Genomic DNA, 113990 nt, shown 5'->3' with positions numbered 1-113990 from the left:
TGTCGATTTTTGCGCTTTTTCTTGTCATGTGCATACGGTTTTGTTATAATGAGAATCGTTAGTTTTTAATATTGGGGACAACGCAGTGTTTCGTTTCGTCAAAGAACGGGGCATTGCGTTTTTTTATTATACCAGCAACTGCGCTTCGGCCTCGCCGCCATGGATTTGCGTAAACATCGTTTGAATGGCCTGAAGCTGGCGGTTGGCGGCATCTTCGGTCATCGACGGAAGAAAATAAACAATTTGCAAAGCGTTTTTCGTTTCTTTCGTCACCGCTGTGCGCTCGGAATCAACGATCGGGCTGCCGAACGGGCCGCGCTCATCTTTGCTGACGAGTTTATTGGCAAAGTTGACGGTGCGGCCATTTAGGGCTATGTATTCGTCATGTTCTGTGCCTACGGCGATGGTCACCGATCCTTCGATGCGGTCAAGATCGTAAATGCCGAGTGGAATTTTATAATAGAGCGAAAAGAAGTTGTTGACATCGGCCGCTGAATGGATTGATGGGATAAAGTTCCTTTTCTGGATGCGTCGGTATAAGCTTTCGCTTGACGGTCGGTAACGACCCGGATCCGTGCCAATTTGTTTAAATGCCTGCCGCCATTCGGCGAGTTCAGGAATGTCGGCGATGGCCTTCTCCTGCAGCTCAACGTAAATCGACTCTTGAAACAGTTCAAGCCGCCCTTTTAGCATTTGCGGCGAGTCGCCGACTTCGATATGGCGGTAGCGGATGACGCCAAATTTGCCGGAAGGAAGCCGTTGTTTTAGTTGTTCCGATATGATGCATCTCATGCGAATCACCTCGCATTTTATTTTACCATACACCTCGGGGGGAGGGAAAACAATGGACGTTGCAGCATTGAAACAGGAAGTGATTGAATACAGCCGGTCGATCGGCATTGATAAAATCGGGTTTGCAAGCGCTGATCCGTTTGTGGAGCTAAAGGAGCGGCTGCGCCGACAACAGGAGCTTGGCTATCAGTCCGGGTTTGAAGAGCCGGATATTGAAAAGCGGACCAATCCGTCGCTTCTTCTGTCCGAGGCGAAGTCGATCATTGCCATTGCGCTCGCTTACCCATCGAAAATGAAAGACGCCCCGCGCGGGACAAAAACGGAGCGGCGCGGCCTTTTTTGCCGCGCATCGTGGGGAAAAGATTATCATGACGTGTTGCGGGACCGTTTGCAGCAGCTGGAAGAATTTTTGCTTATTAAGGTGCCGCACGCCCGCGTCCGTTCGATGGTGGATACGGGAGAGCTCGCTGACCGAGCAGTGGCAGAGCGGGCGGGGATCGGCTGGAGCGGGAAAAACTGTTCCATCATTACACCGGAGTTTGGTTCGTATGTATATTTGGGAGAGATGATTACAACGATTCCGTTTCCGCCTGATGAGCCGATCGAAAACCGATGCGGCACGTGTACGAAATGCATCGATGCGTGCCCGACCGGAGCGCTCGTGCAGGGGGGGCAGCTAAACGCGCAGCGGTGCATCTCGTTTTTAACGCAAACGAAAGGCTTTTTGGCCGACGAGTTTCGTGAGAAAATCGGCAACCGGTTGTACGGCTGCGACACGTGCCAGTTGGTCTGTCCGGAAAATAAGGGAAAGGATTTCCACCTGCATCCGGAGTTTGAGCCGGATCCAGAGGCAGCGAAACCGAAGCTTATCCCGCTTCTTCAGATCAGCAATCGCGAGTTTAAAGAGAAGTTTGGGGCGATGGCTGGCTCATGGCGAGGGAAAAAACCGATCCAGCGCAACGCGATTTTGGCGCTCGCCCATTATAAAGACAGGACGGCAGTGCCGTATTTATTGCAGCTGTTGAAAGAAGACAGCCGGCCGGTCATCCGGGGAACAGCGGCGTGGGCGCTTGGAAAAATTGGGGATGTAAGCGCCAAGCCATATCTCGAAGAGGCAAGACAGACAGAAACAGATCCAGATGTGGCCTCTGAAATTGAAAAAGGGCTGAAACTGTTGGCGGAGGTCAAGGAATAGGGAAAAAACTTCAGCTTCCCCACATAAGGTAGTAACAAAAACGAAAGTGGGGAGCGCCATGAAAAAGCAGTTGCGTAATTGGCTCGATGAGCGGGCGCGTTCGTTTGTCTCGGAAAGCGGTGTTCGGGGCGATGAGGAAATCGCTAGAAAGCAGCAACTTTGCCAAAGGCGCGGCGCGGAAATCGTCCGCTGTGCGATTCGTGGACAAATTGTCGGCAGGCAGACGGTCGAGCGGGAGACAAAGGTGGTTTATATTGCCCATCATCAATTTTTAATTAAACACGGGGCGACTCTCTATATGGAGGAGCAAGTCGAGGAACGGTGCGCCCGTTTTTTGGGCGGCGAGCTGGCGGACGATCAACGGATTAGCCGCATGGGGGAATATGTTGAAGCGCCTCGTGTCGAGCGTGAGCGATGGACGGGTGATCGCCTTTCTTACCAATATGACCGCGCCCAAGCGGTGCGGTATGCGGAAACGTGGTGGAATCGGCATAACCCGGCGTTTCCGTCTTTTCCCGTTGATTGCACGAACTTTGTTTCTCAATGCTTGTATGCGGGCGGAGCGCCGATGACTGGCTATCCGAACCGGGCGCGGGGCTGGTGGTGCCAAAACGGGAGCTGGAGTTACAGCTGGGCGGTTGCCCACTCGCTGCGCTGGTATTTGAGCGGGTCGCGCATCGGTTTGCAGGCCGTGGAAGTCCCGGAACCGGAACAATTGATGGCAGGCGATGTCATTTGTTATGATTTTCAAGGGGATGGACGCTTTGATCATTCCACAATCGTAGTGGCCAAAGACCAAGACGGGATGCCGCTGGTGAACGCCCATACGACGAACAGCCGGATGCGTTATTGGTCATACGAGGATTCAAGCGCCTATACCCCGAACATTCGGTATAAATTTTTTCATATCATTGACCGCAAATAAACGATGTTGTTGAGGTGAATGAAATGCCGCTTCATGTTGTGCTATACCAACCAGAAATTCCAGCCAACACCGGGAACATCGCCCGCACGTGCGCGGCGACGGATACGGCGCTTCATTTGATCCGTCCACTCGGATTTTCAACGGACGATAAAATGTTAAAGCGCGCCGGGCTTGACTATTGGCCGCATGTCAACATTTCGTATTACGATTCGCTTGACGAGTTGTTTGCTCGGTTTCCGCACGGAGAGTTTTACTTTATTACCAAGTTTGGCCGGCAATATTACGACTCGTTTGACTTCAGCGATACGGAAAAAGACATTTTCTTTGTATTTGGCCGTGAAACGACCGGGTTGCCGAAGGAGCTGCTCGAGGCCAACATGGACCGTTGCCTGCGCATTCCGATGAACGACAAAGTCCGTTCGCTGAACTTATCAAATACGGCAGCGATTTTAGTGTATGAGGCGCTGCGCCAGCAACGGTTTCATGGGCTGTCATAAACAAAAAAACGACCTTCGCTATGGAGGTCGTTTTTTTGGGCTCTATTGTTTGACGCCGGGTTTGTCCTCGTAGCCAGCCGTGAAAATGGCTGTTAAAAAGGCGACGATCACTCCTAGCACAAGCAATGTGCGCATCGTTTTTTCCTCCCTTGCAATGAAAGTGGCACGCGTTTCCCCTTTATTATAACGAATATGGCCAAGCATGTGAATGACTGCCGATGGCTATTCGAAGACAAAATTTTTTTTGCGGCGAATGATACGGGACATCCTCGCATAAATTGTAATAATCTTGCTGTTAGACATCCAAGGGTGAGGAGGTCCTTTATGGATATTTTAAGAAAAATCGCACGGTACCGGGAAGAGGAAGAACGGCTGAGATGGGAAGGGACGTTCGCCGAGTATTTAGAGATTTTAAAAGAAAAGCCGTGGGTGGCCCAGTCGGCTCATTCGCGCGTTTATAATATGATTAAAGATGCCGGAGTAGAAGAGGTGAATGGGCGAAGGCGGTATAAGTTTTTCAGCCGGCACTTGTTCGGGCTCGAGGAGGCGCTTGAACGGTTAGTTGAAGAATATTTCCACCCGGCGGCGAAACGGCTTGATGTGCGGAAACGAATTTTGCTGCTGATGGGACCGGTCGGCGGCGGGAAGTCGACATTGGTGACGCTCCTGAAGCGAGGGCTTGAGGAGTACTCAAAAACGGAGCGCGGCGCCGTTTATGCGATTAAAGGGTGCCCGATGCATGAAGATCCACTCCACCTCATTCCTCACCATTTGCGTGACGATTTTTACCGTGAATACGGCATTCGCATTGAAGGGGAGCTGTCTCCGCTCAATATGATGCGTCTTGAGAAAGAATATGGCGGCCGAATTGAAGACGTCATGGTCGAACGCATTTTCTTCTCGGAAAATCGGCGCGTCGGCATCGGGACGTTCAGCCCGTCCGACCCGAAATCACAAGATATCGCGGATTTGACGGGAAGCATCGATTTCTCGACCATCGCTGAGTATGGCTCGGAGTCCGACCCGCGGGCGTATCGGTTTGACGGCGAACTGAACAAAGCGAACCGCGGCATTATGGAATTTCAAGAAATGTTAAAGTGCGATGAAAAATTTCTTTGGCATTTGCTGTCGTTGACGCAAGAGGGCAACTTCAAAGCCGGACGGTTTGCGTTGATCAGCGCTGATGAGTTGATCGTCGCCCATACGAATGAAACGGAATACCGGTCGTTTATTGCCAACAAAAAGAATGAAGCGCTCCACTCACGCATTATCGTGATGCCGATTCCATACAACTTGCGTGTCTCTGAAGAAGAGCGCATTTATGAAAAAATGATTCGTGAAAGCGATGTCGCTGACGTGCATATTGCCCCGCACACGCTGCGCATTGCGGCCATGTTTACGATTTTGACGCGGCTGAAAGAATCGAAACGACCGGATGTGGACTTATTGAAGAAAATGCGCTTGTATGACGGAGAGATGATTGAAGGGTTCAACGAAGTTGATGTCGAAGAGCTGAAAAAAGAACATCCGGACGAAGGAATGAGCGGCATCGACCCGCGTTATGTCATCAACCGCATTTCGGCCTGCATCATCCGGAAAGAAGTGCCGTCGATCAACGCGCTCGATGTGCTTCGTTCACTGAAGGAAGGGTTGGATCAGCACCCATCCATCTCCAAGGAAGACCGTGAACGATATTTGAACTTCATCTCGCTTGTGCGCAAAGAGTATGACGAAATCGCCAAGCAAGAGGTGCAAAAGGCATTCGTATATTCGTATGAAGAATCGGCGAAAACGTTGATGGATAACTATTTGGACAACGTCGAAGCGTATTGCAACAAAACGAAACTGCGCGACCCGCTCACCGGCGAGGAAATGAATCCGGATGAGAAGCTGATGCGCTCGATTGAAGAACAAATCGGCATTTCCGAAAATGCGAAAAAGGCGTTCCGCGAAGAAATTTTAATCCGCATCTCCGCCTACGCTCGCAAAGGTCAAAAATTTGATTACAATTCGCATGAGCGGCTGCGCGAAGCGATCCAGAAAAAGCTGTTCGCCGATTTGAAAGACATCGTGAAAATTACGACGTCAACGAAAACTCCCGATGAGCAGCAACTGAAAAAAATTAACGAAGTCGTCGCCCGTTTGATCGATGAGTACGGGTACAATTCTACATCGGCCAATGAATTGCTCCGCTATGTCGGCAGCTTGTTGAACCGCTAGGCATGCCTCGAGCGCTGGGGCATGCTTTTTTTACGTCGACAATTGGGCTTGTCCGCCTCTTGCCCACTTTTCTATTTTCCGCATTCATCTGTCAATTATTTTGAATTTTTGCATAGGATAAAATAAACAACTTGGCATAGTGATGGTCCGTTTTGATGACGCCAACATAAGTATATGCGGGAAAGCAAAAAGTGTGAAACCCATTTTAACAAAGGAGGGGAAAAAATGAAGGGGAATTTCGTTGTATCGAAAGAAGACTGGTCCCTCCACCGCAAAGGGCATGACGATCAAAAGCGCCATCAAGAAAAGGTAAAAGAAGCGATCAAAAATAACTTGCCGGATTTAATCACGGAAGAAAGCATTATTATGTCCAACGGACGTGACGTCATTAAAATTCCGATCCGTTCGCTTGATGAGTATAAAATTCGCTATAACTACGAGAAAAACAAGCACGTCGGCCAAGGAAACGGAGACAGCCAAGTCGGTGATGTGGTAGCCAGAGACGGGAGCGGGGAGGGGCAGGGGCCAGGGAAAGGCCAAGGGGCCGGTGACCTGCCAGGCCAAGACTATTACGAAGCCGAAGTGTCGTTAATGGAAATTGAAGAGGCGCTCTTCAGCCAATTGGAGCTTCCTAATTTGAAGCGGAAAGAGCTCGACCAAAACGTTGTCCAGCACATCGAGTTTAATGATATTCGCCGCACCGGGCTGATGGGGAACATCGATAAAAAGCGGACGATGCTCGCGGCGTTCAAACGCAACGCCATGAGCGGCAAACCGAGCTTTTATCCGATTTACCGCGAGGATTTGAAGTTTAAAACGTGGAACGAAGTCGTCAAACCGGAATCGAAAGCGGTTGTCCTGGCGATGATGGACACAAGCGGTTCGATGGGCATGTGGGAAAAATATATGGCGCGCAGCTTTTTCTTCTGGATGACGCGCTTTTTGCGCACGAAGTATGAGACGGTCGACATCGCCTTTATTGCCCATCATACTGAAGCGAAAGTTGTCAGTGAGGAAGAATTTTTCACCAAAGGGGAAAGCGGTGGAACGATCTGCTCCTCGGCCTACCGCAAAGCTCTTGAACTAATTGAAACAAAATATTCTCCGTCACGCTACAACATTTATCCGTTCCATTTCTCTGACGGCGACAACTTAACGTCTGACAATGCCCGCTGCGTCAAGCTTGTTCAAGAATTGATGAAAGTATCGAACATGTTTGGGTACGGGGAAGTCAACCAGTACAACCGCCATTCCACGCTCATGTCAGCGTACCGCAATATTAAAGATGAGAAATTCCGCTATTATATCCTAAAGCAAAAATCGGACGTATTTCATGCCATGAGAACGTTTTTCCGCAAAGAAGAAAGCAAACAGCTCGTCTGACCCTCTTACGGCTGAAAAAAAGGGGGTTTTTCTTTTTGGAAAGGGAGGGCGATGGCCCTCCCTCAAATTAGTTATTGCTTTTGCAGCGTCGCCACCATGGCAAGCACAGCGCCAAGTACATCTTGTTCTTTAGGAGCGTGCACTGTCAAGAGCATCGGCGCTGGGTGAGCGCTGGCGATGACGTGAACGGTAACGCCATCGGCTTGGGCAGTGTACCAAACGGCATCAGCGAACGGTTTTGGAAGTTGATCCGTTTGCTGACGGGCGGCATTGGCATCGACCGCTTGGGCATGTTCTTTGGCCAACTGCTCATAGTTTGTCTCCTCGTTATGAAGAAGGCGGATGCGGGCGAACGTGTCCCCATGGAGCAATACATCAGCATGCGGTTCTTCAGCGTCGAGCGTCCACCCGTCTAGGACATAAAGCGAGAAATGCTGGTTGTCACTTATGGTCAACGTTGCTGTCCCTGTGACTGTTTGATTTCCCATTTGGTAAGACAAGGAAGTTGTTGGACGGGAAGAAACGGCTTCATCCCCTGTCGCCCCACTTTGTCCGCCTCCTGCTTGATTTTGTTCGTCAGCACGGGGAGTTTCTTGAACTGCTGGCTCTGCTGTTTGCGTGTTGGTGGGATTCTCGTCTGAACTTGCCGTTTGTTTGGCTTTCGCTTCTGTCTCTTTTGATAAAGGTGTCTCTGTACCGCAACCGGCAAGCAAGGCGGCGGTGACAGCGATGGAGAAAAGCGATTTCCAATATCGAAGCATCTTGATTCCTCCTTGCTTTCCATATACCATTCATTATAGCAGTTGAAACGGTGGAAACAAACAGACTCATTTCCTTTAATTTCTCTGCTTGTTTGAATTCCTTTCGTTTTTGGCGTTCAAGGCGATATGTGCACCTCCCCAAATGATGGCGATGAGCAGAGTGAGCAAGGCAAATCCGTAAAGCATATGAACCCTCCTTTTGTATACTAGATGGTGAAATCAACATAATGGATGAAACGCGTTTCAAGTCAAGCGTTTTTTAGGAAAGGGTGGGAACGTGGCGAACATCCGCGATTTGGCGAAAGAAGCGGGCGTCTCGGTGGCTACTGTATCAAGGGTATTGAACGGGTATCCGTATGTAAGCGAGGAAAAGCGGAAGGCGGTTTGGGAGGCAGTTGAGAAGCTCAATTATACAAAAAACATTCAAGCTGTCCATTTGGCGAAAGGAAGGACAACGATCGTCGGAGTCATGCTCCCGTACATTCATCACCCTTATTTTTCCGCGATTATCGAAGGGGTTTCCAAGGAGGCGCTTCGTTACGGTTATCAGTTGCTTTTGTTTCAGACGAATTATGACGTTGAGCGAGAGCTCGAGGCGCTAGAGCGGTTGCGGATGAAGCAAATGGATGGATTGATCGTCTGTTCTCATCAAGCGGACTGGGAGATTTTTGCGGAATATCAAGAAGAGGGACCGATTGCTTTATGTGAACGAGTGGATGGGTATGACTTTTTCACGGTTTACATCGACCACTACCAAGCGTTTGCCAAAGCGCTTCGCTATTTGCTGGACAAAGGACACCGACGGATTGGCTATTGCATTGGAAGAAGGACAGGCCCGAACAGCCAGGCGCGGGCGGCGGCGTATGAAGAGGTATTGCGTGACGCCGGCGTCACTCCCCAGCGCCAATGGATTTTTGACGGTTGTCTATTTCTTGAAGACGGAAAGCGCGTGATCGAGCAATGGATGGCAATGGGGGAGCGGCCGAGCGCTTTGCTTGTGACGAGCGACCAAGTGGCGGCCGGCATCGTGTTATACGCGCAGCGCGTCGGGGTGCGTATTCCAGAGGAGCTTGCCATCATTGGATTTGATAATGATCCGTTGGCCGAAATGCTGGGCATTACAACCGTGGCGCTTCCTCATTTTACGCTCGGAGAAAGAGCATTCCGCCTTCTTCACCATTGGCTGGAGACAGGAAATGTCCCGCGAAAACAAGAAGAGTTGCCTACCCGATTGATCGTGCGGGCTACCGGGTAGGCTATAGCCGTTTCAACTCATAGCGGTTGACGGGGCGGCCAACACCGCCGTATTGCACATCAAGCACGACTTTTCCGCTTTTCTCGAGATGCTCTAAATAGCGGCGGGCGGTGACGCGGGCGATGCCGACCCCCTCGGCCACTTCTTCAGCGGAGACGGGGAAACGGTGCTGGCGCAAATAAGCGATCACTTTTTCCAATGTCACTTCGTTTAATCCTTTCGGAAGTTCTGCCGGTGAGACGGCCGGCTGCTCCGGTGTTTGCCGCAGCGCATCAAGCTCCGCTTGGGTGAGCGACTCTTTTTCCGCCAATGATTGACGGAAGGTGCGATAATTTTCTAACGCCTGTTTGAGCCGTTCGAATTTGAACGGTTTGACAATATAGTCAAATGTGCCGTTTTGCAGAACGCGGCGCACGGTTTCGATGTCGCTTGCGGCGGTGATGGCCAGAATATCCACTTCATGCCCACGGGCGCGAATTTCCTTTAACGTCTCGAGGCCGTCTAATTGCGGCATGTAAATGTCAATGACCGCTACATCAGGGTGGAGTTCCTCGATCAACCGCAGCCCTTCCTCTCCGTTCCCGGCGAGGCCGACGACGGTGAAACCGTTCACTTGTTCAATCATTTGCCGGTTTACTTCTTGAACCATCGGGTCATCTTCAATGAGCAATACACGATACATTGCCTTTCCTCCTTTATCTCGAGGGCGGAAGCGCGTCGAATGCGGCCGCCGCTGCATGAATCAATGGCGTTACATATCAAACGTAATGGTAAATACGGTTCCTTTCCCTTCCTCGGACTGAACGCTGATGTGGCCGTTTCCCTTTTCCACAATTTGCTTCACCAAATATAGGCCGATGCCGCGTCCGTTCTTTCCTTTTGTTGAAAAGCCTTCGTCAAAAATGCGATCGATATGCTCGCGGGCGATGCCTTGGCCGTTGTCCTCAACCGAGAGGGAGCAAATCTCTTCATTTTGTTCCATGCTGATGTAGATTTCTTTCTCCCGATCGGTGATCCCTTGGAACGCATCGAAGGCGTTTTCAATCAGGTTGCCAAGGAGAATGACGAAATCATGATGGTCGAGGTGCGGCGGGAAGCGGTGCAGCCGGCTGTGCCGGTCGATCGTCACACGAATGCCGAGCTCCTTGCCGCGGCGGATTTTGCTTAACAATAGTCCGGAAATGCTCTCATCCTTGATGTTGCGGCTTAAAAACTGCGTGAGCTCCGCCTGTTCTTCCGTAACTTGGAACACGTACTCAAGCGCCTTCTCAACATGACCGAGCTGGATCAGGCCGGCAATCGTATGGAGCTTATTCATGTACTCATGGTTTTGCACACGCAAGGCGTGGACAAACGCCTTTACCCCCGTTAATTCCTCAGCCAGCCGTTTCACTTCGGTGCGATCTTGGAATATGGCAATCGCGCCAACCGTTTCCCCATTGACCTTAATCGGGATGCGGTTGCTCCAAATCGTTAAGTTGCCGAGCTGTAGTTCTTTGTTGTAAATCGGTTTGTTCACTTCCAAGATCTCCGGAAGGTACGTATCCGGGATTACGGAACGAATCGGGCGTCCGATTACGTCCCCTTCGATGCCAAGCATTTGCTTCGCCCGATCATTAAAAATGGTGATGTTTTCATTGCTGTCAATGGCGATGACGCCTTCGTGCATGGCGTTAAACGCCTCTGTCCGCTCCACAAGCAGTTTGGCGATTTCATGCGGTTCAAGCTCAAACATTTGCCGCTTAATATGAGAGGCGAGCAGCCAAGCTCCGCTTCCGCCGGCGGCTAGCGACAAAACGACCGCCATGGCGATTTCTTCTTTTAACGTATCAATCGCTTCCCAAAACGTCGGCAGTCGGTAAGCGGCGATGGTAACGCCAATTTGTTCATGATCGCGATTCATGATGGGGACGAAGGCGCGAACCACTGTCCCGATTTCTCCGCGCGCTTTCGATGTATACGTATGTTCCGCGAATGCCGGCCCTTCATCAGCCCCGCGGGAGACGGTACCAATCATCGCTGGAAGCGGATGGGAGAGGCGAATTTTGTTCATGTCGAGCACAACAATATAATCGGCGCTATGGATGACACGCACCCGTTCGACGATCGGGTTCACGAGCGCTCGGCTTTGCTTTGACCCGACAATGTGCTGCTTAACTTCCGGCAGTTCGGATACGGTGCGCGCTGTCAACAAGGCGCGTTGGCTTAATTCTTCTTCCTTCGTATGGAAAAAGTCGCTAATGATAAATACGCCGCTCAGCAGCATCGAAAAGCTGACGATGACAAAAATTAAAATCGTGATTTTCCAACGGATCGGCAGTCGATTCATCGATGAACTCCTCTTTACTATGCGGAAAATTCATTATTATTCATTCTAACATGATTCTAGTGATATGATAAAAAGGAAGAAAACAAAGGATGAACATGGGGTGAATAATGGGGAGAAAGTGGAAATGGTGGGTGCTCCTTCTTGTCATCGGTGTCGGTCTTGCCGCATGGACCGGCAGCCGCCAAGCTGATCAAGAGCGGATTGTATACGATGATGAACAAAGGGGGCTGCAAAAACAAATTATCATTTACTTTAGCCATGTCGTTGCGGAAAATACACCGAAAGGGCTGGCAGCGCAAAAGTTTGCCGAACTTGTCGAACAAAAGACAAACGGCCGCGTTAAAGTCGAAGTGTTTGCGAACGGCTCGCTTTATTCGGATGGAGAGGAGCTTGATGCGCTGTTGCGCGGCGATGTACAAATGATCGCCCCGTCGTTTTCGAAGGTGACAGAACTCATCCCGGAGTGGCAGGTGCTCGATTTGCCGTTTTTGTTTCACGATGACAACGATGTGCGCCGTGTGTTCACCGGAAAAGTGGGAGCCGAACTGCTCGGAATGCTTGAAGAAAAAGGAATCAAAGGGCTGGCGCTTTGGAGCAATGGATTTAAGCAAATGATGGGCACAACGCGTCCGCTTGTCGAGCCTGATGATTTCCGTGGGTTGCGTTTTCGCATTATGCCGAGCGAGGTGATCGACAAGCAGTTTCGCCTGCTTGGCGGCGAACCGGTTGCTGTCTCATTTGACCGTGTATACCGGGCGCTTGAACGGCATGAGTTTGACGGCCAGGAAAATACGATTTCTAACATTTATTCGAAAGGGTTTTACAAGTTTCAGCCGTATATTACAATCAGCAACCACGGCTATCTTGGCTATGCAGTCATGATGAACCAGTCGTTTTGGAACAGTTTGCCGAAAGAGATCCAGCAAAACATAGCTGAAGCGATGGACGAGGCGACAAGATGGAATTTGCGCCAGTCAAAGGCGCAAAATGAGCGGGAATTGCAGCAGCTGAAGCGGCGTGAGGATGTCCATCTTTATTTGCTGTCGGAAACAGAAAAGCGGAGATGGGAACGGAAATTGGCCCCGCTGTATCAGGAATTTACGAGACGGTTCGGTTCTAGACTTTTGAATGAAATCAAGAAATCCGATGAATAGGAGGCTGACCCAAAAGGTCGTCTGCCTTTAAGATCGGAACAACATATAGTTTAGCACAAACAGTCAGTACGTATATATAGCGGCGAAAGAGGGTGTCCTGATCCTTTTCGGACACCCTCTCTTTTCTGGCGATAGACGCAGCCTTTGTAAACGTTTGAGAACAAAAAGACCAAAACGACCATTATCACCATAATATTTTTATTTGATCGATTTTTCTTTATGATAGTGCTGAAAGCGTTGTCAAGGAGATGAAAGGAGTGGGAGAAATGCGGGGGAAATTTAAAAATTTAACCGTGCAAGTCATTATCGGTATTCTTTTAGGGATTATCGTCGGGTTTTTATTCCCGGAATTCGGCGCTAAGTTAAAAGTGTTAGCCGATGGGTTTATTAAGTTAATCAAAATGGTGATCGCGCCGATTATTTTCTTTACCGTTGTGATCGGGATCGGCAACATGGGCGACTTGAAAAAGGTCGGCCGCATCGGCGGCAAGGCGCTCCTTTATTTCGAGATCGTCACGACATTTGCTTTAGCGATTGGGATTGTCGTTGTTAACTTCGTCAAACCGGGTGTTGGTTTCAATACCGATGCGGTCAAAGGTGGAGACATTTCGCAATATACGAAGCAGGCGGAAGAGACGAGCCACGGTTTTGTCGATTTCGTGCTCAGTATTATCCCGGATAACGTCGTCGCAGCGATGGCCAGTGGAGAATTGCTTCCGGTGCTCTTCTTCGCCGTCCTGTTTGGCGTGGCGGCAGCCGGTTTAGGGGAAAAAGCCAAACCAGTGCTTTCTTTGTTCGAACGGATTGCAGAACTATTCTTTAGCGTAGTCAATATGGTCATGAAAGTGTCGCCAATTGCCGCATTTGGCGCGATGGCGTATACGATCGGCACATTCGGTCTCGGCTCGCTCGTGTCGCTCGGCAAGCTGATGGGATCGGTATACATTACGATGGCGCTCTTTATTTTCGTCGTGCTTGGCGGAATTGCCAAGTTTTACGGATTTAACATCTTTAAGTTTCTCGCCTATATTAAAGAGGAACTGTTGCTCGTTCTTGGTACGTCCTCGTCTGAATCAGCTCTGCCGCGTCTGATGGAGCGGCTTGAAAAATACGGCTGCTCGAAGTCGGTCGTTGGCCTTGTCGTTCCGACCGGGTACTCGTTTAACTTGGACGGCACATCGATTTATTTATCGATGGCGGCCATTTTCATCGCTCAAGCATACGGCATTGATTTAAGTATTTGGCAAGAGTTGACATTGCTCGGAGTGTTAATGCTCACCTCGAAAGGGGCGGCGGGGGTCACCGGTTCTGGGTTTATTACGCTGGCCGCAACGTTGGCGGCGTTTCCGATGATTCCGGTCGAAGGCATCGCCTTGTTGCTTGGGGTCGACCGTTTTATGTCTGAGGCGCGGGCGATTACAAACATTATCGGCAACGCAGTAGCTACGGTTGTCGTTTCGAAAATGGAAAATGAGTTTCATCCTTCTGCCGAACAACAACTAGCGGAAGGGAATATGAAAATCGCGAAGTAAGAAACAAGGGGCTGCTCCAAAAGGCCGCAGCGGTTGGCCTTTGGAGCAGTCTTTTTTATTTTTCAAGGGATGGAGCGGATCTCGTTTTTTAGCCATTCTTCGTTCGCTTTGCATTTCCGGCGATAAACGATTTTGGACAGTAAAACACTGCACTCATATAGAAACAGCAGGGGGATGATGACAAGAATATCTGAAAGCAAATCTGGAGGAGTGATAAACACTGCAACTAAAATTAAAACAAAGTAAGCGTATTTTCTCATTCGCTGCAGCCGGTACGGATTTAACACCCCAAGACTCGTCAAGAACATGATGATGACCGGAAGTTCGAATAAAAATCCGAACGGAACCGTCATATGAATGACAAACCGAAAGTATCGTTCCGCCGTAAAGAGCGTTGTAAACATCTCGCCTGACAGGGAGAGAAGAAAGTGAAAAACAAACGGGAAAATGATAAAGTAACCGAAGCATATTCCTAATACAAACAGAATGAAAAGAGCCGGAATGTAAGCTAATGCCAGTCTTTGCTCATGCTCGTGCAATGCCGGGCGAACGAACAGCCACGCTTGATGGGCGGCAATTGGTATTGTCCCGGCAATGGCGATCACGCCGGCTAAGACGAAATAGACCCACAAAATGTCGCTTGGGCCGAGAACGGCCAGCTTCAGTGGCAAGTCCTGAACGAGCCATCGATACATAGCCGGTGCGTAAATGAGCGATCCAATTAACAAAATAGTAAAAGCGCCAAGTGTAATGATGAGGCGTTTGCGCAGTTCATTCAAATGACCGATCAAGTTCATTTCTTGGTTTTTCATCGTCTCCCCTCTTTATATCAACAAAGGATGAAACACGAATTACAGATGTCTTTCGCAAGGAAACTAACTTGTCTTTTCCACTTTATGATTTAACCTCTCTTTGTTTGACTCGTCATCTGAAACCAATTCCCGCGCTGACTTTTTGAATTCTCTCAGCGTTGTGCCAAAGGCGCGCCCGATTTCGGGCAGTTTTGATGGACCGAAAATGATCAAGGCAATGACAAGAATGAGGATTAAACCAGGGATACCTATATTTTGCAGCATGGCAACGTCCTCCTGTTTGTATGTATTATTTTGTATGGAAACGGGCTAGCCCGTTTCCATATGTTGCATTGTGCATTTATTTCACTTATTTATTGAAATGTCCGCCCTGCACGGCTACGAGGCAGGAACGGCCGAAACGTTGGCCGGGATAAGGATTCCACGTTTCCGGATGCTGTACATCTAAAAATAACGTGCGTTCATCGGGAGTGAACCATGGACCGGTGACTTCGCACCCTCTCGGACCGGACGCAAACTGGAACGGCTCCCCGTACTGTTTGCCGTCGGTCGGAATCATGAACACCCCGCAGTTTTTATACGCGGCATACACGTTATCTTCTGTCGCATAAAAATCTTCAACAACCCAAAGGTTCCCTTTGCTGTCAAAGTGAAGGTTGTCAGGGCACGTAATGCCGCTTTGGCGTCCGCCAGCGATGAAAACTTCAAACGTGAATCTTTCGCTTCCGTGGTCACCTTCCGCAGGGATCAAACGGATGATTTGGCCATGGAAGTTTCCGTGCTTCGAATTGTTTGTTAAAGATAAAAATACGCTGCCGTCATACGGATGGATTTCGACATCTTCCGGACGGTCGAGCGGTGTTGCCTTAACAGCAGCGCCTGCTTCCCGCGCGTAGGTCAGCACATCCGCCTGGCTAGTGAAAAACTTTTTGCCGTTTTTTTCATAGTTTTGCAAATCTTTATTCGTCTCGTAATCGAGCGCGATCCATTTTTGTTTTCCGAGATCAGCGACGTATAATGTTCCGCTTTCTAAAATATCGAAGTTGGCCTCGCGGTTATTCGGGTTGAATTTCTTTTGGCTGACAAACTTGTAGAAGAAGGCATCGGCTTTGTCATCTCCCATATAAACGACCACCCTGCCGTCTTTCGTTAATCCCATTGCCGTATTTTCGTGAGCGAAGCGTCCCAGTGGGGTATGCTTCCGTATCGGCGCATTCGGGTTAAATGGATCGACTTCCACCACCCAGCCATAATGCTCATCAATAAAATCAGGCCATCCGTAGTCATCGCCGTAATATGTATTCTCCTCACAAGAAAGAACGGTATTCCAAAGCGTTCTTCCGCCGCTGCAGTTTCCGAGCGTTCCTGTCACCGTTGTCGCGCCTTTGACCGCCTTGCTTCCGCTTGCAGGGCCGGTTAATCGAATGGGAGTGTTCGCATCGATCCGTCGGTTATATTGGTCATTTTTTACTAACCGCCATTCGCCTTTTTCTTTTTTTACGTGAATGACTGAGCCGCCAACTGCCTCTTTTTCCATTTTTAACAATTCAGGGTAGCTTGAAAGATTCGCCTTGTTAAATGTACTCGGGTCAATTCCTAGTATTTTCATGTAGTTTTCTGGCTCAGGGAATTCATGGTTAACCCAGATGAGTCCTTCTTCGGAGTTGTTGCCGCCTTCGAGGCTGTCGATCGGAAAGTAGACCGTAAGATCCGCCGAGTCGCCGAACCTTTCGCCCTTCGAGTTAATGATATCCCCATATGAAGCGATAATGTTGTATCGATAGCCTTTCGGCAGAACTAAATCGTTTTCCCATGTGCGGCTGATCGGTTTGAAAGGTGCCGTAAGCGGTTTGCCGTTTCCTGACGGTTGACCGTTCATTAAATGGTTTGCCGTCATGGCGCTTGCCTTACTTGTTAATGTGTCTATGCCGGATGACGCGGCGACTAATGCTGCCGTACTGCTTCCTACATATTTCAAGAATAAACGGCGATCCATCACTGACCATCCCTTCCATCGTTTTTAATCAATTCACAATTATGATTCTACGGGGGGAAAAGGGAAATGTTAATAAATTGAATGTAAATAATTGTTAAGTGTTGATAAAATTTTTAACCGTTTGTAAATGGCATTTATTGTGCAATAGGAGAAATAGCGGTTTAAGCCGCTTGTCGCTTTTTTTGCCTTTCATTGTTCTCTAAGTTGAAAATGACGAGTAGATTTCTTTTGAAATACAGGTGGAGGATGATGAAAAAAGAAGGGAAATGATCAATGACCAAAATCGCTGAGTGATTGAAAAAAGGATGCCATGGTCAGGAGAGGGAATGGTTCCCTCGCTTTTTGTGCATATATTTTGCTTTTTCCTGGCCGTTTTTCCATAATAAAGCTATACCGATGTTGGAGGGGGAAGAAGAGTGAACAGTTTGCAAGACTGCGCTGTATTACATAACGGTGTGCAAATGCCGTGGGTCGGCCTTGGCGTTTATAAAGTCAAAGAAGGGGAGGAAGTAAGAAGCGCGGTGCGCACCGCGCTCGAGATCGGCTACCGCCATGTCGATACAGCCGCTTTTTACGAAAACGAAGAAGGGGTCGGGCAAGCGATCCGGGAATCTGGCATTCCGCGCGAGCAAGTATTTGTGACGACGAAAGTATGGAACACCGACCAAGGATACGAAACGACGCTGAAAGCGTTTGATACAAGCTTGAAAAAGCTCGGCTTTGACTACGTTGACTTGTACTTAGTCCATTGGCCGGTGAAAGGGAAATATAAAGAGACGTACAAGGCGCTTGAAAAGCTATATAAAGACGGGTATGTGCGTGCAATTGGCGTCAGCAACTTCCAAATTCACCATTTGCAAGATGTGCTGGCTGACTGCGAAATTAAGCCGATGGTCAACCAAGTCGAGTACCATCCGCGCTTAACGCAAAAAGAGCTGCAGGCGTTTTGCCGGGAAAACGGCATCCAGCTTGAGGCATGGTCGCCGCTTATGCGCGGGGAAATTTTAACCGAACCGACAATCGTTGAAATTGGCAAAAAATACGGGAAAACGCCAGCGCAAGTCGTGTTGCGTTGGGATTTGCAGCACGGCGTCGTGACGATCCCGAAATCGGTGACGCCGGCGCGTATTAAAGAAAATGCCAACCTTTTCGATTTTTCGTTGACAGCCGAGGAAATGAAGCAAATTGATGCGTTAAACTTGAATAAACGGATTGGCGCCGATCCAGACAACTTCAACTTTTGATAAACAGGATCGGCCAAACAGCGCCCGTCGTCGGCGCTGTTTTTTCTATAAGAGAAATGAAACCAAGGTGACATATTTGACGTATGAAATGATGAACAAGTACAATAAATAATAGTATACACAATTGGAAAAACGGAGGGTGCTGAGATGCTATTCCATCCGATGGATATTTTCATTTTTATCGCCTTCTTCATATCGCTTTGGGCGCAATGGAAGGTATCAAGGAATTTCAATGCCTGGTCTGAAGTTCCAGCCTCATCGGGGTTGACGGGGGCGGAAGTGGCGCGCATGATTTTGGACCGCCACGGCTTGCATCACGTGCCGGTTGAGGTCGTTCCGGGACGATTGTCCGACCATTACGATCCAATTTCCCGCACTGTTCGTTTGTCGGAACCTGTCTTTTACGGGCGTTCGATCGCTTCCATTTCCGTTGCCGCCCATGAGGTCGGTCATGCGGTTCAGCATCAGCAAGGGTATGCGGCGCTCGTTCTTCGCCACCGGATGTTCCCGGTTGTGAATTTGGCTTCCGGCGTGGCTCCGTTTTTACTGCTCGTTGGGTTTTTGCTCCATCAATTTTCATTGATCGGTCTCGGCATTTTGTTCTTCTCACTGGCGGTGGCGTTTCAAGTCATCACGCTGCCGGTCGAGTTTAATGCGAGCGCCCGGGCGAAACGGTTTATCTTGGCGGAAGGAATTATCGCTCCGGATGAAGTTCGCGGCGTGAACAAAGTGCTCGGCGCAGCGGCGTTGACGTATGTGGCCGCGACATTGATCGCCGTATTTGAGCTGTTGAAGTATGTGCTCATCTTTACCCAAGGGAACAATAACGAAGAGTCGTAATGCGTTGTGCCGCCTTAGGCTGTCCGCCGTTGGCGGCATGGCGAAACTTTTGCACGCAGGAGGTGTACCTGGGCGCTTCATCCGCGCTCGGAGATGAATTGGACATAGCCAGTTTGCTGTTAGTGGCGCTGCTTATTGCCTGCACCGCCTTTTTCGTCGCTTCGGAATTTGCGATCGTCAAGGTGCGCAGCACGCGCATCGACCAACTTATCAATGAAGGCAATAAACGGGCGATCGCGGCGAAAAAAGTGATTTCGAACTTGGATGGCTATTTATCGGCGAACCAGCTTGGCATTACCCTCACTTCGCTTGGCCTTGGCTGGTTGGGGGAGCCGACGGTGGCGCGGATGTTGCTGCCGCTGTTTGAACGTTTCCATTTATCGGAATCCGTCTCCCACTTTTTAGCGTTTATTATTTCATTTTCGCTCATCACGTTTTTGCATGTTGTTGTCGGCGAATTGGCGCCGAAAACATTTGCTATTCATAAAGCAGAAGCGATTACGCTGTGGACAGCCAAGCCGCTCATTTGGTTTTACAGAATCATGTACCCCGTGATTTGGTCGTTAAATAACACAGCCCGATTAGTGACGCGCCTGTTTGGCCTCAGGCCGGTGGCGGAGCACGAAATTGCCCATTCCGAGGAAGAGTTGCGCCTAATTTTATCGGAAAGCTATAAAAGCGGGGAGATCAATCAATCCGAGTATCGCTATGTCAACAACATTTTCCGCTTTGACGATCGCATAGCGAAGGAAATTATGGTGCCGCGCAAAGAAATTGTCGCGCTCGATATTAACAAAAGCGTGAAGGAAAACCTGGAGATCATCCAGGAGGAAAAGTATACGCGCTACCCGGTCATTGATGGCGATAAGGACCATGTGCTCGGGCTCATTAACGTGAAGGAAGTGTTTACGGATTTCATCGCCAACCCGTCCCATGATAAACAGATCAAAGACTATATCCGCCCGATTATTCAAGTGATTGAATCGATCGCCATTCACGATTTGTTGGTCAAAATGCAAAAAGAACGCATCCATATGGCGATTTTAGTCGACGAGTACGGCGGCACATCCGGATTGGTAACAGTTGAGGATATTTTGGAAGAAATTGTCGGTGAAATCCAGGATGAGTTCGATATCGATGAAACGCCGCTTATCCAAAACATTGGCGATCGGTTCATTTTGGATGGCAAGGTGCTCATTAGCGAAGTGAACGATTTGTTAGGGCTTGAAATCGATGATGACGATGTCGATACAATCGGCGGTTGGGTGTTGACGAAGCATTATGACATCAAAACAGGCGATACTGTGGAAATCGACAACTATCTTTTTACGGTCAAAGAGATGGATGGTCATCACGTCAAGACGCTCGAGGTGGTGAAAAAAGAACCGGATCGAGAGGAAGAAAGCGAAACGGCGGACGTTGAAGAAGAGCAGCTGCGTTTGTAAGGCAGACGGGGAAACGTCTGCCTTTTTTGCGTCTGCCTTGGGGGCGCCTGCTTTGGCGTGCCGCGAAACGTTAGCAGTGTTCTTGGCTGTAAACGGATGGAAGGGGAACGGGAAAGTCGTCCGTCGGTGCGAGGCAGACGACTTCCTCATTTGTAAACGGGTGGCGGAACGTTAGTTTAGCGGCATGCAGCGCATGACGATGAAATATCGGCTGGCCGCCGTAAAGCGTGTCGCCGACGAGCGGATGGCCGAGATGGGCCAAATGGACGCGAATTTGGTGCGTCCGTCCGGTGTCAAGGGTAAGCTCGACAAGCGACGCAGCGGGGAACGTTTGGAGCACGCGATAGTGCGTCACTGCTCTCGCCCCGGTTCGCGAGACGCGGCGGCGCGTCGGATGATGGCGGTCGCGGCCGATCGGTGCGGAAATCGTTCCGACTTTCGGCGACAGGCGGCCGTGGACGAGGGCGATGTACGTTCGTTTCACGGTACGGCGGGCAAGCATTCGGTCGAGTGTCGCCCCGGCGAGCGGGTGTTTGGCAAATAAAATCGCCCCTGACGTATCACGGTCGAGCCGGTGAATATGGCGGATCTTGGTCAAAATCGCCTGCGCCTGCAAATAAAAGGCGACCGCATTGGCGAGCGTGCCCGTCTGCTCCGGCTCAGACGGGTGGATATCGATGCCGGCTTCTTTATTCAAGATGAGCAAATGATCGTCTTCCCATAAGACGGAAAGCTCCCGGTATTCCGGAATGATTGGTGACGGCTCCGGTTCATATGCGTAAAACTGAAGGCGGTCTTGTTCGCGAAGCGCCGTCTGCCAGGAGACGGCTTGGCCGTTCAGTTTGACTCCCTGTTCCATTCGCCACCGGTGGGCGAGTTTTTTGGACGCGGCCCATACTTCTTTCAGCAGCTGCTCAATGGTCAGCCCACTCCATAGGGCGGGGATGATGCATTCAAGCCAATCGCCTTTTCTTGTCCACAAACGTTGTTGCACCTCCCAGTTCTCTGTAGTCGTGGAAACACTTTCTACCCCTATAAGTGCATTGAATATGATACACTCATAGTATCGTTTTCGCGATGGAGAACGCAAGCATTGCGGCAAGAAAAGGTGGTATGAACATTGAAAATTATGTACGCGGTGACTCCGGAGCAAGAAAATTACATGCATTATTTGTTAAATTATTTCTACACTGATATTTTCCCATACTATTTCGATGATGAACAAATTCACCAATTTGAGGAACTTGGCATTCTTTCGTTGGACCATGAGCATGTTACATATAACGGAACAATGAAGGAGGCGTTCCAAATCATCTCAGCGTTGCAGTCGTTGATCACGGTCATCGAACATATTGGGGAACAAGGGGAATGCGAACAATACGAATGGTTGTTTGCGCGCAATCAAAAGATTTTGGCTCGCCATGGCATCGCTTTTCCATTTGAGGCGAGGCAGTTTACCCGTAAGCGTGCGTTGCCGTGCAGCATCTATTTCCCTGCAACGAGCCAGTGGGTGATGTAAGAAAAAAGGAGCTAGCCGCCATCCGGTGCAGCTCCTTATTTTTTTTGTTCTGACAATGAAGCAAACCATTGGCGGAACGTTTGTTCATCGTGATACCCTTCCATGCGTTTCGTCTCTTTTCCGTTTTCGTAATGAACGATCGTCGGTGTGGCTTCGATATGGTATGCATCCCACCCATCTTCAAATTCAAGCAAGTTGAACAGTTTTAAATCGATGCCAAGCTGTTTCGTTAACGGCACGACAATGGGCGTTGTCTGCCGACAATGCGGGCATGTCGGGCTGTAAAAATAGACGGTAAGTGATTTTCCATCGGCTAACTGTTGGTTTAACTCATCAGGCAAAATAATGTTTTGGTAATTCGGGTCATCAAGTTGATCGATGGTGGCCGGATGCAGCTCATTTTTCTGATAAGGGTTATGTTTAGCTGCTTCTTTTTGTTCATACAACGTGACAAAAGCAATAGCGGCAAATAAAGCGACAATGATGCTGCCAAATATGAGCAGTTTTTTCAACGTTCGCTCTCCTCCTGTTGCCGGCGCATGACAGCAAGGCTTAAGAAAATAATCATGGTAAAGGCTGTCAACGCCAAAAATGGAATGGTAATAAAGCCAAGCCAGTTAATGTATTGCCCTGTACATGGGACGCGGCCGCAGCTGATGGCGTAATCTTGGAAAAACGGGATCTTTTGCAGGGCATAGTGATATAAGGAAATCATGCCGCCGACAAGTGATAGCGCCAAGCTGTAACGAGCAGCTGCAAAATCTTTACGGGCGATGGCGATCCCTAAAATGATGACTTGCGGATACATAAAAATGCGTTGAAACCAGCATAAGTCACAAGGAATAAAATGGAGCACTTCGGAAAAGTATAAACTTCCAAGGGTGGCAACAAGCGCTGTCAACCAAGCGGCCAAAAGCAAATTTTCTTTCCCCACCTATTCACCTTCTTTCTTATGGAGTGCTATGCCATCTCAACCAGGAAATTAGCGGGAAAATAGGCTTTTTCAGGCTCTTCACCACAAGTTGTACTTGATCATTTAAGGTAGGTGTGCATAGAGGGTACAAAAAATGCGAATTTTCCTGTATGGTAAAGGTGACCAAACCAAACCATGGAGGGAAATTCGCATGTACTCTCATCTTTGAGTTTGTTGCGAGTTGCCTCGACGCACCGAGCATCCTCGAAACAGCTGGTAGAGGAAGAGGCAGGTAGAGCTCGTTAGTACTTAGAGTGTTATGATTGCTATGAGCCATTAGCTCAGCAACGAGCGCTGCATCTTTGAGTTTGCTGCGAGTTGCCTCGACGCACCGAGCATCCTCGAAACAGCTGGTAGAGGAAGAGGCAGGTAGAGCTCGTTAGTACTTAGAGAAGATCAAGCTGATGAAACGTCGGGGATACGGATACCGAAATATCCAGCGTTTTGCACTGCGGGTTCGGCTGGAAACAGCTAACATACTTTCATGACAGGTGCAAGTACATCTTTTGGTGATGAACCCTTTTTCAGGATTGTATTCCTGACGGCCATTTCATTGAAAGAGCTTAACTCCATTATAAGGGAAGAAAAATGGCACGTCCATTCGCGACCGGAAAAGGGGATATTTTCTATCTATATCGCCCGACAAACGAGCCATACTAATCGGTGAAAGGGGAGGATCACATTGACCAATAACAGCGGAAACAAAGTGCAGGACATTATGACGAAAAACGTCGCGACCATTTCGCCGAACCAAACGGTGCAAGAAGCAGCGCAAATCATGAGCCAAAAAAATATTGGCGCGCTCCCGGTTGTGGAAAACGGGCAAGTCAAAGGGATGATTACAGACCGCGACATTACGCTGCGCGTTTCATCCCAAGGGAAAAACCCGGCGACCGTAAAAGTGTCGGACGTCATGACCAACCAAGTCGTCACTGGCACGCCGAACATGAGCGTCCAAGATGCGGCTAACGTCATGGCGCAGCATCAAATTCGCCGTTTGCCGATTGTAGAGAACAACCAGCTTCAAGGCATCGTCGCTTTAGGGGATATCGCGACAAACAGCGCATCGAATGAAGCGGCGGAACAAGCGTTAACAAACATTTCTGAACCGTCGCAGCCGCAAGGATAATGGAAGAAAAAGGATGTCCTTATTTTCCAGGACATCCTTTTTCTTTTAGCAGGTATATTGTATGATGGGAACGAATACATAAACAGGAGAAAGAAAGATTGGGGGTAAAATGGATGGAGTGGAGACAAAAATATGAACAATGGCTTCGTGAGCCGCAGCTAGATCCGGAACTGAGAAACATCTTGGAGCAGCACCGCGACGACGAGCGGTGGCTCGAAGATTTTTTTTACAAAAATTTGGAATTTGGAACCGGCGGTATGCGCGGTGAAATCGGGCCGGGGACGAACCGAATGAACATTTATACGGTCCGCAAAGCATCGGAAGGCTTGGCACGATACATACAATCCTTTGGCGATGAGGCGAAACAGCGCGGTGTCGTCATCGCCTACGACTCGCGGCATAAATCGCCGGAATTCGCTATGGAAGCGGCGAAAACATTGGCTACAAACGGCATTCAAACATATGTGTTTGATGAATTGCGGCCGACGCCGGAGCTGTCGTTTGCCGTTCGCCATCTGCGGGCGTTTTCCGGCATTGTGATTACCGCCAGCCACAACCCGCCGGAATATAACGGTTACAAAGTATATGGTGAAGATGGCGGGCAGCTGCCTCCGGACACTGCAGATGAGGTGATCCGCTACGTTAATGAGGTCGACAATGAGCTCGCCGTTCGTGTCGAGGATGAGGAAACGTTAAAGCAAAAAGGGCTGATTCGTATCATCGGAAAAGAAATCGACGATGCGTACATAGACGCTGTCAAAACGATTTCGCTTCATCCGGAACTGGCTAAGGAAACGGATATGAACATCGTGTTCACGCCGCTCCACGGCACGTCGAACAAGCCGGTGCGCCGTGCGCTGGCTGAACTTGGTTACCAAAACGTCTTTGTCGTCAAGGAGCAAGAACAGCCGGATCCGAATTTTTCAACCGTCGCTTCACCGAATCCGGAAGAGCACGCAGCCTTCGCTTTGGCGATTGAACTCGGCAAGCAAGTCAATGCTGATTTGCTCATCGCCACTGACCCGGACGCAGACCGGCTCGGCATTGCTGTAAAAAATGAGCAAGGGGAGTACATCGTCTTAACCGGCAACCAAACGGGCGGGCTGCTGCTTCATTATTTATTGTCGCAGCGGAAGGAAAAAGGCCTGCTTCCGCCAAATGGCGTCGTTTTAAAAACGATCGTCACGTCCGAGTTCGGGCGGGCGATTGCCGCCTCGTTCGGCTTGGAGACGATCGATACGCTGACCGGGTTTAAATTCATCGGTGAAAAAATCAAGGAATACGAACAGACAGGGCAGTATACGTTCCAGTTCGGCTATGAGGAAAGCTACGGGTATTTGATCGGGGATTTTGCCCGCGACAAGGACGCGGTACAAGCGGCTGTCCTTGCGGCGGAAGTGTGCGCGTTTTACAAACAGCAAGGGCTGTCGCTGTATGAAGCGCTTCTTCAGTTGTTTGCTAAGTACGGGTACTACCGTGAAGGGCAACGATCGCTCACATTAAAGGGCAAAGAAGGAGCGGAAACGATCGCCGCCATTTTAGCTTTATTCCGTCAGCAACCGCCGGTGGAGGCCGGGGGGAAAAAGGTGACGGTGATCGAGGATTACAAAACGAAGGAGCGGACGAACACAGTAACCGGGGAGAAAACGGCGATCACGCTCCCTGCTTCGAACGTGTTGAAATACGTATTGGAGGATGGCTCGTGGTTTTGCTTGCGTCCGTCGGGGACGGAGCCGAAAATGAAAGCGTATTTTGGCGTTAAAGGAACATCACTGCAAGACAGCGAAGAGAAGCTGGCTAACCTTACTGATGCTGTCATGCAACGAGTGCACGACGTGTTGCGCACCGTTTCGCCTTCTTACGCTCAATAACCAGCGGACAAACAACGGCGGGGAATTGGAGCAAACCAATTCCCCGCTTGATTTACGAGTAAAAATAGGCGTACTGCTCGACTCCCATTTTTTGTTCGCTCACTTCAAGCGCGTGGTCGATGTAGCGCAACAAGGCCGAGAGCCTCTCCTGAATGACGGAATAGTCGTGTTCGAAATTATAGGCGTGGAGAAACTTTTCAATTTTTTTCGACAGCATGTCATCAGGCGTGCGCACCATTAAAATGAGCAAATTGTCCCACTCGGAGCGATGTGTATAATAGAGCGCCTTATCGTAGTCGACGGTGTTCAAGCGGCATGCCTCCTTTATCGAGAAGGAGTCATTGTTAGTGTATGACGCTAAGACGTTTTGTTGCCCTGTAAATGTTGTGTCATAAGGGAAAATATAAATTATAACCGAAATGGAGATAAAAAAGGAAAAATAAATGTTGCAATTTTGTGACAAGGATAGTATCCTTTAAGCAAGGGGATGATGAGAGTGAACAAGCGGCACGAGGGACAAGAAATCACGAGGATGTGCAAATGGATGGCGTCCGTCGGCTTAATTGTTGGAACAGCGCTTTTTTTGCTTAGTTTTATCGCAAGCGCTTACAACAAGGACTTTTTCTTAACGATCGTCAGCCTCGGAATCATCGGGGCCTCGATGGTGATGTTTGGCTTTGGTTTGTTTATGGGATTGCTGATGGAAACGTATCGCTGCAATTCAACCGAAAACGTATAGTATAGGCAGGAAAAGAAAAAGCACCGGTGTTCAATCCGGTGTTTTTCGTTTTTGTCGGGTGTGCCAATAGAAGAGGGCAAAGCCGAAAACGATGAGAAACACAGGAAATAACAGTGGACGGTAGGCATCGATGTACTGCTTGACGGCCGTCCAGCGGCTCTCAAAGTAGGCACCGATCGTCAAAAAGACAGCGACCCACACCATCGCTCCACTGTAGGCGAACAAGGCAAACTTTCTCCACTGGTAGGCGTTCATGCCGGCCCAAAAGGCGGCGAGATGCCGAACGCCTGGGATGAAATAGCAAATGAATAATACCGCCGGGCCGAACTTCGAGAATAGCGCTTTCGTTTGCTCGAGCCGTTTTTCTGTCAGATGAAGCTTCGGGCCGAATTTATGCAAAAACGGCAAGCCGAGCGTAAACCCAAGAATATAGCTAAGCGAAATGCCGATGGCTGCCCCGAATGAGCAGGAAAAAAAGGTGAGCGGATACGAAAATGCACCGGTCGAGACGCGGTAGCCGGCATATGTCAACAGCAGCTCGTCGGGGATCGGCAGTCCAACAATGCCGAGCATAAGCGCGATCATAATACCGATATAACCAAAGTGATCGATGAGATAGTGCAAATAATGTTGCAAATCATCACCACGCTTTGTTGCGATTTCTTTTGTATGACCATTATAATCCAACGGTCAGCAAATGAAAATGAGGCGCTGCATGTTCATGCCAAACGATTGCACGTATCAAAACGCCGTTTCCCTCATACATTGTGATAAGGGGAAAGGGAGGGAAATTGGGATGCGGCAGGACGAGCTGAAAGAGCTGGAACGGGCGATTGCTGAGATTACGGAAATTGCTGAAGGATTTGGGTTGGATTTTTACCCGATGCGCTATGAAATTTGCCCGGCGGACATTATTTACACGTTTGGCGCCTACGGAATGCCGACGCGTTTTTCCCATTGGAGTTTTGGTAAGCAGTTTTACAAAATGAAGCTGCATTACGACTTAGGATTAAGCAAAATTTACGAACTCGTCATCAATTCGAATCCTTGTTATGCCTTTTTGCTTGACACGAACACGCTCATTCAAAATAAGTTGATCGTCGCCCACGTGTTGGCGCATAGCGACTTTTTCAAAAACAACGTCCGCTTTAGCAACACGAAGCGCGATATGGTCGAAAGCATGGCGGCGACGGCTGAGCGCATTAAACATTATGAACATCAATACGGAAAACTGGAAGTGGAAAAATTTTTAGATGCTGTCTTGGCCATTCAAGAGCATATCGACCCCTCGCTGTTGCGGCCGAAGCTGTCGTGGACATGGGAAGATACGGAGGTGTATGAGGAAGAAGAATCGGCAAAAACACCGTCGCCATATGATGACCTCTGGTCGCTTGATGAGCGGAACAAGCCAAAAACACCGCCGCGGAAAAAACGACGCAAGTTTCCGCCGCAGCCGGAAAAAGATGTGCTGTTGTTCATTGAAGAATACAGCCGTGAACTCGAAGATTGGCAGCGTGACATTTTGACGATGATGCGCGAAGAAATGCTCTATTTTTGGCCGCAGCTCGAGACGAAAATCATGAACGAAGGATGGGCGACGTATTGGCATCAGCGCATTTTGCGCGAGATGGATTTGACGAGCGATGAAGCGATCGAGTTTGCCAAGCTGAACGCCAACGTTGTGCAGCCATCGCGCACTGGCATCAATCCGTACTATTTAGGGTTGAAAATTTTTGAAGACATCGAAGAGCGGTGGAACAACCCGACGGAAGAGATGAGAAAATATGGAATTAAACCAGGATCAGGACGGGCAAAACTGTTCGAAGTGCGTGAGTTGGAGTCCGACATTTCGTTTTTGCGCAACTATTTGACGAAAGAGCTGATTATGCGTGAAGATATGTATTTATTTCAAAAGCAAGGGAAAGATTACAAAATTGTTGACAAACATTGGGAGCATATCCGCGATCAGCTCGTCAGCATGCGGGTTAACGGCGGATTCCCGTACATTACGGTGAATGACGGCGACTATATGCGCAACGGGGAGTTGTATTTAAAGCATTGGTACGAGGGAATTGAATTGGATCTGAAATATTTAGAAAAAGTGTTGCCATATATTTATCAGTTGTGGGGACGACCCGTCCATATGGAGACGGTCGTCGAGGAAAAGCCGATGTTGTTTACGTATGATGGGAAGACGGTGCATCGGAAATATTTATAACATTAGGGCAGGGATATCCTGCTTTTTTTGTTTGTCACAATGAATATGTGAAAAATGACACAAATTATTCGAAATCATGCCGGATAGCGTGCCCGATTTTATGAAATAATATAAAGTGGATAATTTGTGATGGCTGTCACAAATTCTTCATCACTGTTTGCTCATCCGGGGGGATGGATATGTGGAAGCGGCACGAAAAAACGCTTGTGTTCGTTAGCTTTGCTGTTGCGGCTGTTGTCTTGCTTTCCTTGATTGGCCGCTTGTTTTCATAAGGGGGGATGAATCGTGAACGGCTACGATCCGGTGCTGCTTAGCCGTATTTTGACGGGATTGACACTGACGGTCCATATCATTTATGCCACGATCGGCGTCGGGATTCCACTGATGATCGCTATTGCCCAATGGGTTGGGATTCGCAAACGTGATATGCATTATATTTTGCTCGCTCGCCGCTGGACGCGCGGTTTTGTCATCACCGTAGCGGTTGGCGTGGTGACAGGAACAGCGATCGGCTTGCAGCTGTCGCTTTTGTGGCCGAACTTTATGCAGCTGGCTGGCCAGGTGATCAGCTTGCCGCTGTTCATGGAGACGTTCGCCTTCTTTTTTGAAGCGATTTTCCTCGGTATTTATTTGTATACATGGGATCGGTTTGAAAATCAGAAAAAACATTTGCTTTTGCTTATCCCGGTGGCGATCGGCTCTTCGGCGTCGGCCATGTTCATTACAATGGTGAACGCGTTTATGAACACGCCGCAAGGCTTTGAACTGAAAAATGGCGAGCTCGTCAACATCGACCCGATCGCCGCGATGTTCAATCCGGCCATGCCGACGAAAGTCGCTCATGTGCTGGCAACGGCGTATATGACGTCAGCGTTCGTGCTCGCTTCGATCGCCGCTTGGCATTTATGGAAGGGAAACCGCCATGTGTATCACCGCAAGGCGCTTCATTTAACGATGAAAACAGCGTTGATTTTCTCAGTGGCGAGCGCGCTTGTCGGCGACTTGTCGGGTAAATTTTTGGCCCAATACCAGCCGGAAAAACTGGCGGCGGCCGAATGGCATTTTGAAACGGGCTCCCATGCACCGTTGATCCTGTTCGGCACGCTCGGAGAAGACGGGGAAGTGAAATATGCTTTAGAAATTCCATACGCCCTCAGTATTTTAGCCCATAACCATCCCGCTGCGGTTGTGACTGGATTAAATGATATTCCAGAAGATGAGCGTCCGCCGCTATACATTCATTACTTATTCAATGTGATGGTCACGATCGGGGTGTTTTTAATGGTTGTCGCAGCCGCGTATTGGCTCGGATCGATTTTCCGCTGGAAATGGACGGCGAAAAAGTGGTTTTTTGGACTCCTGGTGGCGGGAGGGCCGCTGGCGATGGTTGCGATTGAGGCGGGATGGTACTTAGCGGAAGTCGGGCGGCAGCCGTGGATTTTGCGCGGCTATATGAAAACGGCGGAAGGAGCGACATCGTCTGCGCATGTGGATACGATGCTTGTGTTGTTTTGCCTTTTGTATATGGTGTTAGTAATTGCAAGCGCAACAGTGCTCGTCCGTATGTTCCGCCGCAACCCGGTTGAACGGGAGCTGGCAGAGCGGGCTAATAACGGGGAGGTGGCGCCATGACGCTCGAAGTCATTGGCATCTCGGTGTTATGGCTGTTTTTGTTCGGGTACATTATCGTTGCTTCGATTGATTTCGGGGCTGGGTTTTTCAGCGCCTATAGCCATTGGGCAAACAAACAGCATATTTTGCACCGCATCATTCAGCGCTATCTTTCCCCTGTATGGGAAGTGACGAACGTCTTTCTTGTCTTTTTCTTTGTCGGCATTGTCGGCTTTTTTCCGAAAACGGCGTATTATTATGGTTCTATTTTGCTTGTCCCGGCGAGCATCTCGATCATTTTGTTAGCTATTCGCGGCTCGTACTACGCGTTTCATACGTATGGGGGGACGGAACGGAACTGGTATTTAATCGCTTATGGATTGACGGGGTTGTTTATTCCGGCCTCGCTGTCCATTGTGTTGACGATTTCCGAAGGCGGGTTTGTAGAGGCAGGCGCCTCAGGCGTTGCGCTTGATTATGGGAAGCTGTTTGCAAGCCCGTTGTCATGGAGCATTGTGCTGTTAAGTGTGACGAGCGTTCTTTACATTTCTGCCGTTTTCTTAACGTATTATGCGGACGCGGCCAAGGATGAACGGGCGCGGGCGCTGTTGCGCCGCTACGCTCTTCTTTGGAGCGGGCCGACGATGTTGTCAGCGCTGCTCATTATTTATCAGCTTCGCTACCATAATCCCGAGCATTACGCCAACCTATGGAACGTGGCATGGATGCTGGCTGTCTCTTTTTTGTTTTTTGTCGTCACCGTTTGGCTGCTTTGGCGGCAACGGCGGTTCGGCTGGGCGTTTATTGCGCTTTTGTTTCAATATGCGTTCGCCTTTTACGCCTATGGCATTTCACATTATCCCTATTTGTTATACCCGTATTTGACAATTTATGACGGGTTTACGAATGAGACGATGGCTATGGCGTTGATCGTTGCGTTTATTGCCGGCCTCCTGTTATTAATTCCGTCACTTTATTTGCTTATGCGCCTTTTCTTGTTTAACAAGGCATACGTTAAAGGAAAATGGGAAGGAGGGAAAGGATGATGCAAACATTTTTGATCATGTATGCGCCGATGATCATCGTCGCTCTGTCGATCATCGCCGCGTTTTGGGCTGGTTTGAAAGATGTGCACGTAAATGAATAAACATCAGCGTCTTAGTAGTGCATAGTTTGCCGCCAATCGCCCACACTAGCGGATGACAACGAATAAAGAAAGGATGGGCGATGATGAAAGAAATATTAGAGCGTGTGAAAGAGCAGCTGGAACAATCGTTTGACGAACCGCGCTCGACGAGTCTTGATGGGGCGATTCATGAGCTTGAACGGTTAAAAGCGAGCGCCGGGGACAAACGGCAAATGATCGAAGATGTCATTCGTGCGGTGACTCACGCACGCAATGCACGAATGGAGCTGGCCGAGGCGGGAGATGAATCGGCGACAAACGCTTTCGCTGAGGCCTATCGGGCGCTCGATCAAGCGATTGAATCGTACAGCGATGTTGATAACGATCCGGTATAAGGCAGGTGGGCATGTCCCGTCTGCTTTCTTCTATGATGATAATGCGGCAAGTCAAATCAGTTGCCGGTTGGCAACGAACATGATACAATAACAGCGGATAAAGGAAGAAAAAGGTTTTCTAGGGTTCCGCGGCTGCTTTGCGGCTGGCCTGCGACCGAGAGAAAACGCGCGGCATTCTCGCGTACACGGAGGGACAAAAGCCCGGGAGGAGTATCATTTTGATATTTCTCACGGCTTTTTTATTTTTTGAAAGGAGGAATGAAACATGGCGTGGATATACTTAATTGTCGCCGGGATCTTCGAAATCGTCTGGGCCATTTCCTTGAAATATACGGCTGGGTTCACCCGCCTGTGGCCGTCTGCCGTGACCGTTGCCGGGATGATCGCCAGCTTTTACTTTTTATCGATTGCGACAAAAACTTTGCCGATCGGCACCGCCTACGCGGTATGGACAGGAATTGGAGCGCTTGGAGCGGTCGTCATTGGCATGATGTTTTTAAACGAACCCGTCAACGCGCCGCGGATCATCTTTTTGTTGTTTATTCTCGTCGGGATCATCGGTTTAAAGTTTACGGCAGCGCAGTAAAAAACGGAAGGAGCAAGAAATTATCAGTCGGTTTCGAAGGCAGACGTTCCGTTCCTTCTTCCGTCCGGGATGGAAAGTTCGATTTTTTATTGCGGTTAGAAAAAAATTGCGTTGACAGCACGCATAAACATTGAATATCATGGAATTGTAAAAAGTAAATATCCTTTTGTTAAAGGGGAGTAGCTTTAACAACAAAGTCGTCAGTTCAGGGTGTACGCCCTCGGCTTTGTTGGCAACGGTGACGTTGTTAGCGAGACCTTTACCTGCTGCGGTAAAGGTCTTTGTTTGCTTAAAGACCTTTACCAAGTATGGCAAAGGTCTTTTCTTATTTTTACGAAACGAAAGGGGGAAGCTAATCGTAAAGGAAGATGGGCTCGATTCTTAATGGGATAAACGATGATAAATACGGAGGGAGATGACGTGCGCAAGTGGTGGAAACGACTTCGCTTCATCGTAAACGTCCGACGCTTTCTTCCGTTTTTGCTTGAATTTTTCGTCTCACGCGATGTGCCGATGCAAAAAAAAGCATTCGCGATTGGGCTATTGCTGCTGTATATGGCGTTGCCGTTTGATCTTATTCCTGATTTTCTCGCGTTATTTGGTTTTATCGATGATTTGGCCGTTTTCATGTTTATTTTGCAGCAAGTTATTAAGATGGCTCCAGTTTCATTAAAAGAAAAATATAACCTATAAAGGGGGACAATGCTGTGGATTTCTTTTCTCCAGAGTTTTGGACAGCGTTGCTGTCCATTATCATTATTGACCTTGTCTTGGCGGGGGATAATGCGATTGTCATCGGACTCGCGGCCCGCAACTTGCCAAAGCATCAGCAAAAAAAGGCCATCATTTGGGGAACGGCCGGCGCCGTTGTTGTTCGGGCGTTAGCAACGATTTTCGTTGTATGGCTTCTTAAAATTCCAGGCCTCTTGCTTGTTGGCGGTCTCTTACTTGTCTGGATCGCTTACAAGCTGCTCGTTGAGGAAAAGGGGCACGATGATATCGAGGCTGGGGGAAGTTTATGGGAAGCGATGCGCACGATTATTATTGCCGATGCGTTGATGGGGCTTGACAACGTGTTGGCGGTCGCCGGTGCCGCGCATGGAAGTTTTCTCCTTGTTATCCTTGGGCTGCTCATTTCTGTTCCAATCATGGTATGGGGCAGCACGCTCATTTTAAAATGGATTGAACGCTTCCCGATCATTATCACGATCGGCGCTGGCGTTCTTGCTTGGACAGCGTCAAAAATGATTGTCGGCGAGCCGTTTTTGAAAGAGTACTTTGCCAACCCTGTGATTAAATACGGATTTGAGCTGCTTGTTGTTGCCGCTGTCCTTACAGTTGGAACGCTGAAAAAAAGGAAAGCCGCCAAAGAACCGCAGCCGAAAGCCGCCAACGAATGATTGGCGGCTTTTCTGATGGAGCGGTTATGAAATAGACGGTTGCTTCCATTTCAACAAAAGGAACTGCAATAGCCAACCAATGACCAGCCCGGGGATGACGGATAACATCGGCAGCCAAATCGGTCCGAAAAATACGCCGCCAACCGTTACGTGCGTTGAGTACATCAAGCCGATCGTCACAAAGTAGGCGGAGACGACAAACGGCAAAAATGAGTACGGTGTCCGTCCTCCCCCGGCGTCTTTAAACGCATCCCACATGGCAAAAAAGTATAGACATGGATAAAACATCAGCCATCCGATGTCGATGATGCGGGCCGCCTCATCCGTACGTCCCAAAAAGCTGAGATGGATGGCTTCGTTGAAGTGAGATTGGGTATTAATCACAAATTCCAACGCAATAAACAAAATTCCTTTGATATATTTTTTGTTCAACAGTTGCCCGAAGCCAGGCAAGGCGATGCTCCACAACAATGCCTCGATCGTTTTCACTTTCTCGACCCTTTGCTAAGATAATGGTGATGATGGTTGCTTCATCCGTTGCACCATGTGATGGAGTGGACAGCAGCAAAAACGAGACATCTATCAAAAAAAGGGAAACGGGTGGCGCGCAATTACATTTTTCGCACGAAAGTCCTAATTTATACTTTTTCGAAATAATAAAGCAGGAGCGCACCCCTTATAAGAGGAAAACAATGGGCGGGCCAAAGGAAGAAAAATGCCTTTCGATTTTTCGGAATAATGAATATAATAGTAATGTGTAGAATCTTTCTGCTGAAAAGGAGGAACAGGTGTGAAGGGACTAAAATCGATCTTGTTATGGGGGCTCATTTCCGTCCTCGGGGCTGCCGCGTTTGCCATTTTGGCTTTAAGCCGCGGTGAGTCGGTCAACGCCATGTGGCTGATCGTCGCCGCCGTCTGCACGTATGCGGTCGCCTATCGTTTTTACAGCCGGTTTATCGCCCACAAAGTGTTCGGTCTTGATGATAACCGAAAAACGCCGGCTGAAGTGTTTAACGACGGGAAAGACTATGTCCCGACGAACAAATGGGTGCTGTTCGGGCATCACTTCGCCGCCATTGCCGGCGCCGGACCGCTTGTCGGACCGATTTTGGCTGCGCAGATGGGGTACTTGCCCGGGACGCTTTGGATCATCATTGGCGTTGTGCTCGGCGGCGCGGTGCAAGACTTTGTCATTTTGTTTGCGTCGATGCGCCGCAATGGGAAGTCGCTTGGCGAAATGATCAAGGAAGAAATGGGACCGGTGACGGGCTTGATCGCAGCGCTTGGCATTTTGGGCATTATGATTATTTTATTGGCCGTATTGGCGCTCGTTGTTGTGAAAGCGCTTGTCGGAAGCCCGTGGGGGATGTTTACGATCGCCGCGACGATTCCGATTGCGATTTTGATGGGCATTTACATGCGCTTCATTCGCCCGGGGCGTGTTGCCGAGGCGTCGCTCGGGGGATTTGTATTATTGATTTTGTCGATCGTGGCCGGGCAATACGTTGCGGAGCATCCAACGCTCTCGGCAATGTTTACGTTAAAAGGCGAAACGATCGCGATCTTGATGATTATTTACGGTTTTGTCGCCTCGGCGCTGCCGGTGTGGCTGCTGTTGGCGCCGCGCGACTATTTGAGCACATTTTTGAAAATCGGCACGATTGTTGGACTAGCACTCGGCATTTTAGTCGTTACGCCTGATTTGCAAATGCCGGCTGTAACGAAATTTGTTGATGGAACGGGACCGGTGTTTGCCGGCGACTTGTTCCCGTTCTTGTTCATTACGATCGCCTGCGGGGCGGTGTCCGGGTTCCACGCGCTCGTTTCATCCGGCACGACGCCGAAGATGATTGAGCTTGAAAGCCATGCGCGGACGATCGGCTACGGTGCGATGTTGATGGAGTCGTTCGTCGCGGTTATGGCGATGGTGGCGGCTTGCGTCTTGACGCCGGGGGTGTATTTTGCCATCAACAGCCCGGCGGCGGTAATCGGGGCGGATGTGGCGCAGGCCGCCAAAGTCATATCGTCGTGGGGGTTTACGCTCACTCCTGACATGTTGACGGAGCTGGCGAAAGATGTCGGTGAACAAACGGTGTTGTCGCGCACCGGCGGGGCGCCGACGCTGGCCATCGGGATGGCGGTCATTTTGTCGAGCGTCATTGGCGGCAAGGCATTGATGGCATTCTGGTATCACTTCGCCATCTTGTTTGAAGCGCTGTTCATCTTGACGACAATTGACGCCGGCACGCGTGTCGGCCGTTTCATGATCCAAGACATTATGGGCACGTTCTACAAGCCGCTCGGCAAAACGGATTCGCTTGCCTCGAACTTGATCGCCACGACCCTTTGTGTGTTGGCGTGGGGTTACTTCCTGTACCAAGGCGTCGTCGATCCGCTTGGGGGCATCAACACCCTATGGCCGCTGTTTGGCATCGCCAACCAAATGTTGGCGGGCATCGCCTTGTTGTTTGCGACGACCATTCTATTTAAAATGGGCAAAAAGGCTTATGTTTGGGTGACGCTCGTGCCGACGACATGGCTTTTGGTCGTCACGTTGACGGCGGGGTATCAAAAGCTGTTCCATGAAAACGTTAAAATTGGTTTCTTGTCGCATGCGAAAATGTTCCAAGACAGCTTGAGCCAAGGCAAAATTTTGGCGCCGGCCACGAATGAGGCGCAAATGCGGCAAATTATTATGAACGACTACATTGATGCGACATTGTGTGCGATTTTCATGCTCGTTGTGATTGCGATGTTGATCTCGGCGTTGAACATCTGGATCAAAGTGCTGCAAAACAAACATGTGCCGCTCAAAGAAGCGCCGTACGTGCCGCGCGATGGAGAAGGAGCGAAGCATTATGCCTAAATGGCTGCAAACTGTGTTGGCCTATCGCCGGCAGTTTCTTGACTTGCTTGTCGGCGTGCCGAGTTATGAAAAATATGTCGAGCATATGAAAACCCATCATCCGGGTGAGCCGATCAAGTCGCGGAAAGAGTTTTTCTGCGAGGCGCAAGAGGCGCGCTACAATGCCAAGGGCGGCAAAGTGTCGCGTTGCTGCTAGCGGCTGGAAAGGAAGGAGGGGGGTCCCCTTCTTCCTTTTTTCAACGTCTGCATCGAAACGCTGTCCATTCCAGCCTAGGCTTGGCTATGAACATGTGGGAAAAGGGGGATACATAACATGCGCGTTCTTGTCGTGGGAGCGGGGGCGGTTGGCGGCTATTTCGGCGGACGCCTGCTCGAAAAAGGCGTCGATGTGACATTTCTCGTCCGTGAGCGGAGAAAGCGGGAGCTTGAGGAACGCGGGCTTGTCATCCGCAGCGTTCACGGCGATGCAGTGCTCGCGCCGAAACTGATCGCGGCCGGTGAACGGACGGAGCCGTTCGATCTTGTTGTGTTTTCAAACAAGGCGTATCATTTGGCGGGCGCCATCGCTGATGCTAAACCGTACGTCGGTGAGACAACGATGATTTTGCCACTCTTAAACGGCATGGCCCATATGGATGTGTTGCGGGAGTCATTTGGCGATGACAAGGTGTTGGGGGGTCTTTGTTTCATCGAAACGACGTTAAACGAAAAAGGGGAAATCGTTCAAACAAGTCCGGCCCATGAAGTTCGTTTCGGCGAGTGGTCGGGAGAACGGACAGGGCGGGTGAAAGCGTTGGAATCGTTGTTTGCCGGCGCCAATGCCCGGTTTCGGTTAAGTGAGCGAATCGTTTCGGACATGTGGAACAAGTATTTGTTTATTGCCACTATGTCAGGGGTGACGACGCTGTTTCGCGCTCCGATCGGGCCGATTCGTTCCGGCGAGTACGGGAGCGTCATCATCAGCCGACTGCTTGGGGAAATCAAAATGATTATGCAAGCGCACGGCGCGCCGCTCACTGAGGAGATGGCAGAACGACAGCGCGTTCAGCTCGAACAGATCGCCCCGACGATGAAGTCATCGATGCAGCGTGATATGGAAAAAGGGCTGCCGATTGAAGCCGATCATTTGCAAGGGTATTTGCTGGAGCTGGCGAAACAGTATGACATCCACGCCCCGATGCTTGAAACCGTCTATCATAACTTGAAAATTTACGAAGCGGGCCGCACCGCTAATGAACGTTGATTATCGTTCGAATCGGCCGTTTGCCAGCATGTCGATCGTCTGGCAAACGGCTGTTGTTTTACGGGCGGCAATTGAAAACAACAGCCTAAAAATATTCATCAATCATTTTTTCGCTAGTCTTGAAAAAGAGAGTTGTATATTGCCGTCATGTAGTGTACAGTGGATAGTGAAAACGTGTGCACAAAGGGGGAGGCAGCCTTGAAAAAAACATGGTGGAAAGAGGGCGTCGCCTATCAAATTTATCCGCGCAGCTTTATGGATGCCAACGGCGACGGCATCGGCGATCTTCGCGGCATCATCGAAAAGCTGGATTATTTGGTGGAGCTTGGAGTCGACATCGTTTGGATTTGTCCAATTTACCGGTCGCCGAACGCCGATAACGGATATGACATCAGCGATTATTATGCCATTATGGATGAGTTTGGAACGATGGATGACTTCGATGAATTGCTTGCCCAAGCCCATCGGCGCGGGTTGAAAGTCATTTTGGATTTGGTCATCAACCATACGAGTGATGAGCATCCGTGGTTTATTGAATCGCGCTCCTCGCGGGACAACCCGAAGCGCGACTGGTATATTTGGCGCGACGGCAAAGACGGGCGCGAGCCGAACAACTGGGAAAGCATTTTTGGCGGCTCGGCATGGCAATATGATGAGCAGACGGGACAATATTATTTGCATATTTTCGACGTGAAGCAGCCCGACTTGAACTGGGAAAACGACGAAGTCCGTCAGGCGCTGTATGAGATGGTCAACTGGTGGCTTGACAAAGGAATTGACGGGTTCCGCGTTGATGCGATTTCTCATATTAAGAAAAAGCCGGGGCTACCTGATTTGCCGAATCCGAAAGGACTGAAGTACGTTCCGTCGTTTGCTGGACATATGAATCAGCCGGGAATTATGGATTATTTAAAAGAGTTGAAAGGGCAAACGTTTGCGCGTTATGATATTATGACGGTTGGCGAGGCGAACGGGGTGACTGTCGACGAGGCGGAACAATGGGTGGGCGAAGAGGACGGCATTTTTAATATGATTTTCCAATTTGAGCATTTAGGGCTATGGCAACGGCGGACCGATGGCTCGATCGATGTCCGTCGGCTGAAGCGGACGTTGACGAAATGGCAAAAGGGGTTAGAAAACCGCGGCTGGAACGCCCTCTTTTTGGAAAACCATGACTTGCCCCGCTCCGTTTCGACGTGGGGGGATGACCGTAATTATTGGGCGGAGAGCGCAAAGGCGCTCGGCGCGCTCTACTTTTTTATGCAAGGGACGCCATTCATTTACCAAGGCCAAGAGATCGGTATGACGAACGTGCAGTTCGATGACATCCGTGATTATCGTGATGTGTCCGCTCTTCGCCTGTATGAACTCGAACGGGCGAAGGGGCGGACCCATGAGGAAGCGATGACGATCATTTGGAAAACCGGGCGCGACAACTCGCGCACCCCGATGCAATGGTCTGGTGCCTCAAACGCTGGATTCACGACAGGTACGCCATGGATCAAGGTGAACGAAAACTATCGTACGATCAATGTCGAGGCCGAGCGGCGCGATCCGAACTCGGTATGGTCGTTTTATCGACAAATGATTCAGCTTCGGAAAGCGAACGAGCTGTTTGTTTACGGAACGTACGATCTGCTTTTGGAAAACCACCCATCCATTTACGCGTACACAAGAACGCTCGGACGTGATCGCGCGCTTGTAGTCGTCAACTTGTCGGACCGCCCGTCACTTTACCGCTATGACGGCATCCGCCTTCAGTCGGACGATTTGGTGCTTGGCAACTATCCGGTCCGGCCGCATAAAAACGCGACCCGCTTTAAGCTCAAACCGTATGAAGCTCGGGTCTATGTCTGGAAAGAATAAGAAGGAGTTCGCTCCCTTGCGTTGAATAAATAAAGGTGGAAGGGAGATGATCAACGATGTCAACGATCGATCCGATCCGTTACCCGATCGGAACGTTTCAAGCGCCGGCACAGTTTCGCACGGAGGAGGCACAAGGATGGATCGCCGCCGTCCGTGAGCTGCCAGGCGCATTGCGGGCTGCCGTCTCCGATTTGAACGATGAGCAGTTAAACACGCCATACCGTGACGGCGGCTGGACTGTGGCCCAAGTCGTCCACCATTTGGCTGACGCAAGCATGAACGCATTTTTGCGCACAAAATGGGGCTTGACAGAGGATACGCCGGTCATTAAGCCGTTTGAAGAAAGTGAATGGGCAAAAACGGCCGACGCCCGCTCGCTGCCGATCGAACCGTCGTTACGGCTGCTTGACGGACTGCACGCACGATGGGCAGCGCTGCTTGAGTCAATGACGGAAGCGGATTTCCACCGCCTTGTTCGCCCGGAAGGGGCGAAACAAACGATGCCGTTGTACGTATTGACGGCATTGTACACATGGCATGGGAAGCATCATACGGCGCAAATTACGGCATTGCGCGAACGGAAAGGATGGTAAAAAGCCGCCAATTCGGCGGCTTTTTACATTTACATAAAAAATATGGATGAAAAACATTTTGGTTAAACAGAAGCATACAGTTATGTTATACTGACAAATATTAAGGGACACGAAATACATATTTCATAAGGGGGATCGGCATGAATGCGCAACAAAAGCAAGTTGTTGCGGAACAAAAAGAAAAAATTTGGACGCACAATTTTGTTTTAATTTGCTTAGCTAACTTTTTCATCTTTCTCGGATTTCAAATGACGCTGCCGACATTGCCGCTGTTTGTCGAACATTTAGGCGGCAATGATCAGTTAATTGGCCTTGTTGTCGGAGTGTTTACGTTTTCGGCGCTCATCGTCCGGCCATTCGCTGGCCATGCGCTTGAGACGCGGGGGCGGCGGTTTGTGTTTTTGCTCGGTTTGGTGATTTTCGTCGTTTCGGTCGGCTCGTACAGCTTCATCTCGAGCATTTTTCTTCTCTTTTTGATGCGGGTCGTCCAAGGGATCGGCTGGGGGTTTTCGACAACGGCATCCGGCACGGTGGCGACAGACATCATCCCGGCGAACCGCCGCGGGGAAGGGATGGGGTATTACGGGCTGTCAGGGAACATCGCCCTTGCCTTTGGACCGTCGCTCGGACTCGTGTTGGCAGCCGCCATTCCGTACAGCCACTTATTTATGATTTGTGCGGCGCTCGGTGTGGCCTCCTTGTTGTTTGCCGCTGTGATTACATATAAAAAAGCGGAGGCGGGACATGGCCAGAGGGTGAACAAATGGGATCTTTACGAAAAGACGGCTTTGATTCCATCGGTGTTGCTCTTCTTTTTAACGGTGACGTTTGGCGGCATCGCCTCGTTTTTGCCCTTATATACAGCGCAAAAACAGATCGGAGGCTTGCAGCTTTACTTTTTGCTTTACGCGCTCGCTTTAATGGTCACGCGGGCGTTCGCTGGTCAGCTGTATGACCGGAAAGGTCATCGGGCTGTCTTTCTTCCCGGCGCTGGGCTCATTTTGCTGGCGATGCTTATGCTCGCCTGGCTGCCGGGGGAATGGGCGTTATTGGCTGCGGCAGTGCTGTACGGTTTTGGGTTTGGCATGGTGCAGCCAGGGCTGCAGGCATGGTCGGTGGAGCGGGCGCCTGTTCACCGGAAAGGGATGGCGAACGCGACGTTTTTCTCGTTTTTTGATTTAGGCGTCGGCATCGGAGCCATCGTCTTTGGGCAAATCAGCCATTGGTTCGGCTACCCGAGCATTTATCTAGCTGCCGCCGGTTCGGTGTTTGTTTCAATGCTCGTTTATTTGAGCGTGTTGCGCAAAGAACAGCCGCTTCGCCCGAGACAAGAAAGAAACGCTTAAGGCTTGCCCTTAAGCGTTTTTCTTTAACGCCGCGAATGCACTTCATAAATGGCGAATTTTAAATAGTCGCCTTCATCGGCAGCGAGCAACTTCGGATGGTCATAGCCGGCGCCGTTCCAGTACACTTGGCGAAGCACTTTTTTGGCGTCAAACGCTGCATCGGCGACCATCTCTTCGAACATGTGCGGACGGACATGGTACGAGCAGCTCGAAGTGACAAAAAAGCCGCCGTCCTTGACGAGCTTTAATCCGTTTAAGTTAATGTCTTTATAGCCGCGCAGCGCTTTCGGGACCGCATGGGCTGACTTGGCAAACGCCGGCGGGTCGATGATGACGACATCCCACTGCTTGCCGGCGCGCACCGATTCGCGCAAATAGTCAAAGGCGTTGGCGACGACAAAGTCGACGTTTGAAAAGCCGTTTAAGGCTGCGTTTCGTTTCGCCGTTTCAATCGCATGCTCGGAAATGTCGACGGCGGTGACGTGCTTTGCCCCATACAGACAAGCGTTTAACGTAAATGAACCGGTATGGGTGAAGCAGTCAAGCACCGTTGTTTCCGGACCGATGAGCGGGCGGAGGGCGGCGCGGTTTTGCCGTTGGTCGAAGAAAAAGCCGGTTTTTTGACCGCCTTCAATATCGACCATATATTTGACGCCGTTTTCCTCGATTTCGATTTCCGTTTCCGCTTCTCCGTACCAAAAGCCTTTTTCTTGTTCGAGCCCCTCAAGCTCCCGAACGTACACATCGTTGCGCAAGTAAATGGCTCTTGGCGCGAACACGTCAAGCAAACCGCGCAAAATCCAGTCTTTGCGCTTTTCCATCCCCAGCGCCAAAATTTGCACAGCGAGAACGTCCTCGTATTTATCGACGATAAGCCCCGGCAGAAAATCGGCCTCTCCATAGATGGCGCGGCAAGAGCGGACGCCGGGGATCATCCGTTCGCGGTATGCCCATGCCTGGCGGATGCGCTCGATAAAAAACCGCTCATCCAATTCGTCATCGGGGTTTTGCGTCAGCACGCGCACGATGATTTGCGAGGCCGGGTTGATGTACCCTTTCGCCAGCCAATAGCCTTGATGGTTATAGACGTCAACGAAGTCGCCCGGCGTGATGTCGCCCTCGATGCGGTCGACTTCGCTTTGGAAAATCCACGGATGACCTTGTTCAAGCCGTTTTTTTCGCTGCCGTTTTAAAATGACTTTTGCCATGTAGTTCCACTCCCATTCGATAGTGAGTCGTTGCGTTTTAATCATAGCGAATCGCGGTGGGCGACGCAACGCAGGACGGAAAAAAAGGTTGACAACCGCCGTTGCCGTGATATGATAAATGTAAACAGAACAATGGCATCATGACGGAACATCCACTAGGGGGGCCTTTAGAAAGGCTGAGATCAAAGTGTGCCTTTGAGACCCTTAGCACCTGATCTGGGTAATACCAGCGTAGGGAAGTGGAGAGGAGCTATGCATAGGCGACGATGGCTTTGCCTTGCGACATTGTAGGCTCACGCCGCTTTCTTTACGCTAGTCGGTAAAGGAAGCGGCGTTTTTATTTTGCAAAAAGGGGGAGGAAGAATGTCTTTTGCCAAGCGAGTGCGCGAAGCCGCCGACCCGATCTGGCAGGCGAGTTTTCGCCATTCGTTCGTTCAAGAGCTCGGCCAAGGAACGCTCGAGCGCGAAAAATTTCGCTATTATGTGATGCAAGATGCGTATTACTTGCGCCATTTCGCCCGCGTGCAGGCGATCGGGGCGGCAAAGGCGCCGGATTTGGCCTCGACCGCTCGGCTGGCGCATCATGCGCAAAGCACATGCGAGGCGGAGTTGTCGCTGCATGAAACGTTCGCCGAGCTGCTCAACATTACTGAAGAGGAGCGGGCAGCATTTGTTCCCGCACCGACGGCGTACGCCTATACTTCTCATATGTACCGTGCTGCGTATGAAGGGCACTTAGGGGACGTCATCGCTGCCATTTTGCCTTGCTATTGGCTGTACTATGAAATTGGCGAACGATTGAAAACGTGCCAACCGAATGACCCGATTTACGAAAAATGGATCGGTGCATACAGTTCTGATTGGTTCCGTTCGCTTGTTGAAGAGCAGATCGCCCGGCTTGATGTCATCGCTGCCGCTGTCACAGAAGAGGATCGGCGCCGGATGGAACAGCATTTTTTGATCAGCAGCGAATATGAGTATGAGTTTTGGGACATGGCGTACCGGCTCGAACGATGGCGGTCCGTCAGGCCGGCGGTGAACGAGTGACGTACGGTTCAATCATGGAAGGAGAGGCATGCGATGGAGAAGACAACCAAAGGATTGAAGTTGGCTGACATTTTGACGACGATTGTAATTGCGGTCGTGTTTGGCGTCATTTACAAAGTATGGGGGCCATTATATGAAGTGGTGAAAGTGTTCGGGTTTCATGCGGATCAATTGATTTACGGCATGTGGTTTATTGCTTCTTCGCTCGCCTATTTGCTCATCCGCAAGCCGGGGGTGGCGTTGCTTGCCGAAATGGCGGCTTCGTCCGGCGAGCTGATCATGGGGTCGCAATGGGGGCTTGAAGTGCTCATTTATGGATTCATTCAAGGGCTGTTTGCCGAGCTCGTGTTTGCGGCGTTCCGCTATCGGCGGTTTGACGTGCTCGTCGTATCGCTAAGCGCGGTCGGCGCGACGGTCGGTTCGCTCATCATGGACTTTTACAAAGGGTACATTGAGGCGTTGGCCCCTTGGAACATGGCGCTTTTTTTGCTGGCGCGCTTTGCCGGCGCCATCCTCATTGCCGGCGTGTTCGCTGTCTCGTTGGCCAAGGCGCTTGAGAAAACCGGGGTGACGCAAATGTGGCGTCCGGCTTCAAAGGAAGATTATGATGCGCTTAACCGGTGAGGCGGCGGGGAAATGATGGGACATGTGATTGCGATCGATCAACTGCGCCTCAAATTTCCCGGACATCATGAGCTGTTGTTTCGCGACTTCTCGCTGTCGATTGCCGCCGGGGAGAAAGTGCTCCTTCTCGGCCCGTCGGGATGCGGCAAATCGACGTTGCTGCAAGTGATGGCCGGCATCATTCCGAATTCGATCGATGTGCCGATGAAGGCGGAGCATCTCGAGCTGCCTAAACGGTGGGGCTACGTGTTTCAAGACCCGGATGCGCAATTTTGCATGCCGTACGCCGATGAGGAAATCGCGTTTGCTCTTGAAAATAGAGGTGTGCCGCGCGAGGAGATGCCTGCCCGCATCCGCGCGCTGTTGGATCAAGTCGGCTTGGCAATCGCGCCGCATACGGATATCCATACTCTCTCCGGCGGGATGAAACAGCGGCTGGCGCTCGCATCTGTACTCGCACTTGAGCCGGACGTCCTGTTTTTGGATGAGCCGACGGCGCTGCTTGATGAGGAAGGGACGAAGGCGGTGTGGCAAACGGTCAAGAAGGTGGGCCGCGATAAAACGGTCGTCATCGTCGAACATAAAATCGATCATGTCCTTGACTTTGTCGACCGGATTATCCTGCTCGGCCGCGATGGGCAAGTGATGGCTGACGGAAAGGCGGGGGGGATATTTTCTGAATATAAAGACGTCATGAGCACCGAAGGCATTTGGCATCCAGGCGTTTGGGAGGAATATGACCGGAGGGCGCAGCGGCGGAAGTGGTGGGAAGGAGAGGAACTCCTTTGCCTCCGCGATTTTCGCGGCTTTCGCAACCGGGAAGTGAAAATCAACGTCCCTGAAACGACGGTGCGCGCAGGCGAATGGATTGCCGTCACCGGGCGAAACGGCGCCGGCAAGAGCACGCTTTTGCATGCGCTCATGCAGCTTATCCGTACACAAGGAGACTATCAGCTGTTAGGGGAGGATGTCAAGCAGCGGCAGCCGTTGCACCGTTACATCGCTTTTGTGTTTCAAAATCCGGAGTTTCAGTTCGTCACGCATTCCGTACGCGATGAGCTCGCCTATTCGCTCCGGCTCGAGGGGCGTTCAACGGAGGAAACGGAAGAAACGGTCGCCCGTCTTTTGCGCGAATTTGACCTTGCCAAGCTGCAAGATATGCATCCGTACCAGCTGTCAGTCGGCCAAAAGCGGCGATTGAGCGTGGCTGCTTCAATCGTTGCCGGCCAGCGCCTCTTTTTGCTTGATGAACCGACATTTGGACAGGATGCGAAAAGCACGTTCGCTTTGCTCGAAATGCTTGAGTCGTACCGTGAACAAGGGGCAGCGATTGTGATGGTTACTCACGATGAACAAATCGTCCGCCGCTTTGCGACGAGGCGTTGGGTGATTGAAGACGGAGCGCTTGTTCGGGACGAGCGGTTAGACATCAGGCGGCTGGCGCTCGCCGAAGGGGGAGCGGGACGGTGAAATGGGAGATTCATCGCCGCGAGACATGGCTTTATGAGACGAACCCGAGCTTGAAATTGATCGTGCTCGTTGTTCTCTTTTTTGCCGTTTTGTTTATGCATAATCCGAACGTGCTCATCAATTTTTCTCTTGCCCTTTTTGTTTTGTTTTGCTTTGCGACCGGCTATCCTGCGAATGTGCTTGCCTGGCTGTTTTTGCCGTTCTTTCTCATCTTTGTTTCCACCGCCTCATCGATGATGATGTTTGGTGAGGGAACGACGACATGGTTTCGCTGGGGGCTCATCCATGTTACGGAAGAGAGCTTTTGGCGCGGCGTGCATCTTGGATTCCGCGCTTTGGCGCTCGGGCTGTTGGGATTGATTTTTTCTTTGACGACCCGGCCGGTGCACCTGTTTTATTCGCTTATGCAGCAGCTGAAGCTCAAGCCGAAATATGCGTACAGCTTTTTAGCGGCCGTCCGTTTGCTGCCGATGATGATGGAGGAGTTTCAAACCGTGCACTATGCTTTGAAGGTGCGCGGCGTCCCAAGCCGCGGCGGGCTTAGCAAGGTGAAGCGCTATGCCATCCCGCTTTTGTCGCAAAGCATCCGCCGCGCCCAGCGCATCGCGGTGGCGATGGAGGCGAAACAATTTTCCGGCAGCGGTCCGCGCACGTTTTACTATGAAATCGGGTTTAGCAAATACGATGTACTGTTTGTTGTTTTGTTTGCCATGTTGGCGTTTGCTTCTTATTATGTCGGCATTCATTATCCGTATCTTTCGATCAACGATGTACGGTAGAAAGAAAGGGATCGCGATGGGAATGCTTCATTTCGTTTCGACCGGTCGGCAGACGGCCGATGAGTTCGCTGCCATTTGTCAGCACATCCATCCGTACGCCGACGCCATTCATATTCGTGAAAAAGAGAAAACGGCGCGCGAGGTTGCCGCGTTTGTCACCGCGCTGCTTCGCGCCGGAGTGCCGCCAAAAAAAATCATCGTCAACGACCGGGTCGATGTTGCCGCTGTGTACGGCGTCCACGGCGTGCAACTCGCCTATCATAGCCTGCCGGTGCGCGCTGTCCGCCGTTCGTTCCCTAGTTTGGCAGTCGGCTGCTCGGTGCATGGATTGGCGGAGGCGAGGCAGGCGGAAGAAGATGGAGCCCACTTTTGTTTATTCGGCCATGTTTTTCCAAGCAGCAGCAAGCCCGGGTTGCCGCCGCGCGGCGTGGACTCGCTCAAAGAAATAGCCGCTGCTGTACATATTCCCGTCATTGCCATCGGCGGCATCCATGCCGGCAATGCCCGTCAAGCGCTCGAAGCAGGCGCGGCGGGAGTGGCGGTGTTGTCGGCTGTCTTTTTCGCAGCGGATCCGGTCGGCGAGGCGAAACGGCTTGCTGAATTGGTTAAAGGGGAGGGGATCATATGACGATACATCATTATGACGTCGCGATTGTCGGCGGCGGGGTGATCGGGGCGGCGGTTGCCTTCGAGCTTGCCAAGCGGCAGCACCGCGTCGCGATTTTGGAAAAAGGAACGATGAGCGCCGAGGCGTCGAGCGCGGCCGCTGGCATGCTCGGGGCGCAAGCAGAATTTTCCGCGCCAAGCCCGCTCGTTCCGTTCGCCTTAAAAAGCAGAGCCCTCATGCCGTCCTTGGTGGAAGAGTTGAAAGGGCGAACCGGGATTGACATCGGTCTTGTTGAAAACGGGATGATCAAAATAGCGGCAACGGACGAAGAGGTGGATGAGCTTCGCCGCCATTATGCATTTTGGCGTGCGACCGACCAGCCGGTGCGCTGGCTGACGAAGGAGGAAGCGCTTGAGATGGAGCCCCGCCTCGCAGCGGAAGCCATTGTTGGTGCCATGTATATTGAAGGGGACGGACAAGTGAGCGCCCCGGATTTGGCCAGCGCTCTCGCTCATGCTGCCGCATCAGCTGGCGCTCGCTTATATGAGCATACGGAAGTAGTAAACATCCGTTCAGACGCCGGCGGGCATCTCATTGACACGACGGGTGGAACGTTTGCCGCTGGGGCGGTCGTCATCGCCACGGGCGCTTGGGCGTCGCGGCTTGGTGCACTGCTTGGGCTTTCTCTCTCCGTATACCCGGTCAAAGGGGAGTGCGTCATGGTGCGCACGTCGGTTCCGCTGCTAAAGGCGACCGTGTTTGCGAAAAACGGCTGCTACATCGTCCCGAAGCGGGGCAACCAGCTGCTGATTGGCGCGACATCCGCTCCGGGCACATACGACCGGCGCGTGTCCGCCGGCGGGGTGATGAGCCTGCTTCACCGCGCTGCCCGCCTGCTTCCGGACGTTCAACAGGCCGAATGGGTAAGGGCGTGGAGCGGCATCCGCCCGCAGACGAAAGACGGCTTGCCATACATCGGCGAACATCCGGAACGGCGCGGTTTGTTTGTCGCTGCCGGCCATTACCGAAACGGGATTTTGCTTAGCGCAATCACCGGGCGTCTAATGGCGGACTTAGTCGAGCGAAAAGAGCTGGGAGTTGATTTGTCGCCGTTTTCGTTGACGCGCCATACAGAAGAAAAGGTGGGGATTGAATGACGTTGATCATTAACGGGGAGACCGTTACGGTGCCCGATGAGATCAAAACGGTGAGCGATTTGCTTTCTCATTTCCGGCTTGACAATAAACTGGCCATTGTGGAAGTCAACGTCCGCATTATTCAAAAGCATGAGTATGGAATAACGGCGCTCGCGAACGGCGATCGCGTCGAAATCGTTCATTTTGTAGGAGGCGGTTGAGATGTTGAAAATCGGTCCATATGAATTTTCTTCGCGGCTGTTGCTTGGCACAGGCAAGTATCCAAATTTGGATGTACAAAAAAAGGCAGTAGAAGCATCAGGTGCAGAAATTTTGACGTTTGCCGTCCGGCGGATGAATATTTTCTCTCCGGAGCAGCCGAACTTTTTAGAACAGCTGGACTTAAGCAAATATAAGCTGCTGCCGAACACCGCCGGGGCGAAAACAGCCGAGGAGGCGGTGCGCATTGCTCGGTTGGCGAAAGCGTCCGGGTTATGTGATATGATTAAGGTAGAAGTGATCGGCTGCGACAAAACGCTGCTCCCGGACCCGGTTGAAACGTTAAAGGCAGCGGAAATGCTCCTTGAGGAAGGGTTTATTGTGTTGCCGTATACGTCCGATGATGTGGTGTTGGCGAGACGGCTGCAGGAGCTTGGCTGCCATGCGGTCATGCCGGGAGCATCGCCCATCGGGTCAGGACAAGGCATCGTGAATCCGCTCAATTTGCGCTTCATTATCGAGCAGGCGACCGTGCCGGTCATTGTCGATGCCGGCATCGGCGGTCCGGCGGATGCGGCGCTGGCGATGGAATTAGGAGCGGACGGGGTGCTATTGAACACGGCTGTTTCTGGCGCAGCTGATCCGGTGAAAATGGCAAAAGCGATGAAGTTGGCGATTGAAGCGGGCCGGCTTGGCTATGAAGCCGGGCGCATTCCGAAAAAACGATACGCGTCAGCGAGCAGCCCAATGGAAGGAATGAGTGTTGTTTGAACGAACGATATTCCCGACAGCAATTGTTTACCCCGATCGGTGAGGAAGGACAAAAGAAAATACGGGAAAAGCATGTTGTCTTAATCGGCGCCGGAGCGCTTGGCACGGGCAATGCCGAAGCGCTCGTGCGCGCCGGGGTCGGCAAATTGACGATCATTGACCGCGATTACGTCGAATGGAGCAATTTGCAGCGCCAGCAGCTGTATAGCGAAGCGGACGCGAAAGAGCGGCTGCCAAAGGCCATCGCTGCCAAGCGGCGACTCGAACGAGTTAACAGCGAGGTCAACATTGAGGCCATTGTTGGGGATGCCGGCGCACAAGAGCTGGAGATGCTTGTGGCCGAACAGCGCCCTCATTTATTGATTGACGCGACTGACAATTTTGACGCGCGCATGGTCATGAATGACGTCGCCTATAAATACGGCATTCCGTGGATTTACGGCGCTTGCGTCGGCAGCTACGGCTTAAGTTACGCCTTCATCCCCGGGCGCACCCCTTGTCTATACTGCCTGCTTGAAACGGTGCCGCAAGGGGGCTTGACGTGTGACACGGCCGGTATTATTAGCCCGGCTGTGCAAATGGTCGTCGGTTATCAAACGGCTGAAGCGCTGAAAATTTTAGTGGAAGACTGGGCAGCGCTGCGCGGCAAGCTCGTCTCGTTTGATCTTTGGACGAACGAATACGCGGCCATTCGCATTGATGCGGTGAAACGGGATGAGTGCCCGACGTGCGGCCATCATCCGTCCTATCCGTTCCTTTCTTATGAACAGCAGACTAAAACCGCCGTGTTGTGCGGGCGCGATTCCGTCCAAATCCGCCCGTCCGGCCGGCGTGAGTACGATTTAGACGAATTAGCAGCGCTGTTTCGCCGCCAAGGGCTTCAAGCCGAAGCCAACCCGTATCTCGTCTCCGTTTCCCTTGGCGACAAGCGGCTCGTTGTATTTGGGGACGGCCGTGCGCTCGTGCACGGCACGAAAGACGTGCACGAGGCGAAAACGATTTATTATCGTTATTTAGGGTAAAGCTAATGGCAATGAGGGGCGCCCCCTCGTTTTCAACTGTCACCAAACTGTCAAAAAGCGTTCTTTCTTTTCCCGCTTCTTCCGCCCGTCAATATGGTACGATGAGAACGGGAGGGGAAGATGAATGGATGAGTGGTCAATTACGCTGAACATTGCTTCATTGTTGGTGCTCGTGTATTTTATTGGATCTTGTTGGCTTGAATCCTAAAACGCGCCGGCGCGCTCCGGCGTGTTTTAATTTTGGGTTTATTTGGAAATACAACCTATCCATTGTAGCCAGTTGGCAAAAAATTTGTTATATTTAAAGTGAAGGACGGAAATCGACGACTCGTGGCATGTACAGCCGCTTCCGTCGGGTAAGGCAAACTTTGTATTCACAGGCATGTTTCGGCGAAAAAATGGATATGAATAACATAGTCATGTTCCTATAGGAGTGTGAAGATTCGTTGGAAGAGTGGCCGTTAAGGTTGTTCGGTTGGTTTTTTCTTTTCCTGCTCGTAAACGCATTGTTCGCTTCGGCCGAGGCGGCGTTTTCATCGGCAAGCAAAACCCGGTTAAAGCATTATGCGGGAGAGCGCCCACACAACAAGCGTCTGCAGGCGGTGATCGAACAGCTTGATCGCGCGTTGTTGACGCTCGCGATTGCCAACCGTCTGACGAGCATCACAGCGGTCGCGCTGTTTATTCATATCGCTGCTTCACTGCTTGGGGAACAGACGGGGTTATTTGTCTCGATTGCGGTGATGACGATCTTGTCCGTCGTCTTCGGTGAAATTTTGCCAAAATCGATGGCGAAAGAGCAGGCAGAACCGCTCGCGATTCGGTATGCCAGCCTCGCCTACGGGCTGATGAAACTAATGGCGCCCATAACGGCATTGTTCCATGCCATAAGGGAACGAATTGCCCGACGGTTCGCCAACGGGGCCGCCGCGCCGGCCGTCACGGAAGAGGATATTAAAGTGATGGTCGAACTGAGTGAAGAAGAAGGGGTTATTGACAACAAAGAAAAAGAACTGATCCAACGTTCGCTCGATTTTGATGAAATTTTAGTCGAAGAAATTTTCACGCCGCGCGCCGATATGGTGGCGGTTGAGGTGAATCAGCCGATTGAAGAGATCCGCGACGTGTTTTTGGAAGAACGGTACTCTCGCATTCCGGTGTATGAAGGGGATATTGACAATGTCATCGGCATTTTGTCGGAAAGCGACTTTTTCAGCGAACTTGTACAAAAGCACGATGTGCGCATCCGCGAGTTGTTGCGCCAGCCACTGTTTGTCGTTGAATCGATGAAAGTATCCGACCTGCTGCCGGAACTGCAAAAAAGCAAAGTGCATATGGCGATCGTCGTCGATGAGTTCGGCGGCACGGCCGGCTTGATTACGCTCGAGGATATTATCGAGCAGATCGTTGGGGAAATATGGGATGAGCATGATGAAGCAGTGAAAACGGTGCGCCAAATCGATGAGCATAGCTTTGAATTCAGCGCCGAACTGCCGCTTGACGAGTTTTGTGAAGTGATGAAGATCGATGTGCCGGAAAGCGAATCACATACGTTAGGCGGCTGGATTTTTGAAATGTTTGAGCGCATTCCGGCAGTCGGCGAAACGTTGCAGTACGGCCCACTGACGCTGACCGTCCGTCAAGTGGATAACCGACGCATTCGCAAAGTGCTCGTCTCCTTGAGCCAACCGCTCGCTGAGCAGGCAGGAGGCATGTGACGATGAGATGAAAGAGCCCCAGGCTGACCGCCTGGGGCTTTTGCCATCTATATGGAATTGTCTCTGAAAAGGTTATTGAACGTTGCCGAATTGGCCGCCGAGTTGTTGTTGGGCCATCGCTACAAGGCGTTTCGTAATTTCACCGCCGACCGAACCGTTCGCGCGGGAAGTCGTATCAGCGCCAAGGTTGACACCAAACTCTTGAGCGATCTCGAATTTCATTTGGTCGATGGCTTGTTGGGCACCAGCGACTAACAGTTGGTTATTGTTATTGTTGCGTGCCATAGTTGATCATCTCCTCTTGTAAATTTTGATGGCTGGGTTGGCTGGATTTGCACCAGCGCCGCACGCCGTAAGGCGCGCTGCCAAGCTTGGCTGAACCCAACGCCCACCCGCTTTTGCCTTCGCCAGCATAGTCGTTATGGCGGGTGGCCTATTTGGCTGGCGGTACTCATAGTTTGGGTCGTTTTTAGCCCGTTATTCATCGTGGGGATGTGGTAATTTTTAACGTTTTATCGCCGTCATCATTAGGGAATATGTAAAATAAGGAGCATCTTAGAGGAGGAAGCAGCATGAATGTGTGCCCGCTTTGCAACGGGCTGCGCCGGATGACGGTATACTGCAGCTACTGCCGGCAGCCGATGGAAGACCAAGGGAAAATTACTGACTATTTCGATGATTACAGTCCGTATATGGATGCAGACATCATGAAGTTTGTCGACGGTTACCCGCGCACCTATACGAACCATGAGTGCGTTCACTTGTTTTATTGCCCGCACTGCCGTGAAGAGGAAGTGCGCTTTATTAAAGAATAGGCTCTAGCACAACGCTAGAGCCTATTGCATCTATATCGAAACAAAAGGGGGGCTTACTTTTCGTCCGCCGCTCGAATGCGCCGCTCCGTTTCAATGTCAAAGAAGTGCGCTTTGTTCATATCCAAAGCGAGGTCAATGCGGTGGCCCGGTTTGATCTCGGTGCGGGCGTCAATGCGGGCGACGAACTCCTGGCCGTCGATGTTCGAGTAAATCATCGATTCGGCGCCAAGCAGCTCGGCGACTTCAACGTGCGCTGTAATTTTTGTCGCCGGCGATGCCTCCAAGAAGAGCGGCTCGTCGTGAATGTCCTCCGGACGGATGCCTAAAATGACTTCCTTGCCGATATACCCTTGGTCGCGCAATACTTTCATTTTTCCTTCCGGAATGCCGAACGATGTGCGGTCGACAACAAATTTGCCGTCTTGCAGCGTCCCTTTAATAAAGTTCATGGCCGGAGAACCGATAAAGCCGCCGACGAAAATGTTTTCCGGTCTTTCGTACACTTCGCGCGGCGTCCCGACTTGCTGGATGACGCCGTCTTTCATGACGACAAGGCGAGTCGCCATCGTCATCGCTTCCGTTTGGTCGTGGGTGACGTAAATCGTCGTTGTTTCCAGACGCTGGTGGAGCTTGGCAATCTCCGAACGCATTTGCACGCGCAGTTTCGCATCCAAGTTTGAAAGCGGTTCATCCATTAAAAATACTTTCGCATCGCGGACGATGGCGCGCCCTAATGCCACGCGCTGCCGCTGTCCGCCGGAGAGCGCCTTCGGTTTCCGGTCTAAGTATTGTTCGAGCCCGAGGATGCGGGCCGCCTCGCGGACGCGTTTCTCGATTTCCGCTTTTGGGAACTTGCGAAGCTTTAAGCCGAATGCCATGTTGTCATAAACGCTCATATGCGGGTAAAGGGCATAGTTTTGGAACACCATGGCAATATCGCGGTCTTTCGGCGGCACATCGTTCATCCGCTTGCCGTCGATATAGAGATCGCCTTTTGAAATTTCCTCAAGACCGGCGACCATCCGCAATGTCGTCGATTTGCCGCAGCCGGACGGACCGACAAAGACGATAAACTCCTTATCTTGAATATGTAAGTTGAAATCTTTGACGGCGGTGACATTGTTGTCGTAAATTTTGTAAATATGATCGAGAACGAGTTCTGCCATCGTGAATCCCCCCTGTTATTGAAATCGTTTTCTTGTAGTACTAGTGTATAGAAAAATACGAACATTGGTAAATGGACAAGATGCACAAAAAATGCCGCCCGTTTTCGGCGACATGACAAGACGGTGCATCGGGGATCAAGAGCGGCGGCGGTGCAAAATAGCTAAGTAGATCGCTGCCGCCCCTTTAAATCGCTTGATGTCGATACCGGTTTGCTCCGTCCATTTATCGATCCGGTATTGCAAACTGTTGCGGTGCATATACAGCTTTTTCGCCGCCATCGAGACGTTTAAATTGCATTGCAAAAACGTCTCCATTGCCCGGATTTCATCTTCATCAAACTCATCGAGAAACGATAAGAGTTGAGCAGTCTTCTCATCGATGCCAGCGCCAAGGAGGGGAAGTGGAATGACATCTTCCCACTCATACACCGTCTGCTTCGGCCAAAAGCGGCGGGCAGCGGCAAAACATTCTTTTTCGAGGAGAAACGATTCATATAGCCGATCGTCGACCGGACGGACCGGACCGATAAATAGATGGATTGCAGCGTAAAAATCGGCGGCGAGCGCGTCAGCCATCTCCGTCAGCAAGGGCAGTTCAGCCGTTCGTTTTTGCCTCGCTTCGATGATCAGGCCGCCCCTGTCTTTGTCCCAAACGATCGTGATCGGGGACTCAAACAAGCTGCGGATTGTTTCGGTAAACTCGGCTTTGTTCGCGATCGACCGGTTGGCAGTAAAGTGAATCAGCCGGCAGTACGGAGCAGCCAGCATAGCGGATGCCGCCGGGTCGCCGCTCGCCATCCAGCGCTTCCACGCCCGCTCCTCTTCGCTTTCCCGCTCCCGCCGGTGTTCGGCTGGGGTCAAAAACAGCGTCAACAATTGCCGTTCCCGCTTCGTTAACCGCTGTTTGGCGATGCCAATTTCATCGCCGTCAGCGGTATAAAACCATTCATATGCCTCTGGATATTCCGGCTGGCCGTTAATGACGATATCCCCTTCGTAAAGCGATTCGAGCTCCTTTAACATCGCGGCGCAACCCTTTCTGTCGTTTTTCATTCATTATAACAAAAAGCCGACTTCCCGGCGGAGGGAAAGTCGGCTCGTCGGTCACTCGCCTGCTTCATAAGGAGGTTCCTCTTTGACAAGATCGCGCGCTTCCTCGATATTGACCTCATCGCCGCGGCCGTGCACGGCGCCGCCGGCCATTCCTTCATTAATCATGCGGTCGATATCGAGATAATATTCGTCGCGCCCCTCGTATAAAGCGTCTTGGCGTCCGGCTTCTTTTCGTTCCATCGTTTTGCTCCTCCCTCATTGTTTTTCCTAGTTTGCGCCGAATAGGCATACGTTATCCGCTGCCGTCATATGGATAGAGAAGAAACAGACGAGGGAGGAGTGATCCGGTATGATCGTTCCCATAAAAAAACTGATCGGCATAACGACCGCGGCCGAGAAAAAGGCAAGACAGCTTGCCGAGCTCGAAACGGACGAGCCGACATGGGCCGGCTACTTAGATGAGGCTTGCCGGCAGCAGCGGCTCTGGCAATATGTGTACTATTTAGCGGCTGGCGTTGATGTGGAATGCGGTGAAGCAAGGGGGAAAAAAGAAGCGGATGCCAGCCGTTTTGATTTGCTGCAATCCCTTGCTGAAGCAGAATGGGAAAAGGCAAAGTTATGCCAGGATATTAGCAAACGATTGGACGGTGCGGCCAAACAGGCAGCTGACCAAGTGTTTCGCCGGGCTCTTCAGTACAGCGGTGAGTTTTTAGCTATGGCGCAAGATGAGCTAATTCGGCGAACAGTTGATGGAGCCGTTTAAGCCGCTCTGCTTCAATTGCCGATTCATCAAACACCATCGGTTTCGCATTGATCTCATAAATGTATAGCTGCCGCTCGCGGCCGACGCCGATGTCGGCGGAAAATTCGCCGACAAGGCCGAACTGCTCGCTAAGCCGTGCGCCGCTAAGCGCAATCAGCTGCTCGAGCGCCTGTTCGTCGATGCGTTCTTTGACTTCGGTGTAGGGCAACACCGTTCCGCCATGAAAGACATGGGTGGTCACCGACTGCGTTCCGGCGAGGCGGACACCGATGCCGGTAATGGTGTGGCAGCCGCGCTGCCAATGAGCAAGCACGCGCAAATCGTAACGGTGGCCGTTCCATGTATCGGTGTCAGCTGCTGCTTGGACAATGTAGCGGCAAGATCGGACAAGCGGCGCCAGCTCATCGAGCGATCCGAGCCGTGTTTGGCCGCGGGGGGATTCGCAGATGACCGCCGCTTCGGGCAAGGAGGTGAGACGGAGCAAACCGCTTCCCCTTGAGCCGTCATCTTGTTTTACATAGACGCAGCCGTACTGAGCAAGCCAAGCGCGCACATCGTCCACTGTGTCAATCGGCGCAGTCGGCAACAAATGCGGCCAAAGCCGACGGTCAGCCCGCAATGCGTCGTAAACGTCCGATTTGCGGAAAAAGGAACGGTTAACAAGCGGGATGCCATGGGCAGCAAGCCGGGCGGCCGCTGTTTGAAACGGCGTGTTTTGTTCTTCCTTGCGGCTTTTCACCCGATTGTAGACGACGTCTGGCAACGGAGTCGATGCCTCGACAAAACGCTCGAGCGACGGGACGAATACATAGCCGGAGACCGCTTTCTCGCCGATGCCGGCGGCGGCACTGACGATGGCGATGCCGCCGGCAGCATGGAGCGAGCGGATGACGGACTCAAGCCACCGCTTTCTCCCGTCAAGCAAAGCTGGAATAGATGAGGCGCTGATCAAAATGCCAACAAGCGGCCCGACCCGCCCGCCTTGCGCACGGACAGCAAAAGTGAGATCAGGAAGGGAAGCGGCGGAAGTGAGAGAGCCGCTGCCAAATCGGTAAAGCCCGCTCCCTTCCTCGCAAACCCACTCGCCAGTGTCGCGCCGGTAACCGATGGTGATCATGGCCAAAGCGCCTCTGGTTCGGTGAGGGCCGTTTTGCTTAGATGGACAGCGTAAGCAAGCGGCAGCAACGCCGTGCGCTCATCCGCTTCTTTCAGACCCGGATGCTTAAAAATCGAGCGTCCTGGTTTGGAGTTGGCTTCGAACATCCAAATTCTCCCTTGTTTATCCACACCGAGATCAAAGCCAATTTCACCGATCAATGTTTCCGACGTTTCGTCAAGGCAACGGCTAAGCGTGAGAGCGGCATGATGCAGGCGGGTTAGCACGGTTTCGCGTTGGACGGTGTCCGGAAAAATTTCTTCGAGCGTTTTGACGATTCCACCGCTGTTCATATGGGTGGTGATGCTTTGCCTCCCGGCGATTTTGGCGGCAATGGCGCTCACTTGCCATTGACCGTATTCGTTTTTATTGGTGTGGACGCGAAAATCCGTCGGCCGGCCATTGACGGTCATGAGCGGCACAGCTTGCTGGATGACATAGCGGTGAAGCGGCGCATTGGCGAGCAAGTGGTGCCATAATGCCATAGCGGTCGGAAACAGAGCGGTTTTCGTTTCCCCTTGTTCATCGCGAAAACGGCATTCGTAGACATTATTTTTTTTCGTTAAATGGTAGATGCCGCGGCCGAGGCTGCCGTCGGCCGGTTTTACGTATGCCTCTGTGTGGCGGGCAAGAAACTGTTCGACCGTCTGCCATGTGATATGGGCGGCTGTCGTCGGCAAGTATGGCTGCGCTTCGGGATGGGAGGCGAGCCGGCGGTAAATCTCCCATTTGTTGAAAAAATGGCCATTAAAGACCGGGATGCCATAGGCGGTTTGCAGCGTCTCAGTGATCGTTTGAAATGTTTCGTCATTTTCGATGCGCCGGTTCGGCAGGCGGTTGTAAATCACGGTCGGCAACGGCACGATATGACGCTCCCAGCCTCGTTCCGTATAAAAATAACCGTTGACCATGCCGTTTTCCCAGTCGATATGAGAAGTGCCGAACAAAAAGGCAAACCCGCCGACTTGCTTCTCTTGTGCCAGCAACTTGGCGAAAAAGAAGCTCCGGCTTCCAACTGGGCGATGGAGCGACTTGGTGAACCCGGCGGTCAAAATGCCGACGAGCGGGCCGAGGTGGACGGCCTCCGCCGTCAAAAAGACATGGATGTTAGCAGCAAACGGAATGGACAGGCGTCGGGCGATGTCGCTTGTTATGATCACGCAGTCAGTAAGTGCGGAAGAGGAAACGATTCGGCACGGGACAAGCAGGCTGCCAAACGCGGCTGCCGTTTGCCCGGATGTTTGCAACGAAGCCGGCAAGGTGACGGTGTTTTTCCCTTTGTCATCAATGAGTAACGTATAGGTCATCGGTGATTCACCTCGCTTGCTAGAAACAAACAGTAGCGGAGCGGTGCCTCATAGATGTCGTTTTGCTGCTCCGGCGGGAGAATACTGATTACTTTTCTTCCTGGTTTCGAATTTACATCCAAAATCCAGACCGCTCCGTTGTCAGTCACGCCAAGGTCTAAGCCGATCTCAAACAGCGGTCCGAATTCACTGTCGATATAAGTTGGCAGTGTGCGAATGATCGTTTCGATGCCGTCAAGCACCAGGATGCGCTTGGGAGAAGGCAAGTGGTCAAGCCAATCGGCGAACGGGCGAATATCGGCACCAGCGCGGACGTTGGCCACCCATGTTCCCGGGCGTCCGATCCGCACAGCCCGCACCTGTTCGATCCAACGGCCCGTTTCATCTTTTTGCAAGAAAAAGCGGAGATCAAACGGTTCGCGCGCCGGAGTGGACAGCGAAAGAAGCGGCTGCAGCGCATAGCCGTCGCGGCGATTCAAAGAGGTGATGAGCCGCTCGAGTTCTTTCCGGCGGGCGATGACCGTCCGTTCTTGGCCAAACCCGTCCTGGACGGACAGCGTTTTTCCTTGTTTTTGAATGATGTAAATGCCGCGTCCGCCGGAGCCGTGCACCGGTTTGGCGACGACGGCGTGTTCATGGCGGAGAAGTTCGAGCATGTCATCGGCGCGCTCGAGGCGGATGGTCGGCGGTACATACGCTGACAGAAGCGGGTGAGAGGAAAGCGATTCGTACACCTCCCACTTGCCCGGCAGGCCGTAGCCTAAAAAGACTACATCCGGCCGCTGCTTCAGCCAATGCATAATCGGTTTCGCTTTTTTCGAACGATCGTCATAGCCGTAAAAGCAACGGTCGTATAAAAACGGCGGAATAGCAAAGACGGCGTCGGTCCATTCGCTCGTTTCCGCCTGAAAGATCGAGCCGTGAACATATTCCGTCTGCGGGTCGATATTTAACGGTGAAAAACGGCAAACCGAAATGCCGTAGCGCCCGGCGCGTTTGGCCACCTCGGTGCAATACCCGCGCTCTTGCTGTTCGTCAAGGGTGACAAAACCGAGTGAAATCAATGTCGTTCACTCCTTTTCCTCTATCAGTGTCAAACAGTAGTCAATAATCGCTTTCGCCGACGGGCGAACGGTTTGTGAGGCAGCCGTCGTCTCTGTCTGTTTCGACGGCTTTGTATTCACCTCAATGATCCATGGCTGCCCATGAACATCGATGGCGAGATCGATGCCAAACTCCCCGTACAGCCCTTCCGCCTCGAACGCGAGCACAGTCGCTGCTTCAATTGCAATTTCTTTGAGAAGCTGTTTTTGGTGGAAGGCGTCCGACGCCGTATGCCATTTCCGCAATACCGCATTGATCGCCATCAGTTCCCCGCCGCGGGCGAGGTTGGCCACAAACTGATCGGGCGGCGCTACGCGGGCAACGGCTGAGGTGACGCGCCAATGATTGTTGCGGACGCGATGGCAAAGGAGCCGGAAATCGACCGGGCGGCCGTCAAGCGTGCGGAGCTCAAGCCCTTGTTGAACGATCATTGGCAGCTTCGTTCGTCGCCGTAAAGCGGAAGCTAATGTGTCTGTTGAGCTGTATATGGCTGCTGAAGCGGAAGTGGAATGGCGAAGGCGAATTCCGCCGTCTGAACGTTCAAGGCAGAAGATCCCCCGTCCTTGACTGCCGTGGATCGGTTTGAGAAAGACGGATGGGAAGGCGCCGAGAAATGACTCCAGCACATCCTCGCTGCTCCATAACGCCGTTTTGGGCAAATGCGGGTGCAAGTATTCGTGACGCTCGAACAGGCGGTATACTTCCCATTTATGCAAAAAACGGCGGTTGAACATCGCCCCGCCTTCCTCGGCAAGACGGATGAGCAATTCAGCGAACAAAGGAGAATGTTCCGATTGCCGCGAGTGAAGCCGGTTGTAGACCACGTCAGCCGGGGGCACGTCCCGTTTCGCCCACTCGCCGTCAATCCATTGATAGCCGGTGCGCTGCAAGTAAAGCGACGGCGATGTGACGTAAAAAAAGAGGCCGCGCTCTTTCCCGTATTGCGCCAATTCTTCGCAAAAACGATGAATGGACCTAAACGATGTTTGTTCACTTGTTTCCTTTATTTCCGTCAGCACGGCAACGGTTCGTTGTTTGCTCATCGCAGTCCCTCATTTGCGCATTCGTCAGGTAAGCTCTATAATGGAAAATTAGGCAAACGTTTATACCGTATCGTATGATGGGGGAGGCCGTTTGGTGACAGCGGTACGGACGAAAGGGGAAGACGATGGACACGTTCGTTTATTTGGTGTTTATGATGGCGGTCGGGGCGCTCATCGGCGGGGTGACGAACTTTATCGCGATCGTCATGTTGTTTCGCCCATATGAACCAATCTACATAGGCGGGAAGCGGCTGCCGCTAACTCCCGGCTTGATCCCGAAACGGAAGCGGGAACTCGCCGAACAGCTCGGGAAAACGGTCGTTGAGCATTTAGTGACGCCGGAAGGGCTGCGGCGCAAGCTCACCGATTCTGCCTTCGCGGCGGGGGCGGCTGATTGGGGGCGCGAATGGTTGAAACGGTGGCTTTCGCGCCGGGAAACACCGGCCCAACTGCTTGAACGCCTCAGCGTCCATTTGCCTGATGAGCGGCTTAGTGAGCTGGCAGCTGAACAAGCGGAGCAGGCGTATGAACGATGGGGGGAAACGTGGCGTCTGCGGCCTATTCGCGATCTATTGCCGCCGGAATTGAAGGGGGCGATGGAGGCGCGCATCGACACATTGGCCGACTACTTGGCTGACCGGGTGCTTGACTATTTCAGCAGCGAAGAAGGAAAACGGCAGCTGGCGGGCATGGTTGACCGCTTTTTCCAAGAGAGAGGGATGGTCGGAGGCATGTTGCACATGTTGCTCGGCAATGTCAATCTCGTTGATAAAGTGCAATCGGAGCTGAGCAAATTTTTACGCCATGCCGGTACAAGAACGATGCTAGCCCGCCTTCTTTGGACGGAATGGAACAAGTGGCTCGACTATCCGCTGGCCGCTGTGGAAGGGATGATCGGGCGCCAGCGTATTCACGAGGCGGTGCGCGCCGCCGCCCGTCGTCTTGTGCGGAGCAACGGCTGGCTGCACCGCCCCATCGCCGAGCTTGTCGCTCCGTATGAACAGGAACTGTTTGACCGTCTCGTTCCACAGGCAACGGGCAAAGCGATCCATGTGCTTGGTGATAAGATCGAGGGAATCGTGGCGCAGCTTGGATTGGCAGACATTGTCCGCGATCAAGTGGAGTCGTTTTCACTAAGAAGATTAGAGGCGATCATTTTATCAATTGCCCGCCGCGAGCTGAAAATGATTACGTATTTGGGCGCTTTGCTTGGCGCGCTGATCGGCGCCGTTCAAGGCACGATCGGCTTATGGCTGTAGCTTTGGGCATATCGCCGCCCGTTGGCGCATACGTTAGAACGTGAACGATATTCGTGTAGGAGGCTCTTTTTATGTCTGAATCTCTTCACGCGCTCGCCAGACAGCTTGAGCAGGCGATTCGGGCGAGCCAGCCATTTCAGCAGCTGAAACACGCGTACGAAGATGTCCGTCGTGATGAAACCGCCTACCGGCTGTTTGCCAACTTCCGCGACATTCAGCTCCGGCTGCACGAAAAACAAATGCGCGGAGCGGCCATCTTGCCGGATGAAATGGAACAGGCGCAAAAGGCGATGGCGCTCGCCCAGCAAAACGCCAAATTAGCTCGCTTGATGGCACTCGAGCAGCAAATGAGCATGACGATCGCTGAAGTCCAACAGATCGCCATGAAACCGCTCGAAGAGTTGCATCGTTCGTTGATGGGAGAAAAATAGGAAAGAACACCCGGTCGGGTGTTCTTTTTTTGTCCGTTCTGTCATAGTCATGAGAATGACAGGAAATGCAAAGCTGCCGCTAGCAGATGAAGAGGCGGCGTCAAAGAAAGTTGACGGAAAACGAGGGACGGACAAAAGGGGGAGACAGCCGTGTATAAGCTGTTAGCGCTCAACATCGATGGAACCATTTTGAAAAATAACGGCCGCCTGCCGCGCGAAACGAAAGAGGCGGTCGACTATGTGAAGCGAAAAGGGGTTTACGTCACATTAATCACGAGCCGCAATTTGCTCTCCGCCCGCAAAGTGGCCAAAGCGCTGCGGCTTGATGGGTTGCTTATCACCTTTCAAGGGGCGATCATCGGCAAAACGCTTGATGACAAGCTGTTTGAGGCGGTAATTCCAGAAGAGCGGACGTTTAACATTGTGCAGATTTTGGAAAACTTTAACTGCAATATTCGTCTGATGCATGAGCGGTATTCGCTCGGCAACCGGAAAAAAGTGAAAAAAAATCTCGTCGTACAGACAGTGCTCTCGTCAAGCGATCCGTTTTTCTACCCGACCCAGTTTGTCGATTCGCTCGGCGATGTGCTGATCGACGAACCGATGGCCGTGCCGAAAATGGATGTCTATTTTGCCGGGGATGCGGAGCGGGATGAAGCCGCGGCTGTGCTGGCGAAATCCGTTCCGTCCATTGATATGATTATGCAGCCGGGCGGAAAAATGGAAATTGTCCCGCAAGGCGTATCCAAGCTCGCTGGGCTGCGCCGGCTCGCTCAGCATATCGGCGTATCGCTCAAAGAAACGGTAGTGATCGGCGATGGCGTTGACGACTTGCCGGTGATTGAGGCGGCTGGGCTTGGCGTCGCCATGGGCAATGCGCCGGCCGAGGTGAAGCGGGCAGCCGACTGGGTGACGCGCTCGAACGAACAGCTCGGCGTCGCTTACATGGTAAAAGAACATTTCCGCAAACAACAGCGAATCGAATTTTTGCAAAAACTTAAAACGAAACAGTAAACGGCAAGGGAGGGGACTGACTCAAAAGCGGTCTGCTCTCTAGTGGGACAGAGCATATCGAATTGTGAAACCGTTCAATGTATATATAGCCTATTGAAAAAAGGGGGTCCCGTTGTGTTGGAGACCTCTTTTTTTCTTTCTGAAACCGCCATCGAGAAACGATCTGTGGTCTGTTTGCATCGTTGATTTTTTCATCACCTGGATCGAAGCGGCGCTTTCCCGTAAAGGCGGCGGGGGAGGTGCATTCTTCCGCTTGACGAGGGAAACAGCAGTTCTGTACACTGAAAGAAGTTTGACAGAAAAGGTGATGAACGTGCGTATCGAAATTCAAGGACTGCCGAATCCCGAACGGTTTCAGCGTCCGCTCGAAGTGATGAGCGAGCTGTTTTTTGAATCGGCCGCGCTTTCATTTACGCCGCTTCCGGAAGCGGATATCTCCGTTTCGTTTACTGTTAACGAGAACGGCCGCATCACCGTTTCCGGAACGCTGGCGGATCGGACGTCCGGGCGCGTCGAGGAGGCCGGGCATGAGCATGAGGCGCCGGCTGAAGCCGATGGAAAAGCGCGCGAAAAACAGTTGAAAAACGCGGTTTTCCATGTGTATATAACGCTTCTTGAACGTTATACCGGCATCGTGCAGCCGTGGGGCATTTTAACCGGCGTCCGCCCGGTGAAGCTGCTTCATCAGCTGCTGCGTTCCGGGATGACGAAAGAAGAGGCGCATCGGAAGCTAGCGCAAGAATATTTAGTAACAAAAGAAAAAATCGAGCTCATGCAAGCGATCGTTGACCGCCAGCTCACGGTGGTGCCGGACTTGTACGATTTGGCCCATGAAGTGAGCATTTATATCGGCATTCCGTTTTGTCCGACGAAATGTGCGTACTGCACGTTTCCGGCGTATGCAATCAACGGCCGCCAAGGGTCGGTTGACGCCTTTTTAGCCGGGCTTCATTACGAAATGGAAGCGGTCGGCCGCTTTTTGCGCGAACGCGGCATCCGGATTACGACGATTTATTACGGCGGCGGGACGCCGACGAGCATTACGGCCGAGGAAATGGACCGGCTGTACGCCCATATGTACAACGTATTTCCAGATGTCGACCGCATCCGTGAAATAACCGTCGAAGCTGGGCGGCCGGACACGATTACGCCAGAAAAGCTTGACGTCTTGAAAAAATGGCGGATCGACCGCATTAGCATCAATCCGCAATCGTATATCCAAGAGACGTTAAAAGCGATCGGCCGCCATCATACTGTTGAGGAAACGATCAACAAATTTCACTTGGCACGAAAAATGGGGATGAACAATATTAATATGGACTTAATTATCGGCCTGCCTGGCGAAGGGCTGCCGGAGTTTACGCATACGCTCGCCGAGACGGAACGGCTCATGCCGGAGTCGCTCACCGTTCATACGCTGTCGTTTAAGCGGGCTTCGGAAATGACGAAAAACAAACAAAAGTATAAAGTCGCCGGCCGCGAAGAAATACAGGCGATGATGAAAGCGGCCGAAGAGTGGACGAGCAAGCATGGTTATGTGCCGTATTATTTGTATCGGCAAAAAAATATTCTCGGCAATCTCGAAAATGTCGGTTACGCCTTGCCGGGACATGAGAGCATTTACAATATTATGATCATGGAAGAGCAGCAGTCGATCATCGGACTCGGCTGCGGGGCGTCAAGCAAATTTGTCGACCCGAAAACAAGGAAACTCACCCGTCAGGCGAATCCGAAAGAGCCGAAGGTGTATAACGAACATTTTATGGAATATACAGAAGAAAAATTGACCATCATGGCCGCCTTGTTTGGCTGAGCGAAAACACCCCGGGCGCCCGGGGTGTTTTCGCTTAGCGGTGAAACAAAATCAGCTTGCCGCTTGCGTTGACGCAGCGATGTGTCTTATCAAAACAGCCGCGTTCGCGCAGCTTCTGTTCGCCGATTTTTTTTGCTTCCTCATCATTGGCCGCTTCAAATGTCTCATCAAGCAACTTTTCTCCATTACGTTCAAAAGCGGTCAACGTATACGTCGGCATGTGAACATCTCCCTTCGCTGAATCATGATTCACTTCTTTTTCATTAGCGAATCATAAGGAAAATTCCTGCTTGTGGTTGAAACTTTTTTTAGGTGGTAGACGTTATATATAGGGGTGGAAATTTCATTTTATTTTGGGGGAATGTGGATGAGTTTAGAGATCATTGATGTGACGAAGCGATTTGGTCAGACGACGGCTGTTGATCATTTGACGTTGACGGTTCCAGAAGGGAAAATGTTTGGATTGCTTGGGGCAAATGGAGCGGGAAAAACGACAACCTTTCGGATGATTTTAGGGCTCCTATTGCCGACAGAAGGCACGATTCGGTGGCAAGGAGAATCGATTGATTACTCTAAAAGTCACCTGATCGGTTATTTGCCGGAAGAGCGCGGATTGTATCCGAAGTTGAAAGTGCAAGAGCAGCTTTTGTATTTAGGACGGTTGCGCGGAATGAAAAAGGCCGATATTGTCCCAGAAATCAATCGCTGGCTCGAGCGTTTTCATATCCGTGATTACGCCAACAAGCGGGTTGAGGAGTTGTCGAAAGGCAACCAACAAAAAATCCAGTTTATTGCCGCTGTGCTTCATCGACCGAATCTATTAATCTTAGATGAGCCTTTCAGTGGACTTGATCCGGTAAACGTCGAGCTGTTGAAAGAGGCGGTGCTTGATTTAAAACGAAACGGAACAACCATTGTTTTTTCAAGTCATCGGATGGAACACGTCGAAGAGTTGTGCGAGCATGTATGCATTTTGCGCCGCGGCCGCGCGGTGGTGGCGGGAGCGCTGCGTGAACTGAAACGTTCGTTTGGCAAGCAAATTCTTATCATTCAAGGAGACGGACCGTTTGAACAATTGGCGCGGTTTCCTGGTGTTTTGCAGTGGAAGCGGACGGCGGAAGGGGTGCGGCTGCAAATCGCCAATGAGGAGACGGCGCAAGCGATACTCGGTCATATAGCAGGAAAATTCGCGGTTCGTCTGTTTGCCTTGGAGGAACCGTCTCTGAATGATATCTTTATTGAAAAAGTAGGTGCGGCGTATGAATAAGTTTTTCCTTGTGGCGGTACATACGTATCAGACGAAGCTGAAGGCGAAAGCATTTTTGGTGACCACTGCCATCACTTGCCTGTTGATCATCGGGGTGGCCAACATTCAGCCGATCATTGAGTTTTTCACCGGTGATGAAAAGCCTCATGTCGCGGTCATTGACCGCACGGGATCTTTGTACGGTCCGCTTGCGAAGCAGGCAAACCATAATCAAATCGCGTTGACGAAAATTACGGATATGGAAAACGAAGCGAAAGAAGCGGTCAAAGAAGGCAAATGGGACGGATTGCTCGTCTTGTCGATGGATGCGGAAGGATTGCCGGCAGCGGTGTATTATGCCAATACGATTGTGGACAATCAGACGCCTGAGGTGTTGGAACGAGCGCTAAGCCAGCTGAAAACAGCACTTTCAGCTGCTAAGCTCGGGCTGACGGATGAACAGATGGCGGAGCTTTCCAAACCGGTTCCGTTCCAAAAGGTGGCATTGGAAAAAAACGCGAAGACGGAAGAGGAGCTGAACGAAGCGCGCTCTCTCGTTTATGTCCTTCTGTTCGCGATGTATATGTTCGTCTTGATGTATGGCGGCATGATCGCGACGGAGGTGGCGACGGAAAAATCGTCGCGCGTGATGGAAATTTTAGTGTCAAGCGTCCCGCCAGTCCAACAGCTGTTTGGCAAAATCATCGGCGTTGCGCTTGTCAGCTTGACGCAATTTTTCGTGTTTTTCGCCGTTGCGTTCGCCGCGTTAAAAACGAGCGGACAGGAAGTGTGGCGTTTCCTCGGATTGGATCACCTGCCGGCCTCAATCTTTGTGTATGCACTCGTTTTTTTCTTGCTCGGTTACCTCTTGTACGCGGTGCTGTTTGCCGTGCTCGGTTCGCTCGTCAGCCGGGTTGAGGATGTACAGCCGGCGATTACGCCGGTCATGATGCTGGTTGTCGCTGCCTTTATGATCGCGATGTTTGGCTTGAATGCGCCAGAGTCGGCGTTCGTGACCGGCGCTTCGTTCGTTCCCTTTTTCGCGCCGATGCTCATGTTTTTGCGCATTGGCCTCGTTTCCGTGCCGGGATGGGAAGTGGCGCTTTGCCTTGCGCTTTTGGCGGCGACGATTGCCTTGCTCATTTATTTTGGCGCCAAAGTGTACCGAGGCGGCGTGCTGATGTATGGACGAATGAACATTTTCAAGGATATAAAACAGGCCATCCAGCTGACAAAAAAATAAACAGTGGACGGGCCGTTTGGGCTAATGTTCCCTTGCCGTTTCGGCAAGGCTTTCTTTTTGCCCTTTGCCCGTTATGATATACTAGAAAATACGTACAGAGAAACGGAGGAGAACGAAGTGGCGAAAGGCATCATCCATTATGAGGTTGGGGAACAAGTTGATCTCTTTTTGCTCATCAAATCCGCAACGAAAGGCATTGCCAGCAACGGCAAGCCGTTTTTAACATTAATTTTACAAGATAAAAGCGGCGACATTGAAGCAAAGCTGTGGGATGTGTCTCCTGACGATGAGGAACGGTACGCGCCGGAATGCATTGTCAAAGTGGTCGGTGATATTCATAATTACCGCGGCAAACTGCAGCTTCGCATCCGCTCGATCCGCCCCGCCCATCCGAGCGAAGCGGTGCGTGTTGATGATTTTTTAGAGACTGCTCCGCTTACTCGTGAGGAAATGAAGGCGAAAGTGATGGATTACATATTTTCCATGGAAAATCCAAACATTCAGCGCATTACGCGTTATTTGCTGAAGAAATATGAAAAGCCGTTTTTTGAGTATCCAGCGGCGACGAAAAACCATCATGAGTTTATTTCTGGACTGGCGTATCACGTCGTCTCGATGCTCGAACTTGCTGAGGCGCTTGTCCGTTTGTATCCGTCGCTCAATAAAGACTTGCTTTATGCCGGCATTATTTTGCATGACCTTGGCAAAGTGATCGAACTGTCCGGCCCAGTATCGGCGGTGTATACGCTTGAAGGCAATTTGCTCGGTCATATTTCAATCATGGTCAGCGAAATTAGCAAGGCGGCCGAGCAGCTCAGCATTCAAGGTGAAGAAGTCGTCATTTTGCAGCATCTCGTTCTGTCGCACCATGGCAAAGCGGAGTGGGGCAGCCCGAAGCCGCCGCTTGTCAAAGAGGCGGAAGTGCTTCATTATATTGATAATTTGGATGCGAAAATGAATATGATCGACCGCGCGCTGGAAAAGGTGAAGCCGGGTGAGTTCACGGAACGCATTTTTGCCCTTGACAACCGTTCATTTTACAAGCCGGCGTTTTTGGCTGTTTCAGCACCAAAGAAAGCGGGTAATGAAAAATAGCGTCATGCAAAGGAGGGATGAGGCGTGATCGAACCGGTCATTGAAATCGTCCCAACGACTCAGCACGAACAGGCGAAAGAAAAGTTGAATGAGCTGCGCCGACAGTGGAGGAAAGCGAAGAGGAAAAAGAAAGAGCGAAACGAAGCATAAGCGTTGTCCCGAAGAAAGAGGCGGCATGTCCGTCTCTTTCTTTATGCATACGGTTGTCTGCTTGCGCGTATAGTTTAGTAAGACAAGCACATGAAAAAGGGGGATGGCGATGCTTAGCTTGCCGTGGTGGATTTACTTAGTTGTTGCCGGCATTATTTTCAGCGGCTATATGACCGTGAAAACAGCGGCGCGGGAGCGGGAAATCGATGAGGTGTTCATTGAAAAAGAAGGGGAAATTTATATGGAGCGCATCCGCCAAGAGCGAGAACGGCGAAAGCAGGCGAAGCCCTTGTAAGATCCAAGGGCTTTCTTTTTTGGAAAGCATCATTTGAAAACGCTTTTTTCGAAAAATTCCCTTTCTTTTTTAAAAATTCATGTTAGGATAGTAATATCAAATGGACTACTTGGACAATAAAGTGAGGGATGACAATGAAACGCGCGTACAATTTCAATGCCGGCCCGTCGGCGTTGCCGCTGCCGGTGCTCGAACGGGCGCAAAAGGAGCTGCTCAATTTTCAGGGCACCGGCATGTCGGTGATGGAATTAAGCCACCGGAGCAAAGAGTATGATACCGTCCATCGTGCGGCGCAAGAGCGGCTCAAACGGCTCCTCAACGTACCGGATGACTATGATGTTTTGTTTTTGCAAGGCGGGGCGAGTCTGCAATTTTCGATGGTGCCGATGAATTTCCTCACCGAAGGGAAAATCGGCTGCTACATTTTAACCGGCGCATGGTCGGAAAAAGCGCTGAAAGAAGCACAAAAAGTCGGCTTGACAACAGTCGTCGCGTCAAGCAAAGAGGCGAACTACACGCATATTCCGGCGTTGGACGACGTGAAATGGCCAAAGGATGCTGCCTACGTCCATATTACGTCCAACAACACGATTTTCGGCACGCAATGGCAGGAGTTCCCGGATGTGCCGGCTGATCTTATCGCTGATATGTCAAGCGACATTTTGAGTCGGCCGTTTGATGTCGGCAAGTTTGCCTTGATTTACGCCGGGGCGCAAAAAAATCTTGGCCCGTCGGGGGTCACGGTCGTCATCCTCCGCAACGATTTGCTTGAACGCATTCCGGACGGGCTGCCGACGATGCTCGACTACCGGACGCACCAAAAAAGCAATTCGCTATACAACACACCGCCGACGTTTGCGATTTATATGTTGTCGCTCGTGCTCGAATGGGTTGAAGAACAGGGCGGCGTGACGGCGATCGAAGCGCGCAACCGGCAAAAAGCGGCCGTGCTGTATGAGGCCATTGACGAAAGCGGCGGCTTTTACAGACCACATGCAGAAAAAGGAAGCCGCTCGCTCATGAACGTCACGTTCACGCTGCCGAGCGAAGAACTGACGAAGGCGTTCCTTGTTGAGGCGAAAGAGCGGGGCTTTATCGGGCTCGGTGGACATCGGTCGGTCGGCGGCTGCCGGGCGTCGATTTACAACGCGGTGCCGCTTGAGGCGTGCGAGGCGCTCGCATCGTTTATGAACGACTTCCGCCGTCGTTTTGCCTGAAAATTTCTTCTTCACTTTTACACGGCAAAGTGATATAATGATAGAAACATTCTCAAGCAGGAGAATAGATGAGGAGAGATGAGGAGAGATGAGCATGAATGTGAGAACATTAGTATCGATGGCGCTGTTAGTCGGAATTGGAGCTGTGTTGCACGCGGTCATTCCCGGGCTGTTTGCCGGCATGAAGCCGGATATGATGCTGGCGATGATGTTTTTGGCGATTTTGTTGTTTCCAAGCGCCAAAGCGGCCGGCCTTGTCGGTGTCGCCACCGGCTTGATTTCCGCCATGACGACGACGTTCCCAGGCGGTCAGCTGCCTAATGTAATCGATAAAATCATCACTGCCTTTGTTGTGTTTGCCCTAGTGACCTTGCTGAAAAAATATAGCCAAACAGTTGTCGGGGCCGCGGTGTTGACGGCTGTCGGCACCGTCATCTCCGGCGCGGTATTTTTGACGGCGGCGCTCCTGCTCGTCGGGTTGCCGGGCGGAACGGCGTTTTCGGCGCTGTTTGTCACCGTTGTGCTGCCAGCCGCGGCATTGAACACAGTAGCGATGGTCATCGTCTATCCGATCGTGGCATCGATTTTCCGGCGGATGAACGTGACAGCGCACGTGTAAACGGCAAAAAACCCGATCATTGCTGGTCGGGTTTTTTGCTATCAAGGGGACGGGCGAAAAAATGCCCATTCCCGGCCTGTTTTCATCTTTTGTTATGTGAAAATTCAAATAAGTGCTAGGCGTAGCCAAGAAGCCAAGCGGCGAGCAGACAGATGGACGCTATTCCAATATAGCGCACAGCCTGCTCTTTCAACAGCGCTTTCGGCGGATACGCCCGCGCTTTCCATAAGGCAAAAAAGGTGTTTATAAAAAGACAGAAAAATAAGAATCCAACAGCAGAAAGCAGCCATTGTATATACATCATTATGTTCTCCTCCTGTATGCGGCAAACGTTTTATGCTTACTACTATGAATATGCAAAAAAAATTATAAAAATAAATGTTTTTGTCTTTATTCCTTTTTGTTTTATTGATATAATAGAAAGCAAAAAATACGGTGAGGGAAGAGTGGGTGGAACGATGAAAGCGACAGAACAGCATTATTCCGTCAAAGAGGCTATGTTATTTAGCCAACGGATCGCCCAGCTAAGCAAGGCGCTGTGGAAATCGATTGAAAAAGATTGGCAGCAATGGATTAAGCCGTTTGACTTGAACATTAACGAACACCACATTTTATGGATTGCTTACCATTTCAAAGGTGCTTCGATTTCGGAAATCGCCAAATTTGGCGTGATGCACGTTTCGACGGCGTTTAACTTCTCGAAAAAGTTGGAAGAAAAAGGGCTGCTTTCGTTTTCGAAAAAGCAAGATGACAAGCGCAACACGTACATTGAGCTGACGGAAAAAGGCGAAGAAGTGCTGATGAAATTGATGGAGACGTACGATCCGACAAAAAACGCTGTCTTTAACGGGGCGTTGCCGCTGCGCGAGCTGTATGGGAAGTTTCCTGAAATTTTAGAAATGATGTGCATCGTCCGCAATATTTACGGAGACGATTTTATGGAGATTTTTGAGCGGGCGTTCGAAAACATTAAAGAAGATTTCGTCGAGCAGGACGGCAAGCTCGTCAAGCGGGCGCCAAAAGCGGAAGAGCACGAGAAGGAACTGGCCGGTCAGGCTAACTGACGGTTCGGATGAGCGTTTTTAGCTCGGTCATGAGCGGCACAAACATTTGTTGGGCTAACATGGCATCAACTGTTTGTTCAAGCGGAAGGTTCGGATGAAGCATCCCGGCAAATTGCACGAGCAGGGGAGTAAAGATCGTCAATCCTTCCGCTTTTTGCTGCTCATATTGTTCGGCGAGCTCCTGGCAAAACGAAAGGAACGCGTCGACTTCTTCCTTTGTTAAATCGGCGCGGATGATGAGGGAGTAAAACGGTTTTTTCGCTTCATCCACCATTTCCATCAGCAATGACTGGTGAAATTCGAGCTTGGCCACTCGCTTTTCCAACGATTCCATACACCGTGCTCCTTTGGCTGACATAAAATGTGACCGCTTTTACGTATATTTTACCGAATTTGTGCACATTCACCAATAGGTAAAATCGGTTCGCCATGCTCGAAAGAGAAAAAAAGATTGATTTCCGGCCGTGAACGATGTAAAGTTAAAGCCATGGGCGGCGTTTGGCTAAGATGGGGAGGAGGGGAACGGCTTTGGCGCTTTATTTTATCCCTCTGGCGGTTACGGTCTTGTTTTTGGTGAACCAGCTCACCCACTCGCTTTGTGCACAGCGTGATATTCCGGAGGAGCAACAGCCGGCCGTTTTTCGCACGATCAATGTACTTATTACGATTTTATCTTAATTAGGCGAGAAGACTCCCACTTCGACGAAGCGAAGCGGAGTAAGTGGGAGATGAATCGCCTTAACTATATTTTGCTGAAAATAGGATAGATTCAGTAAAATATAGTATCATATAGTTAGATGGGAGGTGAAAACATGTATTTTTGTATCAAACAACAGCTAAATGGTTTGACCAAAGAAGAATACTTGACTCTTCGAGAACTGTGCCATATTGCCAAGAACATGTACAACGTCGGATTGTACAATGTCAGACAATACTATTTTGAACACAAGGAATTTCTTAATTATGAGAAAAACGATCATCTTGCAAAAACTAACGAAAACTATAAGCTGTTAAACAGCAACATGGCACAGCAAATTTTAAAAAAGGTCAATGAAGCCTTTAAATCTTTCTTTGGTTTGATCAGTCTTGCCAAACAAGGAAAATATGACCAATGGCGCATTAAACATTTTAAAGAAAAGTAAAGCTGTAGACCTGAGTGTCTTATGCTCTAGCGGCGAAGTGGACACGCCTCAAAGAATAAGGATTGCTTGAAGCAGTCAAACTTCTTTGGAAGCCCCCACTTCAAATTTTCGCTAGAAAATTAAGTGGGGGTAGTTCACTAATTTCTTCCTATTTTGAAGTGTTATTTACATAAAAAGCTGCCTGCTCCGCTCACAGGCGAAGATGAGGATGATGAAGGAAGAGGGTGCTCCCAGCGCGGGAACACCCTCTTTCGTTTAGTAGATGACGCAAGCACAGCCGACAATGATTAGCAAAATAAACAGCACGACAATTAACGCAAAGCCTCCGGCATAAGGTGCGCTCATCGTAACACCCCCTTTCGGCAAGGAGAAGCCCGCTGCGGTGCTTCATCCCCATCATATGTATGGCAAGCGTACATGTGGTGGGCGGATGACTAAAACGGAAAGAGGTTTTTTTTTTGCCGCAAATGTGATATAGTTATTGTCGTGGTTTAGGCGGCTCGGCGTTTTGTTTCGCGATGCCGCCGCAAGTGCATAAGGCGTCGCCTGGGGTGGAACGGATCTGAAACCCTGGTGCCGGAATATCAATGGCCGGCAGCGCCGGAAAGGGAAAACGAAAAAAGACGTGGGTAGGAGTTGTGAAGCGGATGAAAAAATGGATGATGGCTGCCGCCGTTGTTTCGCTGATGGCTTTGTCGGCCTGCAATAACGGCGATTCAGAAGCAATTGTCGAGACAAAAAGCGGCGATATTACGAAGGATGAATTTTATCATGAGATGAAAGAGCGCGTCGGTAAAACGGTGCTTCGCGACTTGATCGACGAAAAAGTGTTAAGCAAAAAATACAAGGTGACTGATGAAGAGATCGACCGCGAAATCGAGCGGATTAAGGAGGCGTACGGCACACAGTACGACTTGGCCGTACAACAAAACGGGGAAAAAGTGATCCGCGAGATGATCAAGCTCGACTTGTTGCGGACGAAAGCGGCGATTGAGGACATTAAAGTGACGGATAAAGAGCTGAAAGAGTATTATGACAACTACAAGCCGAAAGTTCGTGCCAGCCATATTTTAGTGAAAGATGAAAAAACGGCAAAAGAAGTGAAAGCGAAGCTCGACAAAGGCGAGGACTTCGCCAAGCTGGCGAAAGAGTATTCACAAGATCCTGGTTCGGCATCGAACGGCGGTGATTTAGGCTGGTTCGGTCCGGGGAAAATGGTCAAAGAGTTTGAAGATGCCGCCTATAAGCTGAAAGTCGGTGAAGTAAGCGATCCGATCAAAACGGATTACGGTTACCATATCATCAAGGTGACGGATAAGGAAAAGAAAAAATCGTTTAACGAAATGAAAGATGAAATTACGTTTGAAGTGAAACGGAGCAAACTCGACCCGGCGGCGATGCAGTCGAAAGTGGACGAGCTCGTGAAAGATGCTGATGTCAAGATCAAGGACAAAGATTTGCAAGATGTGCTCGGGCAACAGTAAAAAACCGGAAGCAGGCAATCCTGCTTCCGGTTTTTAGTTGAGCTGCTTGCGGATGGTGGCGGCAATCGCCTGCAAGTCGGCAGGGGTATAGTCGCTTGCGTGCGATTTCCAAACGGCGCCAAACCCGTCGCCTTTGCCGTAGCGCGGAATAAGGTGAAGGTGGTAATGGAACACCGTTTGCCCGGCCGGTTTGCCGTTGTTGTTCAGCAAATTGAGCCCGGCTGGCGAGAATGCTTTATTCAGTGCGTTGGCGATCATTGGCACGACGCGAAACAGCTGGCTGGCTACATCCGGCGTGAGGGTAAAAACGTTTTCGGTATGTACTTTCGGGATGACAAGTGTGTGCCCTTTCGTCACTTGGCTGATGTCCAAAAAGGCGAGTACGTGCTCGTCTTCATATACTTTTGCCGCCGGCAGCTCGCCGTCAATAATTTTGCAAAAAATGCAATCGTTCACCGAAACGGTCACCCTTTCTTTTCGTTTTCTTCATTTTACCATAAAAAAACCGGGATGTAATCCCGTAAAACGGTTACATCCCGGCCGGTGAAAAGGGGAGAGAATCATTCAACATCAAATGTGCGTTTGATGAACACCCCATTTGCGACAAAGTCGTTTAGACGTGAGCGCTTCCTTTGTTCAACGCGACCATCCCCTTTTGGACAGGTTCGTTGCTTCCCAGCAACAGATAGATGGCCTTTGTTCATGAACGGTTACAACGTCTTGCAGCTCACAATGGTGTCTTTGACGAACACCCCATTTCAGATGGATCGTTCATCAGCCTTTGCTTGGTGATTCCCCATCCCCTCTTCGCTATTTATCATGCCCGGGATCAGCGCATTTATGCAGGACGACGAAAAGAACTTTTTTGGTAAAGGCAGCCGTTCTTTGGTACAATGGGGACAAAAGTGATTCGAGAACGGAAAGGAAGCGGACGATGACGCTTTTGCGCGTGGAACACTTATACGGGGGGTATACCGCACAAAACGTGCTTGAAGATGTGACGTTTTCAGTTGAACGCGGCGAAATGGTCGCGTTGATCGGTTTAAATGGAGCTGGCAAAAGCACGACGATCAAACATATTATCGGCCTGATGGAGCCGCGCCGAGGCACGGTTTCAGTCAACGGACATACGCTTGCGGCGGAGCCGGAAACGTACCGGAAGCAGTTTGCCTTTATTCCGGAAACGCCGGTACTGTATGAGGAATTGACGCTTGAGGAGCATTTGCGTCTGGCGGCGATGGCGTACGGGCTGAGCGAGGAGGAGTATGAGCGCCGCGTTCCGCCGCTGCTTAGCGAATTTCGGTTAGAGCGGCGGCTTTCCTCCTTTCCGGCGCATTTTTCCAAAGGGATGAAACAAAAAGTGATGATCGTTTGCGCCTTTTTGCTTGAACCGCCGCTTTATATTATCGATGAGCCGTTTCTCGGCCTTGATCCGCTCGCCATCCATGCATTGCTTGAGCGGATGAATGAACAAAAGGCGAAGGGGGCAGGCATTTTGCTGTCGACCCATATTTTGGCGACAGCGGAGCGGTATTGCGATTCGTTCATCATTTTGCATCAAGGGCGCGTCAAAGCGAAAGGAACGCTTGATGACATTCGCCGCCAGTTCGGGCTGAAAGCTGCGACGCTCGATGAAGTATATATCGAATTGACAAAGGACGATGCGCCATGATCGATGCGCGTAAGCTTTGGCAGCAGCGCCTTCAAGACGAAGGGAAAAAGAGGCTTCGCTATTTGCGCTATATGCTGAATGATCATTTGCTCGTCGGCTTAATCATTGTTCTTGGCGGCATCGCGGTCATGTACGAGCGCTGGGTCGAGACGCTTCCCGGCTCGTTTCCATACCCGGCCATTGCTGCGGTGATATTCGGCTGGGCGGCTGCATCCGGGACGGTGCGCACATTGTTTCGCGAGGCGGATACGGTGTTTTTGCTGGCCGCTGAATGGCAGCTGCACCCGTATATTCGCCGGGCATTCCTCTTCTCGGCCATGTGGCACGCATACGGCCTCTGTTTGTTGCTATTGTTGGCCGGACCGCTCCATTCCCGGTTTTCCCCGGTGCCGTGGCCGCTTTTTTTGCTTGGCCTCATCGCCTTGAAGCTTTGGAATTTATGGGCTGCTTGGAAAGGGAGTTACATCGCTGAGCCGTCTTTTCATCGTCAGAGCGCGCTCGCCCGCTTCGGGCTGGCGGCATTAGCCGTTTATTTTTGGCTGGCGGCGGCGCCGTGGCTGTTTTCCGCGACGATCATTGCACTGATCGCGGCTCTTTCGGTTTGTCTGTCACGCTTCGCAAAAGGAAAAACATGGAAGTGGGAGCGGCTCATTGCCGAAGAGCAGCGCGCACTACGGGCATTTTACCGATTGGCAAATTTGTTCACCGATGTTCCAGAATGGCGGGAGGAAGCGAGACAGCGCCGTTGGCTTGACCCGCTGCTTCGTCTCATCCCATACGGACAACGAAACGTCTTTTTTTACTTATACGCGCGCACGTTTCTGCGCGCCGGCGGGTATGCCGGGCTGTACATCCGCCTGACAGCGATTGGGAGCGTGCTGCTTGCTGTGATCGACCATGAATACGTACAAGCAGCCATTGTGTTTTTGTTTCTTTATGCGACCGCTGTTCAGCTGGCGGCGCTGCCTTCCCGCCATCGCTATTCGCTTTGGACGCAGCTGTACCCGCTGCCGCAGACGCAGCCGGCTGGCGCTGCTGTTCGGTTGCTCTCCATTTTACTCGCCGGGCAAAATACGGTATTTCACCTTGTGCTGGCTGCCGTTTCTCCGCGCCCTCTATGGCTCGCCACATGGGTGGGGGGGATCGGTTGGGGCGTTTGGACGGCCAGACGGTACGTCCGCCCGCGGCGCGGGCACAAAGCCGAGCGTTGATGCTGTTTTGGCGTTGACGCCGGCTTTTTTTGTTTTTGGCGAAAATGCCTGGCAGCTCCCCCATCTTTGTCTACGTTCACCTTTCCGTTTGTGCCCCTTGCTCACATCTCTGTTCTGGCACTGCGCTTTCCCGTGTCGCTCGCACTTTGTTCTCACACCTCTGTTCCGGCTTCATATGCTGTAGTACACCGGCCTAGGCGCACGTCCGGCAGGCCGGGCTGGAAGTTGGAGAGAAAGGGGATTGGTTTATGGGCGTAGAGCTTGTGGCGCTGCACTGGATTTACTTGCTGTTTATCATGCTCATTATCGGGTTTATGGTCGTCCGCAAAGATACATCGCTCGTTTGCATTGCCGGCATTTTTTTGTTGGCGGCGGTCGCCACCCATTCACTGAGCGCGGCAGTCAGCGGGGTGTTTAACAGCTTTATTTACGCCATTACCGAATTGCTGCCAACGATTTTAGTCATCTCGATTATTGTCGCGATGAGCAAAGTGTTGTCAGCGACGGGGATCAATGATGTGATGGTGTCGCCGTTTGTCCGTTTTATCCGGACGCCGGCCTGGGCGTATTGGACGATCGGGATTTTGATGATGGTGATTTCTTGGTTTTTCTGGCCGTCTCCGGCCGTTGCCCTTATGGGGGCGGTGCTGTTGCCGGCGGCGGTTCGCGTCGGGTTGCCGGCGCTAGGAGTAGCAATGGCGATGAACTTGTTCGGACATGGCATCGCCCTTTCTGGTGATTTTATCATTCAAGGAGCGCCGAAACTGACCGCTGATGCGGCCGGATTGCCGGTTGGCGAAGTGATTGCTGCCAGCGTGCCGCTCGTTTTTGTCATGGGGGTGGTCACGACCGTCACGGCGTTTTATTTGCTGCGCCGCGATATGAAGCAAGGGCGCTTGACGAGCGGGGATGCAGAAATCGCCGCTGCCACTGATGCGGCGCTCGAGAAAACGGGAGGGCTGTTGGCCGAGCCGACGAAAAAATGGCTGGCGCTGTTGATTCCGGTGCTGTTTGCCCTTGACGTCATCGCGATGTTTTATTTGCGTTTGCAAGGCGGCGAGGCGACAGCCTTAGTCGGCGGAACCGCGATTTTTATCTTGATCCTTATTTCTGTTTTAGCCCACCGGCAAGAAAGCTTTGCGGAAGTGACCAACTACTTTATTGAAGGATTCCAGTTTGGGTTTAAAGTATTCGGCCCCGTCATTCCGATTGCCGCCTTTTTCTATCTTGGCGATGCCGGATTCGTGAAAATTATCGGCGACTATTTGCCGCAGGCATCCCAAGGCATTGTCAATGATTTAGGGGTCGCCTTAGCCCATGCGGTGCCGCTGAACAACGAAATCGGGGCGGTGACGCTCACCATCGTCGGGGCGATTACCGGCCTTGACGGCTCCGGGTTTTCCGGCATCTCGCTTGCCGGTTCGGTTGCCCATTTGTTTGCGGTCGCCATTGGCGGCGGAGCCGCCACGTTAACGGCGCTTGGTCAGATCGCTGCCATTTGGGTCGGCGGAGGCACGCTCGTTCCATGGGCGCTCATTCCAGCGGCCGCGATTTGCGGAGTCGACCCGTTTGAATTGGCGCGCCGCAACTTAATTCCGGTCGCCGTCGGCTTGGCGGTCACGACCGTTGTCGCCATGTTTCTCATCTAACAAAAAAGCTGTCCCGTGCGGTCGGGACGGCTTTTTTGTTATAATAGGTATGGGTTGAAAAATCGGTCGATTTTTTGACAGTTCGTTTCCTTCTCTATACATTGGGCATCGAAAGCGGTATAGTGAAAAAGAGATAAGCAATGTGAATGGGCAAAAAATAGAGGAACGGTTGATTGGACTGGATGAAAGAAAGGCGGATGGAGATGACAAGACGAATGAACGATACGTTTTTGCGCGCCTGCCGCGGCGAAAAAACGGCCTATGTGCCGGTATGGTATATGAGGCAGGCCGGACGGTCGCAGCCGGAATACCGGGCACTGAAGGAGAAATATTCATTATTCGAGATTACGCATCAGCCGGAGCTTTGCGCTTATGTCACCAGGCTTCCGGTGGAGCAATATGGCGTGGATGCTGCCATTTTATATAAAGACATTATGACGCCGCTGCCGGCGATCGGCGTGGATGTGGAAATTCGCGGCGGCGTCGGGCCGGTGATCGCCAACCCGATCCGCTCGCTTCATGATGTTGAGCGGCTTGGAGAGATCGATCCGGAACACGATGTGCCGTACGTGCTCGAGACGATCCGGCTGCTTGTCAACGAACAGCTTGATGTGCCGCTCATCGGCTTTGCCGGCGCGCCGTTTACGCTGGCCAGCTACATGATTGAAGGCGGTCCGTCCAAAAACTATCATAAAACAAAGGCATTTATGTACGCTGAACCGAAAGCATGGTTTGCCTTAATGGACAAGCTTGCCGAAATGACGATCCGCTATGTGAAAGCGCAAATTCAAGCAGGGGCAAGGGCGGTGCAAATTTTTGATTCTTGGGTTGGCGCTGTCAATGCGGATGATTATCGGACGTTTATTAAGCCGGCGATGGCGCGCATTTTTGCCGCCTTGCGCGAGGAAGGAGCGCCGCTCATCATGTTTGGCGTCGGTGCGAGCCATTTGGCGCGCGAGTGGAACGACTTGCCGCTTGATGTCATCGGCCTTGATTGGCGGCTGTCGATTCGTGAGGCGCGCCGCCAAGGCATTACAAAGGCGATCCAGGGCAACTTGGATCCAGCGGTGCTGCTCGCGCCGTGGGATGTGATCGAAGAGCGGGTGAAGCGCATTTTGGACGAGGGGATGGAGCAGCCGGGCTATATTTTCAACTTGGGCCACGGCATTTTCCCGGACGTCCAGCCGGCGACATTGAAGCGGCTGACTGCCTTTATCCACGACTATACTTCCACGAACTAAAAGAGGTGCAGCACAATGGCGAAACAAACGGTTGGACTGCTTGTCATGGCGTATGGAACCCCGTATAAAGAAGACGATATCGAACGGTATTACACGCATATTCGCCACGGACGGAAGCCGCCGCAAGAGCAAATTGACGACTTAAAAGCGCGCTATCGGGCGATTGGCGGGCTGTCCCCGCTCGCTAAAATTACGGAAGCGCAGGCGACACAGCTCGAGGCGCGGCTGAACGAAGTGCAAGAGGAAGTCGAGTTTCGCATGTATTTAGGGCTGAAGCATATCGAGCCATTGATCGAGGATGCGGTTGAACGCATGCATGCCGACGGTGTGAAAGAGGCGGTGGCGATTGTTTTAGCGCCTCATTATTCCACATTCAGCATCCGTTCATACAACGAGCGGGCGAAAGCGGCGGCGGAAAAGCTTGGCGGCCCGGTTATTTATACGATTGACCAATGGTATGACGAGCCGAAATTTTTGCATTATTGGTCGGAAAAAGTGAAAGCCGTTTTTGCCGCCATGCCGGAGCGTGAGCGGGAGCGGGCTGTGCTCATCGTATCAGCCCATAGCCTGCCGGAAAAAATCATTCAAGCCGGCGATCCATATCCGGCGCAACTTGAAGACACGGCAAAGCGCATCGCCGAGCAAGCTGGAGTTGCCCATTACGCCGTCGGCTGGCAAAGTGCTGGAAATACACCAGAACCTTGGCTGGGCCCGGATGTGCAAGACTTGACGCGCCAGTTGCACGATGAGTGCGGCTATACATCGTTTGTTTATGCGCCGGTCGGTTTTGTCGCTGATCATTTGGAAGTGTTATATGACAATGACATTGAATGTAAGCAAGTGACTGAAGAAATTGGCGCCCGCTATTACCGGCCGGAAATGCCGAACACCGATCCGCTGTTTATTGATGCATTGGCGACGGTCGTGTTAAAGCGGCTCGCAAAAGAAGGCGATAAGCATGAATGAAGGGCAACGGACCGTTGTCATTATCGGCGGCGGCATTACGGGTCTCACTGCCGCCTACTACTTGCAAAAAGCGATCAAAGAACAGCGTCTGCCGCTGACGTGCAAGCTTGTCGAAGCAACGCACCGGCTCGGCGGAAAAGTGCAGACGGTCATGCGCAACGGCTATGTCATTGAGCGCGGGCCGGACTCTTTTTTGGCGCGGAAAACGAGCGCGTTCCGCCTCGTAAAGGAAGTCGGCCTGGAGCATGAAATCGTCCATAATGCGACTGGGAAATCATACATTTTAGTCAACGGCAAATTATATCCGATCCCAGGTGGAGCGGTGATGGGCATTCCGACGCGCATCGCCCCGTTTTTAACGACCGGGCTGTTTTCTCCGGCCGGCAAGCTGCGGGCGGCGCTCGATTTCGTGCTGCCGCCGGTGAAAGCAGACGGCGACATGCCGCTCGGCCGCTTTTTCCGCCGCCGTTTGGGCGATGAAGTGGTGGACAATTTGATTGAACCACTGCTGTCTGGCATTTACGCTGGCGACATCGATGAAATGAGTTTAATGGCGACGTTTCCCCAGTTTTTCCAGCTTGAACAGAAATACGGAAGTCTCGTTCGCGGAGCGAAACGGACGACGCCAAAAGAACAGAAAGAGCGAAAAGGGGCGTTTCAGACGTTAAAAACAGGCTTGCAGTCGCTGGTTGAAGAAGTGGAAAAGCGGCTTGAACCGGGCAGTGTCATCAAAGGGACGCGCATTGAGCGGATCACCCGCACCGGTTCAGCGTACCGGCTGCAATTGAGCACCGGTCAAACGTGGGAGGCGGACAGCGTCATCATCACCACGCCGCACCACATTGTGCCGGACATGCTCGCTGATTATCCGTTTTTTGCCCCGTTCCGGTCGGTGCCGCTGACATCGGTGGCGACGGTGGCGCTTGCTTTTCCGGAGAAAGCGATCCGCCAAGATATCGATGGCACCGGGTTTGTCGTCTCGCGCCGCAGCGATTACACGATGACGGCGTGCACGTGGACGCATAAAAAGTGGCCGCATACGACGCCGCCCGGCAAAGCGCTTTTACGCGGCTATGTCGGACGCCCGGGCGACGAGGACATCGTTGATCAGCCGGACGATGAGATCGTCCGCATTGTGCTTGATGACTTAAACAAAGTGATGAAAATTGATGGCCAGCCGGAATTTGCCGTCATTTCCCGATGGAAGCGGGCGATGCCGCAGTATACGGTCGGGCATCGCGAACGGCTGGCAGCGATTAAGCGGCACATGGCGTCCGATCTGCCAGGGGTGTTTTTAGCCGGCAGTTCTTATGAGGGGCTCGGATTGCCTGATTGCATCGACCAAGGGGAAAGGGCGGTCCGCGATGTGCTTGACTATTTGCGGCAAGGGGAACCAAACCGGCCGGCGGAAGCGGCGTACAGCAGCGCCCGCTAGCCGGCGGCCTAGCTGGCGGTCGATTAGCACCGGGCTGGGGCGTGGAAGGTGTAAACTGCCTTGAAATCAGCGGCGCCGCGGCCAAGCTTTTTTAGGGTGTAATCATTTTTGCTCTTTACGCTAGAGGCGAGAATATGATATGGTAAAAACGGATTGACCAAATTGTTCATTCAGTCAAATTAAAGGATGAGGCCAATGGCAAGCGACCGTAAACGGCAAATTATCGAAGCAGCGTCCCAATCGTTCGCGGCTTTCGGTTATAAGGCGACGACGATGGAACAGATCGCCAAGCTCGCCAACGTCGGCAAAGGAACGATTTATACGTTTTTTAAAAGCAAAGAGGAGCTGCTTGATGAAATCGTTTCTTCCTTGATCGCGGAAATCAAAGCAGAAGCCGAGCAGGCGATGGATCCGTCGTTGCCGTTTTCCGAAAACGTCCATCGCGCCTTGTACCGCATTTTAGAATTCCGCCAGCGCCATCAGCTGACCGCGAAACTGCTTCAGGAAGTGCGCAGCATCGGCACGGCAGCGGTGCAGGAAGTGCTGACCAAGCTCGACCGGGCGATGGTCGAGTTTATCCGGCAAAAAATTGAGACGGCGGTGGAAAAAGGGGAAATCCGCCCGTGCAATGCCGAAATAACGGCGTTTTTAATGCTCAAGATGTACATCGCCCTCATTGTCGATTGGGAGAAAGATCATGAGCCGCTGGCAAAAGAGCAAATCGCTGAATTGTTTACGCTGTATTTTTTGCAAGGATTGTCCAAGTAGATAATCCTGTCTTTTTTTTGTCAGATGTGACCAAATGAATAAATTGGTCATTTGTACAAAAAGGAGGGAACTATCTCCATGTTGGTCAAGGAATTGTGGGCGATCATCTTCCGCCCGAAAGTGCTCATTCCGATTCTTGCCGTTTTGCTTATTCCTCTTCTTTATAGCGGGGCGTTTTTATCTTAATTAGGCGAGAAGACTCCCACTTCAACGAAGCGAAGCGGAGTAAGTGGGAGATGAATCGCCTTAACTATATTTTGCTGAAAATAGGATAGATTCAGTAAAATATAGTATCATATAGTTAGATGGGAGGTGAAAACATGTATTTTTGTATCAAACAACAGCTAAATGGTTTGACCAAAGAAGAATACTTGACTCTTCGAGAACTGTGCCATATTGCCAAGAACATGTACAACGTCGGATTGTACAATGTCAGACAATACTATTTTGAACACAAGGAATTTCTTAATTATGAGAAAAACGATCATCTTGCAAAAACTAACGAAAACTATAAGCTGTTAAACAGCAACATGGCACAGCAAATTTTAAAAAAGGTCAATGAAGCCTTTAAATCTTTCTTTGGTTTGATCAGTCTTGCCAAACAAGGAAAATATGACCACAAGGCTATCAGTATTCCAAAATATCTTAAAAAAGATGGCTTTCATTCACTGATCATTGGCCAGATTCGTATAGACGGCAACAAATTCACGATACCGTATTCTCGCCTATTTAAAAAGACTCACAAGCCTATCACGATAACGATTCCGCCTGTGTTGCTGGACAAAAAGATTAAGCAGATTGAAATCATTCCTAAGCATCATGCCAGGTTCTTTGAGATTCAGTACAAATATGAAATGCCTGAAGATCAAAGAGAATTAAATGACCAAAAAGCACTGGCCATTGATTTAGGATTAAACAATCTTGCCACTTGTGTCACATCAGACGGCAGATCATTCATCATTGATGGGCGGAGATTAAAAAGTATAAATCAATGGTTTAACAAAGAAAATGCCAGACTTCAAAGCATGAAAGATAAGCAAAAAATCAAAGGCACGACTCGTAAACAGGCGTTGCTTGCTATGAATCGCAATAATAAAGTGAATGATTATATCAACAAGACTTGCCGTTACATCATTAACTACTGTATTGAAAATCAAATTGGCAAACTTGTCATTGGCTATGCGGAAACATTACAACGCAATATGAATCTAGGAAAAAAGACAAATCAAAACTTTGTCAATATTCCTCTCGGTAACATAAAAGAAAAACTAGAATATCTTTGTGAATTTTACGGCATTGAATTCTTGAAACAGGAAGAATCCTATACGTCTCGAGTGTCTTATGCTCTAGCGGCGAAGTGGACACGCCTCAAAGAATAAGGATTGCTTGAAGCAGTCAAACTTCTTTGGAAGCCCCCACTTCAAATTTTCGCTAGAAAATTAAGTGGGGGTAGTTCACTCCTGGTCAGGAAACACAAGAAGAAAAAGGTGCTCCATTCGTTCGGAGCACCCTTTTCCACATGCAGGACGGTCTTTCCCTAGTGATCGTTGGGAGAAAATCGCTATTACCTTCATCCGTTGAACCGCCATACGGACGAAGCGTTACGGCAAAAAGATTTTCCCCGGATTGAGAATGCCGTTCGGGTCAAACAGCTGTTTCAACCGTTTCATCCAAACGACGGCGTCGCCTTTTTCCTCGCGCAAAAACGTCCGTTTGCCAATGCCGATGCCGTGCTCTCCCGTGCATGTGCCGCCGCGCGATAAGGCATAGCGGACGATATGGGCGTGCACGCGTTCGATCCGCGCCATCTCCTCGGCGTCATTCGGATCAAAGGCAAGCACGGTATGGTAGTTGCCATCGCCGACATGACCGAAAATGGCGGCGGTCATGTTCTGCTCATCAACAAGCCGACGCGTATCGGCGATGGCGCCGGGCAGTTCGGACAGCGGCACGCACACGTCGGTGGAGAGCATCGCCTTGCCTGGATAGGCGGCTTGAATGGCAAACGCCGCATGGTGGCGCGCTTCCCACAGCTTCGCGCGGGCGAGCGAGTCGGTTTCAACCGTAAATGAAACCGCCCCCTCCCCTTCGCACAATTCGTTGACAAGCTTTGTTCCGTCCTCGACGCTTGACGGGCTGCCGCTCAGTTCAATAAACAGCGTCGGTTTCACCGGGTAATCGGTTTTTTTGTACGCATTGACCGCCGCGATCGTCGCCTCGTCAACGAGCTCGATTTTCCCCGGACCGACGCCCGCTTTCAGCACGGCAAACGCCGCTTGCGCTGCCGCCTCAAGCGACGGAAAGCACACTTTGATGGCCGTTGTCGCCTCCGGAATGCCATGCAGGCGGACAATAAGACGGGTGAACACGCCAAGCGTCCCTTCCGATCCGACGAACAAGCCGGTCAAGTCATAGCCGGCCGACGATTTCACCGCCAAACTTCCCGTCTGAATGACTGAACCGTCCGCGAGCACCACCTCTAATCCGAGCACTTGATCGCGCATGACGCCGTATTTCACGCAGTTCGTGCCGCTCGCGTTCGTCGCCGCCATGCCGCCGATCGTCGCGTCCGCACCCGGATCGACCGGGAAAAACAACCCATATCGCTTCAGCGCCTCATTCAGTTGCAACCGCGTCACTCCCGGCTCGACGATGGCGAGAAAATCGTCCGGGCGAATGTCGATGATGTTGTTCATCAACGTCAAATCCAAACTGATGCCGCCCGCAACTGGAATGACATGCCCTTCCAAGCTCGTGCCGGCGCCAAACGGCGTGACCGGAATGCGATGCTCGTTGGCAAACGCCATCACCCGGCTCACTTCCTCCGCTGTTTTCGGAAACACGACGACATCTGGCGCATGCGGCGCATGGTAGGCGATGCCTTTGCTGTGGTGTTCGAGCACCGTTTCATTGATGCTCACCCGCTCGCGGTCGCCGATCAATTCAAGCAGTGATTCGTATACGTTCATCGTTCTCCTCCTCACCCGATCGGATCAAGCGGCGCCACCCATCGATGCGCCGCCTTTTCTCTTGACGCACTCTGATGGTGGATCGATCGACCCGGATGGCATGGTTCGTTTAGTAACGGAGCAACGTTTCAATTCCTTCCGCAATCCGCTCGGCGTTCGGCAGCCAATCATCCTCCACCGACGGCACCGGATACGGCGTGTCGTAGCCGGCGATACGCACGATTGGAGCTGATAGAGAAAACAGCGCCCGCTCGCTGATCAAGGCCGCCACTTCGGCGCCAAACCCGCCCGTTTTCACTGCTTCATGGACGATCATCACCCGTCCCGTTTTTTCGACCGAGGCGAGGATGGCATCGATATCGAGCGGCTGAAGGCAGCGAAGGTCGATGACTTCCGCGCTGACCCCTTTCGCTTCCATCTCGGCGGCGACTTTGGCGGCAAGCGGCACGGTCGCCCCCCAAGCAATGATCGTCACATCGTCTCCTTCTTTCACAACCCGTGCTTGGCCGAGCGGAATCGTGTACGGCTCTTCGGGCACTTCCATGCGAAACGCCCGATACAGCTTCATCGGCTCCAGAAACAGAACCGGGTCTTCATCGCGAATGGCGGAAATGAGCAGCCCTTTCGCATCGTACGGATTGGACGGCATGACGACTTTTAAGCCCGGCGAATGGGTAAACAGCGCCTCCAACGCATCGGAGTGCAATTCCGGCGTCCGCACCCCGCCGCCGTACGGGCTGCGCACGACGATCGGGCACGAAAACCGTCCGGCCGAGCGGAAGCGGATGCGCGCCGCCTGGGCCGCCAGCTGGTCCATCGCCTGGTACACAAACCCGAGAAACTGAATTTCGGCAATCGGGCGCATGCCGTTGATCGCCAATCCAATAGACGTGCCGATAATGCCCGATTCCGCAAGCGGCGTATCAAACACGCGCCCCTCGCCAAACTGCGCAAGCAGCCCGTCCGTCGCCCGGAAGACGCCGCCGTTTTCGCCGACATCTTCGCCCAGCACGATGATGCGCGGATCGCGCTCCATCTCTTGGCGCATCGCTTCATTGATCGCTTCAATCATCGTCAATTCCGCCATTTATCTCACCCCGCTCCGTTGTTTGCGCCGCATCACTTCGTCTTTTTGCTCGGCCAGCAATTTGGGCGCCTCGCTGTACACACAATCGAATGCATCGACAATCAAACCGGACTTGCTGGCGATGGCCGCCTCGTACGCCGCGGTCACTTCATCATTCACTTGGGCGACAAGCGCGTCTTCCTGCGCTTCCGTCCATAATCCGCGCCGTTCCAAAAGCAGGCGCAGACGGCGGAGCGGATCTTTCGCCCGCCATGTCTCGACTTCTTCCGGCCGGCGGTATTTCGTCGGGTCATCCGCCGTCGTGTGCGGCCCGAGCCGATAGGTGAGCGCCTCGATCAACATCGGCCCCTCGCCGCGGCGAGCGGCTTCGACGGCCTGCTTCATCGTTTCGTACACCGCCAGCACGTCATTGCCGTCAACGAGCACCCCTTTCATCCCGTATGCAAGCGCCTTTTGCGCGATCGTCCGGCTGGCCGTCTGCTTCCGGTACGGGACGCTGATGGCGTATTGGTTGTTTTGGCAGAAAAAGATGACCGGCACGTTGTACACCGCGGCAAAATTCATCGCTTCATGAAAATCGCCCTCTGACGTCGCCCCGTCGCCGAAATACGCCACCGATACGTGCGGTTCGCCCTTCAATTTCGACGCCCACGCGCAGCCGACCGCATGAAGCGTCTGAGCAGCGATGATGATTTGCGTCGGAAAAATATTCACCCCATCCGGCATCCGTTTTCCCGACAGGCGGCCCTGCACGTAATGGAAAAACTGTTCAAGCGGCATGCCATGCATCAAGCATACCGCCACTTCGCGGTAGCTCGGGAAAATCCAATCGTCTTTATGAAGCGCAAGGGCGCTGCCGATTTGCGCCGCCTCTTGGCCGCTGAACGGGGCGTAGGTCCCGATCCGCCCCTGCCGCTGCATGCGCAACAGCCGCTCATCAATGACGCGCGCCCGCCGCATTTCCCGATAGGCGCGAAGCAGCCATTCATCGGAAAACGCCGCCAGCTGCCTCTCGTCGCCGTTTCCGTTTTCGTCCAAAATTTGCACGACCTCGACCGACAATTGGTCCGGATCAAACATGGGCTTCCCTCCCATTTGTATTTTCATCCTATTTCGCGCAGGAGACTCCCACTTCAACGACCAAAGGGAGTAAGTGGGAGAGGAATGCGCGTTCCCCTTTTCTTTTGTGTATGATATAATAAAGGCGTGGAGAAAACCGTTTAATAAAGGCACTCCAATAACTGCTACTCGATGTATGGAGTTGGTTACAGGAAACGTTGTAACCGTAAAACATCGAGCGTAGATCCGTCTGTTGTGTGTGGAAGCCAAGTACTGCCAACAGACACACCGAGAGAATCGGTAACGATGCAGGCATGACCTGCGTCGTTGGGTAGTTGTCAACCTGCCCTGATGCAACCCCAAGTCAAGGAAGGAGGACGAAGTCCGCTTGTACTTCTGGGGAGTTGCAAGCCCCCACTTCAAGCGTTAGCTAAGTGGGGGTAGTTGACAGGCGGCTCGTTCCTTTTCCCATCTCGCCCTTTTCCAACATGGGGCAAAGGCCCGCCCTTCACCGCGCATCCAAAAGCAGCACTTCCGGATGTTCCAAATAGTAGGCCACCGTCCGCATAAACCGCCCGGCCGGCTCGCCGTCAATGACGCGGTGGTCAAAGGTGAGCGACATTCCCATCATATCGCGGATGACAATTTCGTCGCCGACGACAACCGGGCGCCGTTTGATCGCATGCGCTCCGAAAATCGCCACTTCCGGATAGTTGATGATCGGCGTCGCAAACCACCCTCCGCCCGCGCCGGTGCTCGTGATCGTAAACGTGCTTCCTTGCAGCTCGTCAAGGCGAAGCGCCTGGCGGTGCGCTTTTTCCGACAGCTCGGCGATCTCAACGGCGAGCTCGCGGATCGATTTTTGATCGGCGTCGCGGATGACAGGGACGACAAGCCCCGCTTTCGTCGCCGTCGCGATGCCGATGTGATAGCGCTTTTTCAAGACGATTTCATTCGTCTCTTCATCGAGCGAAGCGTTAAACATCGGATATTGCTTCAGCGCCCTTGTCACCGCTTTAATAATAAACGGCAAATACGTCAGCTTGATCTGCTCCTTGGCCAGCTCGCTGGCCAGGTTTTTGCGGATCTCGACGAGCTTCGTCACGTCCACCTCGTCCATCCCGGTCACATGCGGCGCCGTGTACGCCGATTTCACCATTTTTTCGGCGATTTTTTTGCGCAAGCCGCGAAGCGGGATGCGCTCTTCTTCTGGAACCACAAGCTCCGTGCTGGCGATGGACGTCCATGCGGCTTTGTCCGCCTTTTGCTCTATCGCCGTGCCCCCAACTGGCAAAACCGCGGCCCCGCTCCTTTCACGTAGCTCTGCCACCGCCACGACTGCTTCCCGCTCGCGGACATATCGCTCCAAGTCGGCGAGCGTCACCCGGCCGCCTTCGCCCGTTCCTTCCACTTCGTCGATCGGAACGCCCAACTCCCGCGCCCGCTTGCGCACCGAGGGCGCGGCAATCGCCCGCTTGCGCACCACCGTTGGGCGCGGGGCTTCTATATGAACAGCAGACGCAGGCTCCTGAGCCAAATGGTCAGTCGGCGCCGCTTCGGCCGCCACCGCCGCCTCGGTTTCCACGACAATCAACGGCTCTCCAACCTTCACCGTCGCCCCTTCCGGCCCGGCAAGCGCCACCACTTTGCCAGCGACCGGCGTCGTCATTTCCACCATCGCCTTATCCGTTTGAATTTCAGCGATCGGCTGATCGGCCTTGACCACATCCCCTTCGCGAATGAGCCAGCGGATGATTTCCGCTTCATGCAGCCCTTCGCCAATATCAGGCAGCTTAAATTCATAGATCATGGCGATATCCCCTTCCCCTTCTTCTCGTGTTGCGATTGGAAACAAACACAATGGTGCAGCATCCATGGTGCGGCGATCATGAGGAAACATAGAAGTTAAGCGCTTACAAAAAACGTGGTGACCATTCGTTTTTTCTACCAAAATATCAAATGAATATTTTAAATTTTCCAACCTACAAGATTTATGATAGTCTATAGATTGTCAAACTGTCAATATAAGGAGAGCAGACATTTTTCGCCCGCTTCGACAAGCATCGACAACCCCTTCTATTATCGCAAAATAACAATTCTTGGTTCGATTTGACCGAAACACCGAGAACGGGCTCAACCGCTGCTGATTTCAGTGATGGGTAGGCAGTTTTCCGAAAAACATGGAAGGACGTGAAACATGGCTGTCTCGTACCAATGAGCGGAAATGGTTCAAAAAAAGTTAATTGTACGAGGTTTCTCTAAGAAGAATGAATAAGTTCAATGGTATTTTGCAATACATCACTCGTCTTATAAGAGGAGGAAGCAATATGCGTCTTGCCACGATTCACCATATCGCTTTGATTTGCTCGGACTATGAACGATCAAAACGATTTTATACAGAAATTCTCGGATTTCGCCCCATCCGGGAGCAATACCGCGCTGAGCGCCGTTCGTACAAACTCGATTTGGAGGCTGATGGCGGCATTCAGCTTGAGCTATTTTCCTTTGAAAACCCGCCGAAGCGCCCAAGCTACCCGGAAGCGTGCGGACTGCGCCATCTTGCTTTGGCGGTGGACAACCTCGATGAAGCCATTGCCTACTTGCGCCAACACGGCATCGATCCCGAACCCGTCCGCGTTGATGAAGCGACCGGCAAACGATTCACCTTCTTCCAAGACCCAGATGAACTGCCGATCGAGCTGTATGAAAACTAAAGAGAAAAGCACGCTTGCTCCATGACGATGACAAAACGAAGCCTCTCCGTTGATTTGTGGTACAATGGGGTCGATACAAATGAAGGAGGCCAAACAACATGATTCGATTCGCAACCATCGGCACAAACTGGATCACCGAAGCATTTCTTGACGCCGCGCGCCTCGTCGATTCCTTCGAACTCGCCGCCGTCTACTCGCGAACCGAGGAGACCGCAAAGCAGTTTGCCGACAAAGTCGGGGCGCCGCGGACGTTCACGGACTTGCAAAAGCTGGCCGAAAGCGACGGCATTGATGCCGTCTATATCGCCAGCCCGAACGCACTTCATGCCGAGCAGGCGATTTTGCTCATGAATCACGGCAAGCACGTCTTATGCGAAAAACCGCTCGCCTCCAATGCGAGAGAAGTCAAAGCGATGATCGAAGCGGCGGAGCGAAACGGCGTCGTATTGATGGAAGCGATGAAAGCGACGCTGCTTCCCACATTCCGGTCCATCCGCGAGCACTTGCCGAAACTCGGCCGCATCCGCCGCTACGTGGCGAACTATTGCCAATACTCATCGCGCTATGACGCCTATAAGCAAGGAACGGTGCTCAACGCCTTCAACCCAGCTTTCTCCAACGGGGCGTTGATGGACCTTGGCGTCTATTGCCTGTACCCGATGGTCGTTTTGTTCGGCCAGCCCCGTGGCGTGAAGGCGCAAAGCGTGAAGCTCGAATCCGGCGTTGATGGCGAGGGTTCGATCGTGCTCGATTACGGCGACATGGACGCGGTCGTCTTTTATTCGAAAATCACGAACTCGCACTTGCCTTCGGAGATTCAAGGGGAAGACGGAAACATGATCATCGACGCCATCCACACACCAACCAAAGCGGAAATCCGCTACCGCGACGGGCGCGTCGAGGACATCACCGCGCCGCAGGACAAGCCGCCGATGTATTATGAAGCACAAGAGTTTATCCGTTTGATCGAAAACGGAGAACGCGAATCGGCCGTCAACTCGCACCGCCATTCGCTTTGGACGATGGAAATCATGGACGAAGCGCGAAAACAAACCGGCATCGTGTTCCCGGCCGACGAGCGATAATAAAAAGGTTCCAACCTAGTCTTCCTGGGGCTCGGTTGGAACTCTTTTTCTTTCTGTCTCATTGGATTTCCTTGGCCGCCGATAAGCCATGGCTGTTACCTTCTGCTAAAATACGGGCCAAGCCATCCGCTTTCATGCGTCATGACAAACGTCCAGTTGAACTCGCTGTCCACCACATATAGATCGATTTTGTCGTTTTCCGCTGCCAGATCGGCGGCTTTCAAGCCGGACGCATCCTCCACGGTGAACGCATCGTCGCCATGTTGAAAGAAAAGATAGCAGCACGTTTTCTCTTCCTCATCAAACGCCATTTCCGCTTCTTCTCCTGTGAAACAGCCTCTCATCCCATAGCTGAACACATGCCATAAGTAGCCGTTGACTCCATTCCGATTATGAAGGTGGATGTGTTGTTTTTCTTCCGCAGTCAAATGGCCGGCAAACACCTTTTCCCACTGTTGTCGCCATTGCGCTCCGAAACCGGACTGTTTGCGGATTTTGATGTTTCGGCGAGCTAACTGATGAAATAACTCCATTCGGTTTCTCCTCCAGTGACCTAATGTGGCACCGCCTTCATCGATGTGCTCATTTCGTCTGTCAAAACGTTCAGTGGATTGACAAGATGGCTTCTCACCATCTTTTTCGCGCCGAGCGGTTTTCGTCCGCCCAGCCACTTCCCCGTTTCCGGCCGCACTTCGACGAGCAGCTGCTGCGCACCCTATGCAAGACCGTTTCCCCGCTCTTTGCGCCTGCCTTGCTGCACCGCCCCTATTCCCCCGTCTCGGCAAACCGGCAAATGCGCTCGCCAATTTCATCGCGGACGCGGCGGAACACCGCGAGCTTCTCCTCTTCCGTCCCTTCCGCTTTCGCTGGATCGTCAAAGCCCCAATGGACACGCTTCACGTGCGGCGGGGTGACCGGGCAATGGTCAGCTGCATGGCCGCACAGCGTCACGACCAAATCAGCGCGGTTGAGGAGATCCGGGTCGATGACGTCAGACGTTTGGTTCGAAATGTCGATGCCGACTTCCTTCATCACTTTCACCGCATTCGGATTGAGGCCATGCGCTTCAATCCCGGCGCTGTACACCTCCCATTCCTCACCAAGAAGTTGTTTCGCCCAGCCTTCTGCCATTTGACTGCGGCACGAGTTTCCGGTGCACAAGAAATAAATGACTTTTTTCTTCATCGCTGGTTCTCACCTTTACGTTGATGTTGGATTGCCCGAAGAAAAATACTTTCGCTGAAACGCCAATGCTACGTTGACAAGCGCCAGCATCACCGGCACTTCAATGAGCGGACCGATAACTGCCGCAAACGCCGCGCCCGAATGAATGCCAAACACCCCCACGGCGACGGCAATGGCCAGCTCAAAGTTGTTGCTTCCTGCCGTAAACGCGAGCGTCGTCGATACCGGGTAGCCGGCTCCCAATTTTTTCGCCAAAAAGAAGGAGACAAAAAACATGATGACAAAATAAAGCAGCAATGGAATCGCAATGCGCACAACATCGAGCGGCAAGCTGACGATCATATCGCCTTTGAGCGAAAACATCACCACGATCGTAAACAAAAGCGCAACAAGCGTCAGCGGGCTGATTTTCGGCACAAACACTGTTTCATACCATTGCCGCCCTTTCGCTTTCACAAGCACAAACCTTGTCGCCATGCCAGCGAGAAACGGGATGCCTAAGTAAATAAACACCGATTTCGCCACTTCCGCCATCGTGATCTCGACAACGGCTCCCTCAAGCCCAATCCATCCAGGAATGACCGTCACAAACACGTACGCATACAACGAGAAAAACAGCACTTGAAACAGTGAATTGAAGGCGACAAGTCCTGCTGCGTACTCGGTGTCACCGCGCGCCAAGTCATTCCAGACGATGACCATGGCGATGCAACGGGCAAGCCCGATTAAAATCAAGCCGATCATATACTCCGGCTTGTCAGGCAAAAAGACAATCGCCAAGATGAACATCAGCAGCGGGCCGATCACCCAGTTTTGCACGAGGGACAAGACGAGCACCTTCACATCTTTGAACACGCGCCCCATTTCCTCGTAGCGCACTTTCGCCAGCGGCGGATACATCATCAAAATCAAGCCAATCGCAATCGGAATCGAGGTCGTACCGACTTGCAGACGGTTCAAGCCATCCACCAGCCCAGGAGCCCAAATCCCGACTCCGATCCCGACCGCCATCGCGAGAAAAATCCATACCGTTAAAAAGCGGTCTAAAAACGACAACCGCTTCGGTTCACAACAATCCACCATCATTCACCTCGTCATTTAACATCAGCACCCGCAGCGGGCTGCAGGATTCGCTGTCTCGATTTTGCGAATGTTTTCCTCTTGATCCGGAACGTACGACAACACCGCTTGCAGCAGGGAGTAGTATTCGCTTTGCGGCCGGAGCGAATAATACACCCATTGCCCTCTCCGCTCCTCTTGGATCAGCCCGGCATCTTTTAACTTACGCAAATGCTGGCTGATCGCCGGCTGGCTTGACGAAAACACCTCAAGCAGCTCGCACACACAGCACTCCCGCTGATTCAAAATCGCCAAAATCGTCAGCCGCGTCGGATCGCCGAGCAGCTTCAACACCCGAGCGGCTGCTCCTATCTCCATTGCGAGTTGCGGCATATCACCCCTCCGTTCATCATCATATCATGATTTGCTTATATAAAAACGAACATCCATCATGAAACGGCCACGCCAACCAATGAAATGGTTTCCGTCAATCATTATATAATTAAGTACTTATATAAGTCAACCATGATGTATCGACAAAAGCAAGAAAAGCGGGCGTGCCGCATGTTTCCGCCGCACGCCCGCCAATGTCACTCCATCCGCTTTTTCGCCGCTGACAAAAGGTCGATCGCCTTCGTCCCGACCCCGACAAACGTCTCGAGAATCGCCTGCGCCCCGGCGATCGAAAAGATAAAAATCAACGGCATGGCGATCTTTGGGATGAATAAATACCCAAGCGCGAGAAAAACCGCGCTCCACACTCCCGCACACCAGTAACAGTTCAACAAATAGCCGAATTTCGATTTCGGCACTTTCTTGATTTCCGTACTCCCGTCTTCGTGTTGGATTGTCTCTTTTTTCATAAACGGATTGCGAATAAACTCCGTGATCTTATCAAAGACGATCAAGTGGGTGAACCGATAGCTGGCCAAAATGATCATGATGTACGTCATCCAGTCGAGTTCACGAAGCATGGCGAGTCCCTTTCTTTTGCGAGCTTTTCCTTTAGTATGAACCAAGAAGCGCTTCGTTATGAACCTATATATAGATGCAACGAAGAAGTCTAACACATCCTTGACGGAAAAGCGGTTTGTCCATTTTCGACTGTCGAAGGCAAGCCACAGGCTTGCCTCCGTCACACCAAGGCGTGACGGAAGACCGAACAACCGCCTGTTTCACAGACCTATATATGGGTCTGGAAGCGGCGTTGTTCGGTCGCCCAACAGTCGATCAAATACTCGGTAAAAGCTGCAAATGGTAAAGCTTCAAATTGCATCTATATAGCACCATGGGTTCTAAAAATAAAAAATCTTTTTTTTGACCCTGTTAAGGTGCGAAATGTGAAGTATAATATTGACAGGATGCTCATCGAACGATGCATCTATATATATACTCATTGAAAAGTTAACCTTCGTATAAGTGGTGCCCACTCCGGTTATACTGCTCCTAAGGAAAAGTATGGAAAAGGAGCAGAATTCTGCATGAAACGTCTCAAAATCACCAACGATCACGGATGGACACCTCGGACACTTCGCAAACAGGAACGGAAAATCAAAAACACCCTTCTTCGCCAACGGGTGATGGCGGTTCGCCTGGTCATGGAAGGCTATTTGGGCAAAGAGGTGGCCTCCATGGTCAACGTGTGCCGACAAACCGTTTCCCATTATGTGTCGCTGTTCAACGAAGGCGGTCTGGAGCTCTTGCTTCATCGGGATTTCGCCCCCGGGCGGGAGCCGTTTCTCACCGAAGAACAGCAGGAAGAGATCAAACAGCTTGTGTTGACCACCACTCCCGTGGAACTGGGCTGGGACGTCGCTTCGGCGTGGAACACCAAACTCCTGCAATCCTATGTCGAAAAGCACTTCGGTGTTTGCATTTCCCGCGAAGCGTTGCGAAAACTCCTGCACCGCAAAGGGCTGTCGTGGACACGGCCGACCTACACATTGGCGAAAGGTGATCCGGATCGACAAAAGAATTTTGAGAAACAGCTCGACTTCATAAAAAAAACTTAATGGATCCTGATTCGGTCTTGTTGTACCTTGATGAAACACATATCCGCTCTTACCATGTCTTGCGGTCCACATGGTCGGAAGTCGGCCGCCAAAAACAAGTGCCGACGTTCGGCCATCATGCCCACGTATCGCTGTTTGGCGCGGTCAACATCCACGATGGCGAAACGGTGCTTCATCAAACGACCGCTGCCAATGCCGCGACGTTCTTGGATTTCTTGAGAATGCTCAAAGAGCGCTATTTAGACCGTCTCATGGTCTTGGTGTTGGATAACGCCCGCATTCACCATGCCAAAATGGTCAAGGAGTTTTTGCGGGAAGAAGGGCAGTGTTTTCACTTTATTTACCTTCCTCCCTATTCGCCACAGCTGAACCCGATCGAACGCTTATGGAAATGGCTGAAAGATACGGTGATTGCCAATGTATTTCACAAGGATCGCAACGATATCATTCAAGCCATTACTCGGTTTGTCAACTACATCCACGAACGTCCGGAGGAAGTGCTGCAGCGCTTAGGGTGTGCAGGATGACTGAGAAGTTAACTCTTCATGTTGCATGTATATAGTTTGTGGTGTATTATGGATATTGTACCATTAACTTATAATTAATCTATATACAGGAAAGGAGAAGGATTTTTTTGAGGGCAGCAATTTATTATTCGTTATTTTTGATTCTAATGTTAGTTTTGACTGGATGCGGGAACAAGGAAGAAACAACAAAGACAAATGTAACACAAGCAACAGAAGAAAAGAGTGAAAGTGGTAAAAACGAAGAAAATGAGGATAGTAGTCAAGAAAAACCAGAAGAAAAGGAAGAAGGCTTTAAAATTCTTGAAACTGTACAGTTGTTTGGAGGGGGAACATTTAATATCGATAATCAAATTGAAGATGTACGTGACTATTATATAAGTGAAAAGGAAGATACGGTTTTTCTTTCTTTCGAGGATGTAAACCATTCTCACGTAGTAAATGGAACTAAAGATGGTTGGAAAAGCATATCAGTGGAAATAGAGGATACTCATCGTAGGAAGCTTAGAGGAGCATCAATTTTTAATCTAAACGAAGATGATGCGTTTGAATACGGTGAATGGAATAAAACTGATCTTAAATTCTATGAAATGTATGATAAGGTAGTTCCTGCTGATTCGCGTATTTATGACTTTGCAACCACTTCGGAAGGAGAAGCAATTATTGTCAACACAGGTGAGCAGGAATATTCAATATATACAGAACAATACTTACGTGGGTTCGGTGGGAATGATTCAGAAGAATCCGTCTTAAAATTCACGGATGTAAAAGATTTTTATGAGGCTGATGATGGTTTCGAATATGAACAATCGATTTATGTAGATATGGAAAAGAAAAGGTTATTTTTCGTTTATGGTAGTTCTATATATGTTATGGATTTGAGTACTGGTAAACCGTTATTTGAAGACGGAAAGCCAAAAAATATAACTACTGATGGGTATCAAGTCAAGATTATCGGAGATGGTTCTGGAAACCTTTATGTAGTTGGATATGGTGATTCTGTAAATATATCAGTTTACAATAGCGATTTAGATTTAGTTATGGGACCTTTTGAGGTACCAGTTACGGACCCAGAGGATGTTGCTGTGACTGTAACTGATGATGAGATACACATTTGGGATGTGCATACATATGAACTTGAACCGGCTTTGGAATTAGTTAGACTTTCTAAACCTTCCTTACAATAGGCCGTTATGTCTTTTTTGTTAGTGAATAGATGCCGTAGTGAATCAGATAAAACATAGGGTGTCCTCAAATTGTAGGGCACCCCTTTAAATTTGTTATTATAGCGTTATTTGCTTTCTTGATTCGCTAACCATTCAATAAAACTCACATTTCGCACCCTTCCGACGAAAATCGGGAGGATTTTTTTGCATCGATGTGGAATGAATCCTTGACACACAAGGAATGCAAAGGAGTTTGTCCACCATGGATGTTCAAATTTGTGAGATTTATCTCACATTTCGCACCCTTCCGACGAAAATCGGGAGGATTTTTTTGCATCGATGTGGAATGAATCCTTGACACACAAGGAATGCAAAGGAGTTTGTCCACCATGGATGTTCAAATTTGTGAGATTTATGACAGTTCCTATTTGAATATAATAAGTGCCCTTTTCCAAGATCTTGACCTTCCCCAGCTCATCGATCGGCTGGTTCCGGTGGATCCCCAATGCCAAACCCGAACCAGCGATGCGGTCAAGCTGATCCTTCTGGATATCTTGAGCGGACGACAAGCACTCGTCCATTTGGAGCGATGGGCGCATGAGATCGATTTGTCGAAGCTGATCCGGCCGGGGCTGAAGCCTTCTTGGTTCAATGATGATGCGTTGGCTCGTCATCTCGACCGCCTGTATGAGGCGGATATTCACAAGGTGATCAGCACTTGCTTGATTCACATTTATCGGAAAGAAGGCCTTCCTCTCCAGGCCTTCCACGCCGATACGACGGACAAGACCGTTTACGGCGCGTATGAATCGGTCTCGTCAGAGGCCCTGCGGATCACGCATGGCTACAACCGGCATCATCGCTGGCAAAAACAGATCGGTTTCGGGCTGATCGGCAACGAGGATGGCATCCCGTTTTACGGCGATGTGCACGACGGCAACCTGCCGGACAAAACGTGGAATCCGGAGGTGCTGTCCCGTGTCCACGAACAGCTCAAACAAGCCAAGATTGAAGACGAATGGATTTACGTGGCCGATTCCGCCGCCATGACGAAAGACACTCTGGCGCAGACGAAAGCCGCCAACGCCTTTTTGATCACGAGAGGCCCATCGTCGCTCCGAATCGTCAAAGCTGCTCTGGCGGAAGCGGATGTCCAACCCGATCCAGCGTGGAGCGACGAAAGACACTCTGGCGCAGACGAAAGCCGCCAACGCCTTTTTGATCACGAGAGGCCCATCGTCGCTCCGAATCGTCAAAGCTGCTCTGGCGGAAGCGGATGTCCAACCCGATCCAGCGTGGAGCGACCCCTTTACGCTGGCGGAGAAAAACGGTGCCACGTATCGGGTATGGGAAACGGCCTCGACGTATGAAGGCCATCCGGTTCGGCTGATCGTCGTCGAATCGAGCGCGCTCGACCAGCGAAAAGGAAAGACGCTCGACAAAGAGCGGACCAAAGAAGCGGAGCTTCTTCGCGAGGAACAAGCCCGTTGGGAACGCCACCCCTTCTCTTGTCCTGATCGTCGTCGAATCGAGCGCGCTCGACCAGCGAAAAGGAAAGACGCTCGACAAAGAGCGGACCAAAGAAGCGGAGCTTCTTCGCGAGGAACAAGCCCGTTGGGAACGCCACCCCTTCTCTTGTCGGGAAGACGCCGAACAAGCCTTGGCCTCCCTCAAGGCGTCCCTTCGCCCCCAGTTTCATCGGGTGGAAGCCGCGGTCGAAGAGATCGTGCGCCCGAAAAAACGGCGCGGACGACCGAAAAAAGGGGCGGAACCCGAGATGGAGACGCTGTATTTCGTGCGTCTTGGCATCGAGTTCGACCAAAACGCTTGGGAACAGGCGAGACGGAAAGCGTCCCGGTTTGTCCTCGTTACGACCGTTCCGAAGGAATGGAAGGGTCAACCGATGGAGGCAAAAGAAATCTTGAAGTTGTATAAAGGCCAAATCTCCGTGGAGATGAACTTCTCTTTCTTGAAAGACCCGTTCTTTACGGATGAGATTTACGTCAAAAAACCAGAACGGGTGTCAACCGATGGAGGCAAAAGAAATCTTGAAGTTGTATAAAGGCCAAATCTCCGTGGAGATGAACTTCTCTTTCTTGAAAGACCCGTTCTTTACGGATGAGATTTACGTCAAAAAACCAGAACGGGTGGCGGTATTGGGTTATTTGTTTCTGTTGGCCTTGGCCATTTACCGCGTCTTCCAGCGCCGGGTGCGTCAGTTCATCACCCCGGAACGCCCATTAAAGGGCGCCGGAGGCCGGAAACTGACCCGACCCACCGGGCAGGCGATTTTTCAGTTGTTTGAGTATGTGAAAGTCGTCCTCCTCAAGCTGCCGGATGGGCACATCCAACGCGCGTTAGGGAAACCGCTCACCCCTGATCAGCGAAGGATCCTGCAGGGATTGGGCATGGATGAGAGCATTTACGTGTAACGTCATACGGAACGACTAGCGATGGTAAAAAAAGGATTGCCATCGCTCGTTGTGTTGGTCGAAATGGTATTCTAAAAAACGAAATAAAAAATCCTTTCTTTCTACCCTGTTAGGGTGCGAAATGTGAGCCCTATCTTACGAAACGGCTCGAGATTCGTCGAGAGGAAGGGTTTGTGGGAACATCAACCATCTCCACTTTTGGTGTTAAGTAGAAAATCAGGAAGAAATTTGATCCGAAAACGGATGCCGCCTCTCGTTTGTCCACAGGTCTTGGATGATCGAGCCCACCCCCCGTCCCTCCAAGGTCTGCATCCACCAAACCGCCCGTTCTGTTCTTGCGTTCCCTACAGGGCCGATGATCCCCCACCTTCTCGCCGCCGCGTGATGCAAGCGAGAGAGATTCCGTAAAAATCGTCGGACATAAAACAAGATGACCTCCTTGGTGGGAAAAACAACCTGTTTGGTCTTCGCTCCTTGCCTTGGCGTTTCGAACCATGCTTTGACCGCTTGCCAAATAACCGATCGTGTATATTGAACATACGGGAGGAGGAAAGAAGGCAGCACACTCACGGTTTTGCGACACTCTTGACAGCGATATCGTGCGATCCAAAGGTGATACTCCCCCTCTGCCGTCAACGCATAGCGTTGGTAGTATCCGTGACGATGCAAGGGGCGGCGGGATGGACAGTGGGGGCATTGGTTCACGTCGGGAAAATCGTTCCCTTTCCCACGATCCGTATACGTTTGAATGTCAATGCCAAAGTCGTGAAACTGGATCACACTTCCTCCCCCTCATTGAAACGAATGGAAATCTTTGTCCGAAACAATTCACAAAAAATTTAGCACATTCCTTCAGAAAAGGGGAGAGGGCTTTCTGAAAGAATGTGCAAAAAAATGGGTGTTTTGTGCTGAAATAAAATGATAATTTACAATCAAGCTAAGGGCGTTGATTGTTTGCCAACTTGGTGTAAGTTCTTCCCTATTAATTCAATGTTTTAACAAACAGAACGAGCTCTTTGGCATTCTCCCATCAATGCATAAGCTACTAGCATAGCATTCTCGTAAAAACGTTCTTTATGGCAAAGAGCAGAGTTTCTAACAAGACGATTCTTAAGCCCACCACATTTCCGTTAATGTTTCTTTGAAAAGAATTTCTTTTAATAAGCTTACTGCTTTACTTAATCCTTCATCAATGGACGCAAGCATGTCTTCGTGTTCGATGGAAAGAACATAATCATATCCTACTGCACGTAGAGCACTAACAATATCTTTCCAAACTTTTTCATCATGACCATAGCCTACTGATCTGAATGTCCAGGCACGATCTAAAATGTTACTGTAATGTTTTGTATCTAATACACCATTCACACGAATATTCGCTTTATCCAAATACGTATCTTTCGCATGGAAATGGAAGATGGCATTTTCACGCCCCAGTTTTTTAATGGCTTCTACCGGATCAATGCCCTGCCATACTAAATGACTCGGATCAAAGTTGGCACCAATACTAGGTCCTACATGTTCCCTTAATTTTAATAAAGTCTCCGGATTATATACGACAAACCCCGGATGCATTTCAAATGCAATTTGATTAACTCCATGTAATTCCGCAAACTTCGCCTCTTCTTTCCAATACGGGATCACCACTTCATTCCATTGCCAGTCTAATACTTCTAAATATTCAGGAGGCCAAGAACATGTCACCCAATTCGGATATTTTGCATTTGGATGATCTCCAGGACATCCGGAGAAACCGTTAACAACAGATACGCCTAAACGTTCAGCCAACAGCACTGTTTTTCTCCATACTTCATGAGATTCAGCGGCAAACTTTTTGTTAGGATGAAGCGGATTTCCATGACAGCTTAGTGCACTAATTGTTAATCCTCTGCTTTCTATTGCACGCTGGAACTCCTTGATTTTTTCCGGATTTTCAAGCAGCTCATCCGGGTTACAATGACTGTTCCCCGGATAATTGCCAGTACCTAACTCGATGGCTTCAATGCCCATTTCACATATCTTATCAAGCATCTCTTCAAAAGCTAAATTTTGATAAAGTACTGTAAAAACACCTAATTTCATTGAAATACCTCCTGCCCTGTTTGTACTTTCACCCATCTTTTCTCCTCATTGCTTTTTAAAATTGCTTCAATCAACTGCATAATGTGGTGACCATCCTCAATCGTGGCAAACGATGTTGAGGATGGGTTCGGAGATGTTTTTACTGCTTGGTAAAAATCAATGAATAGATTTTTTAAGCCGTCTGGCCATCCTTCTTGATGTCCGCCAGGGTAGTGTGCGAGCGAAGCAGGGAAAGCTGATAATAATGAAGGATCACGTACAAGCTCTATATTCGCCTCATCACGTCTGCCAATCCACAATTTATTCGGTTCCTCTTGATTCCAATAAAGAGTACCTGATTTTGCAGCAATTTCAAACGTGAGACAATTTTTCCTGCCGGCGTTCACCTGTGATACGACAAATACACCATGAGTACCGTCTTCAAAATGAACCATCACACTTCCGCAGTCTTCACTGTCAACCTGTATTTCCTCAAACGCTTCCTGGCCTTTGCTTTTAAATGTTTCGACTTCTCCAATCGGTCGTTTTCGTATTGGATGTACAGTCTTTAAATCAGCAAATACTTCTACAATTTTCTTATTAAGAACATATTGAACGGTATCACACCAATGTGAGCCGATGTCAGCAATGGCACGGGACTTACCGTTTCTTTTCGTATCTAAACGCCAGTTGTAATCTGTATCATACAGAAGCCAGTCTTGAAGGTAAGTTCCATGAACAAAATGAACAGGTCCATATTCCCCTTTTTGAATGAGCTCCTTTGCTTGAGCGACCAGCGGATAATGCCGATAGTTAAAACATACTCCGGCTACTACATTTTTTGATTTAGCCAACTCCACTAATTCGCGTGACTCTTCACTCGTCATTGCCAGCGGTTTTTCCGATAGTAAATGCTTACCGGATTCTAACACTTTTTTATTGATATGATAGTGTAGATAGTTCGGAGTGCAGTTGTGAATCACATCAATTTCCGGATCACGAATTAAATCATCTACACTTCCATAAAATTTTGGAATCGCAAACTGCTCTGCTGTTTTTTTTGCCTTCTCTAACGTACTGGCACTGATCGCTGCCACTTCAATACCATTCAATCGTCTTAAAGCTTCTATATGCGATTTCGCAGAAAATCCCGTTCCAATAATTCCTACTTTGATGATCGACATATGCTTCCTCCTATTTCTTTAATGTTTTTCTTCCGAATGCTACAGCTAAAATAATGATTAATCCTTTCACAATCATTTGTTGACTAACATCAAGCCCCATTATGATTAAACCATTGTTAATCGTACCAATCATTAATGAACCAATGACTGTTCCAATAACTGTACCAACTCCGCCAAATAAACTTGTTCCACCAAGAATAACAGCTGCAATCACAGATAGTTCATCGCCTTCACCAAATGTATATCTCCCTGCGTGCATCCGCCCTGCATATAACATTCCAGCAAATCCAGCCATCAAACCGGATCCTACAAAGACTAAAAATTTAATTTTTGAGGTTTTCACACCTGAAAATTTTGCAGCCATCTCATTTCCGCCGGTTGCTAATGTTTGTCTTCCAAAAGCTGTCTTTTTCAAAATAATATGACCAATAATAGTAATAATGAGAGTCCAAATTAATAAAATAGGAATTGAGCCAATGTCACCCGAGCCAAATAAAAAATTAAACGTTGAATGAACAATTGGAACTGGTGCCGTACCTGTAATCCACATCGCTAATCCCTTTACAATTCCCATCATCCCTAGCGTTACAAGAAAAGAGGGGATTGCCACTTTGGTAATAAGAAGCCCATTGATGATTCCAATCGCCAGCCCCGTTCCTAATCCAGCAGCGATTCCTCCAAATAATCCAAGACCCGCTTGGAGTGCTAATGCAGCTGTTAACGAAGCTAATGCAGTAATTGAGCCGACAGAAAGGTCAATTTCACCCGTGCTGATAACAAAAGTCATCGCTACTCCCATAATCGAGATCATCGCGGTTTGTCGTGCGATATTTAATAAATTGGACGTTGTTAAAAATCCTTCATCATGTAAAGTAATAGAAAAATAGATGATAACACCAACGAACGCAATATATACAATATAATTTCGCCAATCAAATGCTTTTAATCGTTTGGCAGGACTTAAATTATTTTGTACCTTGGATGGCATGTTGGAGCACCTCCTCTGAATCAATCTCTTTTCTTTTCAACTCCTTAACAACTCTACCTTCATGAACTACAATGATTCGATCACTTACTGCGAGAAGCTCAGGAAGTTCTGAAGAAATGACTAATATTGATTTTCCACTATCCGCCAATTCACGAATAATATCAATAATCTCCGTTTTCGCCGCAATATCCACCCCAATAGTTGGTTCATCTAAAATCAAGATATCAGGGTTATTCGCTAACCATTTTGCTAAAACAATTTTTTGCTGGTTCCCTCCAGATAACAATCCAGCTGTTTTAAAAATATCATCCGTCTTAATATTTAGCCTTTCAACAAACTTTTCAGCTATCTTATTTGCCTTTCGCTCATCTAAAAAGACTCCTTTTTTTATTTTGGAAATAATAGGCAAAATAATATTTTCTTTTACACTATGTTGAAGTATGAGTCCTTGCATTCTTCGGTCTTCCGGAATAAGTGCGAGACCTGCAGCAATTGCATCAGTAGGACTTTTAATTGTATGTTTTTTCCCTTTTACAAAAATTTCTCCGCCATCTATTGGATCGATTCCAAAGATGGCGCGGACCATCTCCGATCTCCCGCTCCCCATTAATCCGGCAACACCAAGAATCTCCCCAGGATATAAACGAAAACTAATATCTTTTACTTTTGTTCCAGACGAGAGATTTTTTACTTCTAAAATAGGAGTTCCTTCAATCGAATAAAATCTTTCTTTCCATTCAAATGCTTTATCTAAATCAGCACCTACCATATGCTGAATTACTGTTTCCATAGTGATCTCGTCACAACTTTCAGTAGCAATTTTTTTGCCGTCACGTAAAATCGTAATTCGATCGCAAATTTGAAAGATTTCATCCATACGGTGTGATATATAAATAATGGAAATCCCTTTCTTTTTTAGCTTGTTTATAAAATTAAAAAGAATTTCTGTTTCTTTTTTAGTTAAGGATGAAGTTGGTTCATCCATGATTAAAATTTTTGCATTCTGTGATAAAGCTTTCGCAATTTCAGTCATTTGCCAATAACCTACACCAAGGTTTCCGATAATATCTGTTGGATTGATATCAACTTCCAATTCCTTCAATAATTCTTTTGTTTTTGCAATACATTCTTTATCATTAAGAATTCCAATTGCGTTTTTTGGTTCCCTCGTTAAAAATATATTCTGAGCAACAGTTAACGTCGGAACTAAGCTAAACTCTTGGAAAATCATTGATATATAATTTCTTTCCGCATCTTCCGTATTATTAATAGACACTTTTTTTCCTTCTATAAAAATTTCTCCTTCATCAGCTTGATAAACCCCTGTTAATATTTTCATCAATGTTGATTTTCCAGCACCGTTTCCTCCCATAAGGGCGTGAACTTCTCCTTTTCTTAGTGAGAAGCTTACGGAATCAAGAACCTTAATACCATTAAAAGATTTTGAAATTCCTTCCATAGATAGTAGAGGTTGCTCCATTATGATCACCTTCCTTTAATAGGAGGCTGTCTCATGAGGGTCTGACCTCACACAAGTTTCACAATATATCGTTCATTTATCCAATGTTATGTCTTGTGTTATGAGGTCTGATCCTAGGGATTTTGAGACAGCCTCAAAAACTTCTAATTTACATTCACCAATTTCTCAATCTAAATTTACCCAAACCCCTTTTTCAGCGGACTCTAAAATTGCGTCACAAATGACGGCAATACGATAACCATCATAGAAGTTTGGTGAGACCTCAGTATCTTCGACAATGGATTTTAAGAAATCATAAATTTCAATGATTTTTGTTTCTCCATATCCGATTCCTAATGCCGGAATTGGCCATAATCCCTCACCATATGGGTGTGCAGGTCCTGTATAAACTGTTCTGAATCCTTTACTGTCACTTGGGTCATCAGCAAAACATACTTGCAGTTCATCACGACGCTCATAGTTAAAATATAATGAACCTTTTTCACCATGAATTTCAAATGTTAAGAAGTTATTACGACCCCAAGCATTGCGGGTTGCTTCGATACTACCAATGGCACCGTTTTCAAATTTCAATAAAGTAGAAAATTCATCATCAACATCAACTACACCTTTAGGAGCATCTGATTCACCTTTTACTGTTCCTAATTTATCAACACCACTAGTTTGAATCGGTCTTTCCGGTACCCATGTTTTCGTAATAGCCATAACTTCTGAAATTTCACCTACAAGATAGCGGGCGAAATCAATAACATGTGTTCCAATATCACCTAATGCACCAGAACCGGCTACTTTTTTCTGGAAACGCCATGATAATGGTGAATTAGGATCTGCTGACCAATCTTGCAAATAAGTTCCACGGAAATTAAGGATTTTACCAATTCTTCCCTCTTCAATATATTTTTTAGCAAGAGCAACAGCCGGTGTTCTTCTGTAGTTGAAAGCAACCATATGTTTGACCCCAGCTTCTCTCACTGCATCCCACATCTTCTTTGCTTCTTCGGCATTTCTTGCTAACGGTTTTTCACAAATAATATGCTTTCCAGCTTTCGCAGCTGCAATAGCGATTTCCGCATGCGAATCATTCGGTGTTACGATATCAATAATATCAATACTTGGATCCTCTACGACTTTTCTCCAATCAGAAGTATAGTTCTCATAACCGAAACGTTGGGCAGCTTCTTTTGCTAATTCTTCTGTTACATCTACTATTGTTTTACGATACGGAATTCCAGGAGCAGGCCAGAAGAACATAGGCATCCCCGCATATGAAAGCGAATGCGCTTTCCCCATAAATCCAGCACCGATCATTGCTATGTTAAACTTTTTCATATTTGTAACCTCCCTATTAATCTCAAAAAATTATTTTGCTGCATTTTGAATAGATTCAGGAGCATCTTTATGATAGACAAGCTTCCATGCATCCAGCACATTTTCTTCTGTCACTTTTAATGCTGGAACCGCCACATAAGCTGGAGCCTGTTTCCCAAGCAAAGCATAACCAGCTAAAATCGCCTCTGCGATCCCTTGGTCATACGGTAACTGTGCCCCTAGTCCTTTCACAATACCACCAGAAGCGATTTCTAATGCAACATTTGTCCCTAAATCAATTGTTGTAATAACTAAATCATCACGTCCTGCTGTACGTGCAGCTGCTAATGCACCTTCGGCAGGTACGTCCCAAACTACAAAAATACCATCTAAATCCGGATGTTTCGTTAACATACCAGAAGCTACTTTCTCACCATCATTAGGGGCTGTAATACCACCTCGCGCTACAATTTTAATATCTGGATACTTTTCTTTTATCGTCTTTTCAAACGCCTCTGTTCTCTGTTTGGTTACGAAGAAGTCTGCATCATGGAAAATAACACCAACTTTCCCTTTTCCACCAAGCTTTTCTGCCATAATTTCTGCGGCCACAACACCATTTCCATAGTTATCTGCCGAGACAACACTCACATAATCTTTACCTGCTTCTAATCCTTGTGGAGCATTATCCATAAATACTAACTTCACACCTGCGTCCGCCGCTTTTTTGTATGCGCTAGCGGTAGAAACAGGGTCAACCGGAATACTTACTATAATATCAGGATCCTTTGCCAGTACGGTTTCAATATCTGAAACTTGTTTTTCCGCCTTAAAATTGGCATCGGTCACCGCTACTACCTCAATACCCATTCTTTTAAACGCTGCTTTTAGACCATCAATTTGAGCCGTTGACCAGTCATTACCTGCATAATGCATAACAATTGCCGCTTTATAGTTCCCTTCTTTAATTTTGTTAACTTCCTCTTCAGTTAGTTGTAACGTTTTTGCTGAAACAGCTGTTTCTCCATGCGGACCTTTACTTAAGATTTCTTGATCACCGGAGATATCTGGATTAATTGTAATTGGCCCTGAAGCAGTATTTTCTGCTACCTCTGTAGTTTCTGTATTCCCTGTTTCTGATGACCCATCAGAAGAATTTGAATCACTTTCTTTTTGATTACACCCAGTAAGCACAAGGATACTAATAAAAAGAACCGTTACTAACATCATGAAAATTTTTCTCATATACCCATCCCCTTTTCTTGAAATACTAGCCTATTTTAGAGACCCAAACTCTTTAAAAAGTCCCGGCTAATTTCCGCACCTTTTTTTGGATCTGGATAGCTGTCTAATTCTACAGTAATCCATCCGTCATAATGAAATTCTTCTAATGCTTTCATCATTTCAGCAAAATTTTGATGACCTTTCCCTAATGGTAAAAATTCTCCATTGTCGTAATCTTTAAAATGAACGTATTTAATCCGAGAAGCGTATTTTTTTATAACATCGACCGGATTACCACCTCCCGCCTCTATATGTGCAGTATCAGGACATAGATTAATAGACGTTAATGCCATTAACTTATCTAATTGTTCAGGGGACTCGACTATTGTTCCTAAATGAGGATGATAGCTTGGAATTAAATCATATTTTTCTGCAATCGCTACAACTTTATCAAGGGCACGACCTAAATCTACGTAATCGTTTTCCAAAATGCCATTCGTTCGAATTGCCCCACCCCCAACAACTAGATGTTTTGCACCTAATTCAGAAGCAAAAGCAGCTACTTTTTCAATTTTTAATAATTCTTCCTCTAAAACATCTGGAAAAATAAAATTTCCACCTGAATAAACTGCTATAAAGTCTAAAGAATATTGATCCATTAATGCTTTAAACTCTTCCTTATTATCTATATACTGCATGAGATTTCCATCAAAGATTTCAAACCCTTTATATCCGGATGCAGCAATATCTTTTAATGCTTCCTCTGTTGAGCCATTTGCGAGGTAGTAAAGATCCTTAACGGACGTAACTCCTGCAGGATGACCAACTACGCCTCCCCAAGTATTAGTTTGATAGCCTAACTTCATTTTTCTCCCTCCATTCAATTTTTTTATTATTTAGCAACATAACATCTTCATTTGCAGAATTTCATCACCTCCAATTAATGTAATCGATTATATTTAATGTTTTATTATTATAGTCAAAGTAGAAATCTAAATAAACCTTTTTCATGCATAAACCGGAAATAAAATTTTTTATTTATAAAACATTTTAAATGTAATCCATTACATTTTTTTGAAAGAAGTATCATTTTCACGTGTATTTTTTACAAGTCTCACGAATAACGAGTTGATCCTCTAATATATATTGACTCTTTTCTAATTCATCTTTATTAATGAGCTTTATTAATAACTCCATCGCTTTTTTGCCTATTTCAAACATCGGCTGTGAAATTGTGGTTAGCGCTGGTTCGTAGATCGATGCAAACTGTATATCATCAAATCCAACAACCGAAATATCATCAGGCACACGCAACCCCTTGGATTTGATTGCTTTTATCGCCCCGATAGCCATTTCGTCGTTAGAAGCGAAAACGGCTGTCGGAGGCTGGTCAAGTGCTAAAAATTTCATCATCATGTTATAACCGCTTTCAAAAGAAAAATCGCCCTCTTGCACTAAAAATGATTCTACTGGAATACCATGTTGCGCCATAGCTTGCCGAAATCCTTTTAATCGATCGCGGCTCAATATAACATTTAGAGGTCCGGATATAAAACCAATTCTTCGATGCCCTAAATGGATTAAGTATTCTGTAGCTTTTCTTGCGCTGCTAATATTATCTATGGAAACAGTTGGAATTGTAGATCCTTCCAAGTACTCACACGCAAGAACAACAGGAAATTCACTAGCAATCTCTTCTAATACGTGTGATTCAAGCCTTGCCGTCAGCAGAATCATTCCATCTGCTTTTCTCTGGCGCAATATATTTAAATACCCACTTTCGCGCTCTATATTATTACCAGTGTCCCCAAGAAGGACTTCGTAATCGTTTTCAATTGCCACATGTTCTATTCCTCTCAATACCTTTGAGAAAAACGTGTTCGTAATATCTGGCACTACAACAAGTATTGTTTTTGTTTCTAATTTTCTTAGTTGTCTTGCTAACATGTTCGGCTGATAATTAAGTTTTCGTATTGCTTCCAGTACTTTTTCTGTCGTTTCTTTTTTCACGTTTCCAGAATTGCTTAGAACTCTGGAAACAGTGGCGGTAGAAACGTTGGCTAATTTTGCTACATCGCTAATCCTTACCATTACCTATCTCCATTCTTTATGTTTGTCCTGAAATTATTGTAATCGATTACATTTTCAATTGCAACTATTTTTTTTTATTTTTTTATTTTTTCAATCTGCGTGACCATCATTTTTAACATATTTCGACCTCAAATAATGACATTTAAGGGGCTGCCACCCAAACTTTTGGGATTGAGCCCCTCTTTCATTTTATTAGCAAAACACCAATTACTCATCTTTCAGGAAAAGAGATAGTTTGACAAATCCATTTTTCCATTCTCTATGAATGTATAAATTATCAAGTGATAGAAATTATACTAAGTTTAAATGATATTATTTTAAATTGCCCGGAACAGATTTAGAAAGTCTTCCTGAGTTAGACGCTATGACTGGAGATACAGCTGGACGTAAAATCCGCATATCATTCACCTCCTCCCATTGTTGTGAAATGTTTTTTACACGTTACGCTACTCTCGTCAAGCATTAAAATGTTTTATATCGCCCTAAATCATCACACCACTGTTACTTTATCTTAGATTGTTGGCATAAATTAAGCGCAACACTTGTTTAATTTTCCGTTTTTCATAAGGGCAAGGACGTTTTCCTTTACGTATGCGATACATTGGACAATGATTCCCTTGGCATGCTGGACGAAAAAAACAAGCTTGGCAATGTTCATCTTGTTCTTCTCCTGACGTGACCCATAAAGCTAATTTATCGAAATCAACTTCCATTGTTCCATCAGCATGAAGCCATCCAACATGGTTATATTCCTCATGAAGGAAACAAGTACATTTATACACTTGACCATTGGCGCCAATGACAAACGAATGTGGCTTAGCTGCATAACAAACTGCCCCAGTAGGCATTAACATCGACTCAATGATCGAACTCATATTTAACCCACGATTAATGCCAATTTCCGTAAACTCCCATATTTTTGTTTCTGCTGTACGATGGTCGCATATCAGCAAATCTTCATCGTTCGCTCCACCCCATTTTCCAACAGGGCGACAAAAAATTTGAAAGCGCGAATCTCCCGCAAAATAACCAGCTAACTCTTCTAAAAAACGCGGAATGTGTGAAAGATTGTCTTCATCAAAATTAATGCGAATACCCGTGGTGCTAGTTGAGTGTCAGCGCTCAACCAGCCCTAGTGTGACCAAGGAATAAGCCAACAAGATGCCATCGAGTGCCACTTCAAACCCGGCCATGGAATTCGCTCGAATGTCGGTGATCCGGTATTGGTCTACGAGAATCGATTTGATCATACAGCCATCGCAGCAACACATACGCGATGAACGCCGCAAACAGTTGGTTGTATACCGCATTTTCCGTCGTGCCAAACAAGGTCGGGACATTCAGATATTGCTTCACCCAACGGAAAAAAGACCTCAACAGTTCAACGTTGTTGGTACATGTCGGCAATGGTTTCCGCAGACGCATGGAAGAGGTTCGTCACGACCCGAATGTCGCGGCCATTCGCATCTCGAAAGATCACCACCCGGTGACGCTTGGTGGAGCGGCATTGTTTCGTCCCCAACTGGCACGTGAAGTCGGCTTGAACCGATGAGGATGTGCTGGAAAGGCGTTTCAAGCTTTTTTTCTGATGAAGTTCGATGTTGTCCTTCATCCGAATGACAAAGAGCTGATGCTGCTCCACAAATCGATCGAGGCGTTCGACGAATCACGATCCCCAACCGCTTCGGCAATCAGTTGAATCTCTTCATCCGAAACAAGTTTTTGCATCAAATTCGGGAGTGTGGTATGCTTGTTCATAGAGAGCACCTCCTGGGTTTGTTTGTGTCGCTACTCACATTCTACAGGAAAGGTGCTCTTTTTTCTATACCCTTTGGATTTTATTGGATAATCAACACGCCTGAAAGAGGACAAATATAATTTCTATCTTTAGCTCAGTAAGTGCCTATATAATTCCTAGAAGAGAGTTAAATAATGTAGAGGAACAAGAACTTATCTTAAATCAAAGTTAACACACATTGAGAAAGAAACAGTAAGGTAAAAAAGAATTGATACTTCTGCCACAAAAGGAATCAAAAAGAGACATCATTCTTAATATTTTCATTCTTCTGATGGTGCCGTATAGATGCGGCATGGTTGTCTCTCATGGAAGAACGAATGAACTTCCATCATCTGTAGTGCCGCGAAATGCAGCATGGGTGGCTATGATTCAAAAAGTTATTATCAACAAAAAGGTGGGGGTAATAGTGTTAGACAAGAAAAAAGTAGGAAATATATTAGGTGTCACGTCTTTGTTTCCTGTAATCATAAGTATCATTATTTTCTATGTTGAAAGAGGTCCAGATGCTGATGTTTATTTCGTGATCACAATTTATGGCATCTTATCAATTATTGGGCTCTTCACCACAAGTTGTACTTGATCATTTAAGGTAGGTGTGCATAGAGGGTACAAAAAATGCGAATTTTCCTGTATGGTAAAGGTGACCAAACCAAACCATGGAGGGAAATTCGCATGTACTCT

The 113990-nt window shown here is 49.9% G+C and carries 113 protein-coding genes, 10 pseudogenes and 2 riboswitches; of the genes and pseudogenes, 74 read left to right on the top strand and 49 right to left on the bottom strand.

Annotated features, from left to right (window positions below):
* Nucleotides 1-126 precede the first annotated feature (126 nt).
* Entirely contained in the window at nt 127-792 is a 666-nt protein-coding gene (locus tag B9L21_RS13205; RefSeq protein ID WP_063166716.1) for a B3/4 domain-containing protein, read from the bottom strand.
* Nucleotides 793-844: 52 nt separating this feature from the next.
* Here B9L21_RS13205 and queG point away from each other — a divergent pair, with 52 nt between their 5' ends.
* The 5 genes from queG (at nt 845) to yhbH (ending at nt 7012) form a co-directional block, all read left to right on the top strand.
* A complete protein-coding gene (gene queG, locus B9L21_RS13200; protein ID WP_063166715.1) occupies nt 845-1987 on the top strand; it encodes a tRNA epoxyqueuosine(34) reductase QueG in 1143 nt (380 codons plus the stop codon).
* Between the two features lie 58 nt (nt 1988-2045).
* Complete coding sequence (locus B9L21_RS13195) at nt 2046-2912, top strand: amidase domain-containing protein (protein WP_063166714.1); 867 nt, start codon at nt 2046-2048, stop codon at nt 2910-2912.
* 23 nt (nt 2913-2935) lie between these two features.
* On the top strand, nt 2936-3409 hold the full coding sequence (gene trmL / locus B9L21_RS13190) for a tRNA (uridine(34)/cytosine(34)/5-carboxymethylaminomethyluridine(34)-2'-O)-methyltransferase TrmL (RefSeq protein ID WP_063166713.1): 474 nt from the start codon (nt 2936-2938) through the stop codon (nt 3407-3409).
* Between the two features lie 324 nt (nt 3410-3733).
* Nucleotides 3734-5629: a PrkA family serine protein kinase gene (locus B9L21_RS13185; protein WP_063166712.1), complete on the top strand. Its 1896-nt coding sequence runs from the start codon at nt 3734-3736 to the stop codon at nt 5627-5629.
* A gap of 225 nt (nt 5630-5854) precedes the next feature.
* Complete coding sequence (gene yhbH, locus B9L21_RS13180; RefSeq protein WP_063166711.1) at nt 5855-7012, top strand: sporulation protein YhbH; 1158 nt, start codon at nt 5855-5857, stop codon at nt 7010-7012.
* A 71-nt stretch (nt 7013-7083) separates the two neighbouring features.
* Here the strand turns inward: yhbH and B9L21_RS13175 are convergent, their stop codons facing one another.
* Nucleotides 7084-7773: a hypothetical protein gene (locus tag B9L21_RS13175; protein WP_063166710.1), complete on the bottom strand. Its 690-nt coding sequence runs from the start codon at nt 7771-7773 to the stop codon at nt 7084-7086.
* A gap of 277 nt (nt 7774-8050) precedes the next feature.
* On the opposite strand from B9L21_RS13175, the gene B9L21_RS13170 reads away from it, so the two are divergent.
* Nucleotides 8051-9028: a LacI family DNA-binding transcriptional regulator gene (locus B9L21_RS13170; RefSeq protein WP_063166709.1), complete on the top strand. Its 978-nt coding sequence runs from the start codon at nt 8051-8053 to the stop codon at nt 9026-9028.
* A 1-nt stretch (nt 9029) separates the two neighbouring features.
* Here the strand turns inward: B9L21_RS13170 and B9L21_RS13165 are convergent, their stop codons facing one another.
* On the bottom strand, nt 9030-9710 hold the full coding sequence (locus B9L21_RS13165) for a response regulator (RefSeq protein ID WP_063857360.1): 681 nt from the start codon (nt 9708-9710) through the stop codon (nt 9030-9032).
* 69 nt (nt 9711-9779) lie between these two features.
* Nucleotides 9780-11357, bottom strand: a complete 1578-nt coding sequence (locus B9L21_RS13160; protein WP_063166708.1) for a sensor histidine kinase — start codon at nt 11355-11357, stop codon at nt 9780-9782.
* 107 nt (nt 11358-11464) lie between these two features.
* Here B9L21_RS13160 and B9L21_RS13155 point away from each other — a divergent pair, with 107 nt between their 5' ends.
* Nucleotides 11465-12511: a TRAP transporter substrate-binding protein gene (locus B9L21_RS13155; protein WP_063166707.1), complete on the top strand. Its 1047-nt coding sequence runs from the start codon at nt 11465-11467 to the stop codon at nt 12509-12511.
* A 266-nt stretch (nt 12512-12777) separates the two neighbouring features.
* Entirely contained in the window at nt 12778-14043 is a 1266-nt protein-coding gene (locus B9L21_RS13150; RefSeq protein WP_063167416.1) for a dicarboxylate/amino acid:cation symporter, read from the top strand.
* Between the two features lie 62 nt (nt 14044-14105).
* Here B9L21_RS13150 and tatC read toward each other — a convergent pair whose 3' ends face one another.
* The 3 genes from tatC to B9L21_RS13135 all read right to left on the bottom strand — a co-directional run bounded on the left by tatC (nt 14106) and on the right by B9L21_RS13135 (nt 16851).
* Entirely contained in the window at nt 14106-14855 is a 750-nt protein-coding gene (tatC, locus tag B9L21_RS13145; RefSeq protein ID WP_063166706.1) for a twin-arginine translocase subunit TatC, read from the bottom strand.
* Nucleotides 14856-14918: 63 nt separating this feature from the next.
* Entirely contained in the window at nt 14919-15119 is a 201-nt protein-coding gene (locus B9L21_RS13140; RefSeq protein WP_063166705.1) for a twin-arginine translocase TatA/TatE family subunit, read from the bottom strand.
* Between the two features lie 85 nt (nt 15120-15204).
* Nucleotides 15205-16851: a PhoX family protein gene (locus B9L21_RS13135; protein ID WP_063857361.1), complete on the bottom strand. Its 1647-nt coding sequence runs from the start codon at nt 16849-16851 to the stop codon at nt 15205-15207.
* A 416-nt stretch (nt 16852-17267) separates the two neighbouring features.
* On the opposite strand from B9L21_RS13135, the gene B9L21_RS13130 reads away from it, so the two are divergent.
* The 3 genes from B9L21_RS13130 (at nt 17268) to B9L21_RS13120 (ending at nt 20380) form a co-directional block, all read left to right on the top strand.
* The gene (locus tag B9L21_RS13130; protein ID WP_063166703.1) at nt 17268-18095 is read left to right on the top strand and encodes an aldo/keto reductase; all 828 of its coding nucleotides are present in this window, start codon (nt 17268-17270) and stop codon (nt 18093-18095) included.
* Nucleotides 18096-18242: 147 nt separating this feature from the next.
* Nucleotides 18243-18935 (top strand): zinc metallopeptidase, encoded by a 693-nt coding sequence (locus tag B9L21_RS13125; RefSeq protein ID WP_033009347.1) that lies wholly within the window; start codon nt 18243-18245, stop codon nt 18933-18935.
* 98 nt (nt 18936-19033) lie between these two features.
* Nucleotides 19034-20380, top strand: a complete 1347-nt coding sequence (locus B9L21_RS13120; RefSeq protein WP_063167415.1) for a hemolysin family protein — start codon at nt 19034-19036, stop codon at nt 20378-20380.
* Between the two features lie 70 nt (nt 20381-20450).
* On the opposite strand, the gene B9L21_RS13115 is transcribed toward B9L21_RS13120, so the two are convergent.
* Nucleotides 20451-21362, bottom strand: coding sequence for an RluA family pseudouridine synthase (locus tag B9L21_RS13115; RefSeq protein WP_063166702.1), 912 nt, complete (start codon nt 21360-21362; stop codon nt 20451-20453).
* Between the two features lie 138 nt (nt 21363-21500).
* Between B9L21_RS13115 and B9L21_RS13110 the strand changes: the two genes are divergently transcribed.
* The gene (locus B9L21_RS13110) at nt 21501-21899 is read left to right on the top strand and encodes a YhcU family protein (protein WP_063166701.1); all 399 of its coding nucleotides are present in this window, start codon (nt 21501-21503) and stop codon (nt 21897-21899) included.
* 35 nt (nt 21900-21934) lie between these two features.
* Here the strand turns inward: B9L21_RS13110 and B9L21_RS13105 are convergent, their stop codons facing one another.
* Together B9L21_RS13105 and B9L21_RS13100 are read right to left on the bottom strand one after the other, a co-directional pair.
* The gene (locus tag B9L21_RS13105) at nt 21935-22411 is read right to left on the bottom strand and encodes a thioredoxin family protein (protein WP_063166700.1); all 477 of its coding nucleotides are present in this window, start codon (nt 22409-22411) and stop codon (nt 21935-21937) included.
* Complete coding sequence (locus B9L21_RS13100) at nt 22408-22833, bottom strand: disulfide oxidoreductase (RefSeq protein ID WP_063166699.1); 426 nt, start codon at nt 22831-22833, stop codon at nt 22408-22410. The genes B9L21_RS13105 and B9L21_RS13100 overlap by 4 nt, the downstream gene beginning before the upstream one ends.
* A 431-nt stretch (nt 22834-23264) precedes the next feature.
* Here B9L21_RS13100 and B9L21_RS17405 point away from each other — a divergent pair.
* The 3 genes and pseudogenes from B9L21_RS17405 to B9L21_RS13090 form a co-directional block, all read left to right on the top strand.
* A pseudogene (locus B9L21_RS17405) lies at nt 23265-23360 on the top strand (ISL3 family transposase); the annotation flags it as partial.
* A 194-nt stretch (nt 23361-23554) separates the two neighbouring features.
* Complete coding sequence (locus tag B9L21_RS13095) at nt 23555-24001, top strand: CBS domain-containing protein (RefSeq protein WP_063166698.1); 447 nt, start codon at nt 23555-23557, stop codon at nt 23999-24001.
* Between the two features lie 113 nt (nt 24002-24114).
* Nucleotides 24115-25872, top strand: coding sequence for a phospho-sugar mutase (locus B9L21_RS13090; RefSeq protein WP_063166697.1), 1758 nt, complete (start codon nt 24115-24117; stop codon nt 25870-25872).
* Nucleotides 25873-25924: 52 nt separating this feature from the next.
* Here the strand turns inward: B9L21_RS13090 and B9L21_RS13085 are convergent, their stop codons facing one another.
* Entirely contained in the window at nt 25925-26182 is a 258-nt protein-coding gene (locus B9L21_RS13085) for a YhdB family protein (RefSeq protein ID WP_063166696.1), read from the bottom strand.
* Between the two features lie 180 nt (nt 26183-26362).
* Here B9L21_RS13085 and B9L21_RS13080 point away from each other — a divergent pair, with 180 nt between their 5' ends.
* Nucleotides 26363-26611 (top strand): hypothetical protein, encoded by a 249-nt coding sequence (locus B9L21_RS13080; RefSeq protein WP_063166695.1) that lies wholly within the window; start codon nt 26363-26365, stop codon nt 26609-26611.
* A gap of 30 nt (nt 26612-26641) precedes the next feature.
* Here the strand turns inward: B9L21_RS13080 and B9L21_RS13075 are convergent, their stop codons facing one another.
* Entirely contained in the window at nt 26642-27247 is a 606-nt protein-coding gene (locus B9L21_RS13075; RefSeq protein WP_063166694.1) for a DedA family protein, read from the bottom strand.
* Between the two features lie 160 nt (nt 27248-27407).
* On the opposite strand from B9L21_RS13075, the gene B9L21_RS13070 reads away from it, so the two are divergent.
* From B9L21_RS13070 to B9L21_RS13040, 8 genes are all read left to right on the top strand, one after another.
* The gene (locus B9L21_RS13070) at nt 27408-28829 is read left to right on the top strand and encodes a SpoVR family protein (protein WP_063166693.1); all 1422 of its coding nucleotides are present in this window, start codon (nt 27408-27410) and stop codon (nt 28827-28829) included.
* Between the two features lie 285 nt (nt 28830-29114).
* Nucleotides 29115-30461, top strand: a complete 1347-nt coding sequence (locus tag B9L21_RS13065) for a cytochrome ubiquinol oxidase subunit I (RefSeq protein ID WP_063166692.1) — start codon at nt 29115-29117, stop codon at nt 30459-30461.
* Nucleotides 30458-31486, top strand: coding sequence for a cytochrome d ubiquinol oxidase subunit II (locus tag B9L21_RS13060; RefSeq protein WP_063166691.1), 1029 nt, complete (start codon nt 30458-30460; stop codon nt 31484-31486). The genes B9L21_RS13065 and B9L21_RS13060 overlap by 4 nt, the downstream gene beginning before the upstream one ends.
* Entirely contained in the window at nt 31486-31587 is a 102-nt protein-coding gene (gene cydS / locus B9L21_RS18300; RefSeq protein WP_011230110.1) for a cytochrome bd oxidase small subunit CydS, read from the top strand. The genes B9L21_RS13060 and cydS overlap by 1 nt, the downstream gene beginning before the upstream one ends.
* Before the next feature lie 83 nt (nt 31588-31670).
* A complete protein-coding gene (locus B9L21_RS13055) occupies nt 31671-31961 on the top strand; it encodes a hypothetical protein (protein ID WP_021322500.1) in 291 nt (96 codons plus the stop codon).
* A 107-nt stretch (nt 31962-32068) separates the two neighbouring features.
* Nucleotides 32069-32171, top strand: a riboswitch (guanidine-I (ykkC/yxkD leader).
* A 55-nt stretch (nt 32172-32226) separates the two neighbouring features.
* Nucleotides 32227-32547 (top strand): DMT family transporter, encoded by a 321-nt coding sequence (locus tag B9L21_RS13050; RefSeq protein ID WP_063166690.1) that lies wholly within the window; start codon nt 32227-32229, stop codon nt 32545-32547.
* Between the two features lie 420 nt (nt 32548-32967).
* A complete protein-coding gene (locus B9L21_RS13045) occupies nt 32968-33240 on the top strand; it encodes a YkvA family protein (protein WP_063166689.1) in 273 nt (90 codons plus the stop codon).
* Nucleotides 33241-33254: 14 nt separating this feature from the next.
* Nucleotides 33255-33947, top strand: a complete 693-nt coding sequence (locus B9L21_RS13040) for a TerC family protein (protein ID WP_063166688.1) — start codon at nt 33255-33257, stop codon at nt 33945-33947.
* A gap of 24 nt (nt 33948-33971) precedes the next feature.
* Here the strand turns inward: B9L21_RS13040 and B9L21_RS13035 are convergent, their stop codons facing one another.
* Nucleotides 33972-34436 carry a hypothetical protein gene (locus tag B9L21_RS13035; protein ID WP_063166687.1) on the bottom strand — a complete coding sequence of 155 codons (465 nt, stop codon included), beginning with the start codon at nt 34434-34436 and terminating at the stop codon, nt 33972-33974.
* A 301-nt stretch (nt 34437-34737) separates the two neighbouring features.
* Between B9L21_RS13035 and B9L21_RS13030 the strand changes: the two genes are divergently transcribed.
* The 6 genes from B9L21_RS13030 (at nt 34738) to B9L21_RS13005 (ending at nt 41861) form a co-directional block, all read left to right on the top strand.
* The gene (locus B9L21_RS13030) at nt 34738-36813 is read left to right on the top strand and encodes a carbon starvation CstA family protein (RefSeq protein WP_063166686.1); all 2076 of its coding nucleotides are present in this window, start codon (nt 34738-34740) and stop codon (nt 36811-36813) included.
* A complete protein-coding gene (locus B9L21_RS13025) occupies nt 36806-37009 on the top strand; it encodes a YbdD/YjiX family protein (protein ID WP_015374005.1) in 204 nt (67 codons plus the stop codon). The genes B9L21_RS13030 and B9L21_RS13025 overlap by 8 nt, the downstream gene beginning before the upstream one ends.
* 117 nt (nt 37010-37126) lie before the next feature.
* Nucleotides 37127-38056 (top strand): ketopantoate reductase family protein, encoded by a 930-nt coding sequence (locus B9L21_RS13020; RefSeq protein WP_063166685.1) that lies wholly within the window; start codon nt 37127-37129, stop codon nt 38054-38056.
* Nucleotides 38057-38254: 198 nt separating this feature from the next.
* Nucleotides 38255-39922: a glycoside hydrolase family 13 protein gene (locus B9L21_RS13015; protein WP_063166684.1), complete on the top strand. Its 1668-nt coding sequence runs from the start codon at nt 38255-38257 to the stop codon at nt 39920-39922.
* Between the two features lie 56 nt (nt 39923-39978).
* Nucleotides 39979-40515: a YfiT family bacillithiol transferase gene (locus tag B9L21_RS13010; RefSeq protein WP_063166683.1), complete on the top strand. Its 537-nt coding sequence runs from the start codon at nt 39979-39981 to the stop codon at nt 40513-40515.
* Between the two features lie 140 nt (nt 40516-40655).
* Nucleotides 40656-41861: an MFS transporter gene (locus B9L21_RS13005; protein WP_063166682.1), complete on the top strand. Its 1206-nt coding sequence runs from the start codon at nt 40656-40658 to the stop codon at nt 41859-41861.
* 23 nt (nt 41862-41884) lie between these two features.
* Here B9L21_RS13005 and B9L21_RS13000 read toward each other — a convergent pair whose 3' ends face one another.
* Nucleotides 41885-43069 carry a class I SAM-dependent rRNA methyltransferase gene (locus B9L21_RS13000; protein ID WP_063166681.1) on the bottom strand — a complete coding sequence of 395 codons (1185 nt, stop codon included), beginning with the start codon at nt 43067-43069 and terminating at the stop codon, nt 41885-41887.
* 147 nt (nt 43070-43216) lie between these two features.
* Nucleotides 43217-43324, top strand: a riboswitch (TPP riboswitch).
* 108 nt (nt 43325-43432) lie between these two features.
* On the opposite strand from B9L21_RS13000, the gene tenA reads away from it, so the two are divergent.
* From tenA to B9L21_RS12950, 10 genes are all read left to right on the top strand, one after another.
* The gene (gene tenA, locus B9L21_RS12995) at nt 43433-44116 is read left to right on the top strand and encodes a thiaminase II (protein ID WP_063166680.1); all 684 of its coding nucleotides are present in this window, start codon (nt 43433-43435) and stop codon (nt 44114-44116) included.
* Nucleotides 44117-44149: 33 nt separating this feature from the next.
* Nucleotides 44150-44740 (top strand): ECF transporter S component, encoded by a 591-nt coding sequence (locus tag B9L21_RS12990; protein WP_063166679.1) that lies wholly within the window; start codon nt 44150-44152, stop codon nt 44738-44740.
* Between the two features lie 15 nt (nt 44741-44755).
* On the top strand, nt 44756-46210 hold the full coding sequence (locus B9L21_RS12985) for an ABC transporter ATP-binding protein (RefSeq protein WP_063167414.1): 1455 nt from the start codon (nt 44756-44758) through the stop codon (nt 46208-46210).
* The gene (locus tag B9L21_RS12980) at nt 46207-46989 is read left to right on the top strand and encodes an energy-coupling factor transporter transmembrane component T family protein (protein WP_063166678.1); all 783 of its coding nucleotides are present in this window, start codon (nt 46207-46209) and stop codon (nt 46987-46989) included. The genes B9L21_RS12985 and B9L21_RS12980 overlap by 4 nt, the downstream gene beginning before the upstream one ends.
* A gap of 16 nt (nt 46990-47005) precedes the next feature.
* Nucleotides 47006-47617 carry a thiazole tautomerase TenI gene (tenI, locus tag B9L21_RS12975; protein WP_063166677.1) on the top strand — a complete coding sequence of 204 codons (612 nt, stop codon included), beginning with the start codon at nt 47006-47008 and terminating at the stop codon, nt 47615-47617.
* Nucleotides 47614-48753, top strand: coding sequence for a glycine oxidase ThiO (gene thiO, locus B9L21_RS12970; protein WP_063166676.1), 1140 nt, complete (start codon nt 47614-47616; stop codon nt 48751-48753). Before tenI ends, thiO begins: the two co-directional genes overlap by 4 nt.
* On the top strand, nt 48750-48953 hold the full coding sequence (gene thiS, locus B9L21_RS12965) for a sulfur carrier protein ThiS (RefSeq protein WP_063166675.1): 204 nt from the start codon (nt 48750-48752) through the stop codon (nt 48951-48953). Before thiO ends, thiS begins: the two co-directional genes overlap by 4 nt.
* A gap of 1 nt (nt 48954) precedes the next feature.
* Nucleotides 48955-49722, top strand: a complete 768-nt coding sequence (locus tag B9L21_RS12960; protein WP_063166674.1) for a thiazole synthase — start codon at nt 48955-48957, stop codon at nt 49720-49722.
* A complete protein-coding gene (locus B9L21_RS12955) occupies nt 49719-50744 on the top strand; it encodes a thiazole biosynthesis adenylyltransferase ThiF (protein ID WP_063166673.1) in 1026 nt (341 codons plus the stop codon). Before B9L21_RS12960 ends, B9L21_RS12955 begins: the two co-directional genes overlap by 4 nt.
* A 446-nt stretch (nt 50745-51190) precedes the next feature.
* Nucleotides 51191-52462: a hemolysin family protein gene (locus tag B9L21_RS12950; protein ID WP_063166672.1), complete on the top strand. Its 1272-nt coding sequence runs from the start codon at nt 51191-51193 to the stop codon at nt 52460-52462.
* Between the two features lie 72 nt (nt 52463-52534).
* Here the strand turns inward: B9L21_RS12950 and B9L21_RS12945 are convergent, their stop codons facing one another.
* On the bottom strand, nt 52535-52747 hold the full coding sequence (locus tag B9L21_RS12945; protein ID WP_008881613.1) for an alpha/beta-type small acid-soluble spore protein: 213 nt from the start codon (nt 52745-52747) through the stop codon (nt 52535-52537).
* A gap of 287 nt (nt 52748-53034) precedes the next feature.
* On the opposite strand from B9L21_RS12945, the gene B9L21_RS12940 reads away from it, so the two are divergent.
* Nucleotides 53035-53277, top strand: coding sequence for a hypothetical protein (locus B9L21_RS12940; RefSeq protein WP_063166671.1), 243 nt, complete (start codon nt 53035-53037; stop codon nt 53275-53277).
* A gap of 53 nt (nt 53278-53330) precedes the next feature.
* On the opposite strand, the gene B9L21_RS12935 is transcribed toward B9L21_RS12940, so the two are convergent.
* From B9L21_RS12935 to B9L21_RS12925, 3 genes are all read right to left on the bottom strand, one after another.
* Nucleotides 53331-54443, bottom strand: coding sequence for an ABC transporter ATP-binding protein (locus B9L21_RS12935; protein WP_063166670.1), 1113 nt, complete (start codon nt 54441-54443; stop codon nt 53331-53333).
* 135 nt (nt 54444-54578) lie between these two features.
* On the bottom strand, nt 54579-55466 hold the full coding sequence (locus B9L21_RS12930; protein ID WP_063166669.1) for a PucR family transcriptional regulator: 888 nt from the start codon (nt 55464-55466) through the stop codon (nt 54579-54581).
* An 81-nt stretch (nt 55467-55547) separates the two neighbouring features.
* Complete coding sequence (locus B9L21_RS12925) at nt 55548-55736, bottom strand: hypothetical protein (protein WP_063166668.1); 189 nt, start codon at nt 55734-55736, stop codon at nt 55548-55550.
* Between the two features lie 109 nt (nt 55737-55845).
* On the opposite strand from B9L21_RS12925, the gene B9L21_RS12920 reads away from it, so the two are divergent.
* Nucleotides 55846-56259, top strand: coding sequence for a hypothetical protein (locus tag B9L21_RS12920; RefSeq protein ID WP_063166667.1), 414 nt, complete (start codon nt 55846-55848; stop codon nt 56257-56259).
* Here B9L21_RS12920 and B9L21_RS12915 read toward each other — a convergent pair.
* From B9L21_RS12915 to B9L21_RS12900, 4 genes are read right to left on the bottom strand one after another with little or no spacing between them, the layout of a single operon-like run.
* Entirely contained in the window at nt 56210-57376 is a 1167-nt protein-coding gene (locus tag B9L21_RS12915; protein WP_063166666.1) for a YheC/YheD family protein, read from the bottom strand. The genes B9L21_RS12920 and B9L21_RS12915 overlap by 50 nt on opposite strands.
* On the bottom strand, nt 57373-58722 hold the full coding sequence (locus B9L21_RS12910) for a YheC/YheD family protein (RefSeq protein ID WP_063166665.1): 1350 nt from the start codon (nt 58720-58722) through the stop codon (nt 57373-57375). The genes B9L21_RS12915 and B9L21_RS12910 overlap by 4 nt, the downstream gene beginning before the upstream one ends.
* On the bottom strand, nt 58719-59786 hold the full coding sequence (locus B9L21_RS12905; RefSeq protein WP_063166664.1) for a YheC/YheD family protein: 1068 nt from the start codon (nt 59784-59786) through the stop codon (nt 58719-58721). The genes B9L21_RS12910 and B9L21_RS12905 overlap by 4 nt, the downstream gene beginning before the upstream one ends.
* 6 nt (nt 59787-59792) lie before the next feature.
* Nucleotides 59793-60869, bottom strand: a complete 1077-nt coding sequence (locus B9L21_RS12900; protein ID WP_063166663.1) for a YheC/YheD family protein — start codon at nt 60867-60869, stop codon at nt 59793-59795.
* Between the two features lie 125 nt (nt 60870-60994).
* On the opposite strand from B9L21_RS12900, the gene B9L21_RS12895 reads away from it, so the two are divergent.
* The 4 genes from B9L21_RS12895 (at nt 60995) to B9L21_RS12880 (ending at nt 65386) form a co-directional block, all read left to right on the top strand.
* On the top strand, nt 60995-62128 hold the full coding sequence (locus B9L21_RS12895) for a DUF445 domain-containing protein (RefSeq protein ID WP_063166662.1): 1134 nt from the start codon (nt 60995-60997) through the stop codon (nt 62126-62128).
* A gap of 71 nt (nt 62129-62199) precedes the next feature.
* On the top strand, nt 62200-62559 hold the full coding sequence (locus tag B9L21_RS12890) for a YlbF family regulator (protein ID WP_063166661.1): 360 nt from the start codon (nt 62200-62202) through the stop codon (nt 62557-62559).
* Nucleotides 62560-62709: 150 nt separating this feature from the next.
* Nucleotides 62710-63573, top strand: coding sequence for a Cof-type HAD-IIB family hydrolase (locus tag B9L21_RS12885; protein ID WP_063166660.1), 864 nt, complete (start codon nt 62710-62712; stop codon nt 63571-63573).
* 307 nt (nt 63574-63880) lie between these two features.
* Entirely contained in the window at nt 63881-65386 is a 1506-nt protein-coding gene (locus tag B9L21_RS12880; protein WP_063167413.1) for a coproporphyrinogen III oxidase, read from the top strand.
* 34 nt (nt 65387-65420) lie between these two features.
* On the opposite strand, the gene B9L21_RS12875 is transcribed toward B9L21_RS12880, so the two are convergent.
* A complete protein-coding gene (locus tag B9L21_RS12875; protein WP_008881599.1) occupies nt 65421-65606 on the bottom strand; it encodes a YhzD family protein in 186 nt (61 codons plus the stop codon).
* A gap of 147 nt (nt 65607-65753) precedes the next feature.
* Between B9L21_RS12875 and B9L21_RS12870 the strand changes: the two genes are divergently transcribed.
* The 7 genes from B9L21_RS12870 (at nt 65754) to B9L21_RS12840 (ending at nt 71251) form a co-directional block, all read left to right on the top strand.
* The gene (locus B9L21_RS12870) at nt 65754-66653 is read left to right on the top strand and encodes an ABC transporter ATP-binding protein (RefSeq protein WP_063166659.1); all 900 of its coding nucleotides are present in this window, start codon (nt 65754-65756) and stop codon (nt 66651-66653) included.
* On the top strand, nt 66646-67875 hold the full coding sequence (locus B9L21_RS12865; RefSeq protein ID WP_033011575.1) for an ABC transporter permease: 1230 nt from the start codon (nt 66646-66648) through the stop codon (nt 67873-67875). The genes B9L21_RS12870 and B9L21_RS12865 overlap by 8 nt, the downstream gene beginning before the upstream one ends.
* 117 nt (nt 67876-67992) lie before the next feature.
* Nucleotides 67993-68970 (top strand): 3'-5' exoribonuclease YhaM, encoded by a 978-nt coding sequence (gene yhaM / locus B9L21_RS12860; protein ID WP_063166658.1) that lies wholly within the window; start codon nt 67993-67995, stop codon nt 68968-68970.
* Nucleotides 68971-68994: 24 nt separating this feature from the next.
* Complete coding sequence (locus tag B9L21_RS12855; RefSeq protein ID WP_063166657.1) at nt 68995-69120, top strand: hypothetical protein; 126 nt, start codon at nt 68995-68997, stop codon at nt 69118-69120.
* A gap of 109 nt (nt 69121-69229) precedes the next feature.
* Nucleotides 69230-69415, top strand: coding sequence for a sporulation YhaL family protein (locus B9L21_RS12850; protein WP_063166656.1), 186 nt, complete (start codon nt 69230-69232; stop codon nt 69413-69415).
* A 134-nt stretch (nt 69416-69549) separates the two neighbouring features.
* Nucleotides 69550-70632 carry a 3-phosphoserine/phosphohydroxythreonine transaminase gene (gene serC / locus B9L21_RS12845; protein ID WP_063166655.1) on the top strand — a complete coding sequence of 361 codons (1083 nt, stop codon included), beginning with the start codon at nt 69550-69552 and terminating at the stop codon, nt 70630-70632.
* A 94-nt stretch (nt 70633-70726) separates the two neighbouring features.
* Nucleotides 70727-71251, top strand: a complete 525-nt coding sequence (locus B9L21_RS12840; protein ID WP_063166654.1) for a tryptophan transporter — start codon at nt 70727-70729, stop codon at nt 71249-71251.
* 115 nt (nt 71252-71366) lie between these two features.
* Here the strand turns inward: B9L21_RS12840 and B9L21_RS12835 are convergent, their stop codons facing one another.
* Nucleotides 71367-71555, bottom strand: a complete 189-nt coding sequence (locus B9L21_RS12835; RefSeq protein WP_063166653.1) for a hypothetical protein — start codon at nt 71553-71555, stop codon at nt 71367-71369.
* A 154-nt stretch (nt 71556-71709) separates the two neighbouring features.
* Here B9L21_RS12835 and B9L21_RS12830 point away from each other — a divergent pair, with 154 nt between their 5' ends.
* Entirely contained in the window at nt 71710-72315 is a 606-nt protein-coding gene (locus B9L21_RS12830; RefSeq protein WP_172796450.1) for an HTH-type transcriptional regulator Hpr, read from the top strand.
* On the opposite strand, the gene B9L21_RS12825 is transcribed toward B9L21_RS12830, so the two are convergent.
* Complete coding sequence (locus tag B9L21_RS12825; RefSeq protein WP_008882061.1) at nt 72308-72649, bottom strand: YhaI family protein; 342 nt, start codon at nt 72647-72649, stop codon at nt 72308-72310. The genes B9L21_RS12830 and B9L21_RS12825 overlap by 8 nt on opposite strands.
* A 194-nt stretch (nt 72650-72843) precedes the next feature.
* Between B9L21_RS12825 and B9L21_RS17730 the strand changes: the two genes are divergently transcribed.
* Both B9L21_RS17730 and B9L21_RS12820 read left to right on the top strand, forming a co-directional pair.
* Complete coding sequence (locus tag B9L21_RS17730; protein WP_168157891.1) at nt 72844-72993, top strand: hypothetical protein; 150 nt, start codon at nt 72844-72846, stop codon at nt 72991-72993.
* A gap of 134 nt (nt 72994-73127) precedes the next feature.
* A pseudogene (locus B9L21_RS12820) lies at nt 73128-73424 on the top strand (RNA-guided endonuclease TnpB family protein); the annotation flags it as partial.
* Between the two features lie 288 nt (nt 73425-73712).
* On the opposite strand, the gene B9L21_RS12810 reads toward B9L21_RS12820, so the two are convergent.
* The gene (locus B9L21_RS12810) at nt 73713-73802 is read right to left on the bottom strand and encodes a YjcZ family sporulation protein (protein ID WP_020958800.1); all 90 of its coding nucleotides are present in this window, start codon (nt 73800-73802) and stop codon (nt 73713-73715) included.
* Nucleotides 73803-74104: 302 nt separating this feature from the next.
* Here B9L21_RS12810 and B9L21_RS12805 point away from each other — a divergent pair, with 302 nt between their 5' ends.
* A complete protein-coding gene (locus B9L21_RS12805) occupies nt 74105-74941 on the top strand; it encodes a peptidylprolyl isomerase (protein ID WP_063167411.1) in 837 nt (278 codons plus the stop codon).
* A 33-nt stretch (nt 74942-74974) separates the two neighbouring features.
* Here B9L21_RS12805 and B9L21_RS12800 read toward each other — a convergent pair whose 3' ends face one another.
* Nucleotides 74975-75397: an HIT family protein gene (locus B9L21_RS12800; protein WP_063166652.1), complete on the bottom strand. Its 423-nt coding sequence runs from the start codon at nt 75395-75397 to the stop codon at nt 74975-74977.
* Between the two features lie 478 nt (nt 75398-75875).
* Here B9L21_RS12800 and B9L21_RS12795 point away from each other — a divergent pair, with 478 nt between their 5' ends.
* The 8 genes and pseudogenes from B9L21_RS12795 to B9L21_RS12760 all read left to right on the top strand — a co-directional run.
* Nucleotides 75876-76613, top strand: coding sequence for an ABC transporter ATP-binding protein (locus tag B9L21_RS12795; protein WP_063166651.1), 738 nt, complete (start codon nt 75876-75878; stop codon nt 76611-76613).
* A complete protein-coding gene (locus B9L21_RS12790) occupies nt 76610-77824 on the top strand; it encodes an ABC transporter permease (protein WP_063166650.1) in 1215 nt (404 codons plus the stop codon). The genes B9L21_RS12795 and B9L21_RS12790 overlap by 4 nt, the downstream gene beginning before the upstream one ends.
* A 248-nt stretch (nt 77825-78072) precedes the next feature.
* Nucleotides 78073-79473, top strand: a complete 1401-nt coding sequence (locus B9L21_RS12785; protein ID WP_063166649.1) for a hypothetical protein — start codon at nt 78073-78075, stop codon at nt 79471-79473.
* Nucleotides 79474-79676: 203 nt separating this feature from the next.
* On the top strand, nt 79677-80714 hold the full coding sequence (gene hemE, locus B9L21_RS12780; RefSeq protein ID WP_063166648.1) for a uroporphyrinogen decarboxylase: 1038 nt from the start codon (nt 79677-79679) through the stop codon (nt 80712-80714).
* Between the two features lie 15 nt (nt 80715-80729).
* Nucleotides 80730-81680: a ferrochelatase gene (hemH, locus tag B9L21_RS12775; protein ID WP_063166647.1), complete on the top strand. Its 951-nt coding sequence runs from the start codon at nt 80730-80732 to the stop codon at nt 81678-81680.
* Nucleotides 81673-83115 (top strand): protoporphyrinogen oxidase, encoded by a 1443-nt coding sequence (gene hemY, locus B9L21_RS12770; protein WP_063166646.1) that lies wholly within the window; start codon nt 81673-81675, stop codon nt 83113-83115. Before hemH ends, hemY begins: the two co-directional genes overlap by 8 nt.
* A gap of 195 nt (nt 83116-83310) precedes the next feature.
* The gene (locus B9L21_RS12765; protein ID WP_063166645.1) at nt 83311-83883 is read left to right on the top strand and encodes a TetR/AcrR family transcriptional regulator; all 573 of its coding nucleotides are present in this window, start codon (nt 83311-83313) and stop codon (nt 83881-83883) included.
* 320 nt (nt 83884-84203) lie between these two features.
* Nucleotides 84204-85226 (top strand): annotated as a pseudogene (locus tag B9L21_RS12760) (RNA-guided endonuclease InsQ/TnpB family protein); the annotation flags it as partial.
* A gap of 258 nt (nt 85227-85484) precedes the next feature.
* Here B9L21_RS12760 and B9L21_RS12755 read toward each other — a convergent pair.
* The 4 genes from B9L21_RS12755 to B9L21_RS12740 form a co-directional block, all read right to left on the bottom strand.
* On the bottom strand, nt 85485-86852 hold the full coding sequence (locus B9L21_RS12755; RefSeq protein WP_063164671.1) for an FAD-binding oxidoreductase: 1368 nt from the start codon (nt 86850-86852) through the stop codon (nt 85485-85487).
* Between the two features lie 109 nt (nt 86853-86961).
* On the bottom strand, nt 86962-87939 hold the full coding sequence (locus tag B9L21_RS12750) for an alpha-ketoacid dehydrogenase subunit beta (RefSeq protein ID WP_063164670.1): 978 nt from the start codon (nt 87937-87939) through the stop codon (nt 86962-86964).
* The gene (pdhA, locus tag B9L21_RS12745) at nt 87940-89019 is read right to left on the bottom strand and encodes a pyruvate dehydrogenase (acetyl-transferring) E1 component subunit alpha (protein WP_063164669.1); all 1080 of its coding nucleotides are present in this window, start codon (nt 89017-89019) and stop codon (nt 87940-87942) included.
* Between the two features lie 487 nt (nt 89020-89506).
* Entirely contained in the window at nt 89507-90808 is a 1302-nt protein-coding gene (locus tag B9L21_RS12740; protein ID WP_063164668.1) for a dihydrolipoamide acetyltransferase family protein, read from the bottom strand.
* Between the two features lie 517 nt (nt 90809-91325).
* Between B9L21_RS12740 and B9L21_RS12735 the strand changes: the two genes are divergently transcribed.
* Nucleotides 91326-91712, top strand: coding sequence for a VOC family protein (locus B9L21_RS12735; RefSeq protein WP_011232689.1), 387 nt, complete (start codon nt 91326-91328; stop codon nt 91710-91712).
* A 98-nt stretch (nt 91713-91810) separates the two neighbouring features.
* Nucleotides 91811-92797, top strand: coding sequence for a Gfo/Idh/MocA family protein (locus B9L21_RS12730; protein WP_020755923.1), 987 nt, complete (start codon nt 91811-91813; stop codon nt 92795-92797).
* A 95-nt stretch (nt 92798-92892) separates the two neighbouring features.
* Here B9L21_RS12730 and B9L21_RS12725 read toward each other — a convergent pair whose 3' ends face one another.
* From B9L21_RS12725 to B9L21_RS12705, 5 genes are all read right to left on the bottom strand, one after another.
* A complete protein-coding gene (locus B9L21_RS12725) occupies nt 92893-93330 on the bottom strand; it encodes a DUF4275 family protein (RefSeq protein ID WP_063164667.1) in 438 nt (145 codons plus the stop codon).
* Nucleotides 93331-93562: 232 nt separating this feature from the next.
* Complete coding sequence (arsC, locus tag B9L21_RS12720; RefSeq protein ID WP_025949724.1) at nt 93563-93982, bottom strand: arsenate reductase (thioredoxin); 420 nt, start codon at nt 93980-93982, stop codon at nt 93563-93565.
* Between the two features lie 15 nt (nt 93983-93997).
* Entirely contained in the window at nt 93998-95065 is a 1068-nt protein-coding gene (gene arsB / locus B9L21_RS12715; RefSeq protein WP_172796442.1) for an ACR3 family arsenite efflux transporter, read from the bottom strand.
* 21 nt (nt 95066-95086) lie between these two features.
* On the bottom strand, nt 95087-95434 hold the full coding sequence (locus tag B9L21_RS12710; RefSeq protein ID WP_033011370.1) for an ArsR/SmtB family transcription factor: 348 nt from the start codon (nt 95432-95434) through the stop codon (nt 95087-95089).
* A 197-nt stretch (nt 95435-95631) separates the two neighbouring features.
* Nucleotides 95632-96015 (bottom strand): DUF1360 domain-containing protein, encoded by a 384-nt coding sequence (locus B9L21_RS12705; RefSeq protein WP_063164666.1) that lies wholly within the window; start codon nt 96013-96015, stop codon nt 95632-95634.
* A gap of 507 nt (nt 96016-96522) precedes the next feature.
* On the opposite strand from B9L21_RS12705, the gene B9L21_RS18120 reads away from it, so the two are divergent.
* The 7 genes and pseudogenes from B9L21_RS18120 to B9L21_RS12665 form a co-directional block, all read left to right on the top strand.
* Nucleotides 96523-97053 carry an IS630 family transposase gene (locus B9L21_RS18120; RefSeq protein ID WP_063164665.1) on the top strand — a complete coding sequence of 177 codons (531 nt, stop codon included), beginning with the start codon at nt 96523-96525 and terminating at the stop codon, nt 97051-97053.
* Nucleotides 97053-97580 carry an IS630 family transposase gene (locus tag B9L21_RS18115; RefSeq protein ID WP_063164664.1) on the top strand — a complete coding sequence of 176 codons (528 nt, stop codon included), beginning with the start codon at nt 97053-97055 and terminating at the stop codon, nt 97578-97580. The genes B9L21_RS18120 and B9L21_RS18115 overlap by 1 nt, the downstream gene beginning before the upstream one ends.
* A 107-nt stretch (nt 97581-97687) precedes the next feature.
* Nucleotides 97688-98764, top strand: a complete 1077-nt coding sequence (locus tag B9L21_RS12690; RefSeq protein WP_063164663.1) for a hypothetical protein — start codon at nt 97688-97690, stop codon at nt 98762-98764.
* A gap of 368 nt (nt 98765-99132) precedes the next feature.
* Nucleotides 99133-99900: pseudogene (locus B9L21_RS12680) on the top strand (IS1634 family transposase); the annotation flags it as partial.
* Between the two features lie 19 nt (nt 99901-99919).
* A pseudogene (locus B9L21_RS18295) lies at nt 99920-100240 on the top strand (transposase); the annotation flags it as partial.
* Between the two features lie 16 nt (nt 100241-100256).
* Nucleotides 100257-100754 (top strand): annotated as a pseudogene (locus B9L21_RS12670) (transposase); the annotation flags it as partial.
* 124 nt (nt 100755-100878) lie between these two features.
* A pseudogene (locus B9L21_RS12665) lies at nt 100879-101175 on the top strand (transposase); the annotation flags it as partial.
* A gap of 216 nt (nt 101176-101391) precedes the next feature.
* Here B9L21_RS12665 and B9L21_RS17960 read toward each other — a convergent pair.
* The 13 genes and pseudogenes from B9L21_RS17960 to B9L21_RS18290 form a co-directional block, all read right to left on the bottom strand.
* Entirely contained in the window at nt 101392-101955 is a 564-nt protein-coding gene (locus tag B9L21_RS17960; protein WP_063164661.1) for a DUF6431 domain-containing protein, read from the bottom strand.
* Nucleotides 101956-102285: 330 nt separating this feature from the next.
* Nucleotides 102286-103257 (bottom strand): sugar phosphate isomerase/epimerase family protein, encoded by a 972-nt coding sequence (locus B9L21_RS12655; protein WP_063164660.1) that lies wholly within the window; start codon nt 103255-103257, stop codon nt 102286-102288.
* Complete coding sequence (locus B9L21_RS12650; protein ID WP_063164659.1) at nt 103254-104420, bottom strand: Gfo/Idh/MocA family protein; 1167 nt, start codon at nt 104418-104420, stop codon at nt 103254-103256. The genes B9L21_RS12655 and B9L21_RS12650 overlap by 4 nt, the downstream gene beginning before the upstream one ends.
* A 10-nt stretch (nt 104421-104430) precedes the next feature.
* Nucleotides 104431-105408, bottom strand: coding sequence for an ABC transporter permease (locus tag B9L21_RS12645; RefSeq protein ID WP_063164658.1), 978 nt, complete (start codon nt 105406-105408; stop codon nt 104431-104433).
* Complete coding sequence (locus B9L21_RS12640) at nt 105386-106888, bottom strand: sugar ABC transporter ATP-binding protein (protein ID WP_063164657.1); 1503 nt, start codon at nt 106886-106888, stop codon at nt 105386-105388. Before B9L21_RS12640 ends, B9L21_RS12645 begins: the two co-directional genes overlap by 23 nt.
* A gap of 165 nt (nt 106889-107053) precedes the next feature.
* Nucleotides 107054-108217 (bottom strand): Gfo/Idh/MocA family protein, encoded by a 1164-nt coding sequence (locus B9L21_RS12635; RefSeq protein WP_063857292.1) that lies wholly within the window; start codon nt 108215-108217, stop codon nt 107054-107056.
* A gap of 30 nt (nt 108218-108247) precedes the next feature.
* Entirely contained in the window at nt 108248-109441 is a 1194-nt protein-coding gene (locus tag B9L21_RS12630) for a substrate-binding domain-containing protein (RefSeq protein ID WP_063164656.1), read from the bottom strand.
* A 35-nt stretch (nt 109442-109476) separates the two neighbouring features.
* Nucleotides 109477-110286, bottom strand: coding sequence for a sugar phosphate isomerase/epimerase family protein (locus tag B9L21_RS12625; RefSeq protein ID WP_063164655.1), 810 nt, complete (start codon nt 110284-110286; stop codon nt 109477-109479).
* Nucleotides 110287-110512: 226 nt separating this feature from the next.
* The gene (locus B9L21_RS12620) at nt 110513-111511 is read right to left on the bottom strand and encodes a LacI family DNA-binding transcriptional regulator (RefSeq protein WP_063164654.1); all 999 of its coding nucleotides are present in this window, start codon (nt 111509-111511) and stop codon (nt 110513-110515) included.
* A 506-nt stretch (nt 111512-112017) separates the two neighbouring features.
* Nucleotides 112018-112605: pseudogene (locus B9L21_RS12615) on the bottom strand (SPASM domain-containing protein); the annotation flags it as partial.
* A gap of 21 nt (nt 112606-112626) precedes the next feature.
* A pseudogene (locus B9L21_RS17395) lies at nt 112627-112752 on the bottom strand (IS982 family transposase); the annotation flags it as partial.
* A 1-nt stretch (nt 112753) separates the two neighbouring features.
* Nucleotides 112754-113174, bottom strand: a pseudogene (locus B9L21_RS12610) (transposase); the annotation flags it as partial.
* Entirely contained in the window at nt 113120-113269 is a 150-nt protein-coding gene (locus B9L21_RS18290) for a hypothetical protein (protein WP_413229277.1), read from the bottom strand. The pseudogene B9L21_RS12610 and the gene B9L21_RS18290, both read right to left, overlap by 55 nt.
* Nucleotides 113270-113990 lie beyond the last annotated feature (721 nt).

Source organism: Geobacillus uzenensis (assembly GCF_002217665.1).
GTDB classification, from domain to species: domain Bacteria; phylum Bacillota; class Bacilli; order Bacillales; family Anoxybacillaceae; genus Geobacillus; species Geobacillus subterraneus.
Note: the sequence above shows the minus strand (reverse complement) of the source record. Positions and strands in the feature narration are given on the sequence as shown.

Excerpts from the sequence above, each read along its gene's own strand:
- B9L21_RS13205 (WP_063166716.1), bottom strand. The coding sequence starts at position 792 with ATGAGATGCATCATATCGGAACAACTAAAACAACGGCTTCCTTCCGGC.
- queG (WP_063166715.1), top strand. The coding sequence starts at position 845 with ATGGACGTTGCAGCATTGAAACAGGAAGTGATTGAATACAGCCGGTCG.
- B9L21_RS13195 (WP_063166714.1), top strand. The coding sequence starts at position 2,046 with ATGAAAAAGCAGTTGCGTAATTGGCTCGATGAGCGGGCGCGTTCGTTT.
- trmL (WP_063166713.1), top strand. The coding sequence starts at position 2,936 with ATGCCGCTTCATGTTGTGCTATACCAACCAGAAATTCCAGCCAACACC.
- B9L21_RS13185 (WP_063166712.1), top strand. The coding sequence starts at position 3,734 with ATGGATATTTTAAGAAAAATCGCACGGTACCGGGAAGAGGAAGAACGG.
- yhbH (WP_063166711.1), top strand. The coding sequence starts at position 5,855 with ATGAAGGGGAATTTCGTTGTATCGAAAGAAGACTGGTCCCTCCACCGC.
- B9L21_RS13175 (WP_063166710.1), bottom strand. The coding sequence starts at position 7,773 with ATGCTTCGATATTGGAAATCGCTTTTCTCCATCGCTGTCACCGCCGCC.
- B9L21_RS13165 (WP_063857360.1), bottom strand. The coding sequence starts at position 9,710 with ATGTATCGTGTATTGCTCATTGAAGATGACCCGATGGTTCAAGAAGTA.
- B9L21_RS13160 (WP_063166708.1), bottom strand. The coding sequence starts at position 11,357 with ATGAATCGACTGCCGATCCGTTGGAAAATCACGATTTTAATTTTTGTC.
- B9L21_RS13155 (WP_063166707.1), top strand. The coding sequence starts at position 11,465 with ATGGGGAGAAAGTGGAAATGGTGGGTGCTCCTTCTTGTCATCGGTGTC.
- B9L21_RS13150 (WP_063167416.1), top strand. The coding sequence starts at position 12,778 with ATGCGGGGGAAATTTAAAAATTTAACCGTGCAAGTCATTATCGGTATT.
- tatC (WP_063166706.1), bottom strand. The coding sequence starts at position 14,855 with ATGAAAAACCAAGAAATGAACTTGATCGGTCATTTGAATGAACTGCGC.
- B9L21_RS13140 (WP_063166705.1), bottom strand. The coding sequence starts at position 15,119 with ATGCTGCAAAATATAGGTATCCCTGGTTTAATCCTCATTCTTGTCATT.
- B9L21_RS13135 (WP_063857361.1), bottom strand. The coding sequence starts at position 16,851 with ATGGATCGCCGTTTATTCTTGAAATATGTAGGAAGCAGTACGGCAGCA.
- B9L21_RS13125 (WP_033009347.1), top strand. The coding sequence starts at position 18,243 with ATGCTATTCCATCCGATGGATATTTTCATTTTTATCGCCTTCTTCATA.
- B9L21_RS13090 (WP_063166697.1), top strand. The coding sequence starts at position 24,115 with ATGGAGTGGAGACAAAAATATGAACAATGGCTTCGTGAGCCGCAGCTA.
- B9L21_RS13080 (WP_063166695.1), top strand. The coding sequence starts at position 26,363 with ATGAGAGTGAACAAGCGGCACGAGGGACAAGAAATCACGAGGATGTGC.
- B9L21_RS13070 (WP_063166693.1), top strand. The coding sequence starts at position 27,408 with ATGCGGCAGGACGAGCTGAAAGAGCTGGAACGGGCGATTGCTGAGATT.
- B9L21_RS13060 (WP_063166691.1), top strand. The coding sequence starts at position 30,458 with ATGACGCTCGAAGTCATTGGCATCTCGGTGTTATGGCTGTTTTTGTTC.
- cydS (WP_011230110.1), top strand. The coding sequence starts at position 31,486 with ATGCAAACATTTTTGATCATGTATGCGCCGATGATCATCGTCGCTCTG.
- B9L21_RS13055 (WP_021322500.1), top strand. The coding sequence starts at position 31,671 with ATGAAAGAAATATTAGAGCGTGTGAAAGAGCAGCTGGAACAATCGTTT.
- B9L21_RS13050 (WP_063166690.1), top strand. The coding sequence starts at position 32,227 with ATGGCGTGGATATACTTAATTGTCGCCGGGATCTTCGAAATCGTCTGG.
- B9L21_RS13025 (WP_015374005.1), top strand. The coding sequence starts at position 36,806 with ATGCCTAAATGGCTGCAAACTGTGTTGGCCTATCGCCGGCAGTTTCTT.
- B9L21_RS13020 (WP_063166685.1), top strand. The coding sequence starts at position 37,127 with ATGCGCGTTCTTGTCGTGGGAGCGGGGGCGGTTGGCGGCTATTTCGGC.
- B9L21_RS13010 (WP_063166683.1), top strand. The coding sequence starts at position 39,979 with ATGTCAACGATCGATCCGATCCGTTACCCGATCGGAACGTTTCAAGCG.
- B9L21_RS13005 (WP_063166682.1), top strand. The coding sequence starts at position 40,656 with ATGAATGCGCAACAAAAGCAAGTTGTTGCGGAACAAAAAGAAAAAATT.
- B9L21_RS13000 (WP_063166681.1), bottom strand. The coding sequence starts at position 43,069 with ATGGCAAAAGTCATTTTAAAACGGCAGCGAAAAAAACGGCTTGAACAA.
- tenA (WP_063166680.1), top strand. The coding sequence starts at position 43,433 with ATGTCTTTTGCCAAGCGAGTGCGCGAAGCCGCCGACCCGATCTGGCAG.
- B9L21_RS12990 (WP_063166679.1), top strand. The coding sequence starts at position 44,150 with ATGGAGAAGACAACCAAAGGATTGAAGTTGGCTGACATTTTGACGACG.
- B9L21_RS12985 (WP_063167414.1), top strand. The coding sequence starts at position 44,756 with ATGGGACATGTGATTGCGATCGATCAACTGCGCCTCAAATTTCCCGGA.
- tenI (WP_063166677.1), top strand. The coding sequence starts at position 47,006 with ATGGGAATGCTTCATTTCGTTTCGACCGGTCGGCAGACGGCCGATGAG.
- thiO (WP_063166676.1), top strand. The coding sequence starts at position 47,614 with ATGACGATACATCATTATGACGTCGCGATTGTCGGCGGCGGGGTGATC.
- thiS (WP_063166675.1), top strand. The coding sequence starts at position 48,750 with ATGACGTTGATCATTAACGGGGAGACCGTTACGGTGCCCGATGAGATC.
- B9L21_RS12960 (WP_063166674.1), top strand. The coding sequence starts at position 48,955 with ATGTTGAAAATCGGTCCATATGAATTTTCTTCGCGGCTGTTGCTTGGC.
- B9L21_RS12945 (WP_008881613.1), bottom strand. The coding sequence starts at position 52,747 with ATGGCACGCAACAATAACAATAACCAACTGTTAGTCGCTGGTGCCCAA.
- B9L21_RS12940 (WP_063166671.1), top strand. The coding sequence starts at position 53,035 with ATGAATGTGTGCCCGCTTTGCAACGGGCTGCGCCGGATGACGGTATAC.
- B9L21_RS12935 (WP_063166670.1), bottom strand. The coding sequence starts at position 54,443 with ATGGCAGAACTCGTTCTCGATCATATTTACAAAATTTACGACAACAAT.
- B9L21_RS12930 (WP_063166669.1), bottom strand. The coding sequence starts at position 55,466 with ATGTTAAAGGAGCTCGAATCGCTTTACGAAGGGGATATCGTCATTAAC.
- B9L21_RS12925 (WP_063166668.1), bottom strand. The coding sequence starts at position 55,736 with ATGGAACGAAAAGAAGCCGGACGCCAAGACGCTTTATACGAGGGGCGC.
- B9L21_RS12920 (WP_063166667.1), top strand. The coding sequence starts at position 55,846 with ATGATCGTTCCCATAAAAAAACTGATCGGCATAACGACCGCGGCCGAG.
- B9L21_RS12915 (WP_063166666.1), bottom strand. The coding sequence starts at position 57,376 with ATGATCACCATCGGTTACCGGCGCGACACTGGCGAGTGGGTTTGCGAG.
- B9L21_RS12910 (WP_063166665.1), bottom strand. The coding sequence starts at position 58,722 with ATGACCTATACGTTACTCATTGATGACAAAGGGAAAAACACCGTCACC.
- B9L21_RS12900 (WP_063166663.1), bottom strand. The coding sequence starts at position 60,869 with ATGAGCAAACAACGAACCGTTGCCGTGCTGACGGAAATAAAGGAAACA.
- B9L21_RS12895 (WP_063166662.1), top strand. The coding sequence starts at position 60,995 with ATGGACACGTTCGTTTATTTGGTGTTTATGATGGCGGTCGGGGCGCTC.
- B9L21_RS12890 (WP_063166661.1), top strand. The coding sequence starts at position 62,200 with ATGTCTGAATCTCTTCACGCGCTCGCCAGACAGCTTGAGCAGGCGATT.
- B9L21_RS12880 (WP_063167413.1), top strand. The coding sequence starts at position 63,881 with ATGAACGTGCGTATCGAAATTCAAGGACTGCCGAATCCCGAACGGTTT.
- B9L21_RS12875 (WP_008881599.1), bottom strand. The coding sequence starts at position 65,606 with ATGCCGACGTATACGTTGACCGCTTTTGAACGTAATGGAGAAAAGTTG.
- B9L21_RS12870 (WP_063166659.1), top strand. The coding sequence starts at position 65,754 with ATGAGTTTAGAGATCATTGATGTGACGAAGCGATTTGGTCAGACGACG.
- B9L21_RS12865 (WP_033011575.1), top strand. The coding sequence starts at position 66,646 with ATGAATAAGTTTTTCCTTGTGGCGGTACATACGTATCAGACGAAGCTG.
- B9L21_RS12850 (WP_063166656.1), top strand. The coding sequence starts at position 69,230 with ATGCTTAGCTTGCCGTGGTGGATTTACTTAGTTGTTGCCGGCATTATT.
- serC (WP_063166655.1), top strand. The coding sequence starts at position 69,550 with ATGAAACGCGCGTACAATTTCAATGCCGGCCCGTCGGCGTTGCCGCTG.
- B9L21_RS12840 (WP_063166654.1), top strand. The coding sequence starts at position 70,727 with ATGAATGTGAGAACATTAGTATCGATGGCGCTGTTAGTCGGAATTGGA.
- B9L21_RS12835 (WP_063166653.1), bottom strand. The coding sequence starts at position 71,555 with ATGATGTATATACAATGGCTGCTTTCTGCTGTTGGATTCTTATTTTTC.
- B9L21_RS12830 (WP_172796450.1), top strand. The coding sequence starts at position 71,710 with ATGAAAGCGACAGAACAGCATTATTCCGTCAAAGAGGCTATGTTATTT.
- B9L21_RS12825 (WP_008882061.1), bottom strand. The coding sequence starts at position 72,649 with ATGGAATCGTTGGAAAAGCGAGTGGCCAAGCTCGAATTTCACCAGTCA.
- B9L21_RS12810 (WP_020958800.1), bottom strand. The coding sequence starts at position 73,802 with ATGAGCGCACCTTATGCCGGAGGCTTTGCGTTAATTGTCGTGCTGTTT.
- B9L21_RS12805 (WP_063167411.1), top strand. The coding sequence starts at position 74,105 with ATGAAAAAATGGATGATGGCTGCCGCCGTTGTTTCGCTGATGGCTTTG.
- B9L21_RS12795 (WP_063166651.1), top strand. The coding sequence starts at position 75,876 with ATGACGCTTTTGCGCGTGGAACACTTATACGGGGGGTATACCGCACAA.
- B9L21_RS12790 (WP_063166650.1), top strand. The coding sequence starts at position 76,610 with ATGATCGATGCGCGTAAGCTTTGGCAGCAGCGCCTTCAAGACGAAGGG.
- B9L21_RS12785 (WP_063166649.1), top strand. The coding sequence starts at position 78,073 with ATGGGCGTAGAGCTTGTGGCGCTGCACTGGATTTACTTGCTGTTTATC.
- hemE (WP_063166648.1), top strand. The coding sequence starts at position 79,677 with ATGACAAGACGAATGAACGATACGTTTTTGCGCGCCTGCCGCGGCGAA.
- hemH (WP_063166647.1), top strand. The coding sequence starts at position 80,730 with ATGGCGAAACAAACGGTTGGACTGCTTGTCATGGCGTATGGAACCCCG.
- hemY (WP_063166646.1), top strand. The coding sequence starts at position 81,673 with ATGAATGAAGGGCAACGGACCGTTGTCATTATCGGCGGCGGCATTACG.
- B9L21_RS12765 (WP_063166645.1), top strand. The coding sequence starts at position 83,311 with ATGGCAAGCGACCGTAAACGGCAAATTATCGAAGCAGCGTCCCAATCG.
- B9L21_RS12755 (WP_063164671.1), bottom strand. The coding sequence starts at position 86,852 with ATGAACGTATACGAATCACTGCTTGAATTGATCGGCGACCGCGAGCGG.
- B9L21_RS12750 (WP_063164670.1), bottom strand. The coding sequence starts at position 87,939 with ATGGCGGAATTGACGATGATTGAAGCGATCAATGAAGCGATGCGCCAA.
- pdhA (WP_063164669.1), bottom strand. The coding sequence starts at position 89,019 with ATGTTTGATCCGGACCAATTGTCGGTCGAGGTCGTGCAAATTTTGGAC.
- B9L21_RS12740 (WP_063164668.1), bottom strand. The coding sequence starts at position 90,808 with ATGATCTATGAATTTAAGCTGCCTGATATTGGCGAAGGGCTGCATGAA.
- B9L21_RS12735 (WP_011232689.1), top strand. The coding sequence starts at position 91,326 with ATGCGTCTTGCCACGATTCACCATATCGCTTTGATTTGCTCGGACTAT.
- B9L21_RS12730 (WP_020755923.1), top strand. The coding sequence starts at position 91,811 with ATGATTCGATTCGCAACCATCGGCACAAACTGGATCACCGAAGCATTT.
- B9L21_RS12725 (WP_063164667.1), bottom strand. The coding sequence starts at position 93,330 with ATGGAGTTATTTCATCAGTTAGCTCGCCGAAACATCAAAATCCGCAAA.
- arsC (WP_025949724.1), bottom strand. The coding sequence starts at position 93,982 with ATGAAGAAAAAAGTCATTTATTTCTTGTGCACCGGAAACTCGTGCCGC.
- arsB (WP_172796442.1), bottom strand. The coding sequence starts at position 95,065 with ATGGTGGATTGTTGTGAACCGAAGCGGTTGTCGTTTTTAGACCGCTTT.
- B9L21_RS12710 (WP_033011370.1), bottom strand. The coding sequence starts at position 95,434 with ATGCCGCAACTCGCAATGGAGATAGGAGCAGCCGCTCGGGTGTTGAAG.
- B9L21_RS12705 (WP_063164666.1), bottom strand. The coding sequence starts at position 96,015 with ATGCTTCGTGAACTCGACTGGATGACGTACATCATGATCATTTTGGCC.
- B9L21_RS18120 (WP_063164665.1), top strand. The coding sequence starts at position 96,523 with ATGAAACGTCTCAAAATCACCAACGATCACGGATGGACACCTCGGACA.
- B9L21_RS18115 (WP_063164664.1), top strand. The coding sequence starts at position 97,053 with ATGGATCCTGATTCGGTCTTGTTGTACCTTGATGAAACACATATCCGC.
- B9L21_RS12655 (WP_063164660.1), bottom strand. The coding sequence starts at position 103,257 with ATGAAATTAGGTGTTTTTACAGTACTTTATCAAAATTTAGCTTTTGAA.
- B9L21_RS12650 (WP_063164659.1), bottom strand. The coding sequence starts at position 104,420 with ATGTCGATCATCAAAGTAGGAATTATTGGAACGGGATTTTCTGCGAAA.
- B9L21_RS12645 (WP_063164658.1), bottom strand. The coding sequence starts at position 105,408 with ATGCCATCCAAGGTACAAAATAATTTAAGTCCTGCCAAACGATTAAAA.
- B9L21_RS12640 (WP_063164657.1), bottom strand. The coding sequence starts at position 106,888 with ATGGAGCAACCTCTACTATCTATGGAAGGAATTTCAAAATCTTTTAAT.
- B9L21_RS12635 (WP_063857292.1), bottom strand. The coding sequence starts at position 108,217 with ATGAAAAAGTTTAACATAGCAATGATCGGTGCTGGATTTATGGGGAAA.
- B9L21_RS12630 (WP_063164656.1), bottom strand. The coding sequence starts at position 109,441 with ATGAGAAAAATTTTCATGATGTTAGTAACGGTTCTTTTTATTAGTATC.
- B9L21_RS12625 (WP_063164655.1), bottom strand. The coding sequence starts at position 110,286 with ATGAAGTTAGGCTATCAAACTAATACTTGGGGAGGCGTAGTTGGTCAT.
- B9L21_RS12620 (WP_063164654.1), bottom strand. The coding sequence starts at position 111,511 with ATGGTAAGGATTAGCGATGTAGCAAAATTAGCCAACGTTTCTACCGCC.
- B9L21_RS18290 (WP_413229277.1), bottom strand. The coding sequence starts at position 113,269 with ATGAACAAGCATACCACACTCCCGAATTTGATGCAAAAACTTGTTTCG.